Genomic DNA, 111809 nt, shown 5'->3' on the forward strand with positions numbered 1-111809 from the left:
TGGCGCGGCGGCGACCGCTTCGACCGCGCCATCGGCCGCTCCCGCCGCCTGACGGCGGCGCAGAAACGTCTCGGCACGGCGCTGACGCGAGGCGGCGGCGGCATCGTCGTGCTGGCCCGCTTCGCACCCGCCGGACGCTCGGTGGTCAGCCTCGGTGCCGGAGTTGCGCACCGTACGGTCCGCGAATTCCTCCCCTGGTCCGCGCTGGCCTCCCTCGCCTGGGCCGCCTACAGCGTCAGCCTCGGCTACTTCGGCGGGCAATGGCTCGGCACATCCTGGGTGAGCACTGCCCTCTCCGTGCTGGCCCTCTTCGCCGCCGGCTCCGCGGCCGCCTACCTGATGCGCCGTCCGGACCACGCTGCCGCCGACTGACGGGGACCGTGGCGACCGGCAGGCCCGGGCCCCGGGGCCTCGGCTGCCCGCGGGGGCCACCAGCCGGCGCCGGCCGTCCGCCGACCACCGGCCGCCGGCCACCGCTCCGTCGCCCGCCGACCACCGCCTGTCGCCCACGGGCCACCGGCCACGGGCCACCGGCCACCGGCCACCGGCCACCGGCACGGAATCCCTTGGCCCGCTGTCAGACCCCGGTGCGACGATGGAGCGCATGAGCGGCACCCACGACAGCGACGGCTCACTCACCCCTGGCGGCACCGCCCCCGGCGGCACCCCTCCCGGCGCCGCGGCCCCCCGCACCCCGGCCCGCGGCACCTGGCGTCCCCGCCCCGAAACCGCCCGGGACATACCGGCCGTCCGCCGGATCAACCTCGCCGCCTTCGAGACGGCCGGTGAGGCGGACCTCGTCGACGCGTTGCGCCGCGACCCGGCGGCCTGGCTGCCGGGGCTGTCCTTCGTCACCGAGGCACCGGACGGCACCCCCGTCGCCCATGCGCTGCTGACGCGCTGTCATGTCGACGACGTCCCCGCCGTGGCACTCGCCCCTGCGCGGTGCTGCCCGGGTACCAGAAGCGCGGTGCGGGCGGCGCGGTGATCAGGGCGCTCCTTCGGGCGGCGCGGGAAGCCGGCGAGCAGACCGCGATCGTGCTCGGCCATCCGCCGTATTACCCACGCTTCGGATTCGCCCCGGCCGCCACCCGGTTCGGCATCCTGCCCCCGCAGCCCTGGCCGGACGATGCCTTCATGGCACTGTCCCTGGACGGCTCCCCGCCCCCGCGCGGCACGGTGCGCTACGCCACGGCGTTCGGCATCACCTGACCCCTGCCCTGCCCCCCTGCATCGCCTGCCCCAGGCCCTGCCCGCCCCGTCACTACTCTGCCCTGCCCTACCCGGGCCCGCGTTGCCCGCCGTCGGCCGTGCACTGCGGACACCGGCCGCGCGCTGCCGAGGCCGGCTGTGCGCTGCCGACGCCGGGCAGGGGGCAGGGCGCGAGACCGATACGGAGTAAAGTCGACCGTCACCACCCCGCCCACCGTCTTCCGCGAGCGCCTGCCGCTCCCCCGGCGCCGGACCGGCGCCACCACAGCGGCACCCTTGGGACGGGCCCCCACCACACACACGAGGCACACTTCGGTGAACCAACCGCCGGTCGTCGAATGGACCGAGGCCGACCAGCCCCGTTCCGCCCGTTGGCGCTCCGAGAACGGCACCCCGCCACCGCGCCGCGTCGTCATCGCGGACGACCGGACGAAGGCCGACGACGCCTACAGATCCGCCTGCGAGGGCACCGCCCTGCTGTGGCGCGGCGACTTCCACAACGCCCGCCAGCTGCTGACGGCGCTGGCCCGCCGCATCGACCGCCGCCCCCGCAAGGCACCGCCCGCCGATGTCACCCAGGCCTTCCATCTGCACCGCGCCGCGCAGAACCACCGCGCCCGCATCCTGGGCATGCTGCTGGTCCCGCTCGATGCGACCCTCGCCGTCCCGCTGCACCGCGCCCCCGATGTCCGCGAGGCCTGCACCAGGGCGTACGGTCCCGTCGAGTCCGCCACCGGAGAGGCCGCCGGGAAGAACGCAGGCGAGACCACCGGGGAAACCTCCGGGGAGACCGGGGACACCACCGAGGGCTCGGATCCGACCGCCTCGCTCGTCTCGCTGCGCGAACTCCTCGGTCTCATCGGCGCCAACGAATGGCGCAGGAAAGGCGTCGAGATCCCGGCGCTCGGCGGCGACCGCATCCATCCGCACTACGGCGTCTTCTCCCCGGCCCGCGGCGAGTACGTCGACCTGGTGGCCGAGGCTCCGCTGCCCGGCGAAGAGCTGGCGTTCGACATCGGCACCGGTACCGGCGTACTGGCCTCGGTCCTCGCCCGGCGCGGCGTCCGCCGGGTCGTGGCCACCGACCAGGACCCGCGTGCGCTGGCCTGTGCCCGTGAGAACACCGAACGGCTGGGCGTCGCCGGACAGGTGGAGGTGGTCGAGGCCGATCTGTTCCCGGCCGGCCGCGCCCCGCTGATCGTCTGCAACCCCCCATGGGTGCCCGCGAAGCCGACCTCACCCGTCGAGTACGCGGTGTACGACCCGGGAAACCGGATGCTGTACGGCTTCCTGAGCGGTCTGGCGGACCATCTGACACCGGACGGCGAGGGCTGGCTGATCCTCTCCGACCTGGCCGAACACCTCGGCCTGCGCACGCACGACGAGCTGCTGGACGCCTTCACCAAGGCCGGCCTGACGATCCTGGGCCGGCACGACATCACCCCGCGCCATCCGCGTGCCCGCGACACCTCCGACCCCCTCCATGTGGCCCGCGCGGCCGAGGTCACTTCCCTGTGGCGCCTGGGCACCGCGGACCGGGGTGCGTCCGGTAGCTCCTAGGAGGCCCGCCCCCGCCGGCTCGCATGTTCCGACCGGGGGGAGCGAGAGCGAGCTGCTTGCCGCCGGGGGTCTGCAGCCCCCCGGCAGTGAGAACCGTCGGCCGGCCCGGTCAGCCCGGCCGGCTCAGCTCAGCCGGGCCTCGGCGTAGACGACCATCGCCTGCTGCTGGTAGACGGCCAGCCCCTCGGCGATCGAGTCGTAGTTCGCCCGCATCTGCGGGTCGTCGACGTAGGTCTGGGCCAACCCCTTGTAGGCGACCGCGTTCGGGGTCCAGAACCGGCAGATGCCCTGGTAGTGGGCGTGCATCTCGGCTTGCACCGCGGCATCGGCAACCGGTGTGCCGGCGACCATGAACTCCGCTGTGCGGATCATCTGCGCCGTCACCTCACGCTGCCACCGCTCCTGGTCCTCGGCGGTCATGGCCTCTCTGGCCTGCCGGGCCTGCTCCCAGTGCTCCGGCCACCGTTCGCGCGCCTCGGCCTCGGCCTCGTCTCCGGCCGAGGCCTCGAAGCCCTCGAACAGGTTCTCCGGCCTGTTGATCCTTGCCATGTCGTTGTCCTTGCCTTCCTCCAGTTCGGCGAGGGTCCGCCCGACCGTGCGGACCAGCGTCTCCAGCCGGTCCCGTTCCTTCAGCAGGCGCCGGTGGTGCTCACGCAGTACGGCCACTTGGTCAACCTGGCTGTCCAGAACCGCCTGGATCTCCCGCAGCCCCAGGTCCAACTCCCGCATCAGCAGGATCTGCTGCAACCGCAGCAGGTCCGCCTCCTCGTAGTAGCGGTGCCCGTTACTTCCGATCCACGCAGGCGGCAGCAGACCGACCTCGTCGTAATGCCGCAGCGTCCGGGACGTCACCCCGGACATCCGGGCCACTTCCGCGATCGACCAGGCCATTGCCGTGACTCCCCTCGCCGGGCCGGTCTCTCCGGCCCCACTGATGACCGTAGGAGTTGACGCGGCGGCAACCGCAAGCCCGAATCGGCACCCCGTCCCGGGCACGAGAAGCGCACCCCGCCGTCAGGCACCTGGGGCCACCCCGTCAGACACCGGGATCGCACCTCGTCAGGCACGATGGACGCACCATGGATCCCCGGCTCCTCCTCTCCCGCGCCCGCCGGCTCGCCGCCTCCGCGGCCCCCGGCCGACGACGGCTGCTCGGCATCGCCGGCCCGCCCGGCGCCGGCAAGTCCACCCTCGCCGCCCACCTCGTGGCGGAGCTGGCCGGTCAGGCGGCGCTCGTCCCGATGGACGGCTTCCACCTCGCCGAGGCGGAGCTGCGCCGCCTGGGCCGTACGGACCGCAAGGGCGCGCCGGACACCTTCGACCCGGCCGGCTACGCCGCGCTGCTGGCGCGCCTGCGCTCCCCGGAGCCGGACACCGCCGTCTACGCCCCGGCGTTCGACCGCCGTATCGAGGAGCCGGTGGCCGGCAGCATCCCCGTGGCGCCGCATATCCCCCTCGTCGTCACCGAGGGCAACTACCTCCTCCTCGACTCCGCCCCGTGGCCGCGGGTCCGGGCATTGCTCGACGAGGTCTGGTACGTGGAGCTGGAGACCCCGGAACGGATCCGGCGGCTGGTCGGCCGGCATGAGCGGTTCGGGCGTCCGCGCGCCGACGCCGAGCGGTTCGTACGCACCTCGGACGAGGCCAACGCCCGTGTGGTGGCGGCCACCCGGGACCGCGCCGACCTCGTCATCACCTTCGCACCCGGAGAGGCCCCACCTCCACCGAGCGCATGACCCCGCTCCCCCACCGCCGCCGGTCGGCGAGCAGCCCGGCCACCGACAGCGCACCCCACCCGACGGACACCGCCACCGCCGACAGCTTCCGGCCGCGCCCCGGCAGCGTCGCACCGAGCAGGACGGCGTCCCCGAAGTCCGCAGCGATCCGCACATACGCGGCGGTGCGCAGGGCCGGCCCTTCCGGAGCCAGCACCATCGCCAGCCCGCTCGCCGTGTCCCGCCAGGCCAGCGGGCGCAGCGCGGTGCGGGTCGCCGGCGCGGTCCGCCCTTTGGTGTCGACCAGCCCCGAGGGCCGAGCCAGCAGATCGGGCAGCGCCGCCACCGCCACCCCGTACACGGCCGTGGCCACCCCCACCGCACGCAACAGACCAACCTTCATCCGCCATCCCCTTTCCTCGTCTTTCCTCGTCTCTTCTCCCGTCGACCGGCCGCACGAGCCCCCTCGCGCCCGCCGCCTTCTCCATTCCTTTCCGCGACAGCCCCCTTCCCAAACGACATCAGCGATGTCATCATGACATCATGAGTGTCAGCGAGGAGAAGCGTGCCGGAGTGGCGAAAGACGCCGGCGGCGGAGAACCGTCGCCCACCGAAGACCTGCTGTACGGCGTCATCCGGCGCCTGTGGCCGCTGCACCGCACGGTCGTCCGCGCGGTGGAACACGAACTGGCGGGCACGGGCATGACCGCCGGCGAACACGCGCTGCTGGACGCACTGCGCACTGAAGGCCCGCGCACCGTTCCGCAGTTGGCGCGCGGGATGGGGCTCGACCGGCAGCCGGTGCAGCGCTGGGTGAACCACGCCTTGGAGCTGGGCCTGGTCGTGACCGCCCCGAACCCCGCGCACCGCCGCTCGTCCCTGATCCGGCTCACCGACGAGGGCACGGAAGCGATACGCGACGTCCGGGAATCCGAGGCAGCGGCGCTGAGGCAACGGCTGGCCGACCTGTCCGCCGAGGACGTCCGTACCGCGCTGCACGTACTGGACCGGCTCGGCGAGGAGTTCCGGCAGCTGGCGGACGGCTCACGCGTGACACCGGAGGAAACCGGCAGTTGCGGCACCACCGGCAAGAGCGACGACAATGGCATCACGCCCACCTCATCGCATCCGGTACACAAAGGACGGCCCGCAAGATGACCCGAGGAATCACCGACTGGTCCGAGATCGACAACGGGCTCGTGCCGGTCGACGACGGTGAGCTGTTCTACGAAACGGCCGGCTCGGGCCCCGCGGTGGTGCTGCTCCACGGCGGCATGCTCGACCAGCACATGTGGGACGAGCAGTTCGCCTGGCTGGTGAACTCCGGCCTGCGCGCGATCCGTTACGACTTCCGCGGCCATGGCCTGTCCTCCACCGTGACCGGGGACTACGCGAACCACGACGATCTGTGCGCCCTGCTGGACACGCTCGATGTTCCCGGCGCCGTCCTCGTCGGCCTCTCCCATGGCGCGCGGGTCGCGCTCGACACCGCCATAGCCCGCCCGGAGCGGGTGACGGCCCTCGCACTCGCCTCCCCCGGCATCAGCGGCCGCGCCTTCACCGACCCCTTCCTCCTGGAGCACATCAAGGAGCAGGTGGCGGCGATCGGCGCACCGGACGGCGCGGAACGCTATGTCGAGCACTTCCTGCGGATGTGGGTGGACGGACCGCACCGCGCGCCCTCCACGGTGCACCCGGGCTTCCGTGAGCGGATGCGCGCCTCGGCCGAGGCCAATGTGGAGGTACATGCCGAGGGTGCGGGTGCCGGTATGGCCCTTGAGGCCGGCGCCGCCGACCGCCTGGACGAGATACGGGTGCCCACCGTCGTGTTCGACGGCGACCTCGACAGCAGGGACATCTCCGCCAACGCCCATGCGATCACCCTGACCGTTCCCGGCGCCCGAAGAGTCCGGATACCGGGCGCGGCACATATGGTCAACCTGGAGAACACCGCACTCTTCGACCGCGAACTCCACGCCTTCCTCTCGTCCCTGGACTATTGAGGGCTGCTGAGGCCGTGCGGACTGCTGAGGTCTGCTGCACCGCCGCGGGCCACGCCCCCGGGGCCGTCGGCGCGAAAGAACGACCGGGGCGGCAGCGACCACCCCGTGGCAGCTAGAGTGACCGGGCCGTGGTGTTCGGGAAGCCGGTGACGGACCTTTGGGTCCCAGACCGGAGCGGCCCTCGCCACTGTGATCGGGGAGTTTCCGCCCCTTCCGCAGACGCACGGCGCGTCTGCGGCGCCACTGACCGCGACCGCGGCCGGGAAGGCGGGGCGGGCGCGCGCACCCGTAAGCCAGGAGACCGGCCACGGCATCTCACGAAGTGATCCACGAGGTGCTGGAGCGTGACCGCCGGATGGCCCTGTCCACCGATACCCGTACCACCCCTGCCTCCGCGGCGTTCCGCTGGCGCCGGCAGGACACCGTCCGCACCGCGGGCCTGATGGCCGTCATAGCCGGTCTGCACGTCATCGCCTTCGGCGTGCTCTTCCTGCTCGTGGTGCCGCATCACTACGCCGTGGGCAGCCAGGTCTTCGGCGTGGGACTCGGTGTCACCGCCTACACCCTCGGGATGCGGCACGCCTTCGACGCCGACCACATCGCCGCCATCGACAACACCACCCGCAAGCTGATGGCCGACGGCAAGCGGCCGGTCTCGGTCGGCTTCTGGTTCGCCCTGGGCCACTCCAGCGTGGTCGTCGCGATGGCGGCCCTGGTGGCGGGCGGCGCCCAGCTGGCGGGCACCTTGCTCAACGACGAGTCCCGTACGCACCAGATCCTCGGCACGATCGGTACCACGATCTCGGGGAGCTTTCTCTACCTCATCGCCGCCCTCAACCTGATCGCGCTGGCCGGGATCTGGCGGGTCTTCCGCGGTATGCGCAACGGCCACTACGACGAGGCCGAGCTGGAGCAGCGCCTCGATGCGCGCGGCTTCATGAACCGCTTCCTGGGACGGTTCACCCGCTCGATCTCCCGCCCCGGCCAGATGTTCCCGCTCGGCTTCCTCTTCGGACTCGGCTTCGACACCGCGACCGAAGTGACGCTGATGGTGATGGCGGGCAGCGGCGCCGCGGCCGGCCTGCCCTGGTACGCCGTGCTGTGCCTGCCGCTGCTCTTCGCCGCCGGCATGAGCCTGTTCGACACCCTCGACGGCACCTTCATGAACTTCGCCTACCAGTGGGCGTTCTCCAACCCGGTGCGCAAGGTCTACTACAACCTCACCATCACCGGCCTGTCGATCGCGGTCGCCTTCTTCATCGGCACGATCGAGCTGGTCACCGTGCTGCACGAGAAGCTTGCCCTCAACGACCCGCTGACCGGCTGGATTTCCGGCCTCGACCTCGACAACGTCGGCTTCCTCATCGTCGGCCTGTTCGTGGTGGTGTGGGCCGCGGCGCTGGCGTACTGGCGACTGACCGGCGTCGAGAAGCGCTGGGCGGAGCGGGCAGAGCGCGCGGAGCTGGCCGGGCGAACCCAGCCCGCGGAGCAGGCGGGGCCGACGGGGCCGACGGGGCCGACGGGGCCGACGGGGCCGACGGGGCCGACGGGGCCGACGGGGCCGACGGAGTGTGCCACGCCGGACTCCTGAGGCGCGTGAGCCCCACGCCCCGCAGAAGTCCCCAGCGCCCGAATGGGCGCCGGGACACCGCCCCCCTGGCTCCCCTCAGGTGGCCGAACCGGCTGCCGCCCCCGTCGCCAGATCCGGCCCCCAGCGCTGCAGCGCCTCCGCCAGATCGAGGGGGCGCAGCCGCTCCGGCTGGTCCGGTCCCGGCCAGTCCTCCCGCGGGACCCGCCACATCACCTCGAACTCGTTGCCGTCCGGGTCCTTGGCGTACAGCGACTTGGCGACGAGGTGATCACTCGACCCCACCAGCGCGCCCCGCTCGACGAGCTGCGCATGGGCCGCGACCAGCTCGCCGAGCGTGCCGATCTCCCAGGCCAGGTGGTAGAGCCCGACCCGCCCGGCCTCGGGCCCCGGTGCCTCCACCCCCACCGAGAACAGCGCCAAATCATGATCGTTGAGTGAGCCGGGAGCGCGAAGAAAAGCGGCCTGTCCCGGCACCTCCATCCCCACCGTGAGCCCCAGAGCCTCGGTATAGAAAGCAACCGACCGGGCCACATCACGGACGTAAAGCACCGCGTGGTTCAGACGTCTTACGGACATGCAGCCTGCTCTCCGATCTCCTGCCACGACACCACCAGGGGCCACCGCGCCCTCCCCACCTCTGATCTACCCCACCGGCCCCGCCACTGCCCAGCGTCCTTGGGCCGGTATCCGGCCGTTTTCCGTCCCGCTTTCCGGCCCTGGTGCCCGAGGTCCCCAGACCGGCGACCCCCAGACCGGCGCAGGAGGGACGCGCGGGCCGACGCCGGTCTTCAGCCGGCGGGCGGGGCGGGTGCGGTGGCCGACCGCTGCCCGAGGAAGGCGGTGATCGCCCGGTCGAAGTGGGGCCGCGCCACCGCCGGTCGCGGATTGACGGCGGCGGCCTGCCGCTGTGGTGCCAGCGCGGCGGTCACCGCCAGCTTGGCGGCCCGGATCGCCGCGGGTGGCTGCCCGGCGATCGCGGTGGCGAGATCGCGGGTGCGGGCGGTGAGTTGCTCCTCGGGCACGCTGTCCTCCGCGAGTCCGCGGGCCACCGCGGTGTGGGCGGCGAGCAGCCGGCCGGTGTAGAGCAGCTCCCGCGCCGCAGCAGGTCCGGCCAGAGCGACCAGGCGTGCGGCGAAGGCCGGACTGGCGAGGATGCCGAGCCGGGCGATCGGCATCCCGATCCGTGCCCCGTCCGCCATGAGCCGCAGATCGCAGGCGAGGGCGAGTTGGCATCCCGCGCCGGCGGCGACACCGCGGATCTCGGCGATCACCGGAACGGGGCAGTCCTCGATCGCGGTGAACGCCGCTTCCATATGGGCGAAGGACTCCTCGACGTAGCCGGTGTCCGCATCCACCCAGTCAGTCATGTTCGAACCGGCGCAGAACGTGTCGCCCTGCCCGCGGATCACCAGCGCCCGCAGCGACCGGTCCTCCCCGAGCTCCCCGACCTCCCGGGCCAGCCGCGCCCAGGCCCGGCCGGGAAGGGCGTTGCGCCGGTGGCCGTCACCGATACGGATCTCGGCGACCGGTCCGGACCGGGAGGTCCGAAGGGCCGGGTCGGGGGCGGGTACGGGGGTCACTTCACGGCCTTTCGCGCGCGGAGCCCGGCCAGTTGCCGCGGGCCGACCCCGAGGGCGGTCAAAATCTGCGCGGTGTGCTCCCCGTGGCGGGGCGGCGGGGTGCGCACCGTGGCCGGACTGCCGGACAGCTTGAGGGGAGAGGCGACGGTGCGCAGGGTGCCGGCGTCGGGGTGCTCGACTTCGGCGACCATGCCGCGCGCGAGGACTTGGGGATGCCGCAGAGCCTGGTCAACGGTGTTGATCGGGCCAACCGGTACCTTCGCCTCGGTGAGGATCTCGGCCCACTCCTGGGCGCCGCGTGCCCGCAGCGCACGCTCGATGAGCGGGAGCAGTTCCCCGCGATGGCGGACCCGGTCGGGGTTGGTCGCGAACCGTGGATCGTCCGCCAGCCCGGAGCATCCGATCGCGGTGGCGAAGCGGCGCCACAGGCCGTCGTTTCCGGCGGCGACCATGAGGTGACCATCGGCGGTGGGAAACGCCTGGTAAGGCACGATCGTCGGGTGGGCCGAGCCGTAGCGCTGCGGGACATTGCCGGAGGCGAAGTACCCGCCGGCGACATAGCTCAGCCACGCCACCTGGCCGTCCAGCAGCGAGACATCGACCCACTCGCCGCTGCCGGTGTACTCACGGTTGCGCAGGGCGGCCAGGACGCCGATGGCGGCCCACATCCCGGCGGCGAGATCGGCCGGGGACACCCCGAACCGCACGGGCGGGCCTCCGGGCTCTCCGGTCACGCTCATGACGCCGCTGACCGCCTGGGCAATCGCGTCATAGCCCGGTTCGCTCCGGTACGGACCGGTCTGCCCGTAACCGCTGATGGAGGCGTACACGACGCCGGGATTACGGTCGCGGACGTCCTGATAGCCCAGGCCGAGGCGGGCCGCGGTGCCGGGCCGGAAGTTCTCCACGATCACATCGGCGCCGGCGGCCAGCTCCTGTATCAGGCGCAGGCAGTCAGGGTCCTTGAGGTCGACGGCAATACCGCGCTTGTTGCGGTTAACGCTGTGGAAGTACGCCGCATCCTCACCCTGGAAGGGGGGACCCCAGGCGCGGGTGTCATCGCCGGAGGCGGTGTCCTCGACCTTGATCACATCAGCGCCCAGATCGGCCAGCATCATGCTGCAGAACGGCCCGGACAGGATGCGGGACAGATCGAGGACCTTCAGACCGCTCAGTACGCCGTCGTGGACGAGCCAGGGCGGGGGGTGTGGTGTGGGTGTAGTGCGCATTGCGGTGTCGCCTCTGTTTCTGTGGTGTGGCGGGGAGCCGGAGGGTCAGGCGCCCAGTTCGAGCAGCAGCTCCATGCAGATCGCGGTGGCGTCGAGGAAGCAGTCGACGCGCAGATTCTCGTTGGGCGCGTGGTTGGCCTGGTCAGCGTTGGCCAGTGGCAGGCCGATGCTGGGCACGCCGAGGACCCCGGTGAAGATCCAGTCGGGAAGAGTGCCGCCGTACGCGGGGACCAGCAGGGGGTCGCGCCCGGTGACCCGGGAGATGGCCCGCGCCACCCTGGGCGTATACGGATTGCCGATCGGGGTCCTGGAGGCCGGCACGCCGCCGGACTTGGTGACAGTCACCTCGGGAGCATGGGTACGCAGGTGCGCGGCCACACGCTCGAAGACGGCCTGGGGGTCCTGGCCCGCCGTCAGCCGGATGTCGACGCCCGCCTCCGCGGTGTCGGGGATGATGGTCCGGGCCACATCGCCGGTGGTGATCCCGTTGATCGTCAGCGTGGGGCGGTCGGCCAGCCGCTCGTAGAAGGACAGCCCGTTGAAGGCCGGGTCCATTTCGGTCAGCCCGATCTCGCCGAGAACCTGCGGCAGATCGAGCGGGAGAGCGGTGAACGCGGCACGGTCCACTTCGGACAGCGGTTCCCGGCCGTCCTCGAAGCCCTCGACGAGGACCCGGCCGCTGGGGTCCTTGAGGCTGGCCAGCGCCTGGACCAGCTGCCATGCCGGATTGGGCGCGACATTGCCGAAGTTGCCGGAATGCAGCGGGCGGCTGGCCCCGGTCGCCCGGAGCCGGAGCCGGAGCATGCCACGCACGCCGTGCGAGACGCACCATTCACCGGACTCGTGCACCGAACGGTCGCTCCAGACGACGAGATCGCCGTCGAACCGCTCGGAGTGCGCGCGCAGGATGCCTGCCAGCGACGGGCTGCCGATCTCTTCCTCACCGTCGAGCAGCACCGTGACCGAGCACGGGAGCGCGCCGGCCTGCTCCTCGAAGAGGCGCAACGCCTGCAGGTGCGCGTAATGCTGCCCCTTGTTGTCACCGGTGCCGCGCCCCCAGATCCGTCCGTCGCGCACGACCGGAGCAAAGGGTTCGGAATCCCACAGCTCGCGCGGCCCGGTCGGCTGGACGTCGTAATGCCCGTAGATCAGGACGTGTGGCGTTCCGGCGGGCCCGGCGCGGTGGCCGGTCACCAGCGGCCGGCCGTCGCCGACGAGTACCGACGGGGTCAGGCCGGCCCGCTTGACTTCTTCGACCGCACGGTCGGTCGCGGCAGGGAACCCTTCGCCGGTCGCGCTCACACTGGGCTGGCTGACGTAGTCCATCAGTCCGGCGATGAGTTCCTCCTGGCGCTCGTGCACCAGATCACGCGGGGTGCCGGAGAGTTGGGCGCGGATTGTGGAAGCGTCCGTCATGCTGGGCCTCGTTCTTTCGTGGGGCGCCGGCGGGCCTGGGGCCCGTCAGTTGGGGGTGTGCCGGACACCGGGCGCGGGAGCTGCCCGGTGCGTCAGGCACCGGCTCCGGGATCCGGCCGATGCGTCGGGTGCAGGGTTCGGGCCCGGTCCGACCGGGCCGCCGGATACGGGTTCGGGGATCCGACGGGTGCGTCAGCGCAGGGAGAGGAAGCGCCTGCTCGCCAGCAGGGCGGCGATGCTCAGGGCGCCGGCCGCCATGATGTAGAAGCTCGGTGAGAGGTGACTGCCGGTCGCGGTGATCATCCAGGTGATGATCACGGGAGCGAAGCCGCCGAAGGACATCACGCCGATGTTGTAGCTCAGCGACAGTCCGGTGCTGCGCGTACCCGTCGGGAAAGCCTCGGACATCAACGCGGGCAGCGCGCCGAAGTAGCAGGCCTTCACGACGCCGAGCGTAAACATCACCACACCCATGACCAGCAGCGACGGGCTGCCCGACAGCAGCAGGAACAGCGGGTAGATGCTGAGCACCATCGCGATCCCGGCAATGAGCATGATCTTGATACGGCCGACCCGGTCCGAGAGATGACCGGCCAGGGGCGTCACTGCCGTCAGCGCCACGCCGGACACCGCTGCCCCGATGAAGCCGGCGGAGGGCGGCAGACCGAGGACCTCCTGCGCATAGGTCGGCATATAGACGATCACATAGGTCACCGCGGTGGACATCACCAGTGCGCCCACCATGAGGAGCACCCGCAGCTTCTGGTCGCGGAGCACCTGCCGGACCGGGGTCGTCGCGGCTTCCCCCGCCTCGGCGGCTTCCGCGAATTCGGGAGACTCCGGGATCTGACGACGGATCACATACCCGACCGGACCGATCAGCAGGCCGACGAGGAAGGGGATGCGCCAGCCCCATGAATCCAGCTGCGCTCCGGACAGCGTCAGGCTCAGCACGGTGCCGAATGTCGCGGCCAGCAACGTCGCCAGGCCCTGAGAGGCAAACTGCCAACTCGCCATGAAGCCACGCCGGTCGGGCGCCTGCTCGGCCAGGAATGCGGTCGCGCTGCCGAACTCGCCACCCGCCGAGAATCCCTGCAGCAGACGGGCCACCAGGATCAGGACCGGTGCGGCAAGGCCGATGGATTCGTATGTCGGCATCACTGCGATCAGCAAAGTGCCGACCATCATGAGCCGAATCGTGAGAAGCAGTGCAGCCTTACGTCCGGTGCGATCCGCGAATTGCCCCAAGACGAGTGCACCCAATGGCCGGACCAGATACGACACCCCGAACACGCCGAAGGCGAGCATCAGGGAAACCGTCGGGTCGCCGGCGGGGAAGAACGCTTTGGAGATCGAACCCGCGAAGAACCCGTATGTGGTCAGATCGAACCACTCCAGCGTGTTTCCCGCCGTGGCCGCGAGCACGGCACGCCGCGCACGGCTTTTGCCGAGGGGCTTCTCCACAATCATCTGGCCTGTCTCTCTAGCGGTCGTCATGAGTGATACTCCCTCGAATCGAGCAGGCGAGCTGTCGCGCAGGGTGGAACCGCCGATGGGTGAGTCCAAAGCGGAAGACGGGGACTCGTGAACTCGCTGAGCGATGACGCTAGGGCCACCAAGCCGTTCGCACAATCGCAACTTCTAGAACACCTAATTGCCTCAATAGCAACGCTGTGCTGACGCCCTCACACCGCCCGGAGATCCACCCACCGCGTGATCCAGCCGCGGTGCACGCGGATGCCGTGCCGGACGGTCAGCGCGGTGACGATGCCGCTCCCACGGCCGTGCTCCTCGGCCTGCGGGCTGCCCTCCGGCTGCCGGGCGTCCGCCGCCGGCCCCGCATCGGTGACCTCGATACGCAGGGAGCAGGGCCCTTCGTCCCCCGACCGGGACAGCTGCAGCAGGGCCGGCGGCAGGGCATGAGTGACCGCATTGGTGACCATTTCCGAAATCACCAAAACTGCGTCCTCAATGGTGGCGGGAGGAAGATTCCAGCTGGTCAGGACCGCGTACGCACGGCGGCGCACCACGCCGACGGCCTCCGGGATGTGCGGCAGCGGGCAGAGAAAATCCGCGCCCGGGTGCGGCATCGCGGACGAGCCGGTGAATTCGCTAAGGGCTACCGCATTCATCGTTTTCCCCTGCCTCGGCGGCCTGCGGGGAGGATGCACACCTGAGCGGCTGGGAGGACCCTGGCCAACCGCCGACGAGGGCGCCGCAGTGGGGCACTTCGTCGTGCGGTCCGCCCGGCCGGGTGAGCCCACAGGACATATGAAGAACGTAGGCACAACCCGACCATTCGCACAATCGCAATTTATAGAACAAACCATTGCCCAGAATGCAATGGCTCCTTATGCTGGCGCCATGCTGAACAGTCCGGCTCTTGAGTACTTCCTCGAAGTTGTCCGCACCGGCTCGATCAACGAGGCGTCCAGGCGATTGCTGGTCGCGGGCTCGGCCATCAGCCGGCAGATCGGCAAACTCGAGCAGGAAATCGGCGTGCCGCTCTTCGAGCGCCGACCGCGCGGAATGGTGCCGAGCGAGGCCGGTGCCCTGCTCGCCACCTATGCGCGCCGAGCCGCACTGGAAACCGACCAGGTGCTTGCTGATATCCGCGGCCGCGGCCGGATGGGAAGCGTCGTCCGGGTGGCCAGTTCGCAGGGCGCCGCACAGGAATTCCTCCCGCACGCCATGGCCGCTTTCCGCAGGGAACACCCGGGCACGACCTTTCAACTGCCCGTGGTGACTCCCTCATTGGCCACGCAAATGGTCCAGGACGGCTCGGTCGACCTGGGAGTCACTTTCAGCCTCGCCCCCGCTCCCGACGTCCGCGTCGTACACGCCCAGCGAGCTCCGATCCAAGCCCTGGTCAGATCAGACCACCCACTGGCCCAACGAGACGAAATCCACCTCCACGACCTCCTCCCCTACCCGGTCGCCCTCACCGAAGAAGGCACCACGAACAGACGTCTCTTCGACCTCTGCTGCTCCATCGAGGGAATCACCTTCGAACCGCTGCTGGTCAGCTCGAATTCCGCCGCCCTGTCCACCTTCGTCAATGAGACGAACGCCGTCTCCTTGACCGGCCACATCAGTGTGCACGGACGCCTGCACCGCGAAGGGCTGAAAGCCATCGCCCTTCTCAACCCGGAAATGCACCTCCGCACCATCCAGATCCAGGCCATGGCAGGCCGTCAGCTCCCCGCAGTGGTCACCGCATTCGCCGATCACCTGATCCGGCAACTAGCGGAAACGGAGGTGTAGGGGCACGGCTGCCAGGCTTGGCCCGCGAGGGAGCGCACCCACGCTCACCACGCGACCACCTGCTCTCCCACGACGCGGATGTCACCGAGCCTTGCCACCGGTGTCTCTTACTTCACAGAAGCCCCGGGCGCCTCGTGCCGTGGCGGCCGGCATCGCCGTCGCCCCGGAAGGATGCCACTCCAGTACGGAGCTGACCGGCTGGACGTGCTCGGCGGTGAGCGTCAGAGCAAAAGGGCCCAGGCGGTCGCGCACGGCATCGGCGGGGGGTTCGCCGTCGAGGCCGGGGCCGGCGACCAGAAGCCGTACGGAGTAGTTGAGTTCGCAGCACGCCGCGAGGATAAGGGCGTCGGCGAGGGGGCCGAGGAGTGTCGGTTCGCCGCCCCGGGCGAGGATGTCGCCGCCCACGTCCAGGAGGTCGACAGCGGGTGCGCGCGGCGGCATCTGCCGGAGACCTTCGGGGAGTCGCACGCCACCGCGCACCGCCAGTTCGCCGTCTGGACGAGGGCGGTCCTGTGGCGCCGGCTGCACCGCCGCCGATCTCGGACAGCTCGGCGTCAGCCCCACAAGCTGCGGCACACCGCGGCCTCCATGGCCATCGCCGGCGGCGCCGACGTCCATGTGGTCCAAGCCATGCTGGTTCACAAGTCGGCGAAGAGTGACGCTCGGCATCTACGGCCGCCTCTTCCCCGACCGCCTGGACGAGGTGTCCGAGAAGATGCACAAGCGCCGTGCACACGACCTGGCCAAACCGAAGGCCAAGGCGAAGAAGGCGGAGAAGGCGCTCGCCGAGCTGGTGCAGGAATCGGCAGGGGAAGCGGCTGCCTGACAGTGCCCGCATGTACGGAATGTGTACCGCCAGCCAGAGAGCCCTCCGCGCGCCAGCACGGAGGGCCCTCTGACCTGCTATTTCTCTGTGGGCACAACAGGATTTGAACCTGTGACATCTGCTTTGTAAGAGCAGCGCTCTACCGCTGAGCTATGCGCCCTGGCCGAGCCGACAGACTACCTTGCCTTTGGGGCTGAACGGCAAACCCGTACTCGAAGTCCGAACTTACCGGCCGGTGTGTTCGTTTCCGGTGAGTGGGAGAATGACATTCGGTCCTGGGGCGATCCGATCGGGAGAGGGAAGTGACGGCGACAGAGACGCAGCCGCATGAGCAGCGAGAACGCCGTCGCGTCCGTGGAGGTCCGCTCCGGGATGTGGTGGGGCTCGTGCTGCTGCCGTTGCCGTTGTTGGCGGCGATGGTGCCGATGTCGTTCGCGGGCGGGGGGACCCGTCGCTGGTTCGGGCGCGGGGAGAGCCAGCGGGCCGATGCGCAGGCCGCGAAGGATGCCGCGGCGGCGGCGTTCTACGAGCTGGACACCGCACACCGTGACCTGCGGATCTCCATAGAGACGATCACCGCGGTCGACAATTCGCCGGCCGCGCGGAAGGCCGCAGCGGATTACGAGGGCTTCGGCCGGCGGATCGACGAGGTGAGTCAGCAGTACATCACCGCGGTCGACTCCCACGATCTGGACCGTGACGATCTGGACGGTGCCGCGGTGGCGCGGGCGCGCGCGGACCTGACGCGGGCCAAGGAGGAGCTGGACCGCGTCCGGAGCGAGCTGGAGCGGTTCGCGCAAGGGCTCGGGCCGTTGCTGCAGACCGCCGAGACGCAGCTGGCGCGGCTGGCTCCGGCCGTGGAGCGGGCGCGGCAGGCGCTGCTGGCGGCGAGCAACGCGCTGGACGCGGTCCGTGCGCAGGGGCTGCGGGCCGATGATCTCGCGACCCGGCTGGCGGCGCTCGGGCCCGAGCTGACCAAGCTCAATCAGGGTGCCGGGCAGCACGGCGTACAGGAGACGATCCGGCGCGCCGACGACATGCTGCGCAAGGCCGAGGACGTACGGACCGAGGCCGAGCGGCTGCCGGGGAAGGCAGCGGAGATCGACAAGCGGCTGGTGTCGCTGCGGACCCGGGCACAGGCGATCACGACGCGTGCCGGGAAGGTCGACCCGGTCCTCAGCGAGCTGCGGCGGCGGTACAGCGCGGCATGCTGGCAGGACCTGCAGCAGGTACCGGAACAGGCCGCGCAGTCCGTCCAGCAGGCCGAGGTCAAACTGCGGGAGGCGCAGCAGGCGCGCGACGAGCAGCGCTGGGCGGATGCCACGAGCCTGCTGGCGACCGTACGGGCGCTGCTGGACGGCACCGACGAGGCGGTCTCGGCGGCCGGTGACCGGCTGCAGCGGCTCGATGCGGTGTCGTTCGACCGGCAGAAGGAGGTCGAACGGACGCGCTTCGCGATCCGCGATGCGCAGCGGCTGGCGATGGCCGGGCGCAGCACCCCCGATCCGCGGCATGCCGGTCCCCTGGACGAGGCGGTGGCGCGGCTGGATCGCGCGGTCGCGGGCCTGGAGGGGCGGCATCCGGACTGGTGGCATTTCCTGACGGAGACCGAGGCGGTACGGGAGACGGCGGCCCGAGTGGTGCAGGAGATCCGTGGGGCCAGGGGCGGCGCGGGGGGCGGGGGCTGAGAACTCCGGGTGACAGCTGAGGCTCCGGAGGGCGGCTGTGACCGCCAGGCATGACTGGGACTCCGGAGGGCGGCTGGGACCGCCGGGCACGGCTGGGACTCCGCACGGCCCCTGATACTCCGGCTGAGACCTCCAGGCGGCCGCTGGGACCGCGGGCCGGCTGGTGCTCCCAGCCCGGATAGCACACAGGTACTTACCCGTCGTCGGGGCCGTCACCAGGGATGTCATCCGGAATGTCACCGGGCTGTCCGGGTTCCGTACTCGTCACCTGGGTCATGCTCAGGTCACCGCGGCTACGTGCCCGTCACCCAGGGTGCAATGGCGTGATCTCGCACGTGGGCGGATCCTGGAGGGAAGTACGGCCCAGGCGGCACACCTGCGCGAAGGAGGCCGGAGATGGCTACTGGGGCTACTGGCCAGACCCTGCACGGGCCCTCGAACCCCTTTCACCGGACGAAGACGCATCACACCCGGCTCGATGAGCATCTGCCCGTGGACCACCGGCTCAGCAAGGTCTACCGCATCGGTGCGGGGCTGATGGGCTTGGTGCTGATCGCCTTCGGCATCCTCGGGCTGACCCACCACATCGGCTTCTTCGACACCGGCGGCGACACCGTTGCCGGGCTGAACACCAACGGCTCCCTGAGCATCCTCTCCATCGTCGTCGGCGCGATCCTCGTCGCCGGCATGGTGATCGGCGGGAACTTCGCCTCCACCCTCAACATCGTGTTCGGCATCCTGTTCCTCCTGAGCGGCTTCGTGAACCTGGCGCTGCTGGACACCGACGCGAACTTCCTCGCCTTCCGGCTCCAGAACGTCCTCTTCAGCTTTGTGGTCGGACTGTTGCTGCTGGTCTTCGGGATGTACGGACGGGTCAGCGGCGGCCTCTCGCACGACAATCCGTACTGGCGCGCCCGGCACCCGGAGGAAGCGGAGCGGTTCGACCGCGGCCAGCTGCATCCCGTCTCCGGCATGACGGCCGCCCGGCAGGCGGCGCGGGTCAAGGTCCAGGGCGCCTCGCACGCCGGGCGCGGTTCGATCGGCGCCGGCACCAGCGGGAGCAGATCCCGCACGGGCATGAGCATGGATACGGATACGAGTGCAAGTACGGATACGGGTACTGCCTCCTCCGGTGGCAGGAGGCCCTGAGCCGGGGCGAGGAGAGACGTCAGGGCGTACCGAGGTGGGAATGGGGTGCTCGGTACGCCCTGACGGCTGATGACGGGTGGTGTTGGATCACGGCGGCCTGAGTTACAGGTGCGTGGGTGACAGGGGGCTGCCAGGCCCGGGGCTGCATGGCCCGAGGGGGACGGCGTCGACAGCAGCCGTAGCCGGGCGGGAAGTGGACAGGCCGGAGCAACAGCCGAGTGGCACCAGGTGGGTTGGCGGGGGCCGGCAGGTCGGCGAACACGGGGAGAGCTGGGAGCACACGATGAGCCGTTCGGGGCACACCGCTTCCTCCGTCGGCGGGCACGGGGTGCACCACGAGGCGGTCGAAGCGCTCGCCGGGCGGATCATCAAGGGCACTTACGGTGAGGGTGACAGCCTCGTCATGGCGGAGGTGATGGCACAGCTGGACGTGACACAGACCGTGCTGCGCGAGGCGGTCAAGGTGCTGACGATGAAGGGCCTTCTCGATACCGACAAGGCGCGTGGCACGTTCGTCCGCCCCCGGGAGGACTGGAACCTGCTGGATGCGGACGTCCTGCGCTGGAAGCTCGCGGCCGGTGTCTCGTCCGACTTCTTCGCCGATGTGCTCGAACTGCGCCGTTCCATCGAACCCGCGGCGGCCGCGCTCGCCGCGGAACGCCGTACGGATGACGATCTGGCGGCGCTGAACGCCGCGCTCGGTGCGATGGCCGGGGCCGACACCGATCCGGCACTGCTCGTCCGCGCCGATGCGTCGTTCCACACGGCGATGCTGATCGCCTCGAACAATCGCTTCTACGCGCAGATGCACCGGGTGATCGTGCCGGTGCTCGTCCAGCGCGACCGGGCCGTGCTCGCCGCGGACGGCGCGTTCGAGCATCCTCATGCGGCCCACGCCGCGGTGGTCGAGGCCGTACGGGACCGGGACGTCGACGGCGCCTACATGGCGATGCTCGAACTGCTTGATCAGTCGGCGCGGGAGCATCCGTAGGGGCATCCGTAGGGGCTTGGGGGAGCATCCGGGCTTGGGGAGCATCCTTAGGGGCTTGGGGGAAAGGCTTCGGGCCGGTAAAGCGGACTGCGCCCGTAGGCGGCGCGCCGCCCCGCACCCCGACAGGACGGAGCCGGTCCATGAAGATCAGCCGCATCGAGACGTTTCTCGCGCCGCCGCGCTGGCTGTTCGTCCGGGTGGAGACCGATGAGGGCGTCGTCGGCTGGGGCGAGCCGGTGGTCGAGGGGCGGGCCGAGCCGGTCCGGGCGGCGGTGGAGGTGCTGTCCGAATACCTTCTGGGCCAGGATCCGGCGCGTATCGAGGACCACTGGCAGGTCATGACCAAAGGCGGCTTCTACCGCGGCGGGCCCGTCCTGTCGTCCGCCGTCGCCGGCCTGGACCAGGCCTTGTGGGACATCAAGGGGAAGCGGCACGGTGTCCCCGTCCACCAGCTGCTGGGCGGGCCGGTCCGCGAGAAGATCCGCGCCTACGCATGGGTGGGCGGCGACGAGCCGCACGCCGTCCGCGACGCGGTCACCGCCCAGGTCGAGGCGGGTTTCACCGCCGTCAAGATGAACGGCTGCGGCCGGATGACGCCGGTGGCCACCCGCGCGGAGGTACGAGACTGCCTGCTGCGCGCCGAGACCGCACGTGAAGTCCTCGGCGACGAACGGGACTTCGGCCTCGATTTCCACGGCCGGGTCTCGCCCGCCAACGCCCGCAGGCTCCTCCCCCTGCTGGCCGACTACGCACCGATGTTCGTCGAGGAGCCGGTTCTCCCCGACTACCCGGAAGCCCTCCCCGGCCTCGTCAACGCCTCCAGCATTCCCCTCGCACTCGGTGAACGTCTCTTCACCCGGCGAGAGTTCCTGGCTCCCCTGCAAGCCGGCGTGGCGATCCTCCAGCCCGATATCTCGCATGCGGGCGGCGTCTCCGAGCTGCGCCGGATCGCCGCGCTCGCGGAGGTGTACGGGGCGCAGCTCGCCCCGCACTGCCCGCTCGGCCCGGTCGCACTCGCCGCCAGTCTCCAAGTCGCCTTCACCACCCCGAACTTCCTCATCCAGGAGCAGTCCATCGGGATCCACTACCACCAGGGCGCCGAGCTGCTGGACTACGTGGTGGACCCGGAGCCGTTCCGCTTCCACGGGGGTTCACTGCTGCGGACCGACCGCCCCGGGCTCGGTGTGGAAGTGGACGAGGACGCGGTGCGGGCGGCGGATGAACGGGGCCACGCCTGGCGGAACCCCGTGTGGCGCCATGAGGACGGGTCGTTCGCCGAATGGTGAGGGGACGGGGGCTGCCGGCCCCCCCAGCGCACACAGCGCACCCAGTCCCCCCGGGCACACCCGGCCCCCCCCCAGGCGCACCCTGCACACCCGGTACACCTGTCAGCGCGGCCCGGAATAATCGAAGGTGTCACCCGAGCGCCCGAACGACCCAGCCGCGCAGTCACACACGCGGCGGGGTGCAGGAGAAAGCAGGAATCGCCATGGACCTCAGCACAGCGCTCCGGACCGAGCGGCTGGTCGCCATCATCCGGGGCAGAGATGCGGAGGCGTCCTTCCGTACCGTCATGGCGCTTGTGGAGGCGGGACTTCCGCTGATCGAGATCTCGCTCAGCGGGAAGGACGCCCTCACCGTGATCCGGCGGGCGCGCGCCGAGCTCGGCGACGCGGCCTGGCTCGGCGCGGGCACCGTCCTGACCGCAGCTGACGCCCGGCGCGCCGCCGAAGCCGGGGCGAATCTCATCGTCACCCCCGGACTCGGGGCCGGTCTGGAGGAGTCCGTACGCCAGGGGCTGCCGACGCTCGCCGGCGTGATGACGCCGTCCGAGGTGATCGCGGCGGACGCGCTGGGCGTCTCGGCCCTGAAGCTGTTCCCGGCGTCGGCCGGCGGGCCCGCGTATCTGCAGGCGCTGCGTGCGCCCTTCCCCGAGCTGCCGTTCGTGCCGGTCGGTGGCGTGGACGCGGCCGCTGCGCAGGCGTACTTCGCCGCCGGGGCGGTGGCGGTGGGTGTCGGCTCGCCGCTGGTCGGGGACGCGGCGGACGGCGGCGACCTGGACGGACTGCGCAAGCGCGCGGCGGAGTTCAGGGCGGTGTGCGCGCGATGACGGGGAGGCGGTCGGCTGCCGGGGGCGGCGAAGCACAGCGGGACGGGGACGATCACAGGGACGGAGACGGGCACGGAGACGGGGACGGGCACGGAGACGGGCACGGGGGCGGAGACGGGCACGGAGACGGGCACGGGGGCGGAGACGGGCACGGAGACGGAGACGGGCACGGGGACGGGCACAAGCACAGGCACGGGGACGAGGGTGGGCACGCGCAGCACGACGGCGCCGACCCCCGCCCTGGCCTCCGCCCCGACGGCCTCCCCGGCCCCCGCCCCGGTGCCGCCCCGGGCCGTCCATCGGCTCCCCGGCAGCCGGGCCGTCCGGACGTCTTCACCTTCGGCGAGACCATGGTCGCGCTGCGCGGCAGCGGCCCGCTGAAGCTCGGCGGCACGATGCAGGTCTCCATCGCCGGAGCGGAGAGCAATGTCGCGATCGGGCTGGCCCGGCTCGGGCACGAGGTGCGCTGGGCGGGTGCGGTCGGCGAGGACGAGGCCGGGGAGCTGGTGCTGCGTACGCTGCGCGCCGAGGGCGTCGAGGTATCCGGCGCCTCGACCGATCCCGGAGCCCCGACCGGGCTGCTGCTGTTCGAGCCGCGGCTGCCCGACGTCACCCGGGTGCACTACTACCGTGCGGGATCGGCCGGCTCGCGGCTCACGGCAGGCATGGTCGAGCGCGCCTTCCGCGCAGCCCCGCCCCGCGTCCTGCACCTGACGGGCATCACCCCCTCCCTGAGCCCCACGGCTCGCTCGGCAGCCCTGCAGTCCCTCCGACTGGCCCGCGAGTACGGCTCCTTGGTCTGCCTCGATGTCAACTTCCGCGCGCGGCTGTGGACGGCCGAGGAAGCGGCCGTGGTCCTGGACGAGTGGATCCCCTACCTGGACCTCCTGATCGCCTCCGATGACGAGCTTCCGCTGTGCCTGCCGCCCCCGGAAGCCGGCAGCGGCTCAGACAGCGGCTGCGGCGGTGGCTCCGACGGTGGCTCCGCCGCCGGTATCGCGTCGCAGGCCGGGCTGCTGAGGGAGCGGGGCGTCGGCGAGATCGTGGTCAAGCTCGGCGCGGACGGGGCGACGGCCTTCACACACGACGGCTCCCTGCACCGGTCCGCCAAGTCCGTACGGGCCGTCGATGCCGTAGGGGCCGGCGATGCCTTCGTGGCCGGCTATCTGTCGGCGCTGCTGGACGGTGAGGGGGCGGCCGAGTGCCTGGAGCGGGCCGTCACCACGGGAGCGTTCGCCGTCGCCTCCCCCGGCGACTGGGAGGGCGCGCCGACCCGTGCGGAGCTGGGGATGCTGGGCGCGCCGCCCGGCACCGTCGTCCGCTGAGCGACGCCACGGCTAACCTGTGCCCATGCCTCGTTACGAATACCGGTGCCGCCCCTGCGGCTCCACCTTCGAGCTGAACCGGCCGATGGCCGAGTCCTCCGCCCCGGCCGTGTGCCCCGAGGGCCATGAGGACACCGTGAAGCTCCTCTCCACGGTCGCCGTCGGCGGCTCCGCGACGCCTGCTGCCCCGCAGGGCGGGGGCGGCGGCTGCTGCGGGGGCGGCTGCTGCGGCTAGTACTCACGGCAACTGCGGGGGGCATGGGGGCCCCGGCCCTCGCCCCGCAGTACGCCACGGCCTCAGGACCCTGCCCCGGCTTTGCGGCCGACTCCGATGCCTCGGCCGCCGCTACCTCTTGCGCGCCAGCGTCAGCCCGTCGGCCACCGTGAGAATGACCGCCTCCATACGTGAGTCCTCCACGACGTGGTCGTTGAAGGCCCTGATCGCCAGGGCCGACCCGGTCGCCGCCGGGTCGGCAACCTCCCCGTGGTAAAGGACGTTGTCCGCAACGATCAGGCCGCCCGGCCGCATCCGGGGCACCAGCTCTTCCCAGTACGCGATATAGCCGCCCTTGTCCGCGTCGAGGTAGGCAAGGTCGATATGCGGCTCCGCCGGCATCGCCCGCAGCGTTTCCAGCGCGGGCGCGATCCGCAGCTCGACACGGTCCCCGACACCGGCCTTCTCCCATGCCTCCCGGCCGTACGCCGTCCACTCCTCGGAAACATCGCAGGCGATCAGCGTGCCGTCCACGGGCAGCGCCTGCGCCATGGACAGCGCCGAAAACCCGGTGAACGTCCCCACCTCGACGACATTCCGGGCCCCGATCAGCCGCACCAGGAACGCCAGCAGGGGCCCCTGCTCCTCCGCCGACTGCATCCCCGCCGCCTCGGGGAACTGCTGGCGGGTGATCTCCACGATGTCCCGCTGCGCGGCGTTCAACGGTGGGTTGTGGGCGAGGACGTAGTCGTACATCTCCGCCGTGATCGGCGTGCTCTTGGACTCGGTCACTGGCTCTCCCCTGGTTCAAGGATCGCGGTCTCGGCCGATCACCGGACGATGCGGCCACCGCCTCGGCGAGAGTAACCGAGCCTTCACCTTCACCGACTGCTTTCCATGCCTCCCTTCCCACACGCCTCGCTCCCCGCCCCGGTCTCACGTCCCCAGATAGCGCAACACCGCCAGAACCCGGCGCGAGTATCCGGACGTGCCGACCAGATCGAGCTTGTCGAAGATCGCGTTGATGTGTTTCTCCACGGCGCTCAGCGAGATGTGCAGCCGGACGGCGATCGCCGCGTTGGTGTAGCCCTGCGCCATCTCACCCAGCACCTCCCGCTCACGTGCGGTGAGGGTGCCCAGCGGATCCGTGCGGCGGCTGCGCCTCAGTAACTGCCGTACGACTTCGGGGTCGAAGGCCGCCTGGCCGGCGGCCACCCGATCCAGCGCGTCCAGGAACTCGTCCACCTGGAGCACCCGGTCCTTGAGCAGATATCCCACTCCCTCGCTGTCGTCGGTCAGCAGCTCCGTCGCATAACGACGCTCGACGTACTGCGAGAGCACCAGCACGCCGATCTCGGGCCAGAGCTCCCGGATCTGCACGGCGGCGCGCAATCCTTCATCGGTGTGTGTGGGTGGCATCCGGACGTCCACGACCACCGCGTCCGGTTTCTCGCCCTGCTCCCCCGCCTGCTCCAGCACGGCGATCAGCTGATCGGCGTCGCCGACCGCTGCCGCGACCTCATGTCCTTCTTCGGCGAGAAGGCGCACCAGGCCCTCCCGCAGCAGGGTCGAATCGTCGGCAAGCACTACGCGCACGGCAGCTCCGCGGTGATGATGGTCGGTCCGCCGGCCGGGCTGTCCACCTGGAACCGGCCGTCGAGGGCGGCGACCCGGCGCGCCAGCCCGAACAGGCCGGTGCCGGAGGAATCCGCGCCGCCCGATCCATCGTCCTCGATGTGCACGAGCACGGCGTCCTCGCCAGGGGCGACGCGGACCGTTATCCGTCCGGCGTCGGAATGCTTGACGGCATTGGTGACGGCTTCGGAGACCACGAAGTAGGCGACCGTTGCCACGGCGGTGTCGGGTTCGGTGACAAGTTCGTAGTCGAGGCGTATAGCGATGGCCGAGCGTTCCGCGACCGTTTCCAGGGCTGCGCGCAGCCCCGCTTCGTCCAGCACCGTCGGATAGACCCGCCAGGCCACCTCGCGCAGCTCGGTCAGTGCCTGGCTGCTCTCCTCATGGGCCTGGCGCAGGAGTTGGTCCGCCCGCTGCGCGTCCCGGCTGCGCAGCGCGCGGCCGAGCAGCATCCCCAGGGCCACCAGCCGCTGCTGCACACCGTCGTGCAGATCGCGCTCGATACGGCGGCGCTCATCGTTGACCGCGGCGATGACGCCGGCGCGGCTGGTGGCCAGTTGCTCGATGCGGCGCTCCAGCGCTTCTTGGTGGCTGGGGCCCAGGAAGTGCCGTGCCAGCTTGGCCTCCAGCCCTGCGACGCCGAAGCTGCCCTGCAAGCTGAGGAAAAGGAGGAAGAGGCCGCCGACCGTCGACAACGCGAGGTCACCGGGTCGGCGGACGCCGTGAAGCGGCAGGATGAAGATCCATGAGGTGCCGTAAGCCGCTCCGATCAGTGCCGCGCTCAGGACGAGAGCGCTCAGCAGGCCCAATCCCCAGCGCAGGGAGAGATATTGGAGCGCGCGGCGGTCGGTGTATGCGTCTGATGTGTCGGCCGCGACATAGACGCGGAGACGGCTTCGATTGTTCTCGGTCAGGAGCCGCGCCGCGCCGCACACGTGCTTGAGGACCATGCGGCGGCCAAGCGGCCAGGCGAGGACGAGCAGGAGGGAGAGGCCGGAGAGTACGACGAAGGGGAGCTCGGCCGCCGCCATCGCGGCACCGAGCACCAGCCCTGTCGCCAAGCGCAATCCGCGCCGTGCCATTCCCAACATGATCAAAACGCTAGTCGCACCGCACGTCCTCGCGCACTGCGGAAAACCGCAGTCTTTTGTGCGGTGTACCGCAATGTGCTGCGAGGAGCGAATTCATAGCGTTGAATCATGATCGAGAGCATCGGAAACACCGCCCCTGGCTGGATCACCGGCCTCATGGACACCCTCGGCGCACCCGGCGCAGGTGTGGCCATCGCCGCGGAAAATCTCTTCCCGCCTCTGCCGAGCGAGGTGATCCTGCCGCTGGCGGGCTTCGCCTCCGCCCGCGGCAGCATGCATCTGGCGTCCGCGCTCGCGTGGACGACGCTCGGCTCGGTGAGCGGCGCCCTGGCGCTGTATGGCGTGGGAGCGTTGCTCGGGCACGAGCGAACTGTCGCGATCGCATCGAAACTGCCGCTGGTAAGGGTGTCGGACATCGAGAAGACGGAGCACTGGTTCCGACGACACGGAACGAAGGCAGTGTTCTTCGGCCGGATGATCCCCCTCTCCCGCAGCCTCATCTCGATACCCGCCGGCATCGAGCGCATGCCGATACCGGTCTTCCTCGCCCTGACCACCCTCGGCAGCCTCGTCTGGAACACGATCTTCGTCCTCGCCGGCTATCTGCTCGGCGACAACTGGGAGGAGGTGACGGGGTATATGGACGTCTATTCGAAGGTGGCCCTCGCGGCAACTGCGCTGGCGGTGGCGGTCTTTGTCGTTGCCCGCGTCAGCCGGTGCGGCCCGGGCGCACGGCGCCGCGGATGAAGGCCCGTACGATTTCCTCGCCCGCGGCGACGCCCCGTTCGTCGAGGGCCGTGACATGAGGGGCCTGCCAGCCGGAGTCCGCCAGTTCGCCGTGGCCGGGCCGCCATGCACGGTCCGCGGCCAGCAGCAGATCGGCGTCGAGGAGGGAATCGCCGGCCGCAAGGATCTCGGACGCTCCGGTGCGGCGGGCCACTTCCGCCACGGCTGCGCTCTTGGTCAGCGGCTTCGGCACGGCGTAGATCTTGCGGCCCTGCAGGGACACGGTCCAGCCGCGTTCGCCGGCCCAGCCGGTCAGGTCCTTCACCCAGGTGTCCGGCAAGAGCGGCCGCTCCACGACGAGATAGGCGAAAAGGTCCTCGGCAACGCGTTCCTTGCGCAGCCAGGCCGGGTCGGCGGTGCGGACCAGGTGCGCGCGGACCTCGTCCAGGGGCGCGCACTGCGCGGAGAGCCGCCCGGCGACGGTGCGCTGCCAGTCGGGGTCCGACTCACCGCGTACGAGCAGATGGCCGCCGTTGGCGCAGATGGCGAACTCGGGGGCGGGCCCGGGGAGGTGGATGCGGCGGTACTGCTCGCGGGTGCGGGTGGTGGCCGGGACAAAGGTGGTGGTGGCGGCCAGTTCGGCGAGCAGGGCGGCGGCCGTCTCCGTCATATAGGACAGCGGCTTGCGCTCATAGGTCTCGACGCACAGGAGCCGGGGAGCCTCGGCGTCCGGCATGGCGAGGCCCAGGGCGGGGGCCGAATAGATCAGGGTGCGGTCGAGGTCGCTGGCGACCAAAAGAGGGGCAGCGCGCAGCGCTTCCAGGGAAGGGTGGTGGTGGGCGAGGGGCCGGCCGCTCATCAAGAGGCCACCGCCTTGCCGTCGGCACCCGTGGCCCCGCGGGTGAAGCGGGGGTGGATCAACCCCACACAGCTGTAGGGCAGTTCGTCGACCTCTTCGACGGGCACACCCCGTTGTTCCGCCAGGAGGCGCACATGATCGAGGTCGGGCCCGGCCCCCTGCCGGGCCAGGATCTTCCAGGGGACCCGGCGCAGCAGCACGCGCGTGGTCTCGCCGACACCGGGCTTCACGAGATTGACGTCGTGGATGCCGTACTCCTCGCTGATCCGCTCGACGGCCGCCCAGCCCTCCCAGGTCGGCGCCCGGTCGGCGCCGGCCAGCTCCTTCGCCTCCGCGGCGACCTCCGCGGCCACCTCGTCGAAGCGGGCACTGACCGCGTCCAGGAACGCGCGCGACACATCCGCCGAGGCCAGGTCGCGGTAGAACTTCGCGCCGTGGAAGTCGTCCGGCCCCACGAGGTCGTCGCGCAGGACGGTGCGGGATATGAGGCCGGAGACGGTGGAGTTCAGGCAGGCGGACGGGATGAGGAAGTCGTCCCGGGTGCCGTAGGTCTCGACACAGCCACCGGGGTCGGCGAGCACGGCGATCCGGGGGTCAAAGCCCGGGAAGTCCGCCAGGGCCTGGGCGAGTTCGCGAGTGATGGCGCCCTTGCCGGTCCAGCCGTCCACGAAGACGACATCCGCCGGATCGTGACGGTCGGCCAGCCAGCGCAGCGCGGTGGTGTCGATGCCCCGGCCGCGGACGATCGAGAGGGTGTAGTGCGGCAGCTCCAGGCCGTGCGCGTGCAGCGCCCAGCGGCGCATCAGCACCCCGACGGGGGTGCCGGCCCGGGCCAGCGACACCAGCACGGGGCGCGGGCTGCGTTCGGCGAGCACGGTCTCGGTGACGGTCCCGACCGCCCGCGCGATACGGCTCGCGGAGGTCTGCAGCGCACTGTGAAAGAGCGCCTGGTACTGCTCGCTCGGCTGGTATTCGACCGGCAGCGACTCGGCGTAGTGGGCGCCACCGCGCTGAATCGCCTCCTCGCGCTCCTCGGTCGGCGCCTCGAGGGTCACGTCGGAGAGGTCCTGCAGCAGCCAGCCGACCTCGTCAGCGGTGTAGGAGGAGAAGGCGGGGCCGCGCAGCGGCTCGGGGAGGGGCATGGGCCGGGCCTGTGGTTCGGGATGCGGCGTGGACGGGGCCTGTGGCTGCGGGGCGTACGAGGGGATGACGGCGAGCAGCAGCCGGCCGGTGTGCTCGGCAAGCCGGTGCAGCAGACCGTCGGTGGCGTGCAGTTCCGGGGAGTCTCCGTGCGAGTCCACGACGGCCACGATGGCGTCGAAGCCGCGCTCCGGGTCGGCGCCTGCCGCCACGTTGTAGGCATACCGCTCCCCCGGGCCGTCGGCCGGCTTGTCGTGAGCAGGGAAGGACAGCCGGGTCCGTATCGCGTAACCGGGGTCGTCGACGGCGAGCACCGGCGACCGGGTGGTGGTGGAGAAGAAGACGCCCGGCCCCGCTGTCGTCGCGGACAGCCGGCCGCGCCGGAGCCCAGGGGCGCCATCCCCCGCATCGATGCCGTCAGGGTTCGGCGTCGGCCCGGCGCCGCCCGCCTCCTCGACCAGGAGGGCGTCCAGGGCCTCGGCTATCCGCAGCGGCGCGTACATCAATTCCTCGCTGCCGAGGACGAGGATGCGGCGGGCGCCGTCCAGCTGCCGGGCGATCCGGGTCGCCATGTGGGGCAGAGCGGCCTCCAGCCGGGCGCGGTGTGCCGGTGTGAAGCCGTGCCGACCGCCGTCCGGCAGCCCGGCGGGCCAGTCGAAAGCGACCCGCACGACGTCCGCGCCGCCACCGGGCGCCGGCGGTGCGTCGGCCGGCCCGGGGCCGCGGTCGGTGCGCTCGGAACCAGCGGCGTCGTGCCCGGAACCCGCTCCGTCGGAGCTCGCTCCCTCGGACGCGGTCCCCGTGACGGGCGCAGTGGCCCGTGCCGCCGCAAGGGCCTCCTGGGCGGCGACGAGTTCCTGGCCGCGGGTCAGGACGTCCGCCGGCAGACGTACGCCGCCCGCGGCCAGCGCCACGAGGTCGACGCGGGCGCCCAGTTCCGCCGCGAACTTCTCCAGGTGGCCGCGGTCCGCGTCGGAGCGCATGTCGACCAGGGCGACGACCACGTAGCGCTCGCGCGGGAAGTGCGCATGCAGCGCGGTGATCGTGTTCAGGACGGTCCGGCCGGTGGAGAACTCGTCGTCGACGAGCACCAGCGGCCCGTCCCCGGCGAGGAGTGCGCGGTTCTCCGGGAGCAGCAGATGCGAGGTCGCGTGGCTGTGCTCCTCCTCGAACCCGCCCACCTGCGCCACGCCCGCGACCGGCCGGCGGGTGGAGTGCAGATACGGCGCGAGGGCCAGGCCGTCGGCCACCGAATGTCCCAGGCCGGTGGCGGTTTCGGCGTAGCCGAGGACGACGGAGCGGGCAGCGGCCTCGTCGCCCAGCAGCTTCCGCACCCGGCGACCCAGCCCGACGCCGGCGCCATGGACCACGTCCGGCCGCTGGGGCACGTGCTTGCCGAGCACGTTCGACACGAGCAAATGGGCCCGCTTGGGGTTACGCCGCAGCGCCAGCCCCAGCAGTTCCGGCAGCTCGTCCCCGCCGCTCAGCGAGACATCGAGCCGTCCGGCGACCCATTCTCCCGTCCAGACCACGTGTTCCGTCTCCTTCGTCGTACCGGTCATCTGTTTCCCCGCAGGCCGCGTCTGCTCACGGCCGCTCATGCCTGCTCATGCCTGCCCACACCTGCCCACACCTGTTCATGCCTGCGGCAGGCTCGCCGTCAGCAGCTCCACGAACCCGATGCCTTCCCGGGCGACCCCGAACGCCTCGGCGCGCAGCAGGGTCCGCTCGGCCCAGGCGCGGTGCGGCTTCACCTCGTTCATCTTGTTCGTATAGGCGGAGCGCAGCACCCCGCCGTCGCCCCGTTCGGGACGCAGGATGTCGACCGCGTCGCTGAACTCCTCATGGCTGACGACCGAGAGGGCGTGCACCGGCGCGACATGCGAGGGGTGAATGCAGGTCTTGCCCTGCAGACCGTTCGCGCGGTCGAGTTCGATCTCCCGCAGCAGGCCGTCCATGTCGTGCTCGATCAGGGCCGTCCGCAACTCCTCGGCGCGGCCGAGGAACGGGCTGCGGCGCAGCTGCGGCTTGAACATCCGCTCCTGCAGCCGGAAGTACTCCCACACCGGGCCGGTGACCGTGAAGCCCGTGCCGTCCGCCCGCCCCAGCACATTCACCACATCGGCGATCACGGAGGCGACGATCTGGACGTCGTAGGCCGTCATGTCGGGAGCTCTGCGCAGTCCGTAGGCGGAGCAGAAGTCCGTGACGCCGAGCCGCAGGGCGAGCACCCGGTCCCGGTATTTGTCCACGGTCCGGGCGATGCCCGCCAGGGTCTCGGCGCGGCTCTCCAGATGCAGCAGCTGCGGCGATTCCAGCACCGGCATCACAAACAGCCGCCGGGCGCAGTCGCCCTCGGCCGCGTTCAGCGCTTCGAGGAACGGGATGCCACGCTCCTCGGTGAACTTCGGAAGTACAAAACCGGACAGCCTGTGTACGGCAGTGCCCATCCGGCGGACCAGGTCCGGTATTTGGCCGGGTGTGCGGACACGGACGAACAGCAGGGGAAGATCCGCACCCGCATCGGCCGCCTCGTCGAGCAGGGCGAGCTGCCGCACCAGGTTCTCCTCGCCGGCCTCGACGTCCCCGTCGCTTATGGAGTCCTCGAGGCACAGGACCATGGAAGTCACGCCACGAGCGGCCTGCTTGAGGACATCGGCGGCGAGTCGCGGGCGGGTGGCGGGGCTGTAGAGCGTCGCCCCCAGAGCGACCGCGAGCGTGCGGGCCGGGGAGTCGGCGGTGAACTCCACCGGCTCCTGGTGGAACAGTGTCTTCCGGATATCGGGCGAAAGGTGCCCAAAATGACGCATATAACTCCCCGTCTACATGCGGGATCCGGCACCCCCGCTGCGTCTCGCTGTCTGGATCCAGCCGGTAATCGTACGTGTGTGGGGGCATGGTTAGTTCCCGCGTACCGGAAAATCACGTAACCCCCACGAGGCGCGCCCGGGTATCGCGGCCGTACCCCGGAAACGGCTGGTGGCCCCCCGCGTTGTCGCTGCGACCTCCGGGAAGGCAGGATTGCGGCATGACGCACGCGATGCTGAAAGGGTCGAACGTACCCCTCGATGCCACGGCTGTCCGGGCCGTCCTGCGCTGGACCCCCGGCGCCGGTGTCCCCGACGTCGATGCCTCGGCCCTGTTGGTGGGACCCGAGGGGCGTGTGAACTCCGACGAGGACTTCGTCTTCTACAACCAACCACGGCACCCCAGCGGCCTGGTGCGGCACCTGCCCAAGACTCAGCTCGAGGAGAGTCTGACCGACACCATCGAGGCGGATCTGTCGGCGCTGGACGCATCGGTGGACCGGGTCGTGCTGGCCGCGTCGTCGGACGGTGGCGCGTTCGCGGGCGTCACGGATCTGCGGGTCGTGCTGTACGACGCGGCGCAGAGCGACGGCGAGCCGATCGCGGTCTTCGACGTGGTTCCCGAGACGGGCGAGGAGACGGCCCTGATCTGCGGGGAGTTGTACCGGCGCGCCGACAGCTGGAAATTCCGCGCCCTGGGGCAGGGGTACGAGAGCGGTCTGGTCGGCCTGGCGACCGAGTTCGGGATCTCGGTGGACGAGAACGAAGCCGCCGCCGACGGTCCGCCGGCCTCGGAAGCGCCGGTGTCGGCGCCGCCCGGCCCCGAACCCGTGGCGGCACCCACCGGCCCGGAACCGTCGTCGACCGCCGACCCGGCCCCGGGGAGCGATCCCGGCCCGTCCGGCGCCCCGGCGGCCCCCGGCCCGGCAGTGCCCGGCCCCGCCGCCTCCGCCGCGACCCCGCCGCCCAGCACCTGGCCCGAGGAGGCCTCCGGCCCCCCGTCCGCCGCGGGCCCCCAGGCCTCTTCGGCGTCGGATCCGGAAGCGGTCACCCAGCATGTGCCGGACGCCATGCCCGAGCCGCTGTCGTCCGCACCGCTTCCCTCACCCCCCACCGCGGCGCCCCCGGCGCCGGGAATGGCGCCCACGAGCGGCGGCTACGGCTATCCGCAGAACGTTCCGCCACCGCCGACGCAGCCCCCCACGCAGTTCCCGGCCCAGCCCGCCTACGGCTACCCGGGACCGCCGCCCCAGTACCAGCCGCAGCAGCCGCCGCTCCCGTACGGCGCTCCGCCCCCGGCCCAGCAACCGCCGGCCTCGACGTACGGCTACCCGGTGCAGCAGCCCTTCGTACCGGACCCGTCCTTCGTTCTGCCGCCCCAGGGCCCGCAGTTCCAGCGCCGTTAGGGAGACCGGGCGGGTGCCGCCGGCGGCATGGCCGCGGCACGGACGTAAGGCCGCGAGGGCGCCGCACGACGGGAGGCTGCGGGGCCGCAGCACCGGCGGGACCAGGGGGCCCGGAGGCAGGACAAGTGACCCGCCCCATCGTCGGCGGGCCGCTCGTCCCCGGCGCAGCACGCCCCCAGCTCAAGCACGCCCGGCTCAGCGTGCCCGGCTCAGGCGTTCGTCTTGTAGCCCCGCCCCCACTGCAGCCCCCAGCCGTACAGCCGGTCGAGCTCCGCCTGGAAGCCGTAGACGTACTTCACCTCGCGGCGCACCGTCAGCTCGCCCTTGACGTTCTCCAGCATGAAGATGGCGCAGGACCGGGCCTGTGGCGCCCGCTCGTCCAGCTTGACCTCCACCCGTGGTCCGCTGCTCGGGTAGAGCGTCACGACCGCATGCGTACGGTCGAAGGCGGGCGTGCCGTCGTAGATGTAGACGAAGATCAGCATGCGCTTGATCTCGTCGCGGTGATCCAGGTTGATGTACAGCGTCTCGCCGGACCCCGAACCGAAGCGGTCATCGCCGCTGAGCTTGACGAAGGGCGCCCCGTTGAGATCGCCCAGGAAGTTCCCCAGCGGCTGCACCACGCCCTTGGTGCCGTCCCTGAGCTCGTACAGACAGGCCAGGTCCAGGTCGACATTGACCACGGCCGGCCCCTGCGCCTGCACTATCTCCGGTTTGAACAGCTTGCCCGGATGCCGCAGCAGGCCGCCCCTGCCCGGCCCGCTCCGCTCGTGCAGGTCCGAGGGCCGCATCTGCCAGTGCAGATTGACCCGCAGATGCCCGCTGGCCGCCCCCTGCTTGGTCAGGGAAACGACCGGATTCCGTTTCGTCAGCTCGACGACGTAGGACGCGCCGCCGCTGTCGAAGTCGAACTTCGCAGCGCCACCGCGCCGCAGATACCCCAGGAACGACACCTTGCCCACCCCATTGCTCGGCCCCAACCACTGCGGGGCGGCCCGAGGTCCGCACCTCGGAGCCGCCCCGCAGAGAGCGTTCCTCAATCAGCGTCGCGTCACACTCCGGAGGTGACTTCCGACGTCGACTCCGAGGTATCCCCCGGCTTCCCCTCGCGCCGGTTCCTGATCACGGACGAGGCGAAGGAGAGGCCGATCAGCGTGATGCCCACCAGGCCGGTGACGACCTCGGGGATCTCGTACTTGATCGTGGCCAGCAGGATCACGGCCAGCGCGCCGATCGCGTAGTGGGCGCCGTGCTCCAGGTAGACGTAGTCGTCCAGGGTCCCCTTGCGGACCAGGAAGACGGTCAGCGAACGGATGTACATCGCGCCGATGCCCAGGCCCAGCGCCATCATGAAGATGTCGTTGGTGATCGCGAAGGCGCCGATGACGCCGTCGAAGGAGAAGGACGCGTCGATGACCTCGAGGTAGAGGAACATGAAGAACGCGGCCTTGCCGGCCAGGCCCACGGCCGCGCCGGTGCCGTTCTTCGCGGGAGCCGCCGCGGCCTCCTCGCCCTCTTCGTCCTCGTCCTCGAGCTTGGCCTCGAAGTAGCCGGAGATGCCGCCGACGACGAGATAGGTGATCATGCCCGCGACACCGGACAGCAGGACCGTGGCGCTCTTGTCACCGGCACCGTGCGCGGCGGCGGTGGCCACCGTCATCGCGCTCACCAGCAGGACGACCAGCCCGATGATGACGGACAGCATGTCGAGCTTGCCCATCTTGGCCATGGGCTTCTCGATCCAGGACAGCCACTTGTAGTCGCGCTCCTCGAATATGAAGTCGAGGAAGATCATCAGCAGGAAGATTCCGCCGAAGGCCGCGATGGCCGGGTGCGCGCTGGTGACCAGTTCCTGGTAATGCGCCTTGTCATTGATGGCGAGGTTGACCGCCTCGATCGGCCCCAGCTTCGCGGTGATCGCGACAATGACGACCGGGAACACCAGCCGCATGCCGAACACCGCGACGAGGATGCCGACGGTGAGGAAGATCTTCTGCCAGAAGGCGTTCATCTTGCGCAGGATGCCCGCGTTGATCACGGCATTGTCGAACGAGACGGAGATCTCCAGGACGGACAGGATCCCGACGATCGCGAGCCCCTGCCACCCCCAGAGCACGCCCGCCAAGGCGAGGCCTATCGCCGTGATGGCGAATGACCAGCCAAAGGTTTTCAGGAGCACTGCCTACCCAATCCCTCGCTGTATGGGGTCCCCCGCGCGCAGCGCGCGGCGCTTTACGAAACGTTGACCCCGAAGTCTAGAGCGATGCCCCGCAGACCCGACGCGTACCCCTGTCCTACCGCCCGGAACTTCCATTCGGCGTTGTAGCGGTACACCTCACCGAAGATCATCGCGGTTTCGCCGGAGGCGTCCTCGCTGAGGTCGTAACGGGCGAGTTCACTGCCGTCGGCCTGATTGACGATACGGATAAAGGCATTGCTGACCTGGCCGAAGCTCTGGCCGCGCGCATCGGCGTCATGAATCGAGACCGGAAAGACGATCTTGTCGACCTGCTCGGGCACCTGCGAGAGATCCACCAGGACCGACTCGTCGTCGCCCTCCCCCTCGCCGGTGAGATTGTCCCCGGTGTGCTCGACGGCGCCCTCGGGGCTCTTGAGGTTGTTGTAGAAGACGAAGTACTCGTCCCCCAGCACCCGGCCCGACCGGCACAGCAGCGCGCTGGCGTCGAGGTCGAAGGGTGCTCCGGTCGTGGACCGTGCGTCCCAGCCGAGGCCGACCATGATCTGCGTGAGATTCGGAGCGGCCTTGGAAAGGGAGACGTTTCCCCCCTTGGCGAGCGTGACGCTCATCGTGCGCTTCCTCCCCTGTGTCCGTGCGGGCCGTGCCCGGCGCGGCCCGTTCCCTTCCTGCACGTCCGGCGCCGCACTCCCCGGGCGGGGCGTACGGCGCCGGTCGCGGTCACTCCTGGTCCGGCAGCCCCTGCGGTGGCACTGCCCGGTCCGGACGTCGACGATCAGATGGCGGACCCCGTCGGCTCCCCAGGGGTCCCGCCGGCTCCGCTCGGTCAGACGTTGACGCCGAAATCCTGAGCGATGCCCCGCAGGCCCGAGGCGTAGCCCTGGCCGATGGCCCGGAACTTCCACTCGGCGCCGTTGCGGTACAGCTCGCCGAAGACCATGGCGGTCTCGGTCGAGGCGTCCTCGCTCAGGTCGTAACGCGCCAGCTCGTTGTTGTCGGCCTGGTTGACCACGCGGATGAAGGCGTTGCGGACCTGGCCGAAGCTCTGCTGGCGGGTCTCGGCGTCGTAGATCGACACCGGGAAGACGATCTTGGAGACATCGGCCGGCACAGCGGCCAGGTTCACCTTGATCTGCTCGTCGTCGCCTTCACCCTCACCGGTGATGTTGTCACCGGTGTGCTCGACCGAGCCGTCCGGGCTCTTCAGGTTGTTGAAGAACACGAAGTTCTGGTCGTTGGCCACCTTGCCCTGGTCGTTCGTCAGCAGGGCGCTGGCGTCCAGGTCGAAGTCCGTACCGGTGGTCGTACGCGCGTCCCAGCCCAGACCGACGACGACGGCGGTCAGATTGGGGGCTTCCTTCGTCAGCGAGACGTTGCCGCCCTTGCTGAGGCTGACTCCCACGAGTCCTCCCATAGATTCGAGGGGTACGTAAAGAATTGCGCCCCCATCGTGCATGGCATCGGATCAACGAATTGATCCTAGTGACCGGTTCCCACCGATTGCAGATATCGCACCTGGATCAGTGCGGATTCGGCCCGGTGGGCGCAGGGACTACGGGGGCGCCGGGGAGAGTGCTCCGCCTCAGAGGGTGTCGAGCGCCTTGGCGTACTCGTTCAGGTCACGGGCGTCGGGCAGGCCGTTGACGACCGTCCAGCGCACGACGCCTTCCTTGTCGATGATGAACGTGCCGCGCACCGCGCAGCCCTTCTCCTCGTCGAAGACGCCGTACGCCCGCGAGGCCTCGCCGTGCGGCCAGAAGTCCGACAGCAGCGGGTACTCCAGCCCCTCCTGCTCAGCGAAGACGCGCAGCGAGAACGGGGAGTCGTTGGAGACGGCCAGCAGCTGGACGTCGTCGTTGACGAACTTCGGCAGCTCGTCGCGGAGCGCGCAGAGCTCGCCGGTGCAGACGCCGGTGAAGGCAAAGGGGTAGAAGAGGAGGACGACGGCCTTCTCGCCGCGGAAGTCGGAGAGCCTGACCAGCTCGCCGTGCTGGTTCTTCAGCTCGAAATCCGGAGCCTTCGTGCCGACCTCGATCGCCATGGGGTGCTTCCCTTCCGCTCACACTCAACAGGACGCGGCCAACCCTACGCGCCGCGGTGCACGTCCGGGGAACCCGTCCTGAACAGGGCCGAGCCCCCTCCGGAACAGGCGGAGGGGGCTCGGTGGCGAATGGTGAGACCGTGCGGCTCAGCGCTTGCCGGCCTTGGGCGTGACCAGTCGGCTGCCTGCCCAGTCCTTGCCCGCGTTGATGCTCTTGGTCTGGGACAGACCCGCGGTCTGCGCGGCCTCATTGATGTCGCTCGGCTCGACGTAGCCGTCGCGGCCGGTCTTCGGGGTCAGCAGCCAGATCTGCCCGCCCTCGTCGATCAGCCCGATGGCGTCCACCAGCGCGTCCGTGAGGTCGCCGTCCTCGTCGCGGAACCACAGCAGAACGACGTCACACACGTCGTCGTAGTCCTCGTCGACGAGATCCTGGCCGATCACGGTCTCAATGCCTTCGCGGAGTTCCTGATCGACGTCGTCGTCGTATCCGATCTCCTGGACCACCTGTCCGGGCTCGAACCCAAGCCTGGCGGCAGGGTTGGTCCGCTCCTCCGCGTGGTCCGCGGTCGCGCTCACGGATTGCCTCCTGTCATGTTTCGGAAATGCTCGGGGACCCCGCGCGTGCGCGGAGCATGTGGGCGTAGTCCACACGGGCCGGGCGGATCGCGCAAGTACCCGGCGGTCCAGACCGCCGAAACGGTGACGTTTCGAGGCGTCTCGCCGCAAGCACGACCCCCGCGGGCCAGGCTGAAGTGATTCACGCCACAGCTTTCTGTGAAGTTTATCGGGTACTTGCGCGGGGCTGGTCCCTTCGGGGGGCGGCGGCCGGCCGCGGACCCGGTTTCGGGGCCCGTACGTCCGTACGCGAAGCACTTTCGACATGGGCGTAGGGTTGCGATTTGGCCGACCCGAGAAATCGGCCTTTTCAGCGCCATCTCTCTACGGATGGGTTACCCATCGGTAGAGGTGACGTATCCCAGTGGCTCGGTACACGATGGAGACGGCGCGACACCAAGGCAGCGACAGCATTCGTCCCGTGCACAGCAGCAATCACTTGCAGAGCACGAAACGAACCGAACACGAAGGAACAGCGTGGCTTCCGGATCCGATCGAAACCCGATCATCATTGGCGGCCTTCCCAGCCAGGTCCCGGACTTCGATCCCGAAGAAACCCAGGAGTGGCTCGACTCGCTCGACGCGGCCGTCGACGAGCGGGGCCGGGAACGTGCCCGCTACCTCATGCTCCGCCTGATCGAGCGCGCGCGCGAGAAGCGGGTGGCCGTGCCCGAGATGCGCAGCACGGACTACATCAACACCATCGCGACCAAGAACGAGCCGTTCTTCCCCGGCAACGAGGAGATCGAGCGCAAGGTTCTGAACGCGACCCGGTGGAACGCCGCGGTCATGGTCTCGCGCGCCCAGCGTCCGGGCATCGGCGTCGGCGGGCACATCGCCACCTTCGCCTCCTCCGCCTCCCTCTACGACGTGGGCTTCAACCACTTCTTCCGGGGCAAGGACGAGGGCGACGGCGGCGACCAGATCTTCTTCCAGGGCCATGCCTCGCCCGGTGTCTACGCCCGCGCCTTCCTCCTGGACCGCCTCTCCGAGGGCCAGCTCGACGCCTTCCGGCAGGAGAAGTCCAAGGCCCCGAACGGCCTGTCCAGCTACCCCCACCCGCGGCTGATGCCGGACTTCTGGGAGTTCCCGACCGTCTCGATGGGCCTCGGCCCGCTCGGTGCGATCTACCAGGCGCGGATGAACCGCTACATGGAGGCGCGCGGCATCGCCGACACCTCCAAGTCGCACGTCTGGGCCTACCTCGGCGACGGCGAGATGGACGAGCCCGAGTCGCTGGGCCAGCTGTCCATCGCCGCCCGTGAGGGCCTGGACAACCTGACCTTCGTCGTCAACTGCAACCTGCAGCGCCTCGACGGCCCGGTCCGCGGCAACGGCAAGATCATGCAGGAGCTGGAGTCGCAGTTCCGCGGTGCCGGCTGGAACGTCATCAAGCTGGTGTGGGACCGCAGCTGGGACCCGCTGCTCGCGCAGGACCGCGACGGCATCCTGGTCAACAAGCTCAACAGCACGCCCGACGGTCAGTTCCAGACGTACGCCACCGAGACCGGCGCGTACATCCGCGAGCACTTCTTCGGCGACGACCAGCGGCTGCGCGCGATGGTCGAGAACATGACCGACGACCAGATCCTGCACCTGGGCCGCGGCGGTCACGACCACAAGAAGATCTACGCGGCGTATGCGGCGGCCAAGGCCCACAAGGGCCAGCCGACGGTGATCCTCGCGCAGACCGTCAAGGGCTGGACGCTCGGCCCGAACTTCGAGGGCCGCAACGCGACCCACCAGATGAAGAAGCTCACGGTCGCGGACCTCAAGGGCTTCCGTGACCGGCTGCACCTGCCGATCCCGGACAAGGACCTGGAGGACGGCCTGCCGCCGTACTACCACCCAGGCCGCGACTCCGAAGAGATCCAGTACATGCACGACCGCCGCAAGGGTCTGGGCGGTTATGTGCCCACCCGTGTCGTGCGCGCCGAGCCGCTGAAGCTGCCGGACGACAAGGCGTACGCGGGTGCCAAGAAGGGCTCGGGGCAGCAGAAGATCGCCACCACCATGGCGTTCGTCCGGGTCCTGAAGGACCTCATGCGGGACAAGGAGATCGGCAAGCGCTTCGTGCCGATCGCGCCCGACGAGTACCGCACCTTCGGTATGGACGCGTTCTTCCCGTCGGCCAAGATCTACAACCCGCTGGGCCAGCAGTACGAGTCGGTCGACCGCGAACTGCTCCTCGCGTACAAGGAGTCGCCGACCGGCCAGATGCTGCACGACGGCATCACCGAGGCGGGCTGCACGGCCTCGCTGATCGCGGCGGGCTCCGCCTATGCAACGCACGGCGAGCCGCTGATCCCGGTCTACGTCTTCTACTCGATGTTCGGTTTCCAGCGCACCGGCGACCAGTTCTGGCAGATGGCCGACCAGCTCGCGCGCGGCTTCGTGCTCGGCGCGACCGCCGGCCGGACGACGCTGACCGGTGAGGGTCTGCAGCACGCCGACGGCCACTCCCAGCTGCTGGCCTCGACCAACCCGGCCTGTGTCGCCTACGACCCGGCCTACGGCTACGAGATCGCGCACATCGTCAAGGACGGTCTGCGGCGGATGTACGGCGAGAACGCCGAGGACATCTTCTACTACCTGACCGTCTACAACGAGCCGATCCAGCACCCGGCGGAGCCGTCCGACGCCGACGTCGAGGGCATCCTCAAGGGTCTGCACCGCATCAAGGGCGGTGAGAAGGGCGAGCACGCGGCCCAGATCCTCGCCTCGGGTGTCGCGGTGCCGTGGGCCGTCGAGGCCCAGCAGATCCTCGCGGACGACTGGAACGTCAAGGCCGATGTCTGGTCCGCGACCTCCTGGAACGAGCTGCGCCGCGACGCGGTGGAGATCGAGGAGCACAACCTTCTGCACCCCGAGGAGGAGCAGCGCGTCCCGTATGTGACGCAGAAGCTCCAGGGTGCCGAGGGTCCGACGGTCGCGGTCTCGGACTGGATGCGGGCGGTTCCCGACCAGATCGCGCGCTGGGTTCCCGGCACGTACCAGTCGCTGGGCGCCGACGGCTTCGGCTTCGCGGACACCCGTGGCGCGGCCCGTCGCTTCTTCCACATCGACCCGCAGTCCATCGTCCTGGGCGTGCTCACCGAGCTCGCCAAGGAGGGCAAGGTCGACCGGTCGCTGCTGAAGCAGGCGATCGACCGCTATCAGCTCCTGGACGTCACGGCCGCCGACGCGGGTGAGGCCGGCGGCGACGCCTGACCCCTCCGCGGCAGCCTGCCGCATCCCCTTTGCCGCGCCCCTCGGCCAGCGTCCTTCGCCGGCCGGGGGGCGCGGTGGTGTGGGGTGGGGCAGTGTGCGGCGGGGCGGTGGGTGGTCGGGGACTGCGTGGTGGGGCGGTGCGTGGAGGGGCCGCATTCCGTGGGGTGCGGCCGGGCATACGCGGAGGCCCCCGGGCGGCCGGTTCAGCGCTCCCACACCTTGAACGCCCGTACCTGGTACGGGGACCGGGGCACCCAGCTGCCGCCGCCCGGGTAGGTGTCGTACTCGGCGGTCTCGGCGCATTCCTCGCTCTGGTAGGTGGTCACCGGCCGGCCGGTCCGGTTGGCGAGCGCGGCGGCACTCGTTCCCTTGGGCAGCGGGGTGCAGCTCTCGATGTCGGTGTCGGACAGTTCGTACGTCCGCCGTGTGCCGCCGAAGTCCGCTTTCGGCCAGAGGCACAGCTGTCCTGCCGCGCACTGGCCCGAGGCGGCACCGGCACGGCCGCCGGGGGCCGCGTGCGCAGCCGGGGTGCCGAGGGCCGGCGGGACGGCGAGGGCGGCGGTGAGCGCGGCGAGGCCGGTGAGGAACGCGGTGGTGTGGGGCGTACGCAGACGCAGACGCATAGGAATCTCTCCCCCGTGAAGTACGACGATGGCGGTCCGCCGGGGGCGGGTTGCCCGCGGCGGGTGCTGCGGTGTCGAGCTTCGCGAGGGCGGAGCGCGGTTGCCAAGGCCGTGGCGGCACGGCCACCCGGATCAGGGATGTGGACAAGCGAAACGGCCCGGCGTAGGGCGTCCGGTGCACGGCGTTGACGTGGGACGGACCGGCGGGGAGGGAGTGCGGAAACCGTTTGCCCCATGGCCTGCCGGGGGCCGGGAGGCACCCGAGGCCCCCGGAGGAGGCCGGTGCCCGGTTCGGTTCCCGCACCGGCTCATCAGGATGAGGGATGCGGTGCGGGGGCGGCCCTCCGGCAGGGGCCAACTCCTGCCGGTCGTACGGCGGGAGGTGCCGGTCACCGTCCGGAACGGCCGGTTGACGCCCGCCGTTGACACCGCCACGCAAACGGCGCGCGGCCGGACGAGGACGAACCTCGTGCCTGCCACGCGCCGGCGCCGGGCGTCAGGGCGTCAGATGCCCCTCTCGTCCCCGCGCTGCGGGTGGCCGGACAACGGGCGCCGGACGCCGGACGCCGGACGCCGGACGCCGCCTAGGGTGGCCGTACGGCCGGAGCCCCGTCAGATGTGGCCGACCCCGGCGCCCGCCTCGGCGTTCGCGCCGCGCTTGGTGAAGACCGCGACGACGGCGGCAACGACCGCCACACCGCAGGCGACGGTGAAGGCCAGGCCCATGCCGGACACGAAGGTGTCGTGGGCGACGGAGGTGATCTTCTGGGCGAACTCCGGCGGGGTGCCCTTCGGGACGGGGGCGATGCCGGCCGAGACCGCGTCGGAGAGCTGGGACGCCTGCGCGGGCGGGGCGGGCGGGAGGCCGGCCGCCTTCCAGTTGCCCGGGAGTTCGTTGTCGACACGGGAGGCCATCACCGCGCCGAGCACGGCCGTGCCGAGGCTGCCGCCGACCTGCATCGCGGCCTGCTGGAGGCCGCCGGCGACACCGGAGAGCTCCAGCGGGGCGTTGCCGACGATGACCTCGGTGGCGCCGACCATGACGGGCGCGAGGCCGAGGCCGAGCAGTGCGAACCAGAGGGACATCGGGCCGGTGCTGCTGTGCGTGTCGAGGCCGGACATGCCGTACATGGCGACGGCGGTGAGGATCATGCCGCCGACCAGCGGGATGCGCGGGCCGAGCTTGGTGATCAAAGCGCCGGCGAGCGGCGAGCCGACGATCATCATGCCCGTGAGCGGGAGGAGGTGCAGACCGCTGTCCACGGGGGTCATGCCGTGGACGTTCTGCAGATAGAACGTCACGAAGAACAGGCCGCCCATGAAGGCGAAGGCCATCAGCACCATCAGGACCGTGCCGGCGGTCAGCGGCAGCGAGCGGAACATCCGCAGCGGGACGAGCGGTTCGCGGACCTTGGTCTCCAGGACGGCGAACAGCGCGAAGAGGACCACCGAGGCGATCAGGAAGCCCAGGGTCTTCATGTCGCCCCAGCCCCATTCCGACGCCTTGATCAGCGGCCAGATGAGGCAGAACATCGCTCCGGAGAGCAGCGCGATGCCCGGGATGTCGAACGAACGAGGGGCGTTCTCCGCACGGTGGTCCTTGAGGATCACCAGGCCGAGGACCAGCGCCAGCACACCCACCGGGACGTTGATGAAGAACACGGACTGCCAGTTGACGTGCTCGACCAGCAGTCCGCCGACTATCGGCCCGCCGGCGGTGGAGGCGCCGATGACCATGCCCCAGATGCCGATCGCCATGTTGAGCTTCTCGGCCGGGAAGGTGCTGCGCAGCAGTCCCAGCGCGGCGGGCATCAGCAGCGCGCCGAACAGGCCCTGCAGGACGCGGAAGGTGATGACCAGCGCGACCTCGTGGGAGAACCCGATGGCGCCGGAGGCGGCGGCGAAGCCGAGGATGCCGACGAGGAAGGTCTGGCGGTGGCCGAAGCGGTCGCCGAGCTTGCCGGCCGTGATCAGCGCGACGGCCAGCGCGAGCATGTAGCCGTTGGTGATCCACTGCACGTCGGCGAGCGACGCACCGAGGTCTGCCTTGATGGCCGGGTTGGCGATGGCGACGATCGTGCCGTCCAGGGCGACCATCATGACGCCGATCGCGACGGAGAAGAGGGTCAGCCACGGATGGCCGCGCAGCCCCTTCGAGGGCTCTGGTGCGGGAAGGTCCGGCGCTGCGACGGCAACCGGGGTCTGAGAACTCATACAACGAGGCTAATGTCAGCCACTGACAGTTGACAAAGGAAATCATGAGTCGGTAACTGTCATTCCGCTCACAGGTAACCTGAGCAGCGCGAACACCACGGAAAGGCGGCTCAGGATGGCGACCCCGACGCCGCATACGGCACCCACGGGCCTGCGGGAACGCAAGAAGCAGCGCACCCGCGACGCGCTGATCCGCGCGGCACTCGAACTCTTCACGGAACAGGGGTACGAGGCGACGACGATCGACGAGATCGCGGAGGCGGTGGACGTCTCCCAACGCACGTACTTCCGCTACTTCGCCAACAAGGAGGACGTCGCCTTCGCCGTCCAGGAGATGGTCGAGGCCCGCTTCCTCGCCGAGCTGAGCGCACGGCCCGCGACCGAGGCGCCGCTCACCGCCCTGCGCACCGCCGTGATGGTGGCCTGGGACGACATCGGCAGCGCCATCGAGTCGGTGATCCCGGTGGAGCTGTACATGCGCTCGTTCCGGATGATCGAGTCGACGCCCGCACTGGTCGCCGCCCATCTGCGGCGCTCCTCCGAACTGGAGGAGCAGATCGCCGGGTTGATCGCCCGGCGCGAGGGGCTGGACGTGGACGCGGATCCGCGGCCGCGGGTGCTGGTCGCCGCGTTCAGCGGGGTGATGCGGGTGGCCGGCAAGGTGTGGGGCGAGGGGCAGGACTGCAGCGTGGCGTCCATCCGTGAGATCACCCAGTCCTACCTGGACCACATCGGGTCGGCGATGGAGGGCGACTGGCGGGCGCGGTGAGGGGAGGGGAGGGCCCGCGGCTGCCCCTGACCGCCCCCGGCCGCCCCCGGCCGCCCCCGGCCGCCCGGCATACGTTACTCCCCGTAGCCGAAATGCACCTTTCCGCGATCACTTCGGACGCCCCATGAGACCGCGCCTGCACGGCTGAGCACGGAAAACGAACGACAAGTGTCCGGTTTGGTCGAAATACCCACCGTGAAACGTGATCTCACTCACGGTCACAGCAAGCACCCTTCCGTGTCTCCTAGGGTGGCACGCGGTGACTTCCTTCCCGGGCCTCGGCCCCTCCTCCAGCCTTCTGCAGTCCTCCGCCTTGCGTGCCGCGCTCGCCCTGGCGGTGGTGTTCGTGATGCTCGCCCTCACCGGCTGGACGGCCGTCAGAGGTACCAAGGAAGACGCCCATCCGCTGGCCACCGCCAAAACGGCCTGGCAGCACGCCACCTTCCACGGCCGCCCGCTGCCCGGCCCCGACGGTTCGCCGGCCGCGCTCCGGGGCTTCTTCGCCAAGCTCACCGGTACCGAGAAGCAGCAGCTCGCCGACCGCTATCCGCTGGTCGTGGGCAATATGAACGGCGCCCCCGTGCCGCTGCGTTACCGCGCGAACCGGATGGCCATCGACGATGCCCGCCGCATCGAGAAACAGCGGATGGGCGACCACCGGCTCACCCCTGTCGGCCGCCAGGAGGCGGGCCGGCTGATGCACCGCTTCGAGTCGATGATGAGCCCCGCCCGGCAGATCCTGGCCTTCGATCCGGCCGGCGACGGCCGGGCCGCCGAGGTCTTCGGCAACCTCCCGGCGGCGCAACGGGTCTCGGTCGTGGTGCCCGGGGTGGACACCAACCTGTCGACCTTCGAGCGCACCGCGCGGGCGAACACCGCCCCCGTCGGCATGGCGCGGTCCCTCTACGGCGCGGAGCGCGAAGCCCGGCCGAGTACCCGTACCGCCGTGATCGCCTGGGCCGACTACACCTCGCCGGGCGGGATGGGCGTCGAGGCCGCCACCGGGAAGCTCGCCGCGGACGGCGCGGTCCGGCTGCGCGCCCTGGTGGACGCGCTGCCCTCCTCCGACGCGGTCTCGCTGTTCTGCCACAGCTACGGGTCCGTGGTGTGCGGCGTCGCGGCCCGTGACCTGCCGTCCAACGTCGAGGACATCGCGGTGGCCGGCAGCCCCGGTATGCGGGCCGGCAACCTCTCCGGGCTGGGCACCCACGCCCGCGTCTGGGCCATGCGGGACGCCGACGACTGGATCCAGGACGTGCCCAACCTGGAGGTCGGCGGACTCGGCCACGGCGCCGACCCCGTCGATCCGTCCTTCGGCTCACGGGTCCTGTCGGCCGACGGCGCGGTCGGCCACGCCGGCTACTTCGCACCCGGCACCCGCAGCCTGCGCAACTTCGCCCTGGTCGGGGTGGGCGCGACCAGCACCGTCTCCTGCGCCACCGATGACCCGCACTGCAGTTCGGGTCTGACCTGAGGGCCGTCGGCCCGTACCACTGGCTCCGCGGGCACGGCCCGGCGCCCGGGGACGGGCCGTGCCCGCGGGAACCGCACCCCGCGCCGGGGACGTCCACCAGACAGGGAACGCAGCGGGTGGTCGGAGTGACGCGCGTAGCTTCGGCAGACGCCCCGAGCTGTCCGGAAGGGGGACGGGCGGGCAACCGCCCGCATACGATGAGCCACATGGGTGATGTGCTGGCCGGTTTTCATGCCGTCTGGGAGTTCGACACGGACTCCGTACTCATCCGCTTCGAACGGGGGATCCGCAGGCCGAAGCTGTTCCAGGCGCTCGGCGAGCGGCGCATTCCGTACGAGGCGCTGAGCTCCGTCGAGGTGACCGGAGGCAGACGCGGCACGGTGGTGCTGCATGCCGTGCCCCGGACCGGCGCCGACCCCTTGATGGAGGCGGCGGACGGACAGCTCAAGGAGGACGCCGATCCGTACCGGCTGGTGCTGCCGGCCGAGCGCGAGACGCTGGCCGAGTACTACGCCGACGAGCTGCGCACGGTGCTCGGCCCCGATGCCAAGGAACCCGCCGACCGCCACCTGGTGGCCGCGCCGGAGCCCCCGCTGCACTTCAAGGCGTACGACGGCAAGGCGTCCTTCGACGGCCGTTCGGTCGCCTTCCGGTGGTTCTGGACGGGTGCCTCCTCCGCGAAGTGGAAGTGCGGCGACCAGAGCTTCCCGGTCGGCGAACTGGCCGGGGTCGAGTGGCGGTCGCCGGAGATCCTCAACGGCTATCTGCGTCTGCTGGAGCGCGGTGCCCGTGAGCCGGGGACGGGCGAGGCGGACCAGGATCCGGCCGCGGTGGTGTTCGGGCTGGGGTACGGCCCCGTCCATGAGTCGCTGCCGTTCGCGGCCGCGGTGCTGCAGGCCGTACGCGCCGCCGAGCCGTCGCAGGAGACGCCGGAGAGCGAACCGCGCCGCCGCACCGGGGACGCGCGCCGGGACCCCGCCGATATCGCGGACCGGATTCGGCACCTCGGCGAGCTCCATGAGGCCGGCCTGCTGACCGACGACGAGTTCAGCACGAAGAAGGCCGAGCTGCTGGCGGAGCTCTAGGGGGTTTCTCCCCCTAGAGACTCCGGGGCGGCCCGGGGACTTCGAGGGTTCCAGGGGGCTCCGGGTGCTCTTGGGACTCGTGCGGGCCGGGGTCTCATACCGTGGTAGGGGGTGGAAGTCCGGCCCCTGGTATGACGTCACGGCCGCGGTGCTCCGCTTGGATGGAGTCGCGATGACCGGACCCTCTTCCCACCCCGCACCCGAACCGGCCCGGCGGCGGGTGGTGCGCGCCGCACGACAGGCGCCGCACCTCCTCGCCGTCGAGCTCGGTACGCCGACCGGACCCGGCACCCCGCTGTTCGGCAACGTCCGGAGCGTCTGGCTGCGCCGGCTGCCGTATCTGGTCGCGTTCCTGTTCGCGGTGTCCCTGCTGCCGACGACCATCATCCTCCTCAGCCATGACTACGGCCTGGACGGCGGACTGTCCGGCGCGCTGGCCACCGCGCAGGTCGCGCCGCTGCTGCTCGCGGTGACCCGGCCGCTGCAGGCCTGGTGGGTGATCTTCACGGCGGACGTGGTCTGCGCCCTGGCGCTCACCGGCGCGGACGGTGTCGCGGGCCGCTCCTGGCCCTGGCCGCCCACGGCGATCGTCGGCTATCTCGCGCTGATGGTGGCGCTGTCGCTGCGCGAGCGCGGCCGCACCCTGATCGCCGTCTGGCTGACGACCGGTGTGGCGGGCATCCTCTCCGAGGCGGTCACCCCGGCGAGCCCGGTCACCCCGGACACCCCCGACCGGATCAACAGCACCTGGGTGCTGCTGTTCGTGCTGACCGGAGTGGTGCTGATGATGGGCGCCACGCTGCGGGAACGCGGTGACGCCCGGCGGAAGCTGATCGAGCAGGAGACCATCAGCGAGGCCGAGCGGGCCCGTCGGACGCTGCTGGAGGAGCGCACCCGTATCGCCCGCGAGCTGCACGATGTCGTCGCCCACCACATGTCCGTGATCACGGTCCAGGCCGACAGCGCCCCGTACCGCATCAGCGGGATTCCCCGGGAGGCGCAGGAGGAGTTCGGCTCGATCGCGGCGACCGCACGGGAGTCGCTGGCGGAGATGCGCCGGCTGCTCGGGGTGCTGCGCAGCGAGGAGGCGGAGCGGTACGGCGGCCCGGAGAAGACCCCGCAGCCCGGTATCGGCATGCTGCCGAAGCTGGTCGAGGGGACCGTACGGGCGGGTGTGCCGGTGGAGTTGTCGCTGCCCGGGGACCGGGGGCCGCTCGAACCGGCGGTGGATCTGTCGGCCTACCGCATCGTGCAGGAGGCGCTGGCCAATGTCGTGCGGCATGCCCCGGGCGCCCGGACCCGGGTGTCGGTGACGACGGCGGCGGACGGCTCCGGGCTGACCGTCCTCGTCGTCAACTCCCCGCCGCCCGCGCCGTCCACGCCCTCCGCACCGCTGGAGACCAACGGCACCGGCCACGGCCTCGTCGGCATGCGGGAGCGGGTGCGGCTGGTGGGCGGTTCGCTCGACACCGGGCCGCTGCCCGACGGCGGGTTCCGGGTGGCCGCGCAGCTCCCCCTTTCGCCGCCGCCCGCCCCGGCGGCACCCCTTTCACCGAAGGATTCCGGCTCCATATGACCACCCGCGTGATCATCGTCGACGACCAGGCCATGGTGCGTGCGGGCTTCGCCGCGCTGCTCGCCGCGCAGAGCGGTATCGAGGTGGTGGGCGATGCGCCGGACGGTGTGCAGGGAGTGGAGCTGAGCCGCCGGACGCACCCCGATGTGGTGCTGATGGATGTCCGGATGCCGGAGATGGACGGTCTGGAGGCGGCCCGGCAGCTGCTCGATCCGCCCCCCGGTGTGCTGCACCGCCCGAAGGTGCTGATGCTGACCACCTTCGACGTCGACGACTACGTCTACGAGGCACTGCGGGCGGGGGCGTCCGGGTTCCTGCTCAAGGACGCGCCGCCGGGTGATCTGATCTCCGCGGTCCGGGTCGTGGCGGCCGGGGAGGCGCTGCTCGCCCCGTCCGTGACCCGGCGGCTGATAGCCGATTTCGCCCGCCGGCGGCCCGCGCCGCGCAAGGGCCGGGCGGCGCTGCGGCTGAAGGGACTCACCCCGCGCGAGACGGAGGTCCTGGAGCTGATCGCCCGCGGTCTGTCGAACCAGGAGATCGCCGCCGCGCTGATCGTCGCCGAGCAGACCGTGAAGACCCATGTCAGCCGGGTGCTCGCCAAGTTGGCGCTGCGGGACCGCGCCCAGGCCGTGATCTTCGCGTATGAGTCGGGGCTGGTCACGCCCGGGGAGCAGTAGCGGCCGCGGAGGCCTCCCGGACGTGTCCTTCCGCGCCACTCCTCCTTGAGGACGAGGGGCGCCTCTCCCCCCTACCGGGGTATCACCGCTCAGTTGGCTCCGCGGTGTGACGCCGCGTCATGCACCCTCTTCCTACGTTTCCCTCCGCCACACCAACGGGAGAGGGAGACACCACCATGTCCAGGCTGCGAAGCCTCACTCGACGCGGCCGGCGCACGCTCGTCGGCGCCGCGCTCGCACTGGCCGTGGCCGCCGGCACCGGCGGCTGGGCGGCCGGCACCGCGCAGAGTGCCGTCACGGGCCCGCCGCCCGGCGCCGCCGCCTGGCGCGCCGACCACTCCCTCGGCGTCCGGCTGCCGGACCCGGCGACCGTACGGCCCGCCGAGGTCACCCGCTTCTTCGCCTCGCTGACCGACCGGCAGCGGCAGGCGCTGGTGGCCCGGCACCCGCTCACCGTCGGCAATCTCGACGGGATACCCCCCGCCGTGCGGTACGCGGCCAACTCCCGTGCGCTGACGGCGGAACGGGACCGACAGCTGGCCCGCGCCGCCGATCCGGCCGGCACCCCCCAGGAGCACCGGCAGGCCAGGAAGGCGGCCGCCCGCTGCGCCTCGCTGCTCTCCCCCGGCCGTCACATCCTCGCCTTCGATCCCCGCGGCCGCGGACAAGTGGCCGAGGTATACGGCGACTTGCCCGGCGCCGAGCGCACCGCCGTGATCGTGCCGGGCTCGGACATCGACCTGGCCACCTTCGACCGCGCCCACGATCCGTACGGCACGCCGGCGGGAATGGCCAGGTCGCTGCGGACCCGGCTGGCCACCGACGCACCCCGGACCCGTACCGCGGTCATCGCCTGGGCCGGATACACCACGCCGGTCGGTCTCGGCCCGGATGCCGTGACCGGCCGGCTCGCCGATGCCGGAGCGCCGCGGCTGGCCCGGTTCCTGTCCGGGCTGGCCGCCGTGGGGGCCCCGGCCCCGGCCGTGCTGTGCCACAGCTACGGCTCGGTGGTCTGCGGGCTGGCCGCCGCGCAGCCGGCCCGCGGCGGCGTCGCCGACCTGGTGTTCTTCGGCTCCCCCGGTGTCCGCCGGGACAACGTGGCGCAGCTGCACGCCCCGGCCCGGGTCTGGGCGGCGCGGGACGCATCCGACTGGATCGGCGATGTCCCGAGCGTCGAACTGTTCGGCCTGGGCCACGGCACCGACCCCATCGACCCGGCCTTCGGCGCCCGCCGGGTCTCCGCCGTGCGGGCCGTGGGCCACACCGGCTATCTCGCCCCCGGTACGGACTCCCTGCGGAACTTCGCGGCCATCGTGCTGGGCCACTACGGCGCGGTGCGGTGACGGCGGTCGGCGGTGACGGCGATCGGCGGTGACGGCGATCCGCGGTGACGGCGATCCGCGGTATCGGTCTGCGGCATCGGTCCGCGACGCCAGCCCGGGCCTGGGTCCAGGCCGCAGCGCTCCTGCCTTCCCGCTCACCCCTCCGACCTCTTCAGCCCCTCCAGCCTCTTCGGCCCCTTCGGACCCTTCGTCCTCTTCGGCCCCAGGACTCTAAGGACACCTCATGGAGCTCGCCCTCCTCGCGCCTCTCAGACGCTCCGTCCACACGACGGTCCGCACCATCGAGGACCGCACACCGCCGGACCGCGACCGCGCCCTCGACGGGCTGCGCGCGCTGGCCCTGCTCGCCGTGCCCCTCGGCCACTGGCTGCTCGGGGGTTTCACCCGCGACGCAGACGGCGCACTGCACAACACCAGCCCGCTGAGCACCTTCGGCACTCTCGCGCCCGCCAGTTGGGTGCTGCAGATGCTCGGCATCTTCTTCCTGGTCGGCGGCCATGCGTCGGTGCTGTCCCTGCGGCGCGCCACCGACCGGGGCGAGCCCGTCCGGGCCTGGCTGCGCGGCCGGATCCTCCGGCTGGGCCGCCCGGTGCTCGGGGTGACGGCCGTGTGGGCGATGCTGCTCCCCGTCCTCTACGGCCTGGGGGTGCCGGAGGCGACGCTGCGGACCGGGGCGACGCTGGTGATCCAGCCGCTGTGGTTCGTGGGCGTGTATGCGGCGGTCACCGCGCTCACGCCGTACTGCCTGCGCGCCGCCCGGCGGTGGGGCGCCTGGGCCGCGGCACCGCTGGCGGCCGTCGTGGCGGCGGTGGACTTCCTGCGCTACGGGCCGTTCGCCGAGGTCATGCCGGGGTGGCTGAGCCTGCTCAATCTCCTGCCCGGCTGGCTGTTCGCCTATCAGCTCGGGGTGTCCTGGGGCGAGCGACGGCTCGGCGGGCGCACCGCCTGGTCGCTGCTGCTCGGGGGCGCCGCACTGTTCGCCGCGCTGCTGCTGTTCTTCCACTACCCGGTGAGCATGGTCGGCGTCCCCGGCCAGGACCGTACGAACTCCCACCCGCCGTCACTGCTGGTCCTGGCGCTGGCGGCGGCCCAGTCCGGCGCCGCCGTCCTGCTCCGCGACCGGCTCGCCCGTCTCCTGCGCCGCCCCGCCCTGTGGGCGCCGGTCACCATCGTCAACCTCTCGGCGATGACGGTCCTGTGCTGGCATCAGACGGCGATGCTCTCGGCGGCCGTGCCCGCGTCCTTCCTGGGCGAGATCCCCGGGCTGACCACGCAGCCCGACACCCCCGTCTGGATCCTCGCCCGGCTCGCCTGGCTGCCGGTGTTCGGCGGGGCGCTGCTCCTCATCGGGCGCACCACGCGCCGCTTCGAGGCGCCGTGGACCGGTGTCACCCGGGCCCGCCGGGCTGCCGCGGCGCTCCTGGCCGCCGGGTTCGCCGCCTTCGCGCTGGGGCTGGCGTGAGCACCCGGCCGGGCGGGCGGGGCCGGTGGTGCGAACAACCGCACCACCGGCCCCGCCCCGTGAGCCTTACGGCCGTCCCGCCGAGGTGTGCGTCATGTCCGCGTACCGCGCCCCCGCGACCTGTCCGGCGATCGGCTCCAGCAGCGCCAGGTCCTGCTCGGTCAGCGGGACCCGGGTGGCCCCGGTGTTCTCCTCGACGCGGCTGCGCTTACGGGTACCGGGGATCGGCACGACGGCGATCCCACGGGCCGCGGCCTGGTGCTGCACCCAGGCCAGCGCGACCTGACCGGGCGTCACGCCATGGGCGTCGGCGACCTTGCGGACGGGCTCCAGCAGCGCGGCGTTGGCCGTGGCGTTGTCGCCGGTGAAGCGGGGCTGGCTCCGCCGGAAGTCGTCCTTCGTCAGCTCCTTGTCGGCGCTGACGAACGCGCCGGTGAGGAAGCCCCGGCCGAGCGGCGAGTAGGGGACGACGCCGACCCCGAGCTCGGCCGCGGCCTGCACCACGCCGTCCTCGATGTCCCGGCTGAACAGCGACCACTCGGACTGCAGGGCCGCGATCGGGTGCACGGCCTGCGCCGCGCGCAGCTCGGAGGCGGTCACCTCGCTCAGCCCCAGGTGCTTGACCTTGCCCTCGGCCACCAGCTCGGCCATCGCGCCGACCGACTCCTCCAGCGGGACGTCCGTCGTGCGCCGGTGCATGTAATACAGGTCGATCTCGTCGACGCCCAGACGCTTCAGGCTGCCCTCGACGGCCTGGCGGATGTACGGCCGGTCGTTGCGGATGACGCGCTTGGACGGGTCGTCCGGGTGGTCCGGGTCGGCGGCTATCGCGAACTTGGTGGCCACCACGACCTCGTCGCGGTGCGCCTGGATGAACGGGGCGATGAACTTCTCGTTCTCCCCCCTGCCGTACATGTCGGCCGTGTCGAAGAGCGTCACGCCCAGTTCCAGGGCCCGCTCCAGGGTGGCCCGCGCCTCGTCGGCGTCGGTCGGGCCGTAGGCGAAGCTCATGCCCATGCAGCCGAGGCCCTGCACCCCGACCCGCGGTCCGCCGGTGCCCAGCTCGACCGTCTCGATCTTCTCGCTACCCATGACCTCAGAACCTCTCGGACGCCCGTCGGGCGTCGGCATAGACGTCGATCTTGTAGTCGAGTACATCCAGCGTGCTCTGCAGCTCGGCTATCCGCTGCCGTACGTCCTCGCGATGCGCGGTCAGCAGCTCCTCGCGCTCGGCGAAGGTGCGCTCCCCGGCCCGCACCAGCTCGGCGTAGCGGACCATGTCCGCGACCGGCATACCGGTCAGCCGCAGCCTGGCCACCAGGCTCAGCCAGTCCAGATCGCGGTTGGTGAAACGCCGCTGCCCGGTGTGGGTGCGGTCCACATGCGGCATCAGGCCGATGCGCTCGTACCAGCGCAGGGTGTGCGCGCTGAGTCCGGTGTGTTCCGCCACCTCGCTGATCGTGTACTGGTCCCGGCCGGCGGGCCGCGGGTGCGTGACCGTGGGGGCGCAGACGCGCGGCCTCGCCGGCAGCCTCCCGGCCGCGGCCCCGCTCGTGATCGGTTCGCTCTGCGTTACCGTCATGCCCCGTCTCCCCTGTTTCGCCGGATGTCTCCCGGCCTTTTCGCCGGATGCCTCTCGACGTCCTCAACGCTAGAGACTTCGAGTGCACTCCAGGCAAGTGCGGATCACGGGCAGACTTGACCGGGATTTGGGGACGTAGGCACCTCCCGGACACGCCGGAGGGGACACCGCCTAGGCTCGTGGGCATGCAGAGCCTGCGGATGATCGAGAACTGGCCGGTGCCCACCGCCGCGGCCGCCGTCGTACGAGCCGATGGGTCGGTGGCCGGATCCTACGGCCCCCAGGAGCACCGCTTCCCGCTGGCGTCCGTCACCAAGCCGCTGGCCGCGTATGCCGCCCTGCTGGCCGTCGAGGAGGGCGCCGTCGAGCTGGACGAACCGGCCGGACCCGAGGGGTCCACGGTCCGTCACCTCCTCGCCCACACCTCGGGGCTGGCCTTCGACGAGCAGCGCACGATGGCCGAGCCGGGCACCCGCAGGCTCTACTCCAACACCGGTTTCGAGGCGCTGGGCGACCACATCGCCAAGGCGACGGACATCCCCTTCCCGCAGTATCTGCACGAGGCGGTGCTCGCCCCGCTCGGGATGACCGCGACGGAACTGCCCGGCTCCCCCGCCAAGGACGGCGTCTCCACCGTCGCCGACCTGGTCCGGTTCGCCGCCGAGCTGCAGGCGCCGCGGCTGCTGGCACCGCAGACGCTCGCGGAGGCGACGCAGGTGGCCTTCCCCGGTCTGACGGGGGTGCTGCCGGGCTACGGCCACCAGAAGCCGAACGACTGGGGGCTGGGCTTCGAGATCCGCGACGGCAAGTCACCGCACTGGACGGGCAGCGCGTCCTCGCCCCGCACCTTCGGGCATTTCGGTCAGTCCGGGACGTTCCTGTGGGTGGATCCGGAGGCGCGCGCGGCGTGTGTGGCGCTGGCCGACCGGGCCTTCGGGCCGTGGGCCATCGAGGCCTGGCCGCCGCTGACCGATGCGGTACTGGCCGAACTGGCGCAGACCGCCTGACAGGACGGCACGGGCGGCTACGCGAGCGGTAACGGGACGGACAGCAGGACAGCGCGGACGCCCCGCCCCCGGACGGCGCGACACACCGGCGTGGCGCGCCGCGTCACCGGGCGGGCCGGAAAGGCCGAAGCCCGCTCCGGGCCCGCCGCCCCTCTCACCCGTACGCCGCCTCCGCCCCCATCTCCCACACCAGGCACTCCGCCGCCGTCAGCGCCCGCAGCTCCAGGCCCGTCCCGTCGGTGATCCGCGCCGCGTCGCCGGCCTCCAGGCGCTCCGCGCCGAGCCGTACGGCGCCGCGCACCACCTGCACATACGCCCGTGCCGCATCCGGGACCGCGGTGCGCTCACCCTCGGCGAGGCGGCGCAGATGGAGCAGGGCCCCGGCGCGCGGGACGGCGTACGGGGTGCCGTCGGCGATACCGCGCACCACCTCGTACGACGGCTCGCCGCCGGATTCCCGCGGCGCCAGCCACATCTGGACGAAGCGCAGCGGCCGTGCGCCGTCGTTGCGCTCCACATGCCGTACGCCACCGGCCGAGCTGAGCCGCTGGAGATCACCGGGGCGTACGGTGCTCTCGTGGCCGGCCGAGTCGCGGTGGGTCAGCTCGCCCTCGACCACCCAGGTCACGATCTCCGTGTCGCGGTGCGGGTGCTCGTCGAATCCGGCGCCCGCCGCCAGCCGCTCCTCGTTGCAGGCGATCAGCGCGCCGAAGCGCAGATTGTCCGGGTCGAAATGGCGCCCGAAGGAGAACGCGTGCAGTGACTCGATCCCGGCCCCTGCGTCCCCGCCCGGATACCGTTCATGGCCTCTGCGCACCTGAATCATGGGCCCACCGTAGCCCCGCCCCCGCACCCTCCCGCCCCGATAGTGCAGGCTTGTCCCGTGTCTGAACCCGCATCGCGCGACGCGCACCCGCACTCCGCCACCCTCCGGCGCCTGGAGAATTCCTCCGGCAAACTGGCGGCCGCGGCCATCGCCCGCATGGACGCCACCCTGCCGTGGTACCGCGCGATGCCCCCGGAGAACCGTTCCTGGATCGGCCTGGTGGCACAGGCCGGTATCGCCGCGTTCACCGAGTGGTTCCGGCATCCGGAGACCCCGCAGGCGATCAGCACCGACGTCTTCGGCACGGCGCCGCGCGAGCTGACCCGCGCGATCACCCTGCGCCAGACCGTGGAGATGGTGCGGACGACCATCGAGGTCATGGAGTCCGCGATCGACGAGGTCGCGGCCCCGGGCGACGAGTCCGTGCTGCGCGAGGCGCTGCTGGTCTACGCCCGGGAGATCGCCTTCGCCACCGCCCAGGTCTACGCCCAGGCCGCCGAGGCCCGCGGCGCGTGGGACGCCCGGCTGGAGTCGCTGGTGGTCAACGCGGTGCTGTCGGGCGAGGCGGACGAGGGCGCGGTCTCCCGTGCCGCGGCGCTGGGCTGGAACTCCCCCGAGCATGTGTGCGTGGTGCTGGGCACCGCCCCGGACGGGGACAGCGAACTGACCGTGGAGGCGATCCGGCGGGCCGCCCGGCACGCCAAGCTCCAGGTGCTGACCGGGGTGCTGGGCTCCCGCCTGGTGGTGATCGCGGGCGGCTCGGACAATCCGCTGAAGGCCGCGAAGGCGCTGATCGGCCCGTATGCCGCGGGTGCCGTGGTGGCCGGTCCGGTGGTCTCCGATCTGCTGGCCGCGACCCGCTCGGCGCAGGCCGCGGCGGCCGGGCTGCGGGCGGGTGCCGCCTGGCCCGACGCGCCGCGCCCGGTGCTCGCCGATGATCTGCTGCCGGAACGCGCGATGGCCTCGGACCCGGTCGCCCGCGAGCAGCTGGTGGAGGAGATCTACAGACCGCTGGAGGAGGCGGGGTCGGCACTCCTGGAAACGCTGAGCGTTTATCTGGAGCAGGCGAGCAGCCTGGAGGGCGCCGCCCGGATGCTGTTCGTGCACCCCAACACCGTGCGCTATCGGCTGCGACGTGTGACGGACGTCACCGGCTGGTCACCCTCCGATGTCCGCTCGGCGTTCACCCTCCGTATCGCGCTGATTCTGGGGCGCCTGGCTGACGGTGAGGCGCAACCCTAGACTTTTGTCGGACACCAACAATTACCCCGATGGTTCTTCGTCCTTGTCCCCACGGGCGGGCGGAACCACCCACAAGAGAGAGTGTGAGGGTGCTCGTACTCGTCGCTCCCGGCCAAGGCGCTCAGACGCCCGGCTTCCTGACTCCCTGGCTCGACCTCCCCGGTGTCGAGGACCGGCTCCGTGCCTGGTCGGACGCCATCGACCTGGACCTGGTCCACTACGGCACCAAGGCGGACGAGGAGGAGATCCGCGACACCTCGGTGGCGCAGCCGCTGCTGGTGGCCTCCGCCCTGGTCTCCGCCCGGCAGCTGTTCGCGACGGCCGACGACGTTGCCGCGCAGGTCGGCGCGGCGGCCGGCCACAGTGTCGGTGAGCTCGCCGCCGCCGCGCTGACCGGCGCGATCTCCGACGAGGCCGCGATGCAGCTGGTGCGCCGGCGCGGCCAGGCGATGGCCGAGGCCGCCGCCGTCACCGAGACCGGTATGGCCGCACTGCTGGGCGGCGACGAGGCCGTCGTCATCCCGCATCTGGAGCAGATGGGCCTCACCCCCGCCAATGTGAACGGCGCCGGACAGATCGTCGCCGCCGGCACCGCCGAGCAGATCGCCGCGCTGGTCGAGAACAAGCCGGAGGGCACTCGCCGGGTCGTACCGCTGAAGGTGGCCGGCGCGTTCCATACTCACCACATGGCACCCGCTGTCTCGGCCCTGGAATCGGCGACCACCCAGCTGTCGGTCGCCGATCCGCACACGCGCTACGTCTCCAACAAGGACGGGCAGCTGGTCTGTGACGGCCGGGAACTGGTGCGGCGGCTGGTGGGCCAGGTGGCCAACCCCGTGCGCTGGGACCGGTGCATGGAGACCTTCAAGGAGCTCGGGGTCACCGCGCTCATCGAGGCGGCTCCCGGTGGCACGCTCACCGGTCTGGCCAAGCGCGCGCTGCCCGGCGTGCGGACCCTCGCCCTCAAGACGCCCGACGACCTCGACGCGGCCCGCACGCTGATCGCCGAGCAATCCGCACCGGCCGAATAGGAGTCCGAAGCGCATGACCTCGAAGATCAAGCCCTCGAAGGGCGCCCCGTACGCGCGGATCATGGGTGTCGGCGGCTACCGCCCGACCCGTGTCGTGCCCAACGAGGAGATCCTCCAGCACATCGACTCGTCCGACGAATGGATCCGCTCGCGGTCCGGTATCGCGACCCGCCACTGGGCGGGTCCCGAGGAGACCGTCGCGACCATGTCGGTCGAGGCGTCGGGCAAGGCGATCGCCGACGCGGGCATCGCGCCCGGGCAGATCGGCGCCGTGATCGTCTCCACCGTGTCGCACTTCAAGCAGACTCCGGCCATCGCGACCGAGATCGCGCACCGCATCGGTGCCGGTAAGCCGGCCGCGTTCGACATCTCGGCGGGCTGCGCCGGCTTCGGCTACGGCCTGACCCTGGCCAAGGGCCTGGTGACCGAGGGCTCGGCGGAGTACGTCCTGGTCCTCGGTGTCGAGCGGCTCTCCGACCTCACCGACCTGGAGGACCGCGCGACGGCCTTCCTCTTCGGTGACGGCGCCGGCGCGGTGATCGTCGGCCCGGCCGACGAGCCGGAGATCGGCCCGACCGTCTGGGGCTCGGAGGGCGACAAGTCCGAGACCATCAAGCAGACCCTCGGCTGGGACGTCTACCGTTCCACGCCCCTCCCCGGAGGGGACGCCCCCGAGGGCCGACCGGCCCCGGAGGAGATCCGGTACCCCGCCATCACGCAGGAGGGCCAGTCGGTCTTCCGGTGGGCGGTGTTCGAGATGGCGAAGGTCGCCCAGCAGGCGCTGGACGCGGCCGGAGTCAGCCCGGACGACCTGGACGTCTTCATCCCGCACCAGGCCAACATGCGGATCATCGACTCGATGGTGAAGACTCTGAAGCTGCCGGAGAGCGTGACGGTCGCCCGCGATGTGGAGACCACCGGCAACACCTCGGCCGCCTCCATTCCGCTCGCCATGGAGCGGCTGTTGGCGACCGGACAGGCCAAGAGCGGCGACACCGCGCTGGTCATCGGCTTCGGGGCGGGTCTCGTCTACGCCGCGACGGTCGTTACCCTCCCCTAGGCAAGATCTGCGCAGGGCCATACGTCCCCGGATGTGTCGGCCATCGCACGGATCTTCACCGCAAGTAACGCAGTTCCCCCATAAAATGACCGAAGGAGCGCCATCATGGCCGCCACTCAGGAAGAGATCGTCGCCGGTCTCGCCGAGATCGTGAACGAGATCGCCGGGATCCCCACCGAGGACGTCCAGGTGGACAAGTCCTTCACCGACGACCTGGACGTCGACTCGCTGTCCATGGTCGAGGTTGTCGTCGCCGCCGAAGAGCGCTTCGACGTGAAGATCCCGGACGACGACGTCAAGAACCTCAAGACGGTCGGCGACGCGACCGAGTACATCCTCAAGCACCAGAGCTGATCCAGCTCCCGCGCATGTCGCCACCCCGCGGTGGCGCCGTCGATTCAGACCCCTCTACCCGTGGAGTAAGAATTCCCGTGAACGCGACCAATCGCACCGTGGTCGTCACCGGTATCGGCGCAACCACACCGCTGGGTGGCGACAGCGCTTCGTCCTGGGAGGCCCTGCTCGCCGGACGTTCCGGTGTCAGCACCCTCGAACAGGACTGGGCCGCCGATCTGCCCGTCCGTATCGCCGGGCAGATCGCCGTCGAGCCGTCCGAGATCATTCCCCGTCCGCAGGCCCGCAAGCTGGACCGCTCGGCGCAGTTCGCGCTGGTCGCGGCCCAGGAGGCCTGGAAGGACGCGGGCTTCACCGCCAAGGCCGGCGAGGACACGGCGGTCAACCCCGACCGTCTGGGCGCCGTCATCGCCTCCGGCATCGGCGGTGTGACGACCCTGCTCGACCAGTACGACGTGCTCAAGGAGAAGGGCGTACGCCGCGTCTCCCCGCACACCGTGCCGATGCTGATGCCGAACTCGCCGTCCGCCAATGTCGGCATCGAGTTCAACGCCCGCGCCGGTGTGCACACGCCGGTCTCGGCGTGTGCGTCGGGCGCCGAGGCCATCGGCTACGCGATCGAGATGATCCGCTCGGGCCGCGCCGATGTCGTCGTCGCGGGTGGCACGGAGGCCGCCATCCACCCGCTGCCGATCGTGGCGTTCGGCAACATGATGGCGATGTCCAAGAACAACGACGACCCGCAGGGCGCCTCCCGTCCCTGGGACGTCGACCGCAACGGCTTCGTGCTCGGCGAGGGCGCGGGCGTGATCGTCCTGGAGTCCGAGGAGCACGCCAAGGCCCGCGGCGCCACGATCTACGCGGAGGCCGTCGGCCAGGGCATCTCGGCCGACGCCCACCACATCACGCAGCCCGAGCCGTCCGGCAACGGCATCGCGGCGGCGCTGCAGAACCTGCTCGACAACACCGGTCTCCAGCCCGCCGAGATCGTGCATGTGAACGCGCATGCCACCTCGACGCCGGCCGGTGACGTCGGTGAGCTCCGGGCACTGCGCAAGGCGTTCGGCGACGACGTCGACCACATGGCCATCACCAGCACGAAGTCGATGACCGGCCACCTCCTGGGCGGCGCGGGCGGCATCGAGACGGTGGCCACGGTCCTCGCGCTCAAGAACCGGATCGCCCCGCCGACGATCAACATCGACCAGCTCGACCCGGAAGCCGACGCGGACATCGTCCGCGGCGAGGCCCGCAAGCTGCCCGCCGAGGGCCGGATCGCGGCCCTGAACGACTCGTTCGGCTTCGGCGGCCACAACGTGGTCCTGGCCTTCCGGACGGTCTGAGACACAAGGGAAGGGCCCCGCCCGGTGACTGTCACCGGGCGGGGCTCTTTGCCTGTTTTCCGTGCTTGATTCCTTGCCCGCTCCCCTGCCTGTCTCCCTGGCTGTCTCAGCCGCCGAAGCTGGCGAAGTACGCGGCAGCCGCGTCCTCTTCGCCGTGGCCCTGCCCCTCGGCCCGGCGCAGGCGTTCCGCTCCCGCGGCCGCCAGATCCATCCGTACACCGGCGGTGCCGGCGGCCTCCAGGATCAGCCGGGCGTCCTTGCGGGCCGCGGACACCGTGAAGCTCGGCGGGTAGTTCCCGGACAGGATCAGCTCGGATTTCAGCCGGAGATACGGCATGTCGAGCGCCCCGCCGGCGACCGCGTCGAGGAAGTCGCGCGGGTCAACGCCGAGCGCCTTGGCGAGGGCGAGGGACTCACCCGTACCGTTGATGACCGTCAGCACCCAGTTGTTGACGACGAGCTTGAGATGGCTGGCCGCTCCGCCCGCCCCGTCCTCGCCGACCCACAGGGTCCGGCTCCCGACGATGCCGAAGATGCGCTCGGCCCGCTCCCGGACGTCCTGCGGGCCGGCCGCCAGGATCGTCAACTCCCCCTTCTCCGCGGGCGCCTTGGTGCCCAGTACGGGGGCGTCCACGAACCGCAGGCGGTGCTCGTCGGCGAAGCGGGCGAGCGCCGGGAGGGCTTCGGTGCCCACCGTGCTCGTCTGGAGCCACAGGGCACCGGCCGGCAGCGCGTCCGCGGCCTGCCGCATCGCCTGCAGGGCGGCCTCCCCGTCCAGGAGCATCGTGAGGACCACATCGGCGCCCTCCACCGCCTCGGCGGGGGTGCCGGTGACGCGGGCCCCGTCGGCGGCCAGCGGCTCGGCCCTGGCGCGCGTGCGGTTCCAGACCCGGACGTCCAGACCGGCCCTGGCGAGGTTGCGGGCCATCGCCGCACCCATGATTCCGGTGCCGAGCACCGCTACTGACGGGGCGTCGGAAGAGTTGTTGTCGGCCATGACGGCACGCTAGGCCGTGGAGCGCGCTCCAGGGCATCTGCTGCCGCGTGTCGGGACGGCTCCGTTGGAGGGACGGGACGGCTCACCTGGGGCCAGGGGGGAGACGCCCTAGACGACCTGGTGGAGCCAGCGGACCGGGGCACCCTCGCCCGCGTACCGGAAGGGCTCCAGTTCGTCGTCCCAGGGCTTGCCGAGGAGCTTGTCGACCTCGGCGGCGAGTTCGGTCTCGCCGCGCGCCGAGCGGGCGACCGCGGCGCGCAGCCGGTCCTCGGGGATGAGGATGTCGCCGTGGATGCCCGTGACGGCGTGGAAGATGCCCAGGTCGGGGGTGGAGCTGTAGCGCTCACCCTCGGCGGTGGAGCAGGGTTCCGCGGTCACTTCGAAGCGCAGCAGATGCCAGCCGCGCAGCGCGGAGGCCAGCTTGGAGGCCGTGCCGGCCTCCCCCTGCCACGAGAACTCGGCTCTCCAGGTGCCCGGGGACGCCGGCTGGCGGATCCAGTCGAGATTGACGCGCACACCGAGGACGCCCGCGACGGCCCATTCGACATGCGGGCACAGCGCGCGCGGAGCGGAGTGGACGTACAGAACTCCACGTGTCGTCACCGGGACCTCCAGTGCGGTTCGAGGTTCGCCTTCCCCAGCGGCCTCGTGCCCGTTCCGGTTGCGGCCGGGACAGTTGCCATTCTGCCCCAGTGACCACTTCGGCACCAGCATGCTGGTGACCTACAGTAAACACCATTGGGCGGAATTTGCCGCAAAAGGGACAGGAAATGACGTGATGTAATTTGTCTGTGCCGACTGCACCAGCCACTTTGGGTCACCGCCCGGCAGGCACGGGGCAAAGCTACCGCGCGGTGCCGGTCGAGGGGGTGACGTACCGTCGGTACCCGAAGAGATATCACTCGCACGCCGGAGGGGACAGGGGATGAAACAGAACGATCGGCCTGTTCGCCCCCGGCGCAGCCGCTTCGGCCGCCGCTCCTCACGCACCGTCGCCGCCGCTTCCGCCCTGGTGATCGCCCTCACCTCCTGTAGCGGCGGCGGGCACCCGGAGAAGCCGCACCCCAAGCCGACGCCCGTATGGCACACCGACCCCGGCTCGATCGCGGCGCTCGGGGACTCGATCACGGTCGGCTTCGACGCCTGCACACTGCTCTCCGAATGCCCGCGGGTCTCCTGGGCCACCGGCACCGACCCCAAGGTCGGCAGCGTCGCCCGGCGGCTCGTCAAGCACCCCGCCACCCACAGCTGGAACTTCGCCAGGACCGGTGCGCTGATGAGCGATCTGCCGGACCAGATCACCGCGGCCGTCCACCGCAAACCCGAGTTGGTCACGGTCCTGATCGGCGCCAATGACGCCTGCCGGCGCGATGTCGGGTCGATGACCCCGACGGCCGCCTTCCGCGCCGGCTTCGCGCGGTCCATGAAGCGGCTGCGGCGCGCCCTGCCGCACACCCAGGTGTATGTCGCGGCGGTCCCCGACCTGTTGCGGCTGTGGTCCGAAGGGCGCAAGAACCCGCTCGGCAAACAGGTGTGGAGGCTGGGCATCTGCGGGTCGATGCTGCGCGATCCGGACGATCTGACGAAGGCGGCGCAGGACCGGCGGGCGACGGTGCGGGAACGGGTGGTGGCCTACAACTCGGCGCTGGCCGGGGTGTGCGGCAAGGATCCGCTGTGCCGCTTCGACAAGTCGGTCTTCGACTACCGTTTCACCGGGCGCCAGTTGAGCACCTGGGACTGGTTCCACCCGGGCGCCCGCGGCCAGAAGGAGCTGGCGGCACTGGCGTTCCGCGTGATCACCCGGGCGCAGCCGTAGGGGCCGTGCCATAGGCTCACGCGTATGACGACGCAGGTCAGCAGGGAACCCTTCGGCGCGCTCGACGACGGCACCCGTGTCGACCGCTGGACCCTGGAGTCGGGGCCGGGCGGGCTGCGGGTCCGCATCCTCACCTACGGCGGAATCATCCAGACGGTGGAGGCGCCGGACCGGGACGGGGCGAGGGGGCAGTTGGCACTGGGCTTCGCCGGCCTCGCGTCGTATGCCGCGCACGGCGGGTCGTACTTCGGTGCGCTGGTCGGGCGGTACGCCAACCGGATCGCCGGGGCGTCCTTCACGCTCGACGGCGAGGCCCACACGCTGACCCCGAACGACGGGCGGCACAGTCTGCACGGCGGACCGGGGGGATTTTCCCGGGTGGTGTGGGAGGCCCGTCAGGTCGACGAGGGCGTGCAGTTGCACCGGGTCAGCCCGGCGGGTGAGGAAGGCTTCCCCGGCGCCCTGGACGTCCGCGTGACGTACACCGTCTCGGCCGGCGCGCTGCGTATCGTCTCGCACGCGACGACCGACGCACCGACCGTCGTCAATCTCACGAACCACACTTACCTCAATCTGGGGGGCGACGGCAGCGGCAGCGCCACCGGCCACGAGCTGCGGCTGACGGCGTCCCGGTATACGCCCGTCGACGGCACCGGCATACCGGTGCCCGGAGCGCCCGCCGACGTCACCGGCACCCGCTTCGACTTCCGGGCGGCACGGGCGGTGGCGGGCGCGTACGACCACAACTTCGCGCTGGACGGCGGGGTGTGCGCCGCGCCGCGTACGGTGGCAGAGCTGTCCGACCGGCGGTCGGGCCGCGTCCTGGAACTGGCCACCACCGAGCCCGGTCTGCAGCTCTACACCGCGGATCACCTCGACGGCACCCTGACCGGCACCTCGGGTGTCCCCTACGGACCGGCGGCCGGCCTGGCCCTGGAAACCCAGCATTTCCCGGACTCGCCGAACCGCCCGGACTTCCCCGGCACGGTGCTGCGGCCCGGCGAGACCTATCGGTCACAGACCGTTTACGCGTTCTCGGTGCGGCCCCGGGCCTGAAGCCGGGCGACGGGGCGACCGTGGCGCTGCCCCAGGAGTACGGGAAACCCTTAAGGGCGGGGGCCGGAGGAGGTCATCCTGTGCGCTGACGCGGTGGAGCGGCGGAGCGGGAACGATGAGAAGTGACCGGAGCTCCGGTCACTTCGTCCGCCACCTGCCCGGGAGACCTCTCACCATGGCCCGCCTTCGCGTTCCCCATCTCGTACTGTCCTGTGCGGCGTTAACCGTGCTGGTGACCGGCTGCTCGCTGTCGGGTTTCGGTCCGACGAAGGAGGCGGAGCGGACGTACAGCGTGCAGGGCAAGGTCACCGCGCTCTCGGCGACGACCCACGGCGGGGACATCGAGGTGGTCCCGATCGACGCCGGCGGGTCGGTCAAGGTGACGGAGAAGTATGAGTACACCGAGCAGAAGCCGTCCCCCGAGCACGGGGTCAAGGACGGCCGGCTGACGCTCAAGGCCGAGGAGTGCGGCATGCGGCGCAAGTGCGCGGTGAACTACCGGGTCCTGCTGCCGCGCAACGCCTCGGTCGACCTGCGGACCAGTGGCGGGGACATCATCGTCCGCGGCGCGTCGGGCGGCATCGCCGCGGAGACCAGCGGCGGCGATATCACCGTCACGGACTCCGCGGCCCGCAGGGCGAAGGCGAAAACCAGCGGCGGAGACGTGGACCTCGCGCTGTCCACGGCACCCGACGAGGTGTCGGGCCGGACCAGCGGGGGCAGCGTCACCATCCGCCTGCCGAAGGGCAGCTCCTTCGCCGTGGACGCCTCGACGAGCGGCGGCACCCGCAAGGTCTCCGTCCCCGCGGACGACGACTCCCCGCACAAGGTGACGGCACGGACGAGCGGCGGTGATGTGTCCGTGGTGACCTCATGAGGGGGCGCCGCCGGGGGCGTTCCCGGGCGGGCGCGCCCCCGGCCCCGGCCGGGTCAGCCGACGGTGACCTCCGCGGTCAGCCTGCGGTCATCGACGCTGTGCGCCGCCTCGACGAGGTAGACGCCCTTGACCCGGCGCCAGCCGCCGTCCGCCGCTTGCCCGCCGCCCATCGCTTGCCCGCCGTCGGCCGCGTCACCTCCGTCGCCCGCTTCCCAGACCGCGAACGCCCGGTCCGGCAGCGGGATCTCGGCCTCCGTGCTCTCCCCGGGGCCGGCCTCGACGACCGCGAAGCCGGCCAGCCAGCGGGCCGGGCGCTCCGGAGCGTCAGGGGCGGCGTCCGCAGTGGGCGCCAGATAGATCTGGACGACCTCGCGGCCGGGCCGGTCGCCCGCGTTGCGGATCCGCACCCGCACCGAGTCAGGGGTCGTGTCCAGCGACTCGTACTCCCAGTCGGTGTAGCCGAGTCCGTGGCCGAAGGGGTAGGCGGGCGCGGGCGCGGAGCGCTGCCAGCCGCGGTAGCCCATGTACACCCCTTCGGAGTAGGCGAGTTGACCGCCGGCCGGGGTCACGGTGGTGACCGGGGCGTCGGCGAGCGTGGCCGGCCAGGTGGTGGGGAGCCGGCCGCCCGGCTCATGGGCACCGAGCAGGACATCGGCCAGCGCCGCGCCGGCCTCCTGGCCGGGGAACCAGCTCAGCAGCACGGCGGGGACCTCGGCACGCCACGGAAGCTCCACCGGGGAACCGGAGTTGACGACCACGACCGTGTGCGGGTTGGCGGCGGCGACCCGGGTGACCAGCTCGTCCTGACGGCCGGGCAGCCGCAGATCGCTGCGGTCGAAGCCCTCGGACTCGGTCTCATCGGTGGTGGCGACGACCACGATCGCGACCTCGGCGCCGGCCGCGGCGCGGACCGCCTCCTCGATCTCCGTATCGGCGTCGGGCCGCGGTTCGACGTGGCCGAGGGCGAAGGCCGGCGAGGCGGGAGCTTCGCCCGGCTGCGGGCCGCCCACCGCGCACCGCAGGGTGACCTCGACGCTCTCGCCCGCCGTCAGTTCCGCCGTCATGCGGCGCTGGGCGGGGCGCAGGTACGCCTCGAAGGGGTCGCTGCCCTCGGGCGTGAGGCGGCCGTCGAAGAGGACCGCTCCGCCGACGGTCAGCCGCAGCTCGCCGGTGCCGGAGACCGCGAGGGTGTGACTGCCGGTGAGCCTCGGGAGGTAGCTGCCGGTCAGCTCGACGGCGCTCAGGTTCTGCCGGGTGACGCCCTCGGGCAGCCGGCCGGTCGTCTGCACCGTGCCGTCGGCCTGCGGTGTCTCCGCCAGTACCCGGCCGTCGGCGGCCAGGTAGCGGGCGTGCAGCGTGAAGCCTTCGCGGGCGTGCGGGACCCGGGTGCGCGGATCGGCGCCGACGGCGAAGGTGACCTCGACGTGGTCCGGGAGCGCGGCGCGCAGCCCCTCCAGCGGGGAGACGACCGCGTCGGGGAAGACGGTGGCGGAGCCGCCGCCGAGGACCCGGGCCTCGCGGGCGGCCGCCCCGATGACGGCGACCCTGCGAAGGGCCGCGGCGTCCAGCGGCAGGGCCCGCCGTGCCGCGCCCACCGGCTCGTTGCGCAGCAGGACACACCCCCGCCGGGCGATCTCGCGGGCCACCGCCCGGCCGTCGATGCCCTGCGGGACAGCGGCCGGGTCGACCGCGGCCGGCACCCCTTCCAGGCATCCGGTGCGGGCGGCGAGCAGCAGCACCCTGCGCACCGCGTCGTCCACCTCCGACCCGTCCACCTCACCCGCACGGACGACCTCGGCAAGCGGCGCGCCGTAGACCGTACGGGGCCCCGGCATCGCCACGTCCAGGCCGCCGCGCAGGGCGCGCACGGTGTCGCGGGCGGCCGTCCAGTCGGAGACGTTGACGCCGTCGAAGCCCCATTCGCCGCGCAGCACGTCCTGCACCAGCGCTCGGTGTTCGGTCATCGTCACGCCGTTGACCTGGTTGTAGGCGGTCATGACGCCCCAGGGGCGGGCGTGTTCGACGATGTGCTCGAAGGGCGCGAGATAGAGCTCGCGCAGCGGGCGCGGGGCGATGCGGTTGTCGACCGTGAGCCGGTCGGTCTCGGCGTCGTTGCCGACGAAGTGCTTGACCGTCGTACCGACGCCGCCTTCCTGCACACCGCGCACATACCCGGCGCCGATCGCGCCGGTGAGCAGCGGGTCCTCCGCATAGCACTCGAAGTGGCGGCCGCCCAGCGGTGAGCGGTGGAGGTTGACGGTCGGCGCGAGGAGGACGTGCACGCCCTTGCGGCGGGCTTCCTGGGCGAGGAGGTGGCCGGCCCGGCGGGCGAGCTCGGGGTCCCAGGTGGCGGCCAGCGCCGTCGGGCTGGGCAGCGTGACCGAGGGGTTCTCGGCGTTCCACTCCCGGCCCCGCACACCGACCGGTCCGTCCGACATCACCAGCGACCGCAGCCCGATCGCCGGCACGGCCGGCAGGGTCCACATGTCCTGGCCGGACAGCAGCCGGACCTTGGTGTCGAGGTCGAGTGCGGCGAGCGCCCGCTCCACCACTGCGGTGTGGTCGTGCGCGTCGCCCTGGGCACGGTGGTGGGCGTCGGTGGGGTGGCGGGGCTGGGTGTCGTCGGTCATGCGGCTCTCCGGTGCTCCCTGATTGGACGTGCGGCCCCCTTGCCGCGATTCTCGCCGCCCTACCTCCCGGCCGGTAGGCGTCGTTACTTTTCCGATACACCAGTCGTACGGGATCTCCACGCGGGAGTTACGCTCGGCCGGTGACTGCACCAGACCAGGACGAATCCCACGGAGGCGGGGCGGGCGCCCGGCGGGGCGGTGGCGGGCGGGAGGCCCGGCGCGCGGAGCGGCGCGAGGCCATCCTGCAGGCCGCCATGGAGCTCATCGCCGAGCGCGGCTACCGCCGTACCTCCCTCGCCGCCGTGGCCGAGCGCGCCGGACTGACCCAGCAGGGGCTGCTGCACCACTTCCCGACGAAGGAGCTGCTGCTGGTCGGCGTGCTGGAGGTGCGCGACCGCTGGGACCTGGCCTCGGCCGCCGTGGCGTCCGGCACCTTGCGCACCGACGCCCTCGCCCAGCTCGTCGACTACAACGCCACCCGCTCCGGCATCGTCCAGACCTACACGGTGCTCTCCGCCGACAGCGTCACCGAGGACCACCCCGCCCGCGCCTTCTTCGAATCCCGCTTCCGCGCCGTACGCGCCGCGATGGCCGAGGTGCTGCGCGCCGAGCACGGCGACACGCTGCCCGGCGGCCTGTCCCCCGAGCGGGCGGCGCCGCTGCTGGCCGCCGTGATGGACGGCCTGCAACTGCAGTGGCTGCTGGACCCGGAGGAGGTGGACATGCCGGCGGCGTTCCGGGACTTCCTGGCGCTGCTCGGGCAGGCAGGAGGGCAGGGCGGCGCCGGATCCGGCGAGGAGCCGGGCGTGGGGTGACCCTCCCGGCGCCGCTACCGGGCAGGGGAAAGGCAGGAAATCGTCAACTTGTCCGGGCTGTACTCGGGATCGGCGAGCATGTCACCGCCGGCGCAGTGGGCCTTCGAGGTGTCGAGCCTGCGCGTCACCTTGTACTGCGCGTCGGCCGAACCGCAGTCCACGACCTCCAGGTCCTGGTCCTGCCAGTCACCTTCGTTGCGTACGCAGTCACCGACGGCGAGGGTGGGCGCCTTCCCGATGCCGGCCCCGTCGACGAACAGGCCGAGTGCGAGCAGGGCCGGGATCGCCACCGCCACGAGGGTCATCGGCACCAGGAACAGCATCGCCTCCGGGCGGCGCAGCAGCGACTTGCCCGGGTCGAGCGAGGGCCGGAAACCGCCTGCGGGAGCGGCCAGTTTGCGGAACCGGCCCCGGGGGCCGAGGTTCATCAGCAAGGTGAGCGGGGTGATGGCCACGGACAGCGGGCTCCACCAGCCCTGCCACAGCGTCTTCGCGGACATCTCGCGATAGGTGGCCAGCCCGCAGGAGCGGCAGAACATGCCGCGGCGGCTGAGGAACCGCATCAGGAAGAGGAGGCCCTGATGCCCGCGCACGGTGGCCTGCACGGCGGGCTGAGCACCGCAGAACTGGCAGCCCGGAACGACGGCGTACGGCTGCGGGTGCGGAGGCGACTGCGGGTGCGGGTACTGGTGTTGCTGGTGCTGGTGGGCGTACGGATGCGGATGCGGGTGCTGCTGGGCGTACGGGGGTGACGGGGCCTGGGCCTGGGCCGGGTATCCCGGCTGCGGGGCATACGGGCCGGCGGGCTGGTGCGGGTAGGCACCCGGCGGCTGGTGCGGAGCGGCACCGGCAGGCTGCTGCGGGTAAGGCCCCGCGGGCGGTGGGGCGTACGGGTGCGGGCCGTGCGGTGGTGGCGGGGTGGCCACAGAGATCCCCCTGAGTCTCGTGCCTGTCGCCGGACGCGGCGGTGGGCCGGACCGGGCCGAATCAGGAACCCTATCCTCGGCCTCTCGGCGGATACGGGGCAGGGCGCCGGGCAGAGGCCGAGGAGCTCTACCGCCCCGCCGTGCGCACCGCTTTACTCACCCCCATGAGACGCATACGTACCAGGATGGGCGCGCTCGGTGTCGCGCTGCTGGCCGCCGCCCCACTGTGCCTGGCGGCGCCGGACGCCGTGGCCGCCCCGGCGGATGTCACGGCCGATGTCACGGCCGATGTCACGGTGGAGGAGGGGCGGCTGACGCAAGCCGCGCCGCAGGAGATCCTGCGGCGCAGTGGATTCGACGCGGTGGAGCGGGAGTTCGAGCAGGGGCTGGCCCGGGTGACCAGCTACGGCGAAGCCCGGCGCCGTGTCGCCGACGCGGGGCGGGCGCTGTGGCGGCGGGCCGTGGACCGGGCGCAGGGGCGCGGGCCCGACGGCGGGGATCTGAGCCGGGACGACGACCGGCCGCTGTACTGGGCGCGACTGGGAATGACCAGGCAACTACGGCAGTGGCAGCCGGGCTTCGGCCTGACGGAGTCCGAGCGCGGCGCCCTCCTCGGGTCGCTGGAGCGGGGCTCGCGCGGCCAGGACTCGATCGAACTGCCCGCGGGAAAGCACATCTTGCGGATCGTGGTGACCGGATTCGACCCGTTCCAGCTGGACGCCGACGCCCGGCGCAGCAATCCGTCGGGGGCGGCGGCGCTCGCGCTGGACGGGACGACGGTACGCACCGCCTCCGGGCAGCCGGCCCGGATCGAGACCGCGGTCTTCCCCGTACGGTGGGCCGATTTCGCGGAGGGCACGGTGGAGCGCACGCTGCTCCCGCACTTCCGGAGCGGGGCGCGGCAGGCCGATCTGTTCACGACGATCAGCCAGGGGCGGCCCGGGCGGTTCGACGTCGAGCGGACCAACGGGGCCTGGCGGGGCGGCTATCCGGACAACGCACGGGAATCCCGTACGGAGACCGTGCCGATTCCGGCAGGGGTGCCGACCGTGCGGCCGCAGCCGCAGTGGACGACCACCAGCCTGCCGTACGCACGGATCGTGGCGGCCTGGACCGGGCCCTTCCCCGTGGTCGACCACACCGAGGTCACGGAGATCCCGGCGGGCGGCACCGGGCCGGTCGACCGGCCGGACGGGCCGACTCCCGGGTCCACGGCCCGTGCCGGGGGCGGCGGGGACTATCTGTCCAATGAGATCGCCTACCGGGCGACGCTACTGAGGGACGCGGTGCGCCCGGCCCTCCCGGGCGGGCATCTCCACACCCCCGTGCTGGAGTTCGGCCCCGGCAACACGGACCCGGCGCACGGCCGGGTCACCGATCCGGACTTCGTCCAGCACCGGGTCGCGATCACCGAGCAGGTACGGGCGATCCTGACGGTGGCGGCCTCGGAGACGGGGGCAGCCTCACAGACGGGGGCGACCTCGCAGACGGGGGCGGCGCCGGGTGCGGCAGCGGCGCCGGGCGCGCGGAGGTAGAGCCGGCGGAACCGGGCCTGCCGGTTGCTCAGGGCAGGCAGCGGGCACGCCCGACGGCGCGCTGCAGCGCCGAACGGCAGGCCCGGACCGCCGGGTGGCGTTCACTGCCGTGCCGTACGGCAGTGAAGAGCCGCCGGGTGCGGCCGCCGTCCGGCAGCGGCAGCAGCGGCACGCTCGGCGCGCCCCCGCCCCACAGCAGATCGGGCAGGAGAGCCACCGCGTGCCCCTGCTCCACCAGCCGCAGCTGCACCAGCAGATCGGGCGACTCGAACCGCACGTCGGGCTCGAAGCCGGCCTGGCGGCACACGGCCGTCGCCCACCGCCGGGACGCGGTACCCGCCGGCTCCATGACCCACGGCCGGCCGGAGAGCGCGCGCAGTGCCGCCGCCGGCCCGTCCGTCCGGGAGGCGCTGTCCGGCGTCAGGGCGAGTCGCATCTCGTCGCCGCACAGCTCCGCCGAGTCCACCTCGGCGGGGCGGGCGACCGCGTGCCCCGGGTACTCCTCCGCCACGACCAGGTCCACATCCCGCGCGAGCAGGGCGGGCAGCGCCGCCTCCGGCTCCGCCTGCAGGACGTGGACGCGCAGCCCCGGGTGTTCCTCGCGCAGCAGGGTGAGCGCCGGCGGGACGAGCGCCAGCACGGCCGTCTGGAAGGCGGCGACCCGCAGCGTGCCGGTGACGGCGGCCAGCGAGGCGGCGATATCGGCCTCGGCCCGCTCCAGGCGCTCCAGCAGAACTTCCGTGTGCGCCACAAGGATCTCGGCCTGCTCGGTCAGCCTTACGCGCCGTCCCACCGGCTCCAGCAGCGCCACGCCCGCCTCGGCCTCCAGCACCGAGAGTTGCTGCGAGACCGAGGAAGGGCTGTACGAGAGGGCCGCCGCGACGGCGGCGAGGGTGCCGCGGTGCTTGAGCTCGCGCAGCAGTCGCAGCCGGTGAAGATCGAGCATGTCCGGGTCCAACGCCCTTCCATCGTTCGGTTTTTCCGACGATTATCGCTCGAAAAGATGTGCTGGACCGTGGGGACGGCGGTGCGGCAGCGTGCCCCCCATGCCCACTTCTCACTGGTACGCACAGCCGTCCGCCCGTTCCTGGACCTGTCCGCCCACCCCGCGTGAGGCGATCGGATTCCACGCCACCCTGCCCGGTTACGCACCGACGCCGCTGCGCGAACTACCCACACTGGCCGACGAGTTGGGAGTGCACCGGGTGTTCGTCAAGGACGAGTCCGCCCGGCTCGGCCTGCCCGCGTTCAAGATCCTGGGAGCCTCCTGGGCGATCCACCGCGCACTGGCCGAAACGCCCGGCGAACGGCTCGTCACCGCCACCGACGGCAACCACGGCCGCGCCGTGGCCCGTACCGCCCGGCTGCTGGGCCTGACCGCCGAGGTCTTCGTGCCCGCTGCGGTGCACCCGGCTGCGGCCGCCGCCATCGCGCATGAGGGCGCCCGGGTGACACGGGTCGACGGGTCGTACGACGACGCCGTACACCGGGCTGCCGACACCGCCGCGCGCACCCGCGGCGCCGTCCTCGTCCAGGACACCGCCCTGCCGGGATACACCCGGATACCGGGGTGGATCATCGAGGGCTACGCCACGCTCTTCGACGAGACCGATGCGCAACTGCGCGCGCTGGGCGCCGGGCCCGCCGGGCTGGTGGCTGTCCCCGTCGGCGTCGGCTCACTGGCGCAGGCCGCCGTCAGCCACTACCGCGCCCCGCGGGACGCCCCGCCGCCGTCGGTGCTGAGCGTCGAACCGGACACCGCCGCGGCTGTCCTGACATCCCTGACCGCCGGCCGCCCGACCACGGTTTCCACCGGCACCACCATCATGGCCGGGCTCAACTGCGGCACGCCCTCCAGCGCCGCCTGGCCCCTGCTGCGCGACGGCCTCGACGCCGCTGTCGCCGTCACCGACGCCGACAGCGCCCGGGCGGCCCGTGACCTGGCAGCGCTCGGACTCTCCGCCGGCCCCTGCGGCGCCGCCTCGCTGGCCGGCGCCCGGGCCGCCCTGACCTCCGGCGCCGGACGCCGCGCGGCGCTGGCGGAGCACAGCACCCGCGCGGTCGTACTGCTCAACACCGAGGGCGCCGACGCCAATCCTCAGGTGTTGAGTGCCGGGCGTTGAGTGCTGAGCGTTGGGTGCTGAGCGCTGGGTGCTGGGTGCTGGGTGCTGGGTGCCGGGTGCTGGAGTTCCGGACGGTCCGCCGCCGGTCCGGCGTGCTGATCACCGAAGGGGGGCGCGCCAGTCCGGCGAACGGCCGAGAGCCGCCAGGATGCTCTCCAGTGGACCCGTGCCGTGGTCCGCGGACAGGCGCGGCCGAAAGGCGCTGCCCGGGGCCAGCCGGGAGTCGTCATCCGGGACGGCGTGGGCGATCGGCGCTGCGGCGTCCAGGAGTTCGGCAGTGGGTGCGTACGTGAGGCCCAGGGTGCGGGCGACATCCCAGCTGTGCATGACGTAGTCGATGAGGTGGAAGCCGATCGCGCGGGCGGCGGGAAACGTCTGGGCACCGCTGAATTCCGGGAGGGTGAACGGACGGTCGGGGCGTTCCACGGTCGCGAAGGCGGCGATGACGTGTCCGGCCGCGGTGCGGTACTGCGCGACGGGGTCCTCGCCGAGCGGCCCGACCGACCAGTGCGACAGGTCCTGTCCGTGCCCGAGCGCTGCCGCCGCGAACCCGTTGTGCTGGGCCGTCATATGGGCGAGCAGATCGGCCAGCGTCCATGCCGAGCAAGGGGTCGGCCTGCAAAGGTCGGCGGGGGTCGTCCGGCTCATCAGGGCCACGCTGTCCCGGACCGCCCGGGCGTCGAGGCGCCGGAGCCGTGCGAAGTCCGCGTGCGGTGCGGGCGTATCCCCGCCAGGCGTATCCGTATGCATGCGCTTACGATCTGCGCGAGCACATAATTTGTCAACGGGTATTTTCTTGGCCATGGCCGAGAACGCAGCCGAGAAAGCAGCCGACAGCGGCACCTCACCCGGGGGGCGGCCGGCCCGTCCCGATCTCGCGGCGATGATCGTGCCCCTGGGGCGTGCGCTCATGGCCGCCGAGCAGCCGGTCCTCGATGCGCACGGCCTGACGATGTGGGCGTACTCGGTCCTGCTGCACCTCGACGAGACACCGATCCGCACCCAAGCGGCCCTGGCCGAGGCCATCCGGGCGGACAAGACCCGCATCATCGCCGTCCTCGACGACCTGGAGACCCGGGAGCTGATCCACCGTCAGCCCGATCCCGCGGACCGGCGGGTGCGCCTGCTGTCGCTCACCCCCGAGGGCCGGCGGCTGCGGGACAGGGTGCAGTCCGCGATCCAGCAAGGCGAGGAGCGACTGCTCGCCCAGCTGCCGGCCGCCGACCGCGCCGGCTTCCTCAGGGGGCTGCAGGCGCTGTCGGCACTGCCGGAACTACGGCGTGGACGAGGCCCGTCGGCTTCCTGACTTCCCGGTTTCCCGGTTTCCCGGTTTCCCGGTTTCCCGGTTTCCCGGCTTCCCTGCTCCCTCGCCCCCGGCTCCCCGGCTCCCTCGCCCGGGCCCGGCACCGGCCGAACCCGGGCATCATGAGCGAATGATCATTGCTGCCGCACAATTCCTCCCGGTACCGGGCGATATCGAGGCCAATGCCGCGCGGATGGCCGCGCTCCTCACCGAGGCCGCCGCACGCGGCGCGGGTCTGGTGGTGTTCTCCGAACTCGCGCTGACGCACTACGACCGGGACCTGATAGCCGCCGATCCGGCAGGGATGACGGTCACGGGGGACGATGCCCGGCTGGCCCCGATACGCGAGGCGTGCCGGGCGACGGGGGTCGCGGCGGTGGTGAACGCGGCGGGCCGTGCCGCTGACGGGGCCCGCCCGACGATCTCCTCGTTCGTCCTCGGACCGGACGGTGCGCTGATCACCCGTTACGACAAGGTCCATCTGTTCGGGGGCGAAGGAGAGGGCGAGTGCGCCCTCTTCGCGCCGGGCACCGCCGACGGCCGCTTCACCCTGGGCGGGATCCGGTTCGCGCTCGCCACCTGCTTCGACAACAGCTTTCCCGAGGTACCGGCGCGGGCCGCGGCGGACGGCTGCGGGGTGTACCTCGCCAGCTCCTTCCACGACTCGGCGCAGCGGGTGGCGCAGTACGGGCAGCTGGCGCGCGAGCACGGGCTGCAGGTGCTGCTCGCCAACGGCACGGGGGCCGGGAGCTCCGGCTCGGGATGTGGCCTGAGCGGCGCCTGGCTGCCGTCCGGCGAGCAGGTGGCGAAGGCAGCCGGGTGGAACGTGCCGGTGCCGGGTGACGGTGCGGAGCTGGTGCTGAGCGATGCCCGCGACCGGATCACGCTGATGGCCGACCCGGCGGTGGCCGCGGTCCCCGTCCAGGACTGCGACGAGCCGCTGCTGGACGTGCGGACCGCGGCGCCCGGGCTGCTGGTGGCCACCGACAGCCAGGACGCGGAGGGCGACTTCGCACGGCTGCGCGCGGGGGTGCTGCAACGGCTGCTGGCGGCACAGGAGACGCTGCCGGACGGGCTGCGGCTGCAGATCGTCGAGGGCTACCGGCCGCCGGCGCTGCAGCGCCGCTACTTCGAGGGGTACGCGGACAGACTGCGCGCCGCGCACCCCGACTGGGATGCCGGGCGCATCCACCGGGCCGCCAGCCGCTTTGTGTCGCCGCCCGAGATCTCACCGCACAGCGCCGGCGGCGCGGTGGACCTCACCCTCGTCACCGCGGAAGGCGAAGAAGTCGACATGGGGACACCGATCGATGCCTCTCCCGAGGAGAGCAACGGCGCCTGCTACACGGGGGCGCCGGATCTGACGCCCGCCGCCCGCGCCCACCGGCGGGTGCTGAACTCCGCGCTGCACGCCGCCGGGCTGGTCAACTACCCGACCGAGTGGTGGCACTGGTCCTACGGTGACCGCTACTGGGCACTGGCGACCGGCGCGGACCATGCGCTGTACGGACCGCGGGAACCGGCCGAGCGGTAGCGGGGCGAGCGGTATCGGCCGCCCCGCATCACGGCCCGGCCCATCCCGTACCGGGCCCCGGTCCCGTACCGTCCGGTCCCGGCCCCTCCCCTTTCCCGTCCCGCCCCGTCCCGTCCCGCATCTACAGCGGCAGCACCACGCGCATCATCAGGCCGCCGTTCTCGCGGGGCTGGGCCGTGATGGTGCCGTCGTGCGCCCGCACCACCGAGCGCACGATGGACAGCCCCAGCCCGACCCCCTTGTCGCTACCGGTGCGCTCGGTACGCAACCGCCGGAACGGCTCGAAAAGGTTCTCCACCTCATAGGCAGGCACCACCGGACCCGTATTGGACACCACCAGCACCGCACACCCCGGCTGCGACTCGGTGGTCACCTCCACCCAGCCCCCCTCCGGCACGTTGTAGCGCACCGCGTTCTGCACCAGATTCAACGCAATCCGCTCCAGAAGCACCCCGTTGCCCTGCACGAACACCTGCCCGCGCACCCCCCGCAACTCCACCCCCTTGCCCTGCGCCTCCTCACGGCTCTGCTCCACCGCCTGCGAAGCCACCTCCGACAAGTCGACCGGCTTCTTGTCCACGACCTTGTTCTCACTACGCGCCAGCAGCAACAGCCCCTCCACCAACTGCTCACTGCGCTCATTGGTCGCCAGCAGCGTCTTGCCCAGCTGCGCCAGCTCCGGCGACGCCCCCGGATCCGCCAGCTGCACCTCCAGCAACGTCCGGTTGATCGCCAACGGCGTCCGCAACTCGTGCGAAGCATTCGACACGAACCGCCGCTGCGACTCGAACGCCCGGTCCAACCGGTCCAGCATCTCGTCAAAGGTGTCCGCAAGCTCCTTCAGCTCGTCATCCGGACCCCCCAGCTCAATCCGCCGGTGCAGATCCGAACCCGCCACCCGCTGAGCCGTCCGCGTAATCCGACCCAACGGCGACAACACCCGCCCCGCCATCGCATAACCGAAAGCGAACGCCACCACCGTCAGACCCAGCAACGCCAGCACGGAGCTGTTCAGGAAGGTGTGCAGGGCCTGTTCACGCTGGTTGCGGAGGCAGCGGCCGATCGCCGAGTTGATCTCGTCGAGCGAGGCGACCGACGGCAGGTCGGGGCAGCTGATGTTGCCCAGCCTGACGTTGCTGCCGAACACCCTGAACTCCGGGGTGCCCTCCTTGAGGGTCCGGGCCGCCAGAAAGTAGATGATGACGAGCAGCACGACCCCCGCCATCAGGAACATGCCGCCGTAGAGCAGGGCGAGCCGTATCCGGATGGTCGGCCGCAGCCACGGCGCAGGACGGTGGTCCGCCGGCCGGGGAGCCCGGGTGGGCCGCGGAGGTACGGCCACCGGCGCGGACGGCGGGGATGAAGAGGACGGAGAGGACGGGGTGGAGACGGTCACGGTCATCAGCCCCGGAAACCCGGCGACGCGGGCACGGCGACCGAGACCGGGACGGGGGTTAGGCGCACTGCTGGTCCTTCCTCAGATCCCGTAAGGCACACGACAGTTGCCCCACAGCACCCATCCTGCCCAAAGGACCCATAAACCGGCAGTAAGCAACGGATCGCCGCCCGGCGCAGCGCTCCCCGGCCGGCGCTCGGCCGGACCAGCGCTCCCGGTCCAGCCCTCTCCTGCCTCCCGCCCCTGCCTCCCGCCCCTGTATGCCGGCCTGCCCCGTCCGGCTGCCTGGCCATGCGACTCCGGGCCCCATCCCCGCGCCGGCTCGGGCGCCGGCACGCGTCTCAGCCCTGCGCCGCCTCCGGCGCCAGCACCTCCAGCTCGGCCCGGGTGGGATAGGACGGCTGGGCGCCCGGCTTGGTGACGGCCGCGGCGCCCACCCGTACGGCGAAGCGCGCCGCCTCGGGCAGCGATTCGCCGCGGGCCAGGCGGGTGGCGAGGGCGCCCGTGAAGGCGTCGCCGGCCCCGGTGGTGTCCACGGCCTTGACCCGTACGCCCGGGACCTCGGTGGCCCCCGAGGCGTCCAGGACCAGCGCGCCGTCGCCGCCGAGGGTGACCACGACGGAGCGAGCGCCCCGCTCGCGCAGCGCCTGCGCCCACGCGGCGGGCGTGCCGTCGGCGAGCCCGGAGAGCTGCCGCGCCTCGTGCTCGTTGACCACCAACGGGTCGGCTGTCGCGAGGAGTTCGGGGGCCAGCGCGGCCGCCTCGGGTGCCGGGGAGGGGTTGAGGACGACGCGGGTGCCGGCCTGCTCGGCGGCCGCGGCGGCGGCGCGTACGGATTCCATGGGGATCTCCAGCTGGAGGGAGACCACCGAGGCGGCGGCGATGGTGTCCTTCGCCGCCGCCACGTCCTGCGGGGTGAGGGCGGCGTTGGCGCCGGGCGAGACCACGATGCTGTTGTCGCCGTCCGGGTCGACGAGGATCATGGCGGTGCCGGTGCGGGCCGCGTCGTCCACGATCACCGGGCTGACGTCGGTGCCCGCGTCGCGCTGGGCGCCGAGCAGCAGTTCGCCGTAGGCATCGCCGCCGACCCGCGCCAGCAGCGCGGTGCGTCCGCCGATCCGGGCCGCCGCGGCCGCCTGGTTGGCGCCCTTGCCGCCGGCCGACTCGACCAGATCCGTGCCGGTCACGGTCTCGCCCGCGCCGGGCCGGCGCTCGACCCGTACCGTCAGATCCGCGTTGGCCGAGCCGACCACCAGGACGTCATACATGCGCCGCTCTCCCATTTCTCTCCTCCGTCGTGGCCCGGCGACCCGCCGGGCCGCACTCTCAGCCGTCGAACTTCGCGGCGTTCTTCGCCGTCACCAGCACCACCGGCACTCTGACCGACTGCGGCAGCTTCTCACCACGGGAGGCCTTGAGCGCCCAGTCCACGGCCTGCTTGCCCAGGAGCTCCGGCTGCTGGGCGACGGTGGCGGTCAGCGTGCCCTTGCGGACCGCGGTGACGCCGTCCGGTGTGCCGTCGAACGCCACCACCTTCACGTCCTTGCCCGAGCGGCCGCCCAGCGCCTTGGACGCGCCCAGCGCCATCTCGTCATTGGCGGCGAACACCCCGCCGATGTCGCGGTGCGCCTGCAGCATGTTGGTCATCACGTCCATGCCCTTGGTGCGGTCGAAGTCCGCGGGCTGCCGGGCGACGACCTGGATGCCGGGGTATTTCTTGATGCCTTCCTCGAAGCCCTGGCCGCGCTCGCGGGCGGCGGAGGTGCCGGCCTGGCCCTCCAGGAAGGCCACCTTGCCCTTGCCGCCGAGCGAATCGGCCAGCGTCTTCGCGGCGAGCCGGCCGCCCGCGACGTTGTCGGAGGCGATGGTCGAGCCGACCTTGCCGCCGTTGACGCCGCGGTCGATGGAGATCACCGGCACCTTCGCCCGGTTGGCGACGCCGACGGCCGGGACGGCGGCGTCGGAGTCGACCGGGTTGATGATGGCCGCCTTGACGTTCTGGCTGGTGAACGTCTCCATCTGGTTGATCTGCTGGGTGGGGTCGTTCTGCGCGTCGGTGATGTTGAGGTGCAGGTGGCGGGCGTCCGCCTCGGCCTGGGCGCCCTTCTTGATGCCGACGAAGAACGGGTTGTTCATCGTCGACAGCGCCAGGCCCAGGTCGGTGTTGCCGCCGCGGTCGCAGCCGGCCAGCCCCAGGGCGACGGTCGCGGCCAGCCCGGCCGCCAGCGGCATCCTGAGCCAGGCGGTCCGGCGTGCTGTCCCGTGTGCAGTGGCGCGTACGGCCGCGGGTGCGGTCTTGCGGCCGGTCCTCCGGGCGCCGCGCCGGTCGTCTTTCGGGGCGTTCGTCGGGGCGTTCACGGGAGCCTTCATCGCGCGCTCCGGCGGCGCAGCGTGTCCAGGAGCACCGCCAGCGCGATGACCAGACCGGTGGCCACCTGCTGCCAGAACGCCGAAACGCTCAGCAGGTTCAGCCCGTTGCGCAGGACGGCGAGGATCAGCGCGCCGATGAGGGTGCCGGAGGCCTTGCCGGAGCCGCCGGAGAGGCTGGCCCCGCCGATGACGACGGCGGCGATCGCGTCCAGCTCGTAGCCGGTGGCGGCCTGCGGCTGGGCGGAGGTGAGCCGGGCCGCGAGCACGATGCCGGCGACCGCGGCGAACAGCCCGGACAGCGCGTAGATGACGAGCTTGCGGCGCTTGACGTGGATGCCGGAGAGCCGGGCCGCCTCCTCGTTGCCGCCGATCGCGAACATCGCCCGGCCGGTGTACGTACGGGCCAGGACCAGCGCGGCGATCAGCCCCATGGCGATCATGACGAGGACGGGCACCGGCAGCCAGCCGCCGAGGGTGTCGCCGAGCGCGCCGACCGAGCCGGGGAAGGGGATCGGGGAGCCGCCGGAGATGACCAGGGCCAGACCGCGGCCGATCGAGAGCATCGCCAGCGTGGCGATGAAGGCGGGCAGTTTGCCGTAGGCGACCAGCGCGCCGGAGACCAGACCGGCCCCCGCGCCGACCGCCAGGCCGAGCAGTACCGCCATCCAGACGGGCAGGCCCTCGCCCGTGGCCGCCCAGGCGACGACGGTGGCGGAGAGCCCGGCGACCGAGCCGACGGACAGATCGATACCGGCCGAGACGATCACGAAGGTGACGCCGAAGGCGAGGATCGCGGTGACCGACGCCTGGACGCCGACGTTGAGGAGGTTCTGGCCGTTGAGGAAGTCCCTGGACAGCACCGCCATCACCACGACCAGGGCGATCAGCCCGCCGAGCGGGCCGTTCCTGAGGACCGCCCGGGAGAACCACGCTCCCGCGCCGTCCCGGTCCGGTGCCCGGCCCACCGCCTCGGCGGCGGCTCCCTTCTTCAGCTCAGTGGACATCGGAGCCCTCCATCGCGCTCTCGTCGTGGTGCTTCGTGCTCGTTTTCGTGGTCGTGCTCGTGCCGTGCGGGGACTGGAGCGCCAGCTCCATCACGGCGTCCTGGGTGGCCTCTTCGGCCGAGAGCTCTCCGGCCAGCCGGCCCTGCGACATCACCAGCACCCGGTCGCTCATACCGAGCACCTCGGGCAGGTCGCTGGAGATCATCAGCACCGCGCGGCCGGACGCGGTCAGTTCGTTGATGAGCTGGTAGATCTCGACCTTGGCGCCGACGTCGATACCGCGCGTCGGCTCGTCGAGGATCAGCAGCCTGGTGTCCGCCAGCAGCCACTTGCCGATGACGATCTTCTGCTGGTTGCCGCCCGAGAGGGTGCGGGCGCTCTGCCCCAGCCCGCTCATCCGGACCTTCAACTGCCCGGCGACGGTGGCCGCTTCGCGCCGCTGCGCGCCCCGGTCCACCAGCCCGCCGCGGGTGTCACGGTCGAGGCGGGCGAGGGTGAGGTTGTCCTGGAGGGAGGCGTCCATGACCAGGCCCTGGCCCTTGCGGTCCTCCGGCACGAGGCCGAGCCCGGCGCGCATGGCGGCACGGACATCGCCGCGGGCCAGCTCCTTGCCGTCGATCTCGACCGTCCCTGCGTCGTAGCGGTCGACGCCGAAGACCGCCCGGGCCACCTCGGTGCGGCCCGCGCCGACCAGCCCGGCGAGACCCACGACCTCGCCGGCCCGCACCTCGAAGTCGATGCCCTCGAAGACCGGCCCGGCCACGGTGCCGTTGCGGGTCAGACCGCGGACGCGCAGCAGGGGCGCGCCCGGCGTCTCGGGACGCTGCCGCGGATACTGCTCGGCGATGTCCCGGCCCACCATGAGGCGGATCAGCTCGTCCTCGTCCGTCGAGGCCGGCACCTCCTCGACGGAGCGGCCGTCGCGCAGGACGGTGACGCGGTCGCCGAGGGCGCCGATCTCGTCCAGGTGGTGGGTGATGAAGATGATTCCGACGCCGGAGTCGCGCAGCTCGCGGACGATCGCGAAGAGGGTTTCGACCTCCTCGGAGGTCAGGACCGCGGTCGGCTCGTCCATGATCAGGACGCGCGCTTCCAGGCTGAGCGCCTTGGCGATCTCGACCATCTGGAGGCGGGCGATGCCCAGTTCGGCGACCGGGGTGTTCGGGGAGACGTCGAGCCGTACGCGCCGCAGCAGCTCGGCGGCCCGTGCCCGCATCGTCTTCCGGTCGACCAGGCCGAGCGCGGTGCGCGGCTGGCGGCCCAGGAAGATGTTCTCGGCGACGGTCAGCCCGGGGACGAGGTTGAACTCCTGGTAGATGGTGGCGATGCCGTGCCGTTCGGCGTCCTGCGCCGAGCGGATGGTGACCTCGTCGCCGTCCACGAGGATGCGGCCCTCGTCGGGGCGGTGGGCGCCGGAGAGCATCTTGATGAGGGTGCTCTTGCCCGCGCCGTTCTCGCCGAGCAGGACATGCACCTCACCGGTGCGCAGGGTCAGGTCCACGCCGTCCAGCGCGCGGACGCCGGGGAACGACTTCGTCACCCCCTCCACGCGCAGCAGTTCGCGGCCGCCCGGTTCGTCGTCGTTGACGCCGGTCATGCGCTGCCCCTCTCTTCCTCGGGTGGGTTGTGCGGAACTGACTCGGTTGGCCCGCCCGGCCGGGGGAGCCGGGACCGGAGTGCCGGTCCCGGGCGCCGGGCGGGCCTGCTCAGGGGGCGGGCAGTTCGCCGCAGGAGCGGCGGGTGACCAGCCGGGCGGGCAGCAGCACCGAGTCGGCGGGCCGCCCCTCGATGCGCTCCAGCAGGGTGTGGACTGCGGCCCGCCCGAGTCCGCGGGTGGGCTGGGCGATGGCGGTCAGCGGCGGATCGGTGTGGGTGAACCACGGCACGTCGTCATAGACCACCAGCGCCACATCGTCGGGGACCCGCAGCCCGCGGGCGCGGAGTTCGTCCATCGCGCCGAGCGCCATCAGGTTGTCGGTGGCCAGCACCGCGTCCGGCGGTTCGGGGAGGTCGAGGAAGGCGCTCATCACCTGCCGGCCGCCGGTGTGCTGGAGGTCGGGGGTGGCGCCGACCCGCTCGTCGGGCAGGGCGATGCCGTGCCCGGCCAGCGCCGCACGGAAGAGATCCAGGCGCTCGTCGCCGGTGGGGGTGCCGGCCGGGGCGACGATGATCGCCGGGCGGCGGCGGCCGAGGGCGGCGAGGTGGGCGGCGAGCTCGGTGAGCGCGGCGCGGCCGTCGGCGCGTACGCAGGGGGCGTCGATGCCGGGCACGGTGCGGTCCAGCAGCACCAGCGGGGTGCCGGAGGCGACGACCTCGCTGAGCATCGCCGAGCCGGTGCCGGCCGAGCTGACCAGCAGGCCGTCGATCCGGCGGTCGAGCAGGGTGCGGATGTAGTCGTCCTGCTGCGCGGGGCGCTCGCCGGCGTTGCCGATCACCAGGCTGTAGCCGAGGCTGCGGGCCTCGTCCTCGACGGCGTCGGCCAGCTCGGTGAAGAAGGGGTTGGTGAGGTCGCTGATGATCAGACCGAGCGCGCCGGTCCGTGCGGTGCGCAGCGCGCGGGCGACGTTGTTGGGGCGGTAGCCCAGCTCCTGTACGGCGGCGAGCACCCGCTCGCGGGTCTCCGCGACCGGGCTGTGGCCGTTGAGGACGCGGGAGACCGTGGCGACGGAGACCCCTGCCCGTTCTGCCACATCCTTGATGTTCGCCATGGCGCCGTTGCCGTTCTGTCCGTGCGAGCGCTTCCGGTGCGGGAGCGGCTTCGCATGATCGATGTGTAATCGATTTCGTGAGGGATTCGCGGGGGCTACGAAATCGATTACACGGGGCGCGCGTCAAGACACCGTGAATGTTGGCTACGTCACATCACGACGCGGTGGGAGGGTGCGGGACCTGTCGAGCCCGGGCACTCCCCCGTTGGCTGTCCCGCCTCGACGACGGGCACCGGCCGTGTCCGGACCCACGGGGCCCCTCCGGCAACTACCGGGCGAACTGCCCCACACACGCGACGATCGCCACCAGCAGGCCCAGCACCCCGATGACCACCTGCCATCTGTCAGACGGCGCCCACCGGTCGCTCTCCTGCTCCGTGTCCTGATCGTCCATCGCTCCTCCTCGCTCCTCCGGACAGGCCCCGGAGACCAGGGCCCCCACCGGCCGGCCGCCGGCGGAGCTGTGGGGAGGAACGTGGTGAAGCCCCGCCAGAATAGCGCGAGTTGACGCCACGCCGTCGGAAACCGGCAGACACACCAGGGGCCGCACCCCGCTCACGGGATACGGCCCCTGGCTTCACTTCTCCTGGCTTACGTTTCCGGTACCGGCGGGCGTCCGGTGTCCGCTACCGGCGGGCCTCCGGTGTCCGTGACCTCCGGGGCCACAGCCTCTGGTGTCCCGCGGCCTCTGGTGTCCCGCGGCCTCTGGCGCTCACGGGCCTCCGGCGCCTGTGACCTTCGGCGTCCGCGGGCTTCCGTCGTCCGCGAACTCCGGTGCCCGCGGGCCTCCGGCACCCACGGCCTTCGGTGTCCGCGAACTCTGGTGCCCACGGGCCATTGGTGCCCGCGGGCCCCTGGCGTCCGCGACCTCCGGGGCCGGGGTCAGACGACGGTCAGCGTGACCTCGATGTTGCCGCGGGTGGCGCGGGAGTACGGGCACACCTGGTGCGCCTTCTCCACCAGGTCGCGGGCGGTGGCCGCGTCGGCGTTCGGGATCGCGGCGGAGATCTCGACCGTGAGGCCGAAGCCGCCGTCCGCGGCCTTGCCGATGCCGACCTTGGCGGTCACCCGGGAGCCGGAGATATCGACGTTCTCCCGGCGGGCGACGACGCCGAGCGCGCCCTGGAAGCAGGCGCTGTAGCCGGCCGCGAACAGCTGCTCGGGGTTGGTGCCGGCGCCGCTGCCGCCCTGCTCCTTGGGCGGGTTGACGATTACGTCGAGCTTGCCGTCATCGCTGGCGACGCGGCCGTCACGGCCGTTCTCAGCGGTGGCGACGGCGGTGTAGACGACATCGACGGACTGGATGGACATACCGAATCCTCCTGTGGTTCGCCGCGACTCGCGCCCACGGATCGCGACGGCGTGCCGCCGAGCCTAACGGGCGGGGCAAGGGGGCGGGGGTGAGGCGGGCGGGGCGAGTCGGAGGTGGGCAGCCCTCGGGCTTCCCCTCTCCCCCCGCCCCACCCCACCTCTCCCCTGCCCCCAGGCCGCCGCGAGTCGCCGCCGCGTCGCCGTCGTATCGCCGCCGCGAGCCGTCGTCAGTTGCCGTCAACCGCCGTCAGCTGTCGAGGCTCACGATCATCTTTCCGGTGTTCTCGCCGCGCAGCAGGCCCAGGAACGCCTCGACGCCGTTCTCGATGCCGGCCACCTTGGTCTCGCTGTACTTGAGCTCGCCGGAACGGATCCAGGCGGAGACCTCCTCGACGAACTGCGGCTGCAGCGCGGCGTGGTCGCTGACCAGCAGGCCCTGCAGGCGCAGCCGCTTGCCGATCACCATCGCGAGGTTGCGCGGGGCGGGGCTCGGCTCCGTGGCGTTGTACATCGAGATCATGCCGCAGATGGCGGCGCGGCCGTGGACGTTGAGGGAGCTGATGGCCGCTTCGAGGTGGTCGCCGCCGACGTTGTCGAAGTAGACGTCGATGCCGTCCGGCGCGGCCTCCTTGAGCTGCTTGGCAACATCGCCGTTCTTGTAGTTGAAGGCGGCGTCGAAGCCGTACTCCTCGACCAGGAGCTTGACCTTGTCGTCGGACCCGGCCGAGCCGATGACGCGGGAGGCGCCCTTGAGCTTGGCGATCTGGCCGACCTCGCTGCCCACCGCACCGGCCGCGCCGGACACGAAGACGGCGTCGCCCTCCTTGAAGGACGCGACCTCCAGCAGGCCCGCGTAGGCAGTCAGGCCCGGCATGCCCAGCACGCCGAGGTAGGCGGTGAGCGGAGCCAGCGACGGGTCCACCTTGGCGGCGCGCTTCGCGTCCAGCACCGCGTACTCACGCCAGCCGAGGCCGTGCAGCACATGGTCGCCGACGGCGAGGGAGTCGTCGCGCGAGGCGATGACCTCGCCGACCGCGCCGCCGTCCATCGGCTGGTCGAGCTGGAAGGGCGGGACGTAGGACTTCACGTCGTTCATCCGGCCGCGCATGTACGGGTCGACGGAGAAGTGCTGCGTACGGACGAGGATCTGGCCCTCGCCGAGCTCGGGCACCGCGGCCTCGCGCAGTGCGAAGTCCTCCGGAGTGGGCCAGCCGTGGGGGCGGGCGACGAGGTGCCATTCGCGGCCGGTCGTGGGCAGTGCGGACATAGCGCGATCCTCCAAAAGCTTCAGGTACTGAAACAACCATGCTCCTCGATATTTCATGTTGTCAAGTAAATGGGTATCCTCGTGTGCATGACCCCCCGCGCAGACTCCCTGACCGTCGAGGTCGTCGACCTCATCGGTACCGTCGTCGCCCGCTACTACGAGGAGTACGAGCTCGCCGCGGCCGAGCACTCCCTCACCGGCGCCCAGGCCAGGGTGCTCAGCCTGCTCAGCCTCGAACCGCTGCCCATGCGCAAGGTCGCGGAGCGCCTGAAGTGCGAGCCGTCGAACGTCACCGGCATCGTGGACCGCCTGGAGTCCCGCGGCCTGGTCGAGCGCCGCCCCGATCCGTCCGACCGCCGCGTCAAGCTCGCCGCCCCCACCGACGAGGGCGCGCGCACGGCCGAGGCGCTGCGTACCTCGCTCCACTTCGCCCGCGAACCCCTCGGCCGACTGACGGTCGCCGAGCGGACACTGCTGAAGGAACTGCTCCAGCGCATGCTGGGCGTCGCGCCCGAGTGAACCGGCACGGCCCCGGGGGGCGACGGTCGCCTCGGGCGTTAGCGAGGCGTTAGCCGGACGGCGATAGATCATCAACGGCGGATGGCAGTCTTGCTTCACGAACCCGAAGCGCTACCTGGAGAGAACGAAAAGACCATGTCGCACACCACGCTCCACCTCGCCCGCAAGGCCGCCGCCGCCATGGTGATCACTGTCGCCGCATTCGGGCTCACCGCCTGCCAGGACGGAGGCACCGACGCCTCCTCGTCCACCGCCTCCACCCAGGCCACCCAGTCCCCCTCCCCCAAGGCCAAGACCGCCCGGAACTCCGCCGGCGACGCGTCGAAGAGCACCCCCGCGAAGTCCGGGACGAAGTGCACCGACCAGATCAACTACGCCGGCGACTCCCGCTCCAACGCCGAAATCAACACCATCGGCGAGGACACCGGGCACTGCCCGGCACCGGAGAAGAGCGACAAGCCGAAGGGCACCCCCAAGAAGCCCGGAACCAGCTGCACCGACCAGATCAACTACGCCGGCGACACCCGCTCCAACGCCGAAATCAACACCATCGGCGAGAAGACCGGATATTGCCCGCCGGTCAAGTGAGCCGGTGGCCCAGGACTTGTCCGGTCGAAGATGTCCGTAGCCAGTCGATGAGGTCCGTAGCCAGACGGTGAGGGCAGTCAGGACGCAGGCGCACCGGCCGCATCCACTCCCGCCTCTGGCTCTGCCACTGCCCCCTCGCCTCCCCCTGCCCCTGCCCCTCCCCCTGCCCCTTCCTCGACTGCCGCGCCCTGCTGCGCACCGGCCACTCCGGAAGCGTCCGGCTCCCCCGTAACTCCCGCCGTCCGCAGCCCCCGCAGCAGCGTCAGCGCCAGCACCGCGGCAACGACCATGACGCCCGCCGCCCCCAGCACCGCCGTCCGCAGCCCGTCGGTGAACGCCGCCCGGGCCGCGGTCAGCAGCATCTCCCCGGCCCGGCCGGGGAGTTGAGCGGCCACCGCCACGGCGCCCGCCAGCGTCTCCCGTGCCGCGTCCGACGCGTCCGCCGAAAGGCCCGAGGGCAGCGCGTCACCGATGTCACCGCGGTAGATCGCGCTCCCGATGCTGCCCAGGACCGCCATACCCAGCGCACCGCCCAGTTCGGTGCCGGACTCCAGTACGGCCGAGGCGGAGCCCGCCCGCTCGGGCGGCGCGAGGCCGATGGCCAGTTCGTTGCCGAGCGACATCACCACCACCAGGCCCGAGGCGTAGACCGCCGATCCGGTCAGGACGCACCACAGGGCCGAGCCCGGCTCCAGCCACGACAGCCAGACGAAGCCGCCGGCCGCGATGCCGCACCCCAGGGCGAGGACATAGGCCCGGTCCATCCGCTGGGCGAGCGCGGTGGCGGCCGGCGCCATCCCGCCCACCGCGAGTGTCGGCAGCAGATTCCACAGCGCCGCCTCCATGGGGCTCATGCCCCGTACGGACTGCAGGTACTGGGTGAAGAACACCGCGCAGCCGACGATCGAGAACATCGCCAGCAGGTTCATCAGTACCGAGACGCTGAACCCGCGGTGCCGGAAGAGCTCCAGATCGAGCATCGGATGACGGGCGGTGCGCTGACGGTGCACGAAGGCCACGGCGGCCATCAGGCCGGTCACGAGGGCGAGGACGGGCAGCGCCGCCAGGCCGTCGCGGGCGATCTCCTTGACGCCGTAGACCACCGGCAGCATGGCGAGCAGGGAGAGCAGCGAGCCGGGCAGATCGAAGCGCCCGGCCGCCGGGTTCTTGGACTCCGGCAGCAGCAGCGGCCCGCAGGCCAGCAGCAGCACCATCGCCGGGGCGTTGACCAGGAACACCGAGCCCCACCAGAAGTGCTCCAGCAGCGCCCCGCTGAGCACCGGGCCGACCGCGATGCCGCCGGTCACCGCGGCCGACCAGATGGCGACCGCCTTGCCGCGCTGCTTGGCGTCGTGGAAGAGGTTGCGGATCAGCGCGAGGGTGGACGGCATCAGGGTCGCACCGCCGATGCCGAGCAACGCCCGTGCGGCGATGAGCATTTCGGCGCTGCGCGCGTAGGCGGCGACCCCGGAGGCGAGCCCGAAGAGGAGAGCGCCGGACAGCAGCAGCTTGCGGCGGCCGATGCGGTCGCCCAGCGCGCCCATGGTGATCAGCAGGCCGGCCAGGACGAACCCGTAGACGTCGAGGATCCACAGTTGCTGGACGCTGCTGGGCTTCAGCTCCGCGGTGAGGAACGGCACCGCGAAGTAGAGCACCGAGACGTCCATCGAGACGAGGAGGCAGGGCAGCAGGAGGACGCCCAGGGCGGTCCACTCCCGGCGGCCGGCCACCGGCTTGGGTGTGTACGGAGTAAACGACATGGGTGACACCGTAAGCAGGTTGCACTTACGGTGCAAACAGTAGGCCTGCAAAGGGAATTGGTGATGCATCACACTAGTGCACCGGCCCTAGTGCAACACCTTGATGGGGTGCGCGCTTTCCCCCTTCACGCCCCGCAGGACTACCCTTGAAGGCCCTGGTGCACTAGTACGGAGGTCCCCTCGTGGAGCAGTCGCCCCCACCCCCCTACCGCAAGATCGCCGACGCGATCCGGCGCCGTGTCGCCACCGGCGAGCTGGCGCCGGGCGACCGGGTGCCCTCGACCCGGCGGATCACCCAGGAGTGGGGGGTGGCGATGGCGACCGCCACCAAGGTGCTGACGACGCTGCGTCAGGAAGGGCTCGTACGGGTCGTACCGGGGGTGGGCACGGTCGTGGCCGAGCCGCAGCGGACCGTCCGCGGCGGCGGGCCCGCTCGGGAGCGGCGGCTGCGTGAGACGGACAGCGGGCTGAGCCGCGAGAGCGTCGTACGGGCCGGGATCAAGGTCGCCGATGCCGAGGGGCTGCGGGCGCTGTCGATGCGCCGGATCGCCGCCGAGTTCGGGGTGTCCTCGATGGCGCTCTACCGTCATGTGGCCGGCAAGGACGAGCTGGTGCTGTTGATGGCGGACGCCGCGTTCCTCGACATCGAGCTGCCCGAACCGGCGCCGGACGGCTGGCGCGCACGGATGGAGGCGGGCGCCCGGCTGCAGTGGGAGCTCTACCGGCGGCACCCCTGGCTGGCGCAGTACCTGTCGATCACCCGGCCGCAGCCGATGCCGCGGGCGATGGCACTGATCGAGTGGACCATGGCGCGGGTCCGGGGGATGGACCCGGTGACGCTGATCCACATGGCGCTGACGCTGCTGGGCTTCGTGCTGTCCACCGCCGCCGGCTTCGAGGACGACCTGGAGGCCGAGCAGGAGACCGGCATGGACCAGGAGCAGTGGATGGCCACGATGGAGCCGACGTTCGAGGGGATCCTCACCTCGGGCTCCTACCCCATGTACGCGGGGGTCTCGGCGATCGGTGAGGACGTGGTGAATCAGGACTCGCTCTTCGAGTTCGGGCTGGCCCGTCTGCTCGATGGCATGGAAACACTCGTGGGGCGGCCGGGGCCCGGGGGCGGGACCGGTGATGGCGGTGACAGCGGCGGGGTCGGTGACGCGAGTGAGGGCGGCGGGGTCGGTGATGGCGGCGCGGCAGGCGGGGTCGGTGACGCTGGTGATGGCGCCGAGGCCGGCTGAGCGCCCCGCCCGACTGCCGGCCCCGGGTCCCCGGTCCTCGGTCCCCGGGTCCCCGTCCCCGGCCCGCGCTCCCCGGTCCTTCAGCCCTCCCCCCAACCCCGCATCCCGCTCCGTCCACGACCATGTCCTCATGAACGGCACCGCTGACACCGACCCGCCCGCCGGCTCCGGAACCCCGTCCGGTCTGCCGGGGCCGGTCGCCTTCCAGCTCGTCCTGCTGCGCCGGATGGCCGACCACCACCCCGGCCTGGTCGAGGACGCCCTGCGCACCCTGCGGGCCTCCCGCGCCGATATGCGCGAGGCCAACCGCCGCTGGCAGGCACGGATGTATGCCCCGCGGGCGCGCGGCGGCGTCCAGCCGTATCGTGCGCTGCTCGGCACCCCCGAAAGCGTCACCACCCGCCGTATCGGCGACCTGACCTGCGAGGCCCTGGCCTGGGCCGTTCCGCTCTGGCCCGATCTGCGCTTCGAGGTCCTGACCGGCACCCGGGGCGCCGTCTGGAACGCCTGGCTCGTCCGGGCACCCGGCGCCAGGGCCCCTGACCTGCGGACGACCGAGGACCTGACGCCCTGGTCGTGCACGGTCGACGAGGTCGCCCGCGCCTTCGCCCCGGCCCGTCCGAGGGAGGGCAGCGCCCCCACCCGCTGGCAGCTGGCCTGCACCGCCCCCGGTCCCGACGGCACCCCCCGGGACATCGTCGCGGAATTCACCTGGGGGCTGTACCAGCGGCTGACCGGTTCGGCCCCCGCCACACCGGCCGACGGCCGCGACCTCACTCCTTCGCCCTAACCGCCCCCGATCCGTCCCCTGCCCCTCCCCCGAGCGGACCTTTCCAGCGGGCGGGCGGCCGCGCACGACCGGAGGATGGCGCACGAGCGGTCCCTGCGCACAGGCCCGCACGAGCGCTTTCGTCCATACCGGCCCGTCGGGGAGGAATCATCCATGACCATCAGCCTCGCCCAATTGCGGCGGTGCTCGGCCGCCGTCGACCTCGGAGCGGCCCGGACCAGGGTGTATGTGAAGAACCAGGGGCTGGTCGTCGATGAACCGACCGTCGCCGCCATCAACACCCGTACCGGGGCACTGCTGGCCGTGGGCGCCCAGGCCGAGGTGATGGACGGGCGTACCCCCGACTACATCCGGGTGGTGCGCCCGGTCTCCAACGGCACCATCGTCGACATCGACATGGCCCAGCGGCTGCTGCGCACCCTGGTCGGCGAGCGGCTGCGCAAGACCTGGCGGCGCCGCCCCTCGACGCGGGCCGCGGTCTGCCTCCCGTACGGCAGCGAGCCGCTGGCCCAGCGGGCGGCCGTGGAGACGCTGACGGGGCTGGGGGCGCGGCGGGTGGAGCTGGTCGACACCCTGGTCGCCGCCGCGGTGGGCTCCGGGCTGCCGGTGGAGCAGCCGGAGGCGACCATGATCGTGGTGTGTGGTGCGGGAACCACGCAGGTCGCGGTGCTTTCGCTCGGTTCGATCGTGGCGGCGGAGAACGTTCCGGTGGGCGGCAACGCCATCGACCACGCGGTGATCCAGCACCTGCGACTGCACCACGAGCTGATGCTGGCGGGCCAGGCGGTACGTCCGCTGCAGCTGATCCTCTCCGGCGGCGACGGCCTGACCCCCGGCTCCACCGAGGTGCACGGCCGGGATGTGGTCAGCGGGATGGCGCGCTCCGTGCACGTCGACACCGAGCGGGTACGGGACGCCATCACCACCCCGCTGACCGCGATCCTCGACGGCATCGGGTCGGTGCTGCGCCGCTGCCCGCCGGATCTGGTGGCCGACCTCGGGGAGCGCGGCATCGTGCTCGCGGGCGGCAGCGCGCTGATCCCCGGACTGGAGCCGATGATCCATCAGGCCACGACCATGCCGGTGCACACCGCGGACCGCCCCGATATCTGTGCCGTCATGGGGCTCGGCGCCATGATCGAGGGGAAGGTGCAGCCCCTGCACCTCGATCCGATGGACCCGTAAGGGCGCGGGGGCCGCTCAGGCTGCCCAACCCCCCAGGCACTACAGGGCCAGGCCATGCAGGTCCGGGCCGGGCAGGGCCGGCTCGGCACCACGCACTTCAGGTCCAGGCCTCGCAGGCCCCGGGCGCTACCGACTCCGGCCGCTACAGACTCCAGGCACCACCAGGTCCAGGCCTCGGAGACCCCGGGCGCTACCGACTCCGGCCGCTACAGACTCCAGGCACCACCAGGTCCAGGCCTCGGAGACCCCGGCCGCTACAGATTCCGGGCGTTCCACGCGACCACGGCGGGGCGGTCGTGCTCCGTGCCCAGGACGCCCACCGCCCCGGTCTCGAACGTGAACAGCCCGCCGGCGCCGGGCGGCAGCCCGAGCCTGCGGGCGGCCAGCACCCGCAGGAAGTGGGCGTGCGCCACCAGCGCCACGTCCCCCTCATCGGCTGCCAGCTGCGGCACGATCCGCGCCAGCACCCGGTCGGCACGCGCCCCGACCTGCTCCGGCGACTCCCCGGGGTGCCCGTCGGGCCCCTCGGGGACACCGTCGGAGAACAGATACCAGCCGGGCCGGCTGCGGTGGATCTCGGCGGTGGCGATGCCCTCGTAGCCGCCGTAATCCCATTCCCGCAGGTCGGCGTCGGTCTGCGGGCGGGCGAGGCCCGCCAGCTCGGCGGTGCGCAGCGCCCGCTTCATCGGGCTGGCGTACACCTGCCCGATCTTCCGGTCCGACAGCAGCGGCCGCAGTGCGCGGGCCTGCTCCTCGCCGACCGCGGTCAGCGGCAGATCGGTCCAGCTGGTGTGCCTGCCGTCCCGACTCCACTCGGTCTCGCCGTGCCGGACCAGAAGGAGGTCGCTCACGAGCCCTGCGCCTGCTGCTCCTGCTCGGCGCCCTCGGCCTGCTCGCTCTGCTGGGCCTCGGTGACCGAGGCGCGGACCTCGTCCATGTCCAGTGCGCGGGCCTGGCCGATGACGTCCTCCAGAGCCTCAGCGGGCAGCGCGCCCGGCTGGGCGAAGACCGCGATGTTCTCGCGGACGATCATCACGGTCGGGATGGACTGGATCTGCAGGGCCTGGGCCAGCTCGGGCTGCGCCTCCGTGTCGACCTTGGCGAAGACGAGGTCGTCATGCGTCTCGGACGACTTCTCGAAGACCGGGCCGAACTGCTTGCACGGCCCGCACCACTCGGCCCAGAAGTCGATGAGGACGAAATCGTTGCCGGAGACGATTTCGTCGAAGTTTTCCTTGGTGAGCTCGATGGTGCTCATGCGTGTTTCCCTGCTTCCGGTCTGTCGACGATTGCCAGTCGGTCTCCGGCTGCGGTAACGGGCACAACCCGTGACGTATTCCGCACGCCGGACCGTCCCGCACCCCTGCCCACCGATCGCGTTCCTAGACATCGCAATTCACGTGGGAAACGCCACGCTCCCGCCGGGCTCCACGACGGCGGATCGCCACGCCGTTCACCGGCTCCACCACGGCGGATCGCCACACCGTTCACCGGCTCCACCACGGCGGATCGCCACACCGCCCACCGGGCTCCACCACTGCACCCCGGGGCGCCCCCGCACCCCTTGGACCTCCCCTTCCATCGCGCCCCGGGAAAACGCCCCTGGCTCTAGCTCTTCGGTTTGGCGTAGTCGGTCGCCATACCGCCCGCGAAGTCGTAAAGGATCACCTGTTCGTCCCCCACGACCCAGGCATCGTGACCGGGCGGGCAGACGAACACATCGCCCGGGCCCACCTCGGACTCCGCGCCGTCATTCATCCGCAGACGCATCCGGCCCTGGACCATGTAGCAGTTGTGGTGTACCTCGCAGCTCTCGGTCCCGACGATCGGCCCCACCGACTCCGTCCAGTGCCAGCCGGGCTCGAAGGTGGCCACGGCAAAGTCCAGTCCGGTGAGGTGCAGGGCTTCGAGGTGGCCCCGGGGAAAGTCGCGCCGTTCATCCGGCTTGTCGACCGTCTTGACTTCCATCATGAGGGCTTCCTCCATCCACCCCCCTGGTGATCTGGTCATCTCGCCGCCTGATCGCCCGGTCGCCTGACCACGTGGCCATCCGGGCACACCCCCCGATCCCTCCGGTCCTTCCATGGTGCGCCGCACCGGAGCGCCCGGCCACCGCGCCGGGCGGGCCCCACCGGACCTGGCGGACCTGGCGGACCACCGGGCCCGGCGGACCACCGGGAAGAGCCCCACCACGGCCATTCAACGGGATGTCGCCGGGGAGGTGCCGTAGCACGCAGTCGCCACCCCCGACGGCTAGCATCGCGAAAGGACCGCCAAGAACGGAGCATTCTTCTGTGCGTCATCTGCGCGTAGGCGTCGCCATCTTGACCATGGGAAACCGTCCCGCCGATCTACAGGCGCTGCTGGATTCGGTGGCCAAGCAGGATCTCCCGCCGGCCCACATCGTGGTCATCGGGAACGGCTCGCCGCTCCCCCCGCTGCCGCACGGCGCCGTGGGCATCGAGCTGAGCGACAACCTGGGAATCTCCGGCGGCCGGAACGTCGCCCTGGACGAGCTGCGCAAGCTCGGGGACCTCGACATCGTGGTCGATCTGGACGACGACGGCCTGCTGATCAGCCCGGATGTGTTCAGCCGGCTGGCGGAACTGCACACCAGCGACCCGAAGTTGGGGGTCGTGAGCTTCCGCGTCGCCGACGAGCGGGGCCGTACCCAGCGCCGGCACGTCCCGCGCCTGCGCGTCGGCGACCCGGCACGCGGCGGTCTGGTCACCACGTTCCTCGGCGGCGGGCACTCGCTGTCCGTCCCGATGCTGGACAGAATCGGCGGCTGGCCGGACGAGTTCTTCTACGCGCACGAAGAAACCGACCTGGCCTGGCGCGCCCTGGACGACGGCTGGCACATCCGCTACGCACCGGAACTGGTGCTCCAGCACCCGTACACCTCGCCCACCCGGCACGCCGTCTACCACCGCATGGTCGCCAGAAACCGCGTCTGGCTGGCCAAGCGGCACCTGCCTGCGCTCCTGGTGCCGCTCTACCTCGGCGTATGGGCCGCACTGACAGCCGTCCGCAGCCGCTCGGCGGCGGGCCTGCGCGCCTGGGCCGCGGGCTTCGCCGAGGGGGTACGGACCCCGTGCGGACGGCGGCGGCCGATGCGCTGGCGCACGGTCTGGCGCATGACGAGGCTGGGCCGGCCCCCGGTCATCTAAAGGGGCCCCTCCTGGCTCCCTTAAGGGGCCTCTCCAGGCTCCGGCTAGGGATCCCTTCCTGGCTCCATTAGGGGCCATCCCTCATTAGGAGCCACCCCCATCAGGGAGCCACCCCCATCAGGGGGCCATCCCCTCCCTCCGCAGATACGGGTCCGTCACCCCGCCCGGGCAGGCGAGCCGTTCACGGTCCCATCCGGCACGGCGGGCCCCGGCCTGATAGGCGCTCTCGTAGAAACCGAGCACCGCAGCACGGGGATCGGCCGCGGCACGGGCCTCGTCGTACGGCAACACCGCCAAGTGGCTGCCACCGCGCTCGGCCCACTGTGCCGCCGCGGGCTCCAGCGGCTCCTCGGCCAGGCCCGCGGGCTCCGGGGCGGTGTAGGAGTAGAACGCGGGCGCGGCGAACGAGTCGTCGCCGAACCAGAAGCCGAAGCTGATGACCTCCCGGGAGTACGCCTCCCGGGTCACCGGGTCGACCTGCCCGGGCTGGTCGATATGCCGGTCGGAGAACCGGGTGTGGGCGATGTCGAAGGTGTGCCAGAAGTGATGCACCGGGCTGACCTTCCCCGAATAGCCCGCGGCGAACTCCTCCAGCACCGACGCCACCTGGCTGAGCACCTGCCAGTAACGGGTGGCATGCCCGGCGTCGTACGTCGCATGCTCGGTGTCCTCGGCGAACGGCCGGCCGGCGTCGGGCAGGTCGAACGGCCGGGGGATGTCGGGCTCCACCCGGACGCCCAGCGCGGCCAGTGCCTCCATGACCCCTTCGTAAAAGGACGCCACGGACCGGCCGACAAGCGGAAAGGAGAACGACCGGCCGTCCAACGCCGCGACGACCAGCTGATGACCGACGAAATCAAAATCGACCGTGAACACCGGGTTACCGTCAACCTGCCCCATGGGCCGACTGGTGATTCCGCGCCCGGTGAGGTGGAACGGCACGTTCCACCAGTGATTGCGCCGCGGCCCGGCGGCCAGCCGGACCTTCCCCACGATCTGCGCGAAGCGATGCAACGTCTCTTTGGTGTCCCGCCACTCGGCGAACGGGATCGGCGGGAACAACTCCACCGTCATCACCTTCCCTTCCCGCCCCGCTCTCCTGACGGCCGGGCGGACCGGATGCCCATGATGGCCACGAGCCGGCGCAACGGCGTGCCGCCTCCCCGCAACACCCCTACCTGGACGCACCACAACCACCCGGCCAACCCACGACCGCGCTGTACCGGCATCTATCGGCGTCTATCGGCATCAGGCTCGCATGCCGCCGTCGACGCGGAGGACCGTACCGGTGACGTAGGAGGCACGGTCGCTGAGGAGCCAGGCGGCGGCCTGGGCGACCTCGTCCGGATCGGCGGCGCGGCGCAGCGGGGTTTGGGCGTTGAGCTGCGCGATGGTGCCCGGGGACTTCTCCTCCCAGTCCTGCAGCATCTCGGTGCTCGTCGTGCCGGGCGCGATGGCGTTGACCCGGATCCCCTCCGGGCCGTAGGTGACGGATGCCGACGCGGTGAGACTGTTGACCGCCCCCTTCGCCGCGCCGTACGCGGGCAGCTCGGGGTTGCCCATCAGACTGCCGACGCTGGAGGTGTTGACGATGGCGCCGCCCTTCGCCGTGGCGCGCATCGCGGCGATTTCGGCGGTCATGGCCAGCCACGCACCCTTGAGGTTGACGGCGCAGACGTGGTCGAAATCGGCCTCCGACAACTGGTCCATCGGGCCGGGCGGCTGGCCCGTCGCCTGATGAGATCGGTGTGTTGTCCATGCCGACGAGCCTGTGTCCGGCCGCCTCGCTCATCCAGGCCCCCGGAGTACCTGGCTGGGCATCTCGCCCCCGCGCACACTGGGCAGGTGAACCGACGAGTACGGCGAGAGCTGGGCGACTTCCTGCGCAGCCGGCGCGAGCGCATCACCCCCGCGGACGTGGGGCTGCCCGCCGGACCGCGCCGCCGCACCCCGGGTCTGCGTCGCGAGGAGGTGGCACAGCCGGCCTTCATCTCGACCGAGTACTACACGCGACTGGAACAGGCCCGCGCGCTCCACCCCTCCCGCGAAGTACTGGCCCAACTTGCCCGCGCACTACGCCTGTCGGACACCGAGCGCGACCACCTCCACCACCTCGCCGACGCCCCGCCCCTGCCTCCGCCGGGGCCTTCGCGTGAGGTACGGCAGAGCATCGTCGATCTGCTGCACCGGCTGCCGGGCGCCGCGGCGATCGTGATCTCGGCGACGTACGAGGTCATCGCCTGGAACGACCTGGCCGCCGCCCTGATGGAGGACTTCTCCGCCCTGTCGCGCCGGGACCGGAGCCTCCTCCGCCGCGCCTTCCTCGGCCCGCACCGGCACGGCCGGCGCCTGTACGGCGTCTCGGACGCGGACGCCTTCACCCGGACCTCGGCCCAGCACCTGCGCGCCGCCGCAGCGCGCTACCCCACCGACCCGGAGGTGACCGGCCTGGTCCAGGAACTCCTGGCCGACAGCGCCGAGTTCGCCCGCATCTGGGCAGCCCATGACATCACCGCCCGCCCCACCCCCTGCAAGACCTTCGCACACCCCCTCGTCGGCCCCGTCAGCGTCAACTGCGACGTCCTCGACATCACCGACCCCGACCAACAACTCCTCATCTACACCGCACCCCCCGGCACCCCCTCGGAAGAGGCCCTACGACTCCTGTCCGTCGTCGGCACACAGCGCATGGGGGTGCCCGGCTGACCTGTCGCCCTCCGCCGTGGGCGGACGTGACTCCAACCCGCGGCCGACGGATCATCCGCAAACAGGAGCATCAGGAGTGGGGGACGCCCCCCTTCAGAGCGACCGGTCCTGGGCCCACGAGCACGGCGATCCGCTACACCCCGACCGGGCCGGAGGCCGGCCGACGCTTCAACCGGCTTGTCGAGCTGCCTGGACTTCCTCCGGTCCGCCTGCACGACACGGTCGGTTCGAGTAGGGGCGGATCCGATACCGAGGCCCGGTCCAGGACGCCCTAGGATGACACCCCGCACTCAGAAACGAACACATTTTCGGGGATTGCCATGTGGGAGTTCGAGCACACCATCGAGGTCGCAGAAGTGACCCCGGTCCAGGTCTGGGCCCGCTACACCGACACCGCGACCTGGCATGAGTGGAACCCCGGCATCCTGCACGTGGCCCTTGACGGCCCCTTCGCCGCTGGAACGATCCGGACGACCACCTTCCTAGACCAGGCCCCGCTGCACTCCACCATCACCGAGGCCACCGAGAACAAAGGCTTCACCGAGGAGACAACGCTCCCTGGCGTGGCAACGGTGCGGTCCATCCACCGTCTGTCCCCCCGCCCCGGTGGCGGCACTTTGATCACGCACCGCATGGTGATGGACGGACCGACCGTCAGCCAGCCGGCCGAAGCCACTGAGGATCTCACCGAGAGCCTCCGCGAAGGGCTGAAGTGCCTGGCCAAGGCTCTCCAGCAAACCGGGTGACCGGACTCTGCCTCCCTTTACGAATCATGAAGCCGGTTCCCCACAAGCCGGTTCCCCCCAAGTCAGCTCTTCACGAGTCAGCTCTTCACGAGTCCGGGAAGCCCCACCGCGGCGAGACTTCGACCGCCTGCATCTACTCGGGTTCACGGTCCTGCCACGTTGAGGGCCATGCACAGTTGTCACCTGTTTGCCGTCAGCCCTCCCATAGAGGGCCCAGCGTCGGCGGAGACGGTCCCCGGCAGCCGGCCAATCCGGATCGGGCATCCCCCCACCACGGCGTCGGCCCGAACCCTGCAAGGTCAGTCGTAACGAACCGAGGGAGTGTTGCGACGTCAGCCAGGGGTTGCCGGCATTTCACGTGCCATCAGTACGACGCTGGATCGGCCCCCCAGGCCGCAAAGGCGTCCGCGGACCGCTGTCGCCTCGCTGGACCAGAAACCAAGAGAAGGGCAGTATGTCCGAATCGCTGAAAGCAAGTAAAAGCGACCCTGCGCGCACCTGAACCCTCAGGTCGCCGACCGCGGTCCCCCGCGCCTGCGGGGTTGCTCCCGGCACCACGCAGATGGGGCTTGCCGCGGTCTGGGCCGGGCTCACCCCGAGGGTTCACGCAGGCGCACCGCGAGGGCGGCGATGTCGTCGTCCAGGCGGCCTCTGCTGTAGTGGAGGAGGTCGCGGTGGAGGGCCGCGAGCAGTTCGTGGGGTGGCGTCGGGGGCTGTCGGCGCATCCAGGCCGCCAGCGGGAAGAACCGGCCGTCGCGGGCGCGGGCCTCGGCGATCCCGTCGGTATAGAGAAGCAGCAGGTCGCCGGGGGCGAAGTCGAAGGTGTCGGTGTTGTAGTGATCGCCGATCAGCTCCGCGAGGTTGAGCAGCGGCGAGGGGGCGGTGGGTTCCAGGGCGCGAAGGTCCCCACGGTTCAGGAGCAGCGGCGGCGGGTGTCCGCAGTTGAGGATTTCGATACGCCCGCCGTCGTGCGGGATCTCGACAAGGAGGGCGGTGGCGAAGCGCTCCATCGGCCCCTCGGGGGGAAACGCGGCGTTGTAGCGGGTGCTGCTCGCGTCCAGCCGGCGCGCGACGCTGACCATGTCGGCCTCGCCGTAGGCCGCCTCCCGGAAGGAATTGACGATCGCCGCGGCCGCCCCCACTGCCGGCAGGCCCTTGCCCCGCACGTCGCCGATGAGCAGCCTGACCCCGTACCGCGTGTCGACCACCTCGTAGAAGTCCCCGCCGATACGGGCCTCCGCCGCGGCCGCGAGATACAGCGACTCGATCTCGACGCTCCCGAAACGTCGCGGCATCGGACTCAGCACCACCTGCTGCGCCGCGTCGGCGACGAGCCGCACCTGGAAGAGGGTCCGCTCCCGCTGGAGCCGGACATGGCTTCCGTACGCGGCCGCCACGGTGACCGCGATGATCCCCGCAGCCGTCCACCACGTCCCCAGGCCGGGGAACACGATGCTGAGGCCGATCATCAGAAAAAGGCACACCGTCCCCAGCAGAACCGTGGGGAGCACCGGCCACATGGCGGCGGCGAGGGCCGGTGCCGCAGGCAGGAGGCGGCTGAAGGCCATTTCCGGGGGTGTGGCATATGCCAGGCTGGCGATGACGACGGTGAGAATCACCGGCGACAGCCGCACCAGACTCCCCCGGCCGTGGCGACGACGGAGCCGCGGCCGTTCAGGCTCGATCACACTTCACAGAATATCTACGTAAAGGTGACATAGCGCTCTGACGGGTCGGACCGGACGTCCGGAGCCGGCCACCTGCTCCGGACCGGCTCGCCTGCTGTGGCGGTGTCTCCTCGTGCCGGCCTTGGCGGCCTTGGTGACATTGCCGGGCCTTGGCGGCCTTGGCGGCCTTGGCGGCGTCGCACCTGCTCCGCGCTCCGCGCTCCGCGCGACTCCGGCAAGGTCCGCGAAAACCTGCGACGCCCGGGACCCGGGGCCGGGAAGCGGAAAATCCGCTGCCTCGGTGTGTCGCACCGGGGCAGCGGACTTTCGTGGCTCAGCGTCGGCGGGAAGTAGTCCTCGCCGGGTGGAGAGCGGTCAGCAGTGAACGGTCGAGGGGGCGGCGGTCAGCGGTTGAAGATGGGCATGATCGCCTTGCTGTCGTCGCACCACACCTCGTGGTATCCGTTCGCCTGGGCATTCGGGAGTTCCGACGCTTCGCACGCCGCCTTCGAGGGGTACCGCTCGGCACCGATGGGGACCCAGCCGTCGCCGGGGGGCGGGGCGGCGGAGGCGGTGGTGGCGGTCAGGGGGATGGCGACTGCTGCGGCACTGACAGCGAGTCCTAAGCCGATTCGGGTACGCAATGCCTTCATGGTGGTCTCCTAGCTTGTCTATCTCTTGTTTGTCTCTTGCTGGTCTTTGACTCTCTGGGCTGGTCGGGCTCAGAGGTGCGTGGGGCTCTCTGGGCTGGTCGGGCTCAGAGATGTGTGGGGCTCTCTGGGCTGGTCGGGCCCAGAGGTGTGGTGGCTTGTGTCCGGGGTGAAGGTGCCGGGTGGTCAGCCGATGGGGTTGACGAAGGTGGCCGGGTGGGTGGCGCTCCGCTGGTCGACGAGCGTGCCCCAGGGCCATTCCACGGTCAGCGAGGTGGTCTCGTTGGGCGGGGTGACGTCCGCGAAGGCGGGCTGGTAGAAGCCGGTCTCTTCCTTGGTCATGGCGACGTTGATCGTGAAGTCGGTGCTGTCCCCGGGCTGCAGGGTGATCGAGCTGAACTTCTTCGACGAGCGGGCCAGCGACCAGCGCTCGCCGCCGTTCTCGGACTTGAGGTCCACGCCCGGGAAGCCGCCGATCTTGCAGGCGCTGCCGCCCTTGTTGGTCAGGACGATGCTGGTGGTCGTCGCGCCGCCCGCGTTCGGGTCCGGAACCGCGTCGCCGCCGGTGGCGAAGGCCGCCTTCAAGCCGGAGGTGTGGCAACGCTCGACGCCCGCCTTGCCGCCGCCGGTGGCGTGCGCGCCGCCCGACTGCTTGGCCGCACCGTCCGCCTTGGCACCGGAGCCGGCCTTGGCACCCGCCTTGGCGCCGGAGTCCGCCTGAGCCTCGGAGCCCGCCTGGGCACCGCCGTCCTGAGCTCCGTTGGAGGAGCCCGCGCCACCGGCGTCGACGGCCGCCGCACCCGCGTCCGTGCGGCCGGCGGGCTTCGCGCCGGCGGCGTCCGATCCGGAGCAGGCGGTCAGGGTGAGACCGGCGGCTGCGGTCAGAGCCGCGGCGGCAAGGCGCAGGGTGCGGCGGCGACGGGCGGTGCGGACGGTGGCGCTGGAGCTCATTGTGGGGTCCCCCGGGGCAGTCGGTGTCGTGGGTTTTCTTGCTTCCCTCGGTACGTCACCCACTCTGCCCGGGGCCCCTATCGCCGGCCTGCCGCGGCACTAACGTCCGGCTAACACGGGTGTGAGCAGCGGAAGGACACCCAGGAAAACCCGAAGAACCGCCGCGACAGCCCGGGTTCGGTTCTGTCTCTCCGACCCCGACCGGAGAGACAGAACCGAGCAGTACGAGACTCAGCATTGCGAGAAGCATGACGAGTCCCAGTGGCACGAGTCCCAGTGGCACGAGTCCCAGCGGTACGAGAGCCAGTGGCACGAGGCTCAGCGGAACGAGGCCACGACGTTGGCATGATTGCTCATCAGGCAGCGGCGAGGCCGTTGAGCAGGTGGCCGAGCTCCGTCGGCGCCTGGATGTGGGCCAAGTGCCCCTGACCGGGAAGCACATGGACGTCGGCACGGGTGACGCGCTGCCGGACGTCGTCGAACGACGTTCCGTAGGGGGCCGTTCCGTGATTGCACTGCCCGATGATCAGGTCGACACGATCCGCCCGTCGTGCCATCTCGGCCGGTGGCGGAGCCGAGTTGAGCGCAGCGAGCTCGGCGTGCGCCGGCCTGCTCAAGTGCCGCAGTTCCTCCCATCCTTGGCGGTCGGACCGCAGTGCCTCGACCTGCGCCGTGTCGAGTCCGGCGAGCTGCCGGTTCACGATCTCGACGGTGGCGTCCCAGTCCGCCGCCTCCTCAGCGGTCTGTAGATCCGGCAGTATGTGACGGCCGAACGGCCGCATCACCGGCTCGTAGGCAATCAGCTGGTGCAGTGGACGATCGTTGGCGGCCAGTAGCGCGATCAAGCCGCCGTAGCTCCAGCCGAAGAGCGCCTGCGCGCCTTTGCACTCGTCGAGGATCACGCCGAGGTCCTCGACCTCCGCTTGCAGCGAGTACGCGCTGGTCAACGGCCCCGAGGGAGTGCGGCCCCGGCGGTTGACGACCGTCACCGACGGCCAGGCATCGACGGCGGCCGCGACATGACGCCACCCGCGAGCGTCACTCATCGCGCCCGGGACGACGACGAGACCGGGGGCATCAGGCTCCCCGTACACCTCGACCGTGACCCAACTCCCCCCACCGACCGACAGACTTTTCTGAATCGTTTGCTCCATAAATCTATTATGGAGCAAACGCTCTACAATGCAAGGGTGCCCCAGCCAACCCGTGGACGACCACGAGCCTTCGACCGCGACCGCGCGATCCTCGACGCCGCCCGCCTCTTCTGGCGACGCGGCTACTCCGGGACGTCGACCCGCGACCTCACCGCGGCCCTCGGACTCTCGACCTCCAGCCTCTACGCCGCCTTCGGCAGCAAAGCCGGGCTGTTCGAGGAAGCGGTGCGGACCTACGCCGAGCGCTATCGGGAGATCTACCGGCAGGCCGTCACCGAAAAGGACCTCCGGACCGTCATCGACCGGATCCTGACCGACTCGGTCCACGAGTTCACCCGGCCAAGTGACGCACATCCAGGCTGTCTTCTCAGCAGCGCCGCGATGACCGACAGCACGAGCACGCTCGACACCAGCGCCCACTACGCCGAACTGCACGGCTGGAATGAGCGGGCCCTCCACGCACGCATCGAGCGAGCGGCCCAGGACGGGGAACTCGTCGCCGGGACCGACGCAACGGCCCTGACCGGAGTCGTCCAGTCCATCGTGCACGGCCTGTCCGTGCGAGCCAACCTCGGCACGCCCCACGAGGACCTGCTGGCGACGGCGCGCCTCGCCCACGAGCTGATCTGCCGACACCTCACGTCACCGACTCCCTGACACCTGTGGCCATGACGATGGCAACCTGACGACTGCTGCCCTGGTTCCGGTGCTGCCCCGGTTCCGGCAAGCAGTTTCGCGTCTCCAACCAGACGCCACAGACAGGTCATTCGGGTTCCTCCCGGGCGTCCTTCCGCTGCTCACAACGGTGTTAGCCGGACGTTAGCGCCGCGGCAGGCCTGCGATAGGGGCGCCGAGCAGAGTGGGTGACGTACCGAGGAGAGCACCAAACCCACTGTCCGGGGGGACCCCGAAATGAGCTCCAGCACCACTGTCCGCACCGCTCGTCGCCGCACCCTCCGCGTTGCCGCTGCGGCCCTGGTCGCAGCGGCCGGCCTTACCCTGACCGCCTGCTCCGGCGCGGATGCCGGCGGCGCGAAGTCCGCGGGCCGTACGGATGCGGGCGCAACCGCCGTCGAATCCACCGGCGCGGGCTCGTCCGCCGAGTCCAGCGGCAAGGGCTCCTCCACCGGAGCGCAGGGCTCCGACGACCCGACGGGCTCCGGCGCCAAGGCCGACACCAAGACGGGCGCCGCAGGCAAGCAGTCGGGCGGCGCGCACACCACCGACGGCGGCAAGACGGGATCCCCGGCCCGCACCCAGCGCCTGGCGGACGGCGTCAGCAAGGCCGAGATCTACAAGCTCGGCGACCAGCACTACCGCGCCAAGATCGTCGCCCGCGGTTCGGTCCTGGCCACGCTGGAGACGAAGGGGCACGACGACGGGCTCGACGCCAACGACATGTTCGTCACGCTCACACTGGATGGCCAGGTCCACTCCTGGATGGGCGGCGGACACCAGGGACCGGGCACCTTCAAGCTCGCGGGCGACTGGACGGCCAAGGTCACGAAGGTCGGCGAGCTGCGCTACCGCGCGCAGATCATCGGCCACGACGGCGTGGCCGCCACCCTGGAGACGAAGGGGCACGACGTCGGGCTCAACGCCAACGGCATCTACATCGTGCTCAGCAACGGCGGCGTGATCAGCGCCCACGCGTAACTGCTCGCCCGGGCAGAAATCTCCCCATCCCTCACGAAGGGACCTCCGGATCGGAGGTCGGGGAGACACCCCCTAGGGTGAGACCTCGGAAAATCCGGGTGCGGTGAATGGGGAGCTTGATGGAGCCGTTGGAAGCTGCGGACCCACGGGCCGCCGGACCGTATCAGCTGCTGGGACGTCTGGGCTCGGGCGGGATGGGCCGGGTGTTCGTCGGAGAATCCGTGACGGGACGGCGGGTTGCCGTGAAGCTCGTACGGGAGGATCTGGCGGCCACGCCCGGGTTTCGCGACAGGTTCCGGCGCGAGGCCAAGCTCGCGATGCGGGCGGGCGGCTTCTGGACCGCGCCGGTCGTCGACGCGGACCCGGACGCCACGATGCCGTGGATCGCAAGCCAGTACGTCGAAGGCCCCTCGCTCGACGAGCACGTCATCCAGCAGGGCCCGTTGGACGAGCCCGAGGTACGCAGGCTCGGCACGGGTCTGGCCGAGGCCATCGCCTCGTTCCACCGGGGCGGACTTGTCCACCGCGACCTCAAGCCCTCCAACGTCCTGCTCGTCGACGACGGTCCGAGGGTCATCGACTTCGGCATCTCCAAGGCCCTGGAGACCACCGGCGGTACCGATCTGACCAAGGCCGGGACCGTCCTGGGCACACCTGGCTTCATGTCGCCGGAGCAGGCGCTGGGGCAGCCGGTGGGCCCGCCCTCGGATGTCTTCTCGCTCGGCTCCCTGCTCGTCTACGCGGTCACCGGCGCCGGACCCTTCGGTGACGGGTCCTCCCACGCGCTGTTGTTCCGGGTGGTGTACGAGGCACCCGATCTCAGCGCCGTGCCGGACGGGCTGCGGGGGCTGGTGCAGGACTGTCTGCACAAGTCTCCGGAGGGTCGCCCCACCGCCGACGCGCTCCTCGCACGTCTCGCGGGCGTACCGCGGGCGCGGGTCCCCGACCCGCGCATCGCGCCGAGGCCCGTGGCGGAGACCGTTTCCGACGCGGATGCCCTGGCGGCCACCGGACCGCAGCCCGCGAGCTCAACGGCCACGACCGGGCCGTCCAAGGCACCCGCGGAGCCTGAGGCACCCGCGGCACCCGAGGCGCCCGAGGCACCCGAGGCGGCACCGCGCGGGCATCGGCCGGTTGCCGAACCGCCGGCCACCCTCCCCGCGTTCACCGTGGAGAAATGGGGCCTCGCGGCGGTCTGGCGCCGCGTGCGGTGGCCGGCCGTTTCGGCGTTGACGATCGCGTGCTTCCTGCAGTTGGTCGGAGTGATGATCCAGGGGCCCGGGCCCGCGTTCGTGGCGACCGTCTTCGTCCTGCTGCTGCATCTGCTCTACGGGGTGAAGGTTTCGTTGCCGCTCCTCAGCCCCAGGACTCTGCGGGTCGGAGCAGACGGGCTCTACGTGCGGCACGGCCCGTACACGCTCACGGTGCCCTGGCGGGACATCTCCTCCGTCACGCTCACCGGAAAGCGGAGAAGGCGCAGCATCACCCTGACGGCGGCCCTCGAAGAAGGAACGAACACCCGGGTCCCCTCCCCGCTCGACGCCGGAACGGGTGTGCTGAAGTGCACGCTCGTCTCCCCCGCGAAGAACGAGACGGGCGCCCGTCTTTACGGCCTCGATACCGCACTGCGGCACTTCGCGGGCAGCCGCTACCGGTCGCGTCCCGCCGCGGGCTGACGACGCCGTACGGCCACTGACGAGACGGGCGGCGCTCCGTGCCCCGTAGGGCGGAAGCCGAGCCGGACGACTGCGCAAGGAGCCGGGGTTTCCCGGGAGGGCCTGGCACACGGTCGGGTGCGGCACCAATCGCCTCAAGAGACATCGAGCCGTGCCAACCAGGTACGACACACCCGCGGTCCGCTACGAGGCTCCCGTCCTCGTTGGCAGTCCCTGAGGGGCCCTGCGACCGCGGCACTCCGTTCCTGGCCGGTTCGGAGCCGATGCACACCTCGTTCACGACGGGTGCCGCCTTCCCGGGACGGCAACACCTGATCCAGTCCCGCCCCATGACCGACGAAGAGCGCACCAGCCGCTGCGGCAACACAAGCCCCAGCTGTTCCAGTTGGCGTGGAGCCCGGCGACCACCGGCGTTCCGTGAACGGCCCGACCCGGGACGAGGACCTGCCGGCCCTGGACGAGGACCTGCCGGCCCTGGACGAGGACCTGCCGACCCGGCGCAGCTCACGAGCCCCGCACCGGTAAGGAGGAGCCCTCACCGCCCCCGGCCACCTCCTCGGCCGAGAACACACCAGCCCAAGGTTCACTGACCTGGGGGCGGCGCCGTGAGCGGACGGCGAGCACGGCCCCGGCAGGAGACGGCCGATGCCGCCGCGGGGGGGGGGGGGGCGGGCCCGGGCGCAAGCGCCGTCGAAGGCGGGAGATGGTGGGCCGGTCGGTGCCGTACTGGCTCAGGCGGAGGTGCTCACGTCCTCCGAGAACAGGCTGATGATCCCGGCGGGGGCGTTGGCGCCGAAGATGAAGTCGATGGTGCGGTGGGCGGCAGCAGCCGCCTTCTGGCTCCGGGGGAACATTCTGCTCTCGTGGTCGGCGAGGGCCTGCTCGATGTCGTCGGGGCGGGCTGCGGTCGCCGTACCGAGTTCGGCGCCGTCGAGCATCGCGAGATTGGCTCCGTCTCCTCCGGGGACGGTCGCGTGTGCCGCGTCGCCGAGCAGTGTGACGCCGGGGACCCGGTTCCAGCGGTGGTCGTCCGGCAGCTCGTAGATGCTGCGCAGGACGGGTGCGGACGCGCCGTCGGTGAGCAAGGCCAGCAGTTCCGGCGCCCAGCCGTCGAACTCCGCCGCCACCCGGGCCTTTGCCGCCGGGGCGTCGGTGAAGTCGATCGCATCGAACCACTCCACAGGACGGTGCAGCACGACGTAGGTGTGGATGACATCACCGGCTTCACGGTGGGCGAGGAATCCCTTGCCCGGGACCAGGGCGTACAGGGCGCCGTTCCCGACGAGGCCGGCCACCCGCGGGTGGGCCGTGTCGACGTCGTGAAGGTAGGTGTCGACGTAGCTCATGCCTGAGTACACCGGCCGCTCGTCCGACAGGAGCGCCCGGACCTTGGACCAGACCCCGTCGGCGCCCACGAGGACGTCGGACACGGCCGACGAGCCATCCGCGAACGACACCTGGTGCCGTCCGTCTCCCACGGGGGTCGCCGAGACGAGCTTCTTGTCCCATCGCACCGTGCCGGGCTGCAGTGATGCGAGCAGGATCCGACGGATGTCTCCGCGCAGTGTTTCCGGCCGTGCCAGGGAACCGTCGTCCGGCCGGTCGACGACAACGCGTCCCTGCTCGTTGACGACACGTCGTGCCCCGCCGCCTCGGTGGATGACCGAGCGGTACTCCTCGGTGAGCCCGGCCATCTCGAGGGCGAGCTGGCCGTCTTCTTCGTGGAGGTCGAGTTGCCCTCCCTGGGTGCGAACGCCTGCGGACTTCTCCGCCTCGTAGACGGTGGCAGGGATGTTGTGGAGGTGCAGGATCCGGGCGAGCGTGAGTCCGCCGAGGCCGGCGCCGATGATCGAGACCGAGATCGTCATGGTGATTCCTTCTCCGTTGGTTCGCTTTCGCTTCCCCGCTCCCTGCGACGAACATTGTTCTATTGACGATCATTGTTCGTCAACGGCTAGAGTGGTGTCATGGCAGGACGACGGGCAGCGCGTGACGCAATCTCCCGGGACCAGTGGGCGGCGCTGATCTCGGCCAGGAACACCGCCTCGGAAACCGGAGCGCGCCGGGCCGCCGGCCGGGAGAAGACCCCCATCACGGTGGAGCGCATCATCGACGCGGCTCTCCAGGCCGTCGAGGCGGGCGGCTTCGAGGACCTGACGATGCGCGTGGTCGCGACGAGGCTCGGGACCGGCCCCGCGTCGTTGTACGCGCACGTGCGCAACAGGGCGGAGCTCGGCGACCTGCTCATCGGCAGGCTGTGCTCCCAGGTCACTCTCCCCGCACCGGACCCCGCGTGCTGGCGGGACCAGTTCATGGACGTGTGCGCACAGCTGCGCGATCAGTTTCTGCGCTACCCCGGCATCGCACAGGCCGCTCTCACCGTGGTGCCCGCCGATCTGGCAACTCTGCGGGTCGGCGAGGGGATGCTCGCGATCCTGCTCGCCAGTGGCGCGCCCGCCCGACAGGCGGCCTGGACCAGCGACGCAGCCTTCCTCTACATCACGGGCTACTGCCTGGAGGCATCCGCGGCCCGGCGGCAGAACTCGGACGCCGACGGCCGTGTGATCGACCGCGCCGAGATCGAGGAGCGGCTCCGGATGCTGCCGCCCGACCTGTTCCCCCATACCGTCGCCCATGCGCGGGAGCTCACCTCAGGCACCGGACACGACCGGTTCACCTTCACCCTCACCCTGCTGCTGCAGGGACTGGTCCCGCCACAGCCGTGAACAGTCTCAGGACATCGGCGCTCGTACCCTCGTCCCTCGTCGAAGACCGGCGTCTTCCACGGTTCGAGACGTCCGCGGACCTGTGCCTACGGTGCGCACGATGAGCAGCGATTCCTAACAGGGCCGGGGACTTGGGTGCGCACGACATCGGGAGCATGGGCGAGCGCGGCAGAGCTGCGGCGGCGGGTTCGAGCCGTCGAAGCGCTCCAGGCGAAGACGCGGGAGATGCCGCGGCGAACGTCCCGGAGTCAGTTGGTGATCATGCGGTTCGTGAATGTCCAGCAGAAATGACGGCGTCTCGCCGGGCGGCAAGAAAAGGGAAGGCGGCAGCCAACTGGCCGTTGGCAGGATGTCCGCGCTGAACACCCGAGGGGAAAGGACCACACGACCGTGGCTCGTGCCATCACTTTGATTCGCTCCACCGCCCTGTCCGACGTCGCTGAGTACGCCTACGCGGCCACGGCGCCCGCCGAGTCACGCCTGATCTTCCTCGCAGGGGCGTGTCCGCTGAACGATGACGGCTCGACAGCAGCGATCGGGGACTACGCAGGCCAAGCAGCGAGAGCCATCGAGAACATGCAGGCCGCTCTTACTGCCTCAGGCGCGTCACTCCACGACGTCGTCAGCACACGGGTTCTCGTCGCATCGGCCCGGCGGGAGGACCTGGTGGCCGCCTGGCAAGTAGTCCGGGACTCGTTCGCTGACCATGACGTCCCCAGCACGTTGATGGGCGTCACCGTGCTCGGTTACAAGGACCAACTCGTCGAGATCGAGGCCGTCGCCGCCGTGCTCGATTCTTGAGACCTCTTCCAAGGACACCGCAACGCGGGATGGCCAGGCGTCCGCCAGGACGGCTGGCCATCGAGGAACGTAGGCTGCGGTCAGCCTGCCTTGGCGGGCTCCTCGGCTCGGGCTCGTGTGCTGGCGAGGCGGTAGGAGTCGGTGCCTGTCTCGATGATGGTGCCGTTGAAGGTGAGCCGGTCGACGATGGCCGCGCAGAGGCGGGGGGCGGTGAAGGTCTTCGTCCAGCCGCCCCCGCGTACCCGGCCGCCGACGCACCCAAGCCCCCGGAGAACCTCCCCACCGGCCACCGACGGGCACGGAAGACCAAGACCACCAAGGGCAACGGCGGCGTCGAGTTCAGCGTGAGGTCCACCGGTGTGGTCACCGGCCCGTGCGCGCACAGCAACGCGTCGGTCCGCTCCAACGGCGTGTCCCCGCGCACGGACGGGCAGTCGAAGAGGCCGTTCCGGACGGGTGACGCCACCGCGGGAACGCTTCCCGCCGGACGCCGGGTTGCAGCAGACTCGTTCCCCCACGGCCTTCGTGCCGGCCATGTGCTTCTTCGGTCGGAGCACAGGACCGGACGAAGGCCGTGTTCACGTCCCCGGAATCCTCGTACGAGCGATCACGTTCGGGGAATCGTTCGCGGTCAGACCGTCAAGAACAAGCTCAGCGCATCCACACAATGTAGAAGTTGGGGAGTCCGGGCTGGGGGGCGCTTTGGCAGGTGGCCTCGTGGTACTTGGGGTTGAGCGGCAGGTCACGCTGCGCCTGGTCGACGCACTGCTGGAAGGAGCCGTACGACTCGCCACCGACCTGCACCCAGCCGTCATTGGGCTGGGTGTCGGCGAAAGCGGCCGTGGCGGTCAGCGGCATGGTGACGGCTGCGGCACCCACGG

103 protein-coding genes, 1 tRNA gene, 4 pseudogenes and 1 riboswitch (2 of these 109 cut by a window edge) are annotated in these 111809 nt (G+C 71.3%); of the genes and pseudogenes, 54 read left to right on the forward strand and 54 right to left on the reverse strand.

Annotated features, from left to right (window positions below; all coding sequences use genetic code 11):
• The 3 genes and pseudogenes from ABR737_RS14985 to ABR737_RS14995 all read left to right on the forward strand — a co-directional run.
• Window positions 1-372, forward strand: partial view of a DedA family protein gene (locus ABR737_RS14985; RefSeq protein WP_350250679.1) — the 3' portion only. Its footprint begins 279 nt before the window's first position; 372 of the gene's 651 nt are visible here — the last part of the coding sequence; its start codon lies beyond the left edge, outside the window; it ends in the stop codon at window positions 370-372.
• A gap of 232 nt (window positions 373-604) precedes the next feature.
• A pseudogene (locus tag ABR737_RS14990) lies at window positions 605-1212 on the forward strand (GNAT family N-acetyltransferase).
• A 315-nt stretch (window positions 1213-1527) separates the two neighbouring features.
• The gene (locus ABR737_RS14995; RefSeq protein WP_350250680.1) at window positions 1528-2772 is read left to right on the forward strand and encodes a methyltransferase; all 1245 of its coding nucleotides are present in this window, start codon (window positions 1528-1530) and stop codon (window positions 2770-2772) included.
• A gap of 123 nt (window positions 2773-2895) precedes the next feature.
• On the opposite strand, the gene ABR737_RS15000 is transcribed toward ABR737_RS14995, so the two are convergent.
• Window positions 2896-3663 (reverse strand): MerR family transcriptional regulator, encoded by a 768-nt coding sequence (locus ABR737_RS15000; RefSeq protein WP_350250681.1) that lies wholly within the window; start codon window positions 3661-3663, stop codon window positions 2896-2898.
• Between the two features lie 188 nt (window positions 3664-3851).
• Between ABR737_RS15000 and ABR737_RS15005 the strand changes: the two genes are divergently transcribed.
• Window positions 3852-4508 carry a nucleoside/nucleotide kinase family protein gene (locus ABR737_RS15005; protein ID WP_350250682.1) on the forward strand — a complete coding sequence of 219 codons (657 nt, stop codon included), beginning with the start codon at window positions 3852-3854 and terminating at the stop codon, window positions 4506-4508.
• On the opposite strand, the gene ABR737_RS15010 is transcribed toward ABR737_RS15005, so the two are convergent.
• Entirely contained in the window at window positions 4465-4890 is a 426-nt protein-coding gene (locus ABR737_RS15010) for a hypothetical protein (protein WP_350250683.1), read from the reverse strand. The genes ABR737_RS15005 and ABR737_RS15010 overlap by 44 nt on opposite strands.
• Window positions 4891-5030: 140 nt before the next feature.
• Here ABR737_RS15010 and ABR737_RS15015 point away from each other — a divergent pair, with 140 nt between their 5' ends.
• The 3 genes from ABR737_RS15015 (at window position 5031) to nicT (ending at window position 8081) form a co-directional block, all read left to right on the forward strand.
• Window positions 5031-5645 (forward strand): MarR family winged helix-turn-helix transcriptional regulator, encoded by a 615-nt coding sequence (locus ABR737_RS15015; RefSeq protein WP_350250684.1) that lies wholly within the window; start codon window positions 5031-5033, stop codon window positions 5643-5645.
• Window positions 5642-6490, forward strand: coding sequence for an alpha/beta fold hydrolase (locus tag ABR737_RS15020; protein WP_350250685.1), 849 nt, complete (start codon window positions 5642-5644; stop codon window positions 6488-6490). The genes ABR737_RS15015 and ABR737_RS15020 overlap by 4 nt, the downstream gene beginning before the upstream one ends.
• 112 nt (window positions 6491-6602) lie before the next feature.
• Window positions 6603-6814: riboswitch (cobalamin riboswitch) on the forward strand.
• Window positions 6813-8081: a Nickel transporter NicT gene (nicT, locus tag ABR737_RS15025; RefSeq protein WP_502964323.1), complete on the forward strand. Its 1269-nt coding sequence runs from the start codon at window positions 6813-6815 to the stop codon at window positions 8079-8081. (Overlaps the previous riboswitch by 2 nt.)
• A gap of 75 nt (window positions 8082-8156) precedes the next feature.
• On the opposite strand, the gene ABR737_RS15030 is transcribed toward nicT, so the two are convergent.
• From ABR737_RS15030 to ABR737_RS15055, 6 genes are all read right to left on the reverse strand, one after another.
• Window positions 8157-8657, reverse strand: a complete 501-nt coding sequence (locus ABR737_RS15030) for a VOC family protein (protein WP_350250686.1) — start codon at window positions 8655-8657, stop codon at window positions 8157-8159.
• 212 nt (window positions 8658-8869) lie between these two features.
• Complete coding sequence (locus ABR737_RS15035) at window positions 8870-9661, reverse strand: enoyl-CoA hydratase/isomerase family protein (protein WP_350250687.1); 792 nt, start codon at window positions 9659-9661, stop codon at window positions 8870-8872.
• Window positions 9658-10890 carry a CaiB/BaiF CoA transferase family protein gene (locus ABR737_RS15040; protein WP_350250688.1) on the reverse strand — a complete coding sequence of 411 codons (1233 nt, stop codon included), beginning with the start codon at window positions 10888-10890 and terminating at the stop codon, window positions 9658-9660. Before ABR737_RS15040 ends, ABR737_RS15035 begins: the two co-directional genes overlap by 4 nt.
• Window positions 10891-10935: 45 nt before the next feature.
• Window positions 10936-12306, reverse strand: coding sequence for a M20/M25/M40 family metallo-hydrolase (locus ABR737_RS15045; RefSeq protein WP_350250689.1), 1371 nt, complete (start codon window positions 12304-12306; stop codon window positions 10936-10938).
• A 192-nt stretch (window positions 12307-12498) separates the two neighbouring features.
• Window positions 12499-13776 carry an MFS transporter gene (locus ABR737_RS15050; protein ID WP_350250690.1) on the reverse strand — a complete coding sequence of 426 codons (1278 nt, stop codon included), beginning with the start codon at window positions 13774-13776 and terminating at the stop codon, window positions 12499-12501.
• Window positions 13777-13991: 215 nt separating this feature from the next.
• Window positions 13992-14438: an ATP-binding protein gene (locus ABR737_RS15055; protein ID WP_350250691.1), complete on the reverse strand. Its 447-nt coding sequence runs from the start codon at window positions 14436-14438 to the stop codon at window positions 13992-13994.
• A gap of 139 nt (window positions 14439-14577) precedes the next feature.
• On the opposite strand from ABR737_RS15055, the gene ABR737_RS15060 reads away from it, so the two are divergent.
• On the forward strand, window positions 14578-15570 hold the full coding sequence (locus ABR737_RS15060; protein WP_350250692.1) for a LysR family transcriptional regulator: 993 nt from the start codon (window positions 14578-14580) through the stop codon (window positions 15568-15570).
• 81 nt (window positions 15571-15651) lie between these two features.
• Here ABR737_RS15060 and ABR737_RS15065 read toward each other — a convergent pair whose 3' ends face one another.
• The gene (locus ABR737_RS15065; protein WP_502964324.1) at window positions 15652-16011 is read right to left on the reverse strand and encodes a DUF1152 domain-containing protein; all 360 of its coding nucleotides are present in this window, start codon (window positions 16009-16011) and stop codon (window positions 15652-15654) included.
• A 214-nt stretch (window positions 16012-16225) separates the two neighbouring features.
• On the opposite strand from ABR737_RS15065, the gene ABR737_RS15070 reads away from it, so the two are divergent.
• Window positions 16226-16396: a hypothetical protein gene (locus ABR737_RS15070; RefSeq protein ID WP_350250693.1), complete on the forward strand. Its 171-nt coding sequence runs from the start codon at window positions 16226-16228 to the stop codon at window positions 16394-16396.
• A gap of 88 nt (window positions 16397-16484) precedes the next feature.
• Here ABR737_RS15070 and ABR737_RS15075 read toward each other — a convergent pair.
• A tRNA-Val gene (locus tag ABR737_RS15075) sits at window positions 16485-16556 on the reverse strand.
• A 142-nt stretch (window positions 16557-16698) separates the two neighbouring features.
• On the opposite strand from ABR737_RS15075, the gene ABR737_RS15080 reads away from it, so the two are divergent.
• From ABR737_RS15080 to ABR737_RS15110, 7 genes are all read left to right on the forward strand, one after another.
• Window positions 16699-18084, forward strand: coding sequence for a hypothetical protein (locus ABR737_RS15080; RefSeq protein WP_502964325.1), 1386 nt, complete (start codon window positions 16699-16701; stop codon window positions 18082-18084).
• Between the two features lie 396 nt (window positions 18085-18480).
• The gene (locus ABR737_RS15085; protein ID WP_350250695.1) at window positions 18481-19233 is read left to right on the forward strand and encodes a DUF4383 domain-containing protein; all 753 of its coding nucleotides are present in this window, start codon (window positions 18481-18483) and stop codon (window positions 19231-19233) included.
• Between the two features lie 283 nt (window positions 19234-19516).
• On the forward strand, window positions 19517-20224 hold the full coding sequence (locus ABR737_RS15090) for a FadR/GntR family transcriptional regulator (protein ID WP_350250696.1): 708 nt from the start codon (window positions 19517-19519) through the stop codon (window positions 20222-20224).
• A 140-nt stretch (window positions 20225-20364) separates the two neighbouring features.
• A complete protein-coding gene (dgoD, locus tag ABR737_RS15095; RefSeq protein ID WP_350250697.1) occupies window positions 20365-21510 on the forward strand; it encodes a galactonate dehydratase in 1146 nt (381 codons plus the stop codon).
• 203 nt (window positions 21511-21713) lie between these two features.
• Window positions 21714-22334: a bifunctional 4-hydroxy-2-oxoglutarate aldolase/2-dehydro-3-deoxy-phosphogluconate aldolase gene (locus ABR737_RS15100; RefSeq protein WP_350250698.1), complete on the forward strand. Its 621-nt coding sequence runs from the start codon at window positions 21714-21716 to the stop codon at window positions 22332-22334.
• A gap of 350 nt (window positions 22335-22684) precedes the next feature.
• Complete coding sequence (locus ABR737_RS15105; protein WP_502964326.1) at window positions 22685-23659, forward strand: sugar kinase; 975 nt, start codon at window positions 22685-22687, stop codon at window positions 23657-23659.
• Between the two features lie 25 nt (window positions 23660-23684).
• Complete coding sequence (locus tag ABR737_RS15110; RefSeq protein WP_350250699.1) at window positions 23685-23894, forward strand: FmdB family zinc ribbon protein; 210 nt, start codon at window positions 23685-23687, stop codon at window positions 23892-23894.
• Between the two features lie 111 nt (window positions 23895-24005).
• Here ABR737_RS15110 and ABR737_RS15115 read toward each other — a convergent pair whose 3' ends face one another.
• From ABR737_RS15115 to ABR737_RS15125, 3 genes are all read right to left on the reverse strand, one after another.
• Complete coding sequence (locus tag ABR737_RS15115; protein ID WP_502964485.1) at window positions 24006-24629, reverse strand: O-methyltransferase; 624 nt, start codon at window positions 24627-24629, stop codon at window positions 24006-24008.
• 180 nt (window positions 24630-24809) lie between these two features.
• Window positions 24810-25469, reverse strand: a complete 660-nt coding sequence (locus tag ABR737_RS15120) for a response regulator (protein WP_350250701.1) — start codon at window positions 25467-25469, stop codon at window positions 24810-24812.
• Window positions 25460-26599, reverse strand: coding sequence for a sensor histidine kinase (locus ABR737_RS15125; protein WP_350250702.1), 1140 nt, complete (start codon window positions 26597-26599; stop codon window positions 25460-25462). Before ABR737_RS15125 ends, ABR737_RS15120 begins: the two co-directional genes overlap by 10 nt.
• Window positions 26600-26707: 108 nt before the next feature.
• On the opposite strand from ABR737_RS15125, the gene ABR737_RS15130 reads away from it, so the two are divergent.
• Window positions 26708-27346, forward strand: a complete 639-nt coding sequence (locus tag ABR737_RS15130) for a DedA family protein (protein WP_350250703.1) — start codon at window positions 26708-26710, stop codon at window positions 27344-27346.
• Here ABR737_RS15130 and ABR737_RS15135 read toward each other — a convergent pair.
• The 3 genes from ABR737_RS15135 to ABR737_RS15145 form a co-directional block, all read right to left on the reverse strand.
• The gene (locus ABR737_RS15135) at window positions 27309-28184 is read right to left on the reverse strand and encodes an HAD family hydrolase (protein WP_502964327.1); all 876 of its coding nucleotides are present in this window, start codon (window positions 28182-28184) and stop codon (window positions 27309-27311) included. The genes ABR737_RS15130 and ABR737_RS15135 overlap by 38 nt on opposite strands.
• Entirely contained in the window at window positions 28184-30886 is a 2703-nt protein-coding gene (locus tag ABR737_RS15140) for a phosphoribosyltransferase (RefSeq protein ID WP_350250704.1), read from the reverse strand. Before ABR737_RS15140 ends, ABR737_RS15135 begins: the two co-directional genes overlap by 1 nt.
• A gap of 75 nt (window positions 30887-30961) precedes the next feature.
• Window positions 30962-32134 (reverse strand): HpcH/HpaI aldolase/citrate lyase family protein, encoded by a 1173-nt coding sequence (locus ABR737_RS15145; RefSeq protein ID WP_350250705.1) that lies wholly within the window; start codon window positions 32132-32134, stop codon window positions 30962-30964.
• A 218-nt stretch (window positions 32135-32352) separates the two neighbouring features.
• Between ABR737_RS15145 and ABR737_RS15150 the strand changes: the two genes are divergently transcribed.
• Window positions 32353-33537, forward strand: coding sequence for a TerD family protein (locus ABR737_RS15150; protein ID WP_350250706.1), 1185 nt, complete (start codon window positions 32353-32355; stop codon window positions 33535-33537).
• A 209-nt stretch (window positions 33538-33746) separates the two neighbouring features.
• Here the strand turns inward: ABR737_RS15150 and ABR737_RS15155 are convergent, their stop codons facing one another.
• The 6 genes from ABR737_RS15155 to ABR737_RS15180 form a co-directional block, all read right to left on the reverse strand.
• On the reverse strand, window positions 33747-34499 hold the full coding sequence (locus ABR737_RS15155) for a TerD family protein (protein ID WP_350256791.1): 753 nt from the start codon (window positions 34497-34499) through the stop codon (window positions 33747-33749).
• An 89-nt stretch (window positions 34500-34588) separates the two neighbouring features.
• Window positions 34589-35716 (reverse strand): DUF475 domain-containing protein, encoded by a 1128-nt coding sequence (locus ABR737_RS15160; protein WP_350250707.1) that lies wholly within the window; start codon window positions 35714-35716, stop codon window positions 34589-34591.
• 53 nt (window positions 35717-35769) lie between these two features.
• Window positions 35770-36345 (reverse strand): TerD family protein, encoded by a 576-nt coding sequence (locus ABR737_RS15165; RefSeq protein WP_350250708.1) that lies wholly within the window; start codon window positions 36343-36345, stop codon window positions 35770-35772.
• 215 nt (window positions 36346-36560) lie between these two features.
• Entirely contained in the window at window positions 36561-37136 is a 576-nt protein-coding gene (locus ABR737_RS15170; RefSeq protein WP_086721103.1) for a TerD family protein, read from the reverse strand.
• 180 nt (window positions 37137-37316) lie between these two features.
• Window positions 37317-37775 carry a peroxiredoxin gene (locus ABR737_RS15175; protein WP_030991456.1) on the reverse strand — a complete coding sequence of 153 codons (459 nt, stop codon included), beginning with the start codon at window positions 37773-37775 and terminating at the stop codon, window positions 37317-37319.
• Window positions 37776-37922: 147 nt separating this feature from the next.
• On the reverse strand, window positions 37923-38354 hold the full coding sequence (locus ABR737_RS15180) for a DUF3052 domain-containing protein (RefSeq protein WP_350250709.1): 432 nt from the start codon (window positions 38352-38354) through the stop codon (window positions 37923-37925).
• A 516-nt stretch (window positions 38355-38870) separates the two neighbouring features.
• Here ABR737_RS15180 and aceE point away from each other — a divergent pair.
• On the forward strand, window positions 38871-41603 hold the full coding sequence (gene aceE, locus ABR737_RS15185) for a pyruvate dehydrogenase (acetyl-transferring), homodimeric type (protein WP_350250710.1): 2733 nt from the start codon (window positions 38871-38873) through the stop codon (window positions 41601-41603).
• Between the two features lie 203 nt (window positions 41604-41806).
• Here aceE and ABR737_RS15190 read toward each other — a convergent pair whose 3' ends face one another.
• The gene (locus ABR737_RS15190; RefSeq protein ID WP_350250711.1) at window positions 41807-42226 is read right to left on the reverse strand and encodes a peptidase inhibitor family I36 protein; all 420 of its coding nucleotides are present in this window, start codon (window positions 42224-42226) and stop codon (window positions 41807-41809) included.
• A gap of 612 nt (window positions 42227-42838) precedes the next feature.
• A complete protein-coding gene (locus ABR737_RS15195) occupies window positions 42839-44440 on the reverse strand; it encodes an MFS transporter (RefSeq protein WP_350250712.1) in 1602 nt (533 codons plus the stop codon).
• A gap of 115 nt (window positions 44441-44555) precedes the next feature.
• Between ABR737_RS15195 and ABR737_RS15200 the strand changes: the two genes are divergently transcribed.
• From ABR737_RS15200 to ABR737_RS15230, 7 genes are all read left to right on the forward strand, one after another.
• Window positions 44556-45209, forward strand: coding sequence for a TetR/AcrR family transcriptional regulator (locus tag ABR737_RS15200; protein WP_350250713.1), 654 nt, complete (start codon window positions 44556-44558; stop codon window positions 45207-45209).
• Window positions 45210-45468: 259 nt separating this feature from the next.
• Entirely contained in the window at window positions 45469-46683 is a 1215-nt protein-coding gene (locus tag ABR737_RS15205; RefSeq protein WP_350250714.1) for an alpha/beta hydrolase, read from the forward strand.
• A 206-nt stretch (window positions 46684-46889) separates the two neighbouring features.
• A complete protein-coding gene (locus ABR737_RS15210; protein WP_350250715.1) occupies window positions 46890-47768 on the forward strand; it encodes a DUF4429 domain-containing protein in 879 nt (292 codons plus the stop codon).
• Window positions 47769-47940: 172 nt separating this feature from the next.
• Window positions 47941-49344: a sensor histidine kinase gene (locus tag ABR737_RS15215; RefSeq protein WP_350250716.1), complete on the forward strand. Its 1404-nt coding sequence runs from the start codon at window positions 47941-47943 to the stop codon at window positions 49342-49344.
• Window positions 49341-50021, forward strand: a complete 681-nt coding sequence (locus ABR737_RS15220; protein WP_350250717.1) for a response regulator — start codon at window positions 49341-49343, stop codon at window positions 50019-50021. Before ABR737_RS15215 ends, ABR737_RS15220 begins: the two co-directional genes overlap by 4 nt.
• A 176-nt stretch (window positions 50022-50197) precedes the next feature.
• On the forward strand, window positions 50198-51364 hold the full coding sequence (locus tag ABR737_RS15225; protein ID WP_350250718.1) for an alpha/beta hydrolase: 1167 nt from the start codon (window positions 50198-50200) through the stop codon (window positions 51362-51364).
• 223 nt (window positions 51365-51587) lie between these two features.
• Complete coding sequence (locus tag ABR737_RS15230) at window positions 51588-52826, forward strand: acyltransferase family protein (RefSeq protein ID WP_350250719.1); 1239 nt, start codon at window positions 51588-51590, stop codon at window positions 52824-52826.
• Between the two features lie 66 nt (window positions 52827-52892).
• On the opposite strand, the gene ABR737_RS15235 is transcribed toward ABR737_RS15230, so the two are convergent.
• Both ABR737_RS15235 and ABR737_RS15240 read right to left on the reverse strand, forming a co-directional pair.
• Entirely contained in the window at window positions 52893-53918 is a 1026-nt protein-coding gene (locus ABR737_RS15235; RefSeq protein ID WP_350250720.1) for an aldo/keto reductase, read from the reverse strand.
• Window positions 53919-53922: 4 nt separating this feature from the next.
• Window positions 53923-54408, reverse strand: coding sequence for a MerR family transcriptional regulator (locus tag ABR737_RS15240; protein WP_350250721.1), 486 nt, complete (start codon window positions 54406-54408; stop codon window positions 53923-53925).
• Between the two features lie 185 nt (window positions 54409-54593).
• Between ABR737_RS15240 and ABR737_RS15245 the strand changes: the two genes are divergently transcribed.
• Complete coding sequence (locus ABR737_RS15245) at window positions 54594-55415, forward strand: serine hydrolase domain-containing protein (protein ID WP_350250722.1); 822 nt, start codon at window positions 54594-54596, stop codon at window positions 55413-55415.
• Window positions 55416-55569: 154 nt separating this feature from the next.
• Here ABR737_RS15245 and ABR737_RS15250 read toward each other — a convergent pair whose 3' ends face one another.
• Window positions 55570-56241, reverse strand: a complete 672-nt coding sequence (locus ABR737_RS15250; RefSeq protein WP_350250723.1) for a pirin family protein — start codon at window positions 56239-56241, stop codon at window positions 55570-55572.
• Window positions 56242-56298: 57 nt separating this feature from the next.
• Between ABR737_RS15250 and ABR737_RS15255 the strand changes: the two genes are divergently transcribed.
• The 5 genes from ABR737_RS15255 (at window position 56299) to fabF (ending at window position 61271) form a co-directional block, all read left to right on the forward strand.
• A complete protein-coding gene (locus tag ABR737_RS15255) occupies window positions 56299-57483 on the forward strand; it encodes a PucR family transcriptional regulator (RefSeq protein ID WP_350250724.1) in 1185 nt (394 codons plus the stop codon).
• Between the two features lie 89 nt (window positions 57484-57572).
• Entirely contained in the window at window positions 57573-58514 is a 942-nt protein-coding gene (locus tag ABR737_RS15260; RefSeq protein WP_350250725.1) for an ACP S-malonyltransferase, read from the forward strand.
• 13 nt (window positions 58515-58527) lie between these two features.
• Window positions 58528-59574 carry a ketoacyl-ACP synthase III gene (locus tag ABR737_RS15265; protein ID WP_350250726.1) on the forward strand — a complete coding sequence of 349 codons (1047 nt, stop codon included), beginning with the start codon at window positions 58528-58530 and terminating at the stop codon, window positions 59572-59574.
• A 105-nt stretch (window positions 59575-59679) separates the two neighbouring features.
• On the forward strand, window positions 59680-59928 hold the full coding sequence (locus ABR737_RS15270; protein WP_030991425.1) for an acyl carrier protein: 249 nt from the start codon (window positions 59680-59682) through the stop codon (window positions 59926-59928).
• Between the two features lie 77 nt (window positions 59929-60005).
• A complete protein-coding gene (gene fabF / locus ABR737_RS15275; RefSeq protein WP_350250727.1) occupies window positions 60006-61271 on the forward strand; it encodes a beta-ketoacyl-ACP synthase II in 1266 nt (421 codons plus the stop codon).
• A 106-nt stretch (window positions 61272-61377) separates the two neighbouring features.
• Here the strand turns inward: fabF and ABR737_RS15280 are convergent, their stop codons facing one another.
• Both ABR737_RS15280 and ABR737_RS15285 read right to left on the reverse strand, forming a co-directional pair.
• A complete protein-coding gene (locus ABR737_RS15280) occupies window positions 61378-62268 on the reverse strand; it encodes an NAD(P)-dependent oxidoreductase (RefSeq protein WP_350250728.1) in 891 nt (296 codons plus the stop codon).
• A gap of 108 nt (window positions 62269-62376) precedes the next feature.
• Entirely contained in the window at window positions 62377-62871 is a 495-nt protein-coding gene (locus ABR737_RS15285; protein ID WP_088802014.1) for a DUF3145 domain-containing protein, read from the reverse strand.
• Window positions 62872-63193: 322 nt separating this feature from the next.
• On the opposite strand from ABR737_RS15285, the gene ABR737_RS15290 reads away from it, so the two are divergent.
• The 3 genes from ABR737_RS15290 to ABR737_RS15300 all read left to right on the forward strand — a co-directional run bounded on the left by ABR737_RS15290 (window position 63194) and on the right by ABR737_RS15300 (window position 66017).
• The gene (locus tag ABR737_RS15290) at window positions 63194-64084 is read left to right on the forward strand and encodes a GDSL-type esterase/lipase family protein (RefSeq protein ID WP_350250729.1); all 891 of its coding nucleotides are present in this window, start codon (window positions 63194-63196) and stop codon (window positions 64082-64084) included.
• A gap of 24 nt (window positions 64085-64108) precedes the next feature.
• Entirely contained in the window at window positions 64109-65140 is a 1032-nt protein-coding gene (locus tag ABR737_RS15295; RefSeq protein WP_350250730.1) for an aldose epimerase family protein, read from the forward strand.
• A gap of 175 nt (window positions 65141-65315) precedes the next feature.
• Entirely contained in the window at window positions 65316-66017 is a 702-nt protein-coding gene (locus tag ABR737_RS15300; protein ID WP_350250731.1) for a DUF4097 family beta strand repeat-containing protein, read from the forward strand.
• Between the two features lie 53 nt (window positions 66018-66070).
• Here ABR737_RS15300 and ABR737_RS15305 read toward each other — a convergent pair whose 3' ends face one another.
• Window positions 66071-68647, reverse strand: a complete 2577-nt coding sequence (locus ABR737_RS15305; protein ID WP_350250732.1) for a beta-glucosidase family protein — start codon at window positions 68645-68647, stop codon at window positions 66071-66073.
• Between the two features lie 140 nt (window positions 68648-68787).
• Here ABR737_RS15305 and ABR737_RS15310 point away from each other — a divergent pair, with 140 nt between their 5' ends.
• Window positions 68788-69462 carry a TetR/AcrR family transcriptional regulator gene (locus tag ABR737_RS15310; RefSeq protein ID WP_350250733.1) on the forward strand — a complete coding sequence of 225 codons (675 nt, stop codon included), beginning with the start codon at window positions 68788-68790 and terminating at the stop codon, window positions 69460-69462.
• Window positions 69463-69476: 14 nt separating this feature from the next.
• Here the strand turns inward: ABR737_RS15310 and ABR737_RS15315 are convergent, their stop codons facing one another.
• Complete coding sequence (locus ABR737_RS15315) at window positions 69477-70055, reverse strand: LppU/SCO3897 family protein (RefSeq protein ID WP_350250734.1); 579 nt, start codon at window positions 70053-70055, stop codon at window positions 69477-69479.
• On the opposite strand from ABR737_RS15315, the gene ABR737_RS15320 reads away from it, so the two are divergent.
• Both ABR737_RS15320 and ABR737_RS15325 read left to right on the forward strand, forming a co-directional pair.
• Entirely contained in the window at window positions 70044-70214 is a 171-nt protein-coding gene (locus ABR737_RS15320) for a hypothetical protein (protein ID WP_350250735.1), read from the forward strand. The two genes, ABR737_RS15315 and ABR737_RS15320, sit on opposite strands and share 12 nt — an antisense overlap.
• Window positions 70215-70552: 338 nt before the next feature.
• Window positions 70553-71923: a pyroglutamyl-peptidase I gene (locus tag ABR737_RS15325; RefSeq protein WP_350250736.1), complete on the forward strand. Its 1371-nt coding sequence runs from the start codon at window positions 70553-70555 to the stop codon at window positions 71921-71923.
• Window positions 71924-71951: 28 nt separating this feature from the next.
• Here the strand turns inward: ABR737_RS15325 and ABR737_RS15330 are convergent, their stop codons facing one another.
• Window positions 71952-72869, reverse strand: a complete 918-nt coding sequence (locus ABR737_RS15330; protein ID WP_350250737.1) for a LysR substrate-binding domain-containing protein — start codon at window positions 72867-72869, stop codon at window positions 71952-71954.
• Window positions 72870-72969: 100 nt separating this feature from the next.
• Here ABR737_RS15330 and ABR737_RS15335 point away from each other — a divergent pair, with 100 nt between their 5' ends.
• Complete coding sequence (locus tag ABR737_RS15335; RefSeq protein WP_350250738.1) at window positions 72970-74046, forward strand: pyridoxal-phosphate dependent enzyme; 1077 nt, start codon at window positions 72970-72972, stop codon at window positions 74044-74046.
• A gap of 99 nt (window positions 74047-74145) precedes the next feature.
• Here ABR737_RS15335 and ABR737_RS15340 read toward each other — a convergent pair whose 3' ends face one another.
• Window positions 74146-74796 (reverse strand): TIGR03086 family metal-binding protein, encoded by a 651-nt coding sequence (locus ABR737_RS15340; RefSeq protein WP_502964328.1) that lies wholly within the window; start codon window positions 74794-74796, stop codon window positions 74146-74148.
• Window positions 74797-74848: 52 nt separating this feature from the next.
• Here ABR737_RS15340 and ABR737_RS15345 point away from each other — a divergent pair, with 52 nt between their 5' ends.
• On the forward strand, window positions 74849-75352 hold the full coding sequence (locus ABR737_RS15345) for a MarR family winged helix-turn-helix transcriptional regulator (protein WP_350250740.1): 504 nt from the start codon (window positions 74849-74851) through the stop codon (window positions 75350-75352).
• A 127-nt stretch (window positions 75353-75479) separates the two neighbouring features.
• Window positions 75480-76883, forward strand: coding sequence for a nitrilase-related carbon-nitrogen hydrolase (locus tag ABR737_RS15350; RefSeq protein ID WP_350250741.1), 1404 nt, complete (start codon window positions 75480-75482; stop codon window positions 76881-76883).
• A gap of 121 nt (window positions 76884-77004) precedes the next feature.
• Here the strand turns inward: ABR737_RS15350 and ABR737_RS15355 are convergent, their stop codons facing one another.
• From ABR737_RS15355 to ABR737_RS15390, 8 genes and pseudogenes are all read right to left on the reverse strand, one after another.
• Window positions 77005-78285, reverse strand: coding sequence for a sensor histidine kinase (locus ABR737_RS15355; RefSeq protein ID WP_350250742.1), 1281 nt, complete (start codon window positions 78283-78285; stop codon window positions 77005-77007).
• A 335-nt stretch (window positions 78286-78620) separates the two neighbouring features.
• The gene (locus ABR737_RS15360) at window positions 78621-79547 is read right to left on the reverse strand and encodes a ribokinase (RefSeq protein WP_350256792.1); all 927 of its coding nucleotides are present in this window, start codon (window positions 79545-79547) and stop codon (window positions 78621-78623) included.
• Between the two features lie 58 nt (window positions 79548-79605).
• Window positions 79606-81515, reverse strand: a pseudogene (locus ABR737_RS15365) (ABC transporter permease/substrate-binding protein).
• 127 nt (window positions 81516-81642) lie between these two features.
• The gene (locus ABR737_RS15370) at window positions 81643-83250 is read right to left on the reverse strand and encodes a sugar ABC transporter ATP-binding protein (RefSeq protein ID WP_350250743.1); all 1608 of its coding nucleotides are present in this window, start codon (window positions 83248-83250) and stop codon (window positions 81643-81645) included.
• 109 nt (window positions 83251-83359) lie between these two features.
• Complete coding sequence (locus ABR737_RS15375) at window positions 83360-84361, reverse strand: LacI family DNA-binding transcriptional regulator (protein ID WP_350250744.1); 1002 nt, start codon at window positions 84359-84361, stop codon at window positions 83360-83362.
• Window positions 84362-84629: 268 nt separating this feature from the next.
• Entirely contained in the window at window positions 84630-84755 is a 126-nt protein-coding gene (locus ABR737_RS15380; protein WP_018088072.1) for a hypothetical protein, read from the reverse strand.
• Between the two features lie 488 nt (window positions 84756-85243).
• Window positions 85244-85672: an organic hydroperoxide resistance protein gene (locus ABR737_RS15385; RefSeq protein WP_350250745.1), complete on the reverse strand. Its 429-nt coding sequence runs from the start codon at window positions 85670-85672 to the stop codon at window positions 85244-85246.
• 247 nt (window positions 85673-85919) lie between these two features.
• Window positions 85920-86939: an NADP-dependent oxidoreductase gene (locus ABR737_RS15390; RefSeq protein ID WP_129296564.1), complete on the reverse strand. Its 1020-nt coding sequence runs from the start codon at window positions 86937-86939 to the stop codon at window positions 85920-85922.
• Between the two features lie 87 nt (window positions 86940-87026).
• On the opposite strand from ABR737_RS15390, the gene ABR737_RS15395 reads away from it, so the two are divergent.
• Both ABR737_RS15395 and ABR737_RS15400 read left to right on the forward strand, forming a co-directional pair.
• Window positions 87027-87458, forward strand: coding sequence for a MarR family winged helix-turn-helix transcriptional regulator (locus ABR737_RS15395; protein ID WP_350250746.1), 432 nt, complete (start codon window positions 87027-87029; stop codon window positions 87456-87458).
• A 135-nt stretch (window positions 87459-87593) separates the two neighbouring features.
• Window positions 87594-88046, forward strand: coding sequence for a hypothetical protein (locus ABR737_RS15400; RefSeq protein WP_350250747.1), 453 nt, complete (start codon window positions 87594-87596; stop codon window positions 88044-88046).
• Between the two features lie 77 nt (window positions 88047-88123).
• Here ABR737_RS15400 and ABR737_RS15405 read toward each other — a convergent pair whose 3' ends face one another.
• Window positions 88124-89806 (reverse strand): MFS transporter, encoded by a 1683-nt coding sequence (locus ABR737_RS15405; RefSeq protein WP_350250748.1) that lies wholly within the window; start codon window positions 89804-89806, stop codon window positions 88124-88126.
• 182 nt (window positions 89807-89988) lie between these two features.
• Between ABR737_RS15405 and ABR737_RS15410 the strand changes: the two genes are divergently transcribed.
• The 3 genes from ABR737_RS15410 (at window position 89989) to ABR737_RS15420 (ending at window position 93025) form a co-directional block, all read left to right on the forward strand.
• Window positions 89989-91050: a TetR/AcrR family transcriptional regulator C-terminal domain-containing protein gene (locus tag ABR737_RS15410; protein ID WP_350250749.1), complete on the forward strand. Its 1062-nt coding sequence runs from the start codon at window positions 89989-89991 to the stop codon at window positions 91048-91050.
• 130 nt (window positions 91051-91180) lie between these two features.
• Window positions 91181-91840: a hypothetical protein gene (locus ABR737_RS15415; protein ID WP_350250750.1), complete on the forward strand. Its 660-nt coding sequence runs from the start codon at window positions 91181-91183 to the stop codon at window positions 91838-91840.
• A gap of 153 nt (window positions 91841-91993) precedes the next feature.
• Entirely contained in the window at window positions 91994-93025 is a 1032-nt protein-coding gene (locus ABR737_RS15420; RefSeq protein ID WP_350250751.1) for a rod shape-determining protein, read from the forward strand.
• A 254-nt stretch (window positions 93026-93279) separates the two neighbouring features.
• Here the strand turns inward: ABR737_RS15420 and ABR737_RS15425 are convergent, their stop codons facing one another.
• The 3 genes from ABR737_RS15425 to ABR737_RS15435 form a co-directional block, all read right to left on the reverse strand.
• Window positions 93280-93876: a histidine phosphatase family protein gene (locus ABR737_RS15425; RefSeq protein ID WP_350250752.1), complete on the reverse strand. Its 597-nt coding sequence runs from the start codon at window positions 93874-93876 to the stop codon at window positions 93280-93282.
• Window positions 93873-94283 (reverse strand): thioredoxin, encoded by a 411-nt coding sequence (gene trxA, locus ABR737_RS15430; protein WP_350250753.1) that lies wholly within the window; start codon window positions 94281-94283, stop codon window positions 93873-93875. Before trxA ends, ABR737_RS15425 begins: the two co-directional genes overlap by 4 nt.
• 350 nt (window positions 94284-94633) lie before the next feature.
• Window positions 94634-94996 carry a cupin domain-containing protein gene (locus ABR737_RS15435; RefSeq protein WP_350250754.1) on the reverse strand — a complete coding sequence of 121 codons (363 nt, stop codon included), beginning with the start codon at window positions 94994-94996 and terminating at the stop codon, window positions 94634-94636.
• A 323-nt stretch (window positions 94997-95319) separates the two neighbouring features.
• Here ABR737_RS15435 and ABR737_RS15440 point away from each other — a divergent pair, with 323 nt between their 5' ends.
• A complete protein-coding gene (locus ABR737_RS15440; RefSeq protein WP_350250755.1) occupies window positions 95320-96195 on the forward strand; it encodes a glycosyltransferase family 2 protein in 876 nt (291 codons plus the stop codon).
• 117 nt (window positions 96196-96312) lie between these two features.
• On the opposite strand, the gene ABR737_RS15445 is transcribed toward ABR737_RS15440, so the two are convergent.
• Complete coding sequence (locus ABR737_RS15445; RefSeq protein WP_350256793.1) at window positions 96313-97263, reverse strand: DUF5996 family protein; 951 nt, start codon at window positions 97261-97263, stop codon at window positions 96313-96315.
• A gap of 180 nt (window positions 97264-97443) precedes the next feature.
• Window positions 97444-97929, reverse strand: a pseudogene (locus ABR737_RS15450) (SDR family NAD(P)-dependent oxidoreductase); the annotation flags it as partial.
• Between the two features lie 111 nt (window positions 97930-98040).
• Between ABR737_RS15450 and ABR737_RS15455 the strand changes: the two are divergent.
• Together ABR737_RS15455 and ABR737_RS15460 are read left to right on the forward strand one after the other, a co-directional pair.
• Complete coding sequence (locus ABR737_RS15455) at window positions 98041-98901, forward strand: helix-turn-helix transcriptional regulator (protein WP_350250756.1); 861 nt, start codon at window positions 98041-98043, stop codon at window positions 98899-98901.
• A gap of 320 nt (window positions 98902-99221) precedes the next feature.
• The gene (locus ABR737_RS15460) at window positions 99222-99647 is read left to right on the forward strand and encodes an SRPBCC family protein (RefSeq protein ID WP_350250757.1); all 426 of its coding nucleotides are present in this window, start codon (window positions 99222-99224) and stop codon (window positions 99645-99647) included.
• Window positions 99648-100237: 590 nt separating this feature from the next.
• On the opposite strand, the gene ABR737_RS15465 is transcribed toward ABR737_RS15460, so the two are convergent.
• The 4 genes from ABR737_RS15465 to ABR737_RS15480 form a co-directional block, all read right to left on the reverse strand.
• Window positions 100238-101335, reverse strand: coding sequence for a PP2C family protein-serine/threonine phosphatase (locus tag ABR737_RS15465; protein WP_350250758.1), 1098 nt, complete (start codon window positions 101333-101335; stop codon window positions 100238-100240).
• Between the two features lie 383 nt (window positions 101336-101718).
• Window positions 101719-101967, reverse strand: coding sequence for a hypothetical protein (locus ABR737_RS15470; protein WP_350250759.1), 249 nt, complete (start codon window positions 101965-101967; stop codon window positions 101719-101721).
• 183 nt (window positions 101968-102150) lie between these two features.
• The gene (locus ABR737_RS15475; protein ID WP_350250760.1) at window positions 102151-102915 is read right to left on the reverse strand and encodes a DUF4232 domain-containing protein; all 765 of its coding nucleotides are present in this window, start codon (window positions 102913-102915) and stop codon (window positions 102151-102153) included.
• Between the two features lie 356 nt (window positions 102916-103271).
• The gene (locus tag ABR737_RS15480; RefSeq protein WP_350250761.1) at window positions 103272-104069 is read right to left on the reverse strand and encodes an alpha/beta fold hydrolase; all 798 of its coding nucleotides are present in this window, start codon (window positions 104067-104069) and stop codon (window positions 103272-103274) included.
• 36 nt (window positions 104070-104105) lie between these two features.
• Here ABR737_RS15480 and ABR737_RS15485 point away from each other — a divergent pair, with 36 nt between their 5' ends.
• The 3 genes from ABR737_RS15485 to ABR737_RS15495 all read left to right on the forward strand — a co-directional run bounded on the left by ABR737_RS15485 (window position 104106) and on the right by ABR737_RS15495 (window position 107401).
• The gene (locus tag ABR737_RS15485; RefSeq protein ID WP_350250762.1) at window positions 104106-104726 is read left to right on the forward strand and encodes a TetR/AcrR family transcriptional regulator; all 621 of its coding nucleotides are present in this window, start codon (window positions 104106-104108) and stop codon (window positions 104724-104726) included.
• A gap of 255 nt (window positions 104727-104981) precedes the next feature.
• Window positions 104982-105725 (forward strand): hypothetical protein, encoded by a 744-nt coding sequence (locus tag ABR737_RS15490; RefSeq protein WP_350250763.1) that lies wholly within the window; start codon window positions 104982-104984, stop codon window positions 105723-105725.
• Between the two features lie 119 nt (window positions 105726-105844).
• Window positions 105845-107401: a serine/threonine-protein kinase gene (locus ABR737_RS15495; protein ID WP_350250764.1), complete on the forward strand. Its 1557-nt coding sequence runs from the start codon at window positions 105845-105847 to the stop codon at window positions 107399-107401.
• A gap of 731 nt (window positions 107402-108132) precedes the next feature.
• Here ABR737_RS15495 and ABR737_RS15500 read toward each other — a convergent pair.
• On the reverse strand, window positions 108133-109269 hold the full coding sequence (locus tag ABR737_RS15500) for an FAD-dependent oxidoreductase (RefSeq protein WP_350250765.1): 1137 nt from the start codon (window positions 109267-109269) through the stop codon (window positions 108133-108135).
• Between the two features lie 99 nt (window positions 109270-109368).
• On the opposite strand from ABR737_RS15500, the gene ABR737_RS15505 reads away from it, so the two are divergent.
• Window positions 109369-110127, forward strand: a complete 759-nt coding sequence (locus tag ABR737_RS15505; RefSeq protein ID WP_350250766.1) for a TetR/AcrR family transcriptional regulator — start codon at window positions 109369-109371, stop codon at window positions 110125-110127.
• A gap of 390 nt (window positions 110128-110517) precedes the next feature.
• The gene (locus ABR737_RS15510) at window positions 110518-110928 is read left to right on the forward strand and encodes a RidA family protein (protein ID WP_350250767.1); all 411 of its coding nucleotides are present in this window, start codon (window positions 110518-110520) and stop codon (window positions 110926-110928) included.
• Between the two features lie 80 nt (window positions 110929-111008).
• Here ABR737_RS15510 and ABR737_RS15515 read toward each other — a convergent pair.
• Window positions 111009-111158 (reverse strand): annotated as a pseudogene (locus tag ABR737_RS15515) (ATP-binding protein); the annotation flags it as partial.
• Window positions 111159-111579: 421 nt separating this feature from the next.
• Window positions 111580-111809, reverse strand: the 3' portion of a protein-coding gene (locus tag ABR737_RS15520) for a hypothetical protein (RefSeq protein ID WP_350250768.1). It continues 37 nt past the right edge of the window; the window shows 230 of its 267 coding nt (coding positions 38-267); its start codon lies off the right edge, out of view; it ends in the stop codon at window positions 111580-111582.

The organism is Streptomyces sp. Edi2 (assembly GCF_040253635.1).
Taxonomy (GTDB): Bacteria; Actinomycetota; Actinomycetes; order Streptomycetales; family Streptomycetaceae; genus Streptomyces.

Bases quoted from the DNA above. Each gene is read 5' to 3' on its own strand.
- ABR737_RS15135 (WP_502964327.1), bottom strand. From the start codon at position 28,184: ATGAGCGGCCGGCCCCTCGCCCACCACCACCCTTCCCTGGAAGCGCTG.
- ABR737_RS15195 (WP_350250712.1), bottom strand. From the start codon at position 44,440: ATGAGTTCTCAGACCCCGGTTGCCGTCGCAGCGCCGGACCTTCCCGCA.
- ABR737_RS15215 (WP_350250716.1), top strand. From the start codon at position 47,941: ATGACCGGACCCTCTTCCCACCCCGCACCCGAACCGGCCCGGCGGCGG.
- ABR737_RS15385 (WP_350250745.1), bottom strand. From the start codon at position 85,672: ATGTCCATCCAGTCCGTCGATGTCGTCTACACCGCCGTCGCCACCGCT.
- ABR737_RS15340 (WP_502964328.1), bottom strand. From the start codon at position 74,796: ATGCATACGGATACGCCTGGCGGGGATACGCCCGCACCGCACGCGGAC.
- ABR737_RS15045 (WP_350250689.1), bottom strand. From the start codon at position 12,306: ATGACGGACGCTTCCACAATCCGCGCCCAACTCTCCGGCACCCCGCGT.
- ABR737_RS15200 (WP_350250713.1), top strand. From the start codon at position 44,556: ATGGCGACCCCGACGCCGCATACGGCACCCACGGGCCTGCGGGAACGC.
- ABR737_RS15190 (WP_350250711.1), bottom strand. From the start codon at position 42,226: ATGCGTCTGCGTCTGCGTACGCCCCACACCACCGCGTTCCTCACCGGC.
- ABR737_RS15265 (WP_350250726.1), top strand. From the start codon at position 58,528: ATGACCTCGAAGATCAAGCCCTCGAAGGGCGCCCCGTACGCGCGGATC.
- ABR737_RS15300 (WP_350250731.1), top strand. From the start codon at position 65,316: ATGGCCCGCCTTCGCGTTCCCCATCTCGTACTGTCCTGTGCGGCGTTA.
- ABR737_RS15380 (WP_018088072.1), bottom strand. From the start codon at position 84,755: ATGGACGATCAGGACACGGAGCAGGAGAGCGACCGGTGGGCGCCGTCT.
- ABR737_RS15010 (WP_350250683.1), bottom strand. From the start codon at position 4,890: ATGAAGGTTGGTCTGTTGCGTGCGGTGGGGGTGGCCACGGCCGTGTAC.
- ABR737_RS15395 (WP_350250746.1), top strand. From the start codon at position 87,027: ATGACCCCCCGCGCAGACTCCCTGACCGTCGAGGTCGTCGACCTCATC.
- ABR737_RS15020 (WP_350250685.1), top strand. From the start codon at position 5,642: ATGACCCGAGGAATCACCGACTGGTCCGAGATCGACAACGGGCTCGTG.
- ABR737_RS15280 (WP_350250728.1), bottom strand. From the start codon at position 62,268: ATGGCCGACAACAACTCTTCCGACGCCCCGTCAGTAGCGGTGCTCGGC.
- ABR737_RS15210 (WP_350250715.1), top strand. From the start codon at position 46,890: ATGGGTGATGTGCTGGCCGGTTTTCATGCCGTCTGGGAGTTCGACACG.
- ABR737_RS15350 (WP_350250741.1), top strand. From the start codon at position 75,480: ATGATCATTGCTGCCGCACAATTCCTCCCGGTACCGGGCGATATCGAG.
- ABR737_RS15405 (WP_350250748.1), bottom strand. From the start codon at position 89,806: ATGTCGTTTACTCCGTACACACCCAAGCCGGTGGCCGGCCGCCGGGAG.
- ABR737_RS15490 (WP_350250763.1), top strand. From the start codon at position 104,982: ATGAGCTCCAGCACCACTGTCCGCACCGCTCGTCGCCGCACCCTCCGC.
- ABR737_RS15390 (WP_129296564.1), bottom strand. From the start codon at position 86,939: ATGTCCGCACTGCCCACGACCGGCCGCGAATGGCACCTCGTCGCCCGC.
- ABR737_RS15355 (WP_350250742.1), bottom strand. From the start codon at position 78,285: ATGACCGTGACCGTCTCCACCCCGTCCTCTCCGTCCTCTTCATCCCCG.
- ABR737_RS15125 (WP_350250702.1), bottom strand. From the start codon at position 26,599: ATGTTGGGAATGGCACGGCGCGGATTGCGCTTGGCGACAGGGCTGGTG.
- ABR737_RS15375 (WP_350250744.1), bottom strand. From the start codon at position 84,361: ATGGCGAACATCAAGGATGTGGCAGAACGGGCAGGGGTCTCCGTCGCC.
- ABR737_RS15495 (WP_350250764.1), top strand. From the start codon at position 105,845: ATGGAGCCGTTGGAAGCTGCGGACCCACGGGCCGCCGGACCGTATCAG.
- ABR737_RS15105 (WP_502964326.1), top strand. From the start codon at position 22,685: ATGGTCGCGCTGCGCGGCAGCGGCCCGCTGAAGCTCGGCGGCACGATG.
- ABR737_RS15480 (WP_350250761.1), bottom strand. From the start codon at position 104,069: ATGGAGCAAACGATTCAGAAAAGTCTGTCGGTCGGTGGGGGGAGTTGG.
- ABR737_RS15100 (WP_350250698.1), top strand. From the start codon at position 21,714: ATGGACCTCAGCACAGCGCTCCGGACCGAGCGGCTGGTCGCCATCATC.
- ABR737_RS15040 (WP_350250688.1), bottom strand. From the start codon at position 10,890: ATGCGCACTACACCCACACCACACCCCCCGCCCTGGCTCGTCCACGAC.
- ABR737_RS15005 (WP_350250682.1), top strand. From the start codon at position 3,852: ATGGATCCCCGGCTCCTCCTCTCCCGCGCCCGCCGGCTCGCCGCCTCC.
- ABR737_RS15345 (WP_350250740.1), top strand. From the start codon at position 74,849: ATGGCCGAGAACGCAGCCGAGAAAGCAGCCGACAGCGGCACCTCACCC.
- ABR737_RS15325 (WP_350250736.1), top strand. From the start codon at position 70,553: ATGAGACGCATACGTACCAGGATGGGCGCGCTCGGTGTCGCGCTGCTG.
- ABR737_RS15175 (WP_030991456.1), bottom strand. From the start codon at position 37,775: ATGGCGATCGAGGTCGGCACGAAGGCTCCGGATTTCGAGCTGAAGAAC.
- ABR737_RS15140 (WP_350250704.1), bottom strand. From the start codon at position 30,886: ATGACCGGTACGACGAAGGAGACGGAACACGTGGTCTGGACGGGAGAA.
- ABR737_RS15415 (WP_350250750.1), top strand. From the start codon at position 91,181: ATGAACGGCACCGCTGACACCGACCCGCCCGCCGGCTCCGGAACCCCG.
- ABR737_RS15085 (WP_350250695.1), top strand. From the start codon at position 18,481: ATGGCTACTGGGGCTACTGGCCAGACCCTGCACGGGCCCTCGAACCCC.
- ABR737_RS15360 (WP_350256792.1), bottom strand. From the start codon at position 79,547: ATGTATGACGTCCTGGTGGTCGGCTCGGCCAACGCGGATCTGACGGTA.
- ABR737_RS15330 (WP_350250737.1), bottom strand. From the start codon at position 72,869: ATGCTCGATCTTCACCGGCTGCGACTGCTGCGCGAGCTCAAGCACCGC.
- ABR737_RS15055 (WP_350250691.1), bottom strand. From the start codon at position 14,438: ATGAATGCGGTAGCCCTTAGCGAATTCACCGGCTCGTCCGCGATGCCG.
- ABR737_RS15065 (WP_502964324.1), bottom strand. From the start codon at position 16,011: ATGCCGCCGCGCGCACCCGCTGTCGACCTCCTGGACGTGGGCGGCGAC.
- ABR737_RS15165 (WP_350250708.1), bottom strand. From the start codon at position 36,345: ATGAGCGTCACGCTCGCCAAGGGGGGAAACGTCTCCCTTTCCAAGGCC.
- ABR737_RS15030 (WP_350250686.1), bottom strand. From the start codon at position 8,657: ATGTCCGTAAGACGTCTGAACCACGCGGTGCTTTACGTCCGTGATGTG.
- ABR737_RS15225 (WP_350250718.1), top strand. From the start codon at position 50,198: ATGTCCAGGCTGCGAAGCCTCACTCGACGCGGCCGGCGCACGCTCGTC.
- ABR737_RS15435 (WP_350250754.1), bottom strand. From the start codon at position 94,996: ATGATGGAAGTCAAGACGGTCGACAAGCCGGATGAACGGCGCGACTTT.
- ABR737_RS15420 (WP_350250751.1), top strand. From the start codon at position 91,994: ATGACCATCAGCCTCGCCCAATTGCGGCGGTGCTCGGCCGCCGTCGAC.
- ABR737_RS15400 (WP_350250747.1), top strand. From the start codon at position 87,594: ATGTCGCACACCACGCTCCACCTCGCCCGCAAGGCCGCCGCCGCCATG.
- ABR737_RS15015 (WP_350250684.1), top strand. From the start codon at position 5,031: ATGAGTGTCAGCGAGGAGAAGCGTGCCGGAGTGGCGAAAGACGCCGGC.
- ABR737_RS15060 (WP_350250692.1), top strand. From the start codon at position 14,578: ATGAAGAACGTAGGCACAACCCGACCATTCGCACAATCGCAATTTATA.
- ABR737_RS15460 (WP_350250757.1), top strand. From the start codon at position 99,222: ATGTGGGAGTTCGAGCACACCATCGAGGTCGCAGAAGTGACCCCGGTC.
- ABR737_RS15305 (WP_350250732.1), bottom strand. From the start codon at position 68,647: ATGACCGACGACACCCAGCCCCGCCACCCCACCGACGCCCACCACCGT.
- ABR737_RS15150 (WP_350250706.1), top strand. From the start codon at position 32,353: ATGACGCACGCGATGCTGAAAGGGTCGAACGTACCCCTCGATGCCACG.
- ABR737_RS15270 (WP_030991425.1), top strand. From the start codon at position 59,680: ATGGCCGCCACTCAGGAAGAGATCGTCGCCGGTCTCGCCGAGATCGTG.
- ABR737_RS15370 (WP_350250743.1), bottom strand. From the start codon at position 83,250: ATGACCGGCGTCAACGACGACGAACCGGGCGGCCGCGAACTGCTGCGC.
- ABR737_RS15290 (WP_350250729.1), top strand. From the start codon at position 63,194: ATGAAACAGAACGATCGGCCTGTTCGCCCCCGGCGCAGCCGCTTCGGC.
- ABR737_RS15295 (WP_350250730.1), top strand. From the start codon at position 64,109: ATGACGACGCAGGTCAGCAGGGAACCCTTCGGCGCGCTCGACGACGGC.
- ABR737_RS15335 (WP_350250738.1), top strand. From the start codon at position 72,970: ATGCCCACTTCTCACTGGTACGCACAGCCGTCCGCCCGTTCCTGGACC.
- ABR737_RS15250 (WP_350250723.1), bottom strand. From the start codon at position 56,241: ATGATTCAGGTGCGCAGAGGCCATGAACGGTATCCGGGCGGGGACGCA.
- dgoD (WP_350250697.1), top strand. From the start codon at position 20,365: ATGAAGATCAGCCGCATCGAGACGTTTCTCGCGCCGCCGCGCTGGCTG.
- ABR737_RS15235 (WP_350250720.1), bottom strand. From the start codon at position 53,918: ATGGGTAGCGAGAAGATCGAGACGGTCGAGCTGGGCACCGGCGGACCG.
- ABR737_RS15115 (WP_502964485.1), bottom strand. From the start codon at position 24,629: ATGTACGACTACGTCCTCGCCCACAACCCACCGTTGAACGCCGCGCAG.
- ABR737_RS15110 (WP_350250699.1), top strand. From the start codon at position 23,685: ATGCCTCGTTACGAATACCGGTGCCGCCCCTGCGGCTCCACCTTCGAG.
- ABR737_RS15130 (WP_350250703.1), top strand. From the start codon at position 26,708: ATGATCGAGAGCATCGGAAACACCGCCCCTGGCTGGATCACCGGCCTC.
- ABR737_RS15245 (WP_350250722.1), top strand. From the start codon at position 54,594: ATGCAGAGCCTGCGGATGATCGAGAACTGGCCGGTGCCCACCGCCGCG.
- ABR737_RS15000 (WP_350250681.1), bottom strand. From the start codon at position 3,663: ATGGCCTGGTCGATCGCGGAAGTGGCCCGGATGTCCGGGGTGACGTCC.
- ABR737_RS15505 (WP_350250766.1), top strand. From the start codon at position 109,369: ATGGCAGGACGACGGGCAGCGCGTGACGCAATCTCCCGGGACCAGTGG.
- ABR737_RS15475 (WP_350250760.1), bottom strand. From the start codon at position 102,915: ATGAGCTCCAGCGCCACCGTCCGCACCGCCCGTCGCCGCCGCACCCTG.
- ABR737_RS15500 (WP_350250765.1), bottom strand. From the start codon at position 109,269: ATGACGATCTCGGTCTCGATCATCGGCGCCGGCCTCGGCGGACTCACG.
- ABR737_RS15050 (WP_350250690.1), bottom strand. From the start codon at position 13,776: ATGATTGTGGAGAAGCCCCTCGGCAAAAGCCGTGCGCGGCGTGCCGTG.
- ABR737_RS15240 (WP_350250721.1), bottom strand. From the start codon at position 54,408: ATGACGGTAACGCAGAGCGAACCGATCACGAGCGGGGCCGCGGCCGGG.
- ABR737_RS15470 (WP_350250759.1), bottom strand. From the start codon at position 101,967: ATGAAGGCATTGCGTACCCGAATCGGCTTAGGACTCGCTGTCAGTGCC.
- trxA (WP_350250753.1), bottom strand. From the start codon at position 94,283: ATGAGCACCATCGAGCTCACCAAGGAAAACTTCGACGAAATCGTCTCC.
- ABR737_RS15230 (WP_350250719.1), top strand. From the start codon at position 51,588: ATGGAGCTCGCCCTCCTCGCGCCTCTCAGACGCTCCGTCCACACGACG.
- ABR737_RS15145 (WP_350250705.1), bottom strand. From the start codon at position 32,134: ATGCGTCATTTTGGGCACCTTTCGCCCGATATCCGGAAGACACTGTTC.
- ABR737_RS15220 (WP_350250717.1), top strand. From the start codon at position 49,341: ATGACCACCCGCGTGATCATCGTCGACGACCAGGCCATGGTGCGTGCG.
- ABR737_RS15320 (WP_350250735.1), top strand. From the start codon at position 70,044: ATGCCCGCGCACGGTGGCCTGCACGGCGGGCTGAGCACCGCAGAACTG.
- ABR737_RS15090 (WP_350250696.1), top strand. From the start codon at position 19,517: ATGAGCCGTTCGGGGCACACCGCTTCCTCCGTCGGCGGGCACGGGGTG.